This window comes from Zobellia uliginosa (genome assembly GCF_018860745.1).
Classification (GTDB): Bacteria; Bacteroidota; Bacteroidia; order Flavobacteriales; family Flavobacteriaceae; genus Zobellia; species Zobellia uliginosa_B.
Genome location: NZ_JAHKPY010000014.1, coordinates 937,899 through 1,053,241, shown reverse-complemented (window position 1 = coordinate 1,053,241; position 115,343 = coordinate 937,899). Strand labels below are relative to the sequence as shown.

The following is a 115,343-nucleotide window of genomic DNA, read 5'->3' as shown; positions in this document are numbered from 1 at the left end:
TATCATCCGCATCTATTACTATAATATCACTAACAGGGTTTGGATAAAAACCGTTCTCAATTTTTTCAAAATTAAAATCATCATCAACTTGTCCGAAGGAGTTTAAATTCACTTTTAATGAACTACTTCCTAAACAAAAATCTTCGGTTATTGAAGTAGAAAACTCACCTCCCGATTCCAGTACAGCTCCCGTAACACTATTGGTAAGGGTATATGACCCATTACCATAACTACAGCACATACCATCACCATAACTATCATTAAAGGTTAAAGAATAACAACCATTTTCCAATTCTAAAGGCACATTTAAAGTGGCACCCTCGGCTTGGCCGTCATAACTTCCCCCAGAAGAAACCAGGGTATTACTACTGTTTCGTATTTCCCAACTTGTTTCTGCAGGGTAGTTATCAAAAGTTATACTAAGATTTACGTTAGAAGAACTAGACCCACCACCACTACTATTAGAAGAGGTTAACCGTATGTTGTCTATTGCTATGTCCCCCTGCCATGTTGTGCCGGTTAAACCATTAAATCTAAGTTGCACCTTTTGTTCTAAATAATCTGCTAGACTTACGGTTGCGGTTTGCCATGTGCTACCCTGATTGCCTACTTTGCTCCAAATTGTTGTCCAGTTTGTACCATTGGTACTTGCTTCTAAAGTAAGGCTACCCATAGTACTAGAACCAAACATAGTATAGGCAAAGGAAAATAATGCCTGATTTGAAGAAATAGTAAAACAAGGACTGTTTATAATGGCTCTTTTATTGGAATAATTAGGACTTGAACTTTCCATAAATAGATAATAGGAACCCAGATCTGCAGCTGAAGGTCCTGTATTACTAGAAGGTGTGCTTCCGGAATTCAACGTCCAATTAAAATCATCGTTAGTACCCTGGCTCCAATCACCCAAAGAATTTTCAAAGCTTTGATTATAAGGAAAACTCGAAACTGTTGAGTTGCATACAAGACCTGTATTACCGCCGCCAGTATCGCCAAACCGATCTTCCGCTTGAGGGCCTCCCCATATAGCCGTAGCAAAAGCGGGGTTATCTATGAAAGGGTTTCTATTTCCTTGAATATTTTCCAAAATTGGGTTTCGTTGTACTTCCAATGTAGAAACGGGATCTTCAGCATTCCAATCCAAAAATAATTGTATCATATTGGAATCACCTGAAACAGCCGTTCCTATACCTACATTATTCGGCAAACATCTATCTCCGTAACGGATGTACATATACATAATCATACGTGCTACATCACCTTTAAATTCATCACCAGGATACCAATGCCCTTGGGCCGTTGTTCCGGAATTGCCTGATCCATCGGCAAATTTCCTATTGGATCTACTTGAGTTTCTAGACACATCGGAAGGTCGCAAATGATGGGCATCTGCTCCAGGACCGGAAGTACCTAAATTTGGAGTTCCTAATGATTTAGGGTAAACATGTTCCCTATTCCAATCACTAGCACCTCCTCCGTTATCATTTACCCCTCTTGTGCGATCGGTATTGGAAGTATTGTCATTATCATTGAACCCATAGACCAAAATTACGTTTGAACTATTCGCCGGGTCAATATCCGCTTGTTTTAACGCCTCCCACACGCCCGGAGTATAAGATAAATATGTAGTATGTGTTTCCGTAACCTTATCACCAAGTTCATTCAATAAATTTTGGCCTGAAAGCTCAAGGTTTACATCATTGTAATATGATGGAATTTGGCTAAACGACAGTATAGAAAATAGAAAGAATATTAGAAGGGGAACTTTCTTCATCATGGTCAAATTATTGGTTGATTAATATTTCCTAAAGATAATTTTATAATAATTCAACTTGGCAACAGTAGGATTATTAAATTATTAAATAAAGATTTTATAGATAGTAAATCGGCCTTTTACTCTATTTATTTACACCAACTTTAAATTTAAAATATGCAATGACCTAGTTTTTATACTATTTACCCACCAGTAACTACCACTGCTTATTCAACCACGTTTTTTAATTCCTTATCATTTTCAAAAGACTTTATATTTTCAAGTGTTATTATGGTAATTTGATCCATTGCTTCTTTGGTAAAATATGCTTGATGCGAAGTTATCAGAACATTTGGAAAACTTAATAACCTTAAAATCATATCATCTTGAATAATATGTTCAGAAAGATCTTCAAAAAAAAGATTTTCTTCCTGCTCGTAAACATCTATTCCTAAATATCCGATTTTTCTATTCTTCAGTCCCTCAATTGCTTCCGCTGTATTTATTAATGCTCCGCGACTGGTATTGATAATCATTACACCATCTTTCATTGATGCTATGGAGTTTTCATTAACAATATGTTTGGTATGTTTATTTAAGGGGCAATGCAACGATATGATATCCGCTTGTTTTAAAACTTCTTCTAAAGGCAAAAACTCTACGCCAAGTTCAATTAATTCATCGTTCTTAGAAATATCAAACGCCAGAATTTTACATCCAAAACCTTTTAGTATTTTACAAAAAGTTGCTCCAATTTTACCTGTTCCAATAACCCCAATAACTTTATTATTCAGATTAAAACCTATGAGGTTCTTCAATGAAAAATTACCCTCTCTAACTCTATTATATGCCTTATGGGTTTTTCTATTTAATGTTAAAATTAAGGCTAAAGCATGTTCCGCTACCGCTTCCGGTGAGTATGCAGGCACCCTAACCACTTTAATATCGGCTTTTTCAGCAGCTTCTAAATCCACATTATTATATCCCGCACATCGCAATGCAATTAATTTGATACCATTTGAAGCAAGAATTTGAATGGTGTCTTTATTAACCACATCATTTACAAAAACGCAGACTACATCACAATCGGCAGATAATCTGGCCGTATCCGCGTTTAGTGCAGTTTCATAAAACGAAAAAATGTACCCATATTTTTCATTGTACTTTTCAAAATATTCTTGATCGTAAGATTTTGTACTAAATACCGCTATTTTCATACTATTTTTTTTAAGAATAGATTATAATTTGAAGATAAGTATATCCAATAGATTATTATAGGTACAAACTGTTCAAATTAAATTTATAAATAGCGTAAGATAAAATCATAATCTGCCTTGAACAACATTCATCTAAATGGCTGCAAGAGGTGCCTTAACACAAAAGGTATGACCATATTCATAAAAATGAACGAACATCCTGTACCTATTATTCAATCCCATTAAAACATTAAGCATATAGGTTAACGGTTTGGGACCGGTCTAAGTAATTTTATCAAAAAACTATAGCTAACTACTGTAGAATTTTCAGATCATGACAGTTACCGAGACCGACAAAAAATTCAAGCTAAAACATCTACCCAAACTAATTGTTGACACCTATAAAGCTTGGGATGCAGATGACCCTTTTAGACTTAGTGCTATTGTAGCGTACTACGCGGTACTCTCATTACCCGGTCTTTTGGTCATCATCATAAATTTAGTAGGTTCGGTCTGGGGAACAGAAATCGTTCAAGGAGAATTGACCCAAGAAATATCCAGCGCTTTGGGCCGTGATGCCGCAGAAGCTATACAATCCATGATGATTGAAACTCAAAATGAAGACCGGAGCGCTGTTGCCAGTATTTTGGGTATTGGAACCCTGATTTTTGGTGCGACCGGAGTTTTCTATCATTTACAACTTTCCCTAAATCAAATATGGAAAGTAAAGCCGAATCCCGATTCTACATTTATAAAAATGTTAATTGACAGAGCTAGAAGCTTTGCGTTTATAGTAGCTATCGGTTTTTTATTGTTAGTCAGTTTTTTGGTTACTGCTGCTATTTCTGCACTAAACGCATATATCAAAAGCATGCTTCCAGAGGTTATTATCTATATAGCTTATCTTTTAGATTTTATTGTTTCCGTGGGTATTATTACAGTTCTATTCGCCTTAATATTCCGTTATCTTCCAGACACCAAAATACGATGGAAAACTGTTTGGATTGGTGCCCTCATAACCGCAGTGCTATTTGTTCTAGGTAAATCGCTTTTAGGATATTATTTCGGTGAAGCAGACCCCGGCTCTACTTATGGGGCAGCGGGTACCATTGTTTTAATTCTGCTGTGGGTTTCCTATTCCTGTTTGATTCTATTTTTTGGAGCAGAATTTACATGGGTCTATGCTCAACGTTATGGAAATGGTGTAGCATTAGAATCTTCCGAAGACATTGTTAAATAAACCTATAAGCACGTTACTCTTCTTTTATCGTCCATTTCTACGATTATAGTCAATATTTTTCTTGATGTGATTAAGGTCTTATCAGGTTTATAGAAACCTTTGTACCACTATTAATAATTTACATAAAACAGATAAAATGGATATTCAAGATAAAGTAGTGATAATTACAGGAGCATCTAGTGGAATAGGCGAAGCAACAGCTTTAAAACTGTCCAATAAAGGAGCGAAAGTTGTTCTAACTGCCAGAAGGGAAGAAAAATTAGAAGAACTTAAAAATAAGATAGAAAGCAACGGAGGAACTGCTTTAATCGTTACTAGTGATGTTACGAAAAAGGAAGATTACGATAATTTAGTTGAAAAGACATTGGATAAGTTCAATACGATTGATGCCTTGATAAATAATGCTGGTTTAATGCCACTTTCCTACGTGGAGAAATTTAAAACCGACGAATGGGAAAAGATGGTAGACGTAAATATTAAAGGTGTTTTAAACGGCGTTGCCGCAGTACTGCCAACTATGATCAAAAACAAAGGCGGAAACATCATCAACATATCTTCAAGTGCAGCACACAAATACTTCCCAGGAGGTGCAGTTTATTGCGCAACAAAATCTGCAGTAAAAATGTTCTCTGAAGGTCTGCGACAAGAACTTGCACCCAAATATGGAATTAACGTCACTTCCATTGAGCCAGGAGCAGTATCCACAGAACTTACGAATACCATAACCGATGAAGATATTAAAGAGATGTTCAAGGATATGCAAAAAATGACTTTTCTTGAAGCGGAGGATATTGCCGAAGCTATTTACTACACACTGGTACAACCAGCAAGGGCTAATATTAATGACGTTTTTATTATGCCTACACAACAGCAACAATAAGTTAAAAATATAAATAAACAACAATGGATATTCCTAGCATTAAGAACGAAGACCAATATGAGGCGCTACGTGAAAAAGGATATAGTAAGGAGAAATCTGCCCGCATAGCTAATTCGCCTAACAGTGGCAAAAAGGGCGGCAAGGCACAACCTTATGAAGAACGGACGAAAGAAGAACTCTATGACCAAGCCAAAAATGTAGGCATAGAGGGTCGTTCTAAAATGGATAAAGCAGAACTTATACATGCTTTGAGAAACAATTAGACTTACCCTAATAATCGCACATAGATTAAGCCCATGAAAACCATAGACCCTAAAGTTATACGCCAGCTTTTTGTACTATTATTGATAGTACTGATAGGCGGACTCATTTTTAGAGAAATGGCACCTTATTTTTCAGGTGTTTTGGGATCGATTACGTTATACGTTTTATTAAAAAAACCAATGGCCAAATTATTCAAAGGAGGATGGAAGCCAGACCTTGCAGCGGGTCTATTAATGTTGGGGTCCGTGGTTGTCATATTAATTCCCGTTTCAGGTGCGGTGTTAATGCTGGGAAATAAAGTTAGTCAGGCGGTAAATAATTCGGAAAAAGTTACAGCGGCTATAAAATCACAATTACAAAGTGTGGAAAGCTATGTTGGCTATGACCTTTCTTCCTCTATTGACGTGTCCGAAGTATCCGGATGGTTTTCGAAAAACCTTCAGGGGTTTGCCGGAAGTACTTTCACTTCCGTTATTGCTATAGGTATCATGTATTTCTTTCTTTATTTTATGTTGACGAACCGTAAGGAAATGCGCGAATCACTTTTTGAGTATATCCCCATTAGCACGGAAAATCTTAAAACTATAGGTAGTAAAATTAGGCGTATGGTACGCGCCAACGCGCTGGGAATACCATTAGTAGCCTTTGCTCAAGGAATTGTAGCCCTAATTGGTTTTCTCATTTTTGGTATTGAAGACCCTTTCTTTTGGGCCGTTATAGTGGCCATTGGCTCTATGATTCCTTTTGTTGGCAATATGTTGGGAACACTACCTGTATTTGTCCTTACACTATCTGCAGGGGATACTTTTCAAGCTTGGGGAATCTTAATATATGGAATTGTAGTGGTAGGTTCTACAGATAATCTTATAAGACTTTATGTATTGAAAAAATTGGATGACGTACATCCGCTGATCACCATGATCGGTGTACTTATCGGCATACCTCTTTTTGGCTTTATAGGTTTAATTTTCGGTCCCTTGTTCGTGAGCTTATTCTTGATTATCGTTCAAATCTATAAAGATGAATACGGCAAAGAAAGTAGCCAGTCCATGTAATGACCTGCTTATTTTTTTGATGATTTTGCTTCTTCTTCCATCAAAAGTAACGCTATCCCAAATTCCCATGCCCTTATTGCTTTAGCACTAATAATAGCCGCTTTTGGGATAAGCAACTTCTTGTCTTATGTTTAATATAGCAATAAAAATTGCTAGATCATGAATGACAAGGAACAAATGAGATTAGAAAATATAGCAGAAACCTCATATGAGATTTTTGCTCTCTTAAAGCAGAGGTATAGTCCAAGAATCTTTAAGGAAAACTTGCTTAACCCTACTCACATAAATCAACTTTTTGAGGCTGTACGTTGGGCACCGAGCTCCAACAACTTACAGCCATGGCGCTTTATTTATGGTGAGAAAGGTTCTAATGCTTATCAAAGCATTTATGATTGCCTAAGTGACTTTAACCAAAGTTGGGCTGGCAATGCTCCTTTATTGATTTTGGCCATCTATAAAACCAATTTGGAGAATGGGGATGAGAATTTTCATGCACCCTATGACCTTGGCCTTAGTTTAGGAAATATGGCAGTGCAGTCTCAATATTTAGGTATAGGATTACATCACATGGCCGGCTTGGATTGGAAAAAAGCTGAGAAAGAATTTAATATTCCTACAGGATATCATATAGCTTCAGCCCTTGCTGCTGGTTATTATGGCGGTGATACTGATCAGCTGCCTGAAGATTTAAAAGACCAAGAGACGTCCGAAAGAAAACGGATGCCTTTATCAGAGTTCGCATTTAAAAATGAATGGAGTTCTTAGGATGGAATTATAAATTAATTTTCCGCAATAGCGGTTCACATATAAAATTACAATTATGAAAATAGGAATTATAGGAAGTGGAAACATTGGAGGAAGTTTAGGAACACACTGGGCAAAAGCCGGACATGAAGTCTTGTTTAGCTCAAGACATCCAGAAGAATTACAAAGCTTGGCAAATGCTGCTGGAAACAATGCACAAGCAATGGGAATTAAAGAAGCTTTTGAAGCCAACGCAGATGTATATTTACTGGCGATGCCATTTAAGGCAATAGATGATCTGGCCAAGACTTATTCAGCTCAATATGCCAATAAGCTTATCATAGATGCTACCAACCCCTATCCTGAACGCGATGGAGAAATAGCCCAAACGGTGAGAGATGCCAACTACACGGCATCTGAATACACGGCTATGAAATTCAGCAGCGCAAAAACCGCAAAAGCATTTAATTCCATTAAGGCCGAGCATTTAAGGGACCGTGCCTTTAGAACTTCCAACAAGTTGACCATTCCTTATGCTGCCCAAGATCTTGAGAGCAGATATGTTACGAAACAACTTATTGAAGATATGGGGTTTGAAACCCTTTTCTTGGGCAACCTAACCGACACGCAGATTATGGACCCCGAACAAGCCATTTATGGAAAATCCCTTCCTCATGATGAATTAAAAGAAATGGTAGACTCAGTTAGAATGTATTAACAAACTTTTTAAATCCGGGCCTGAAGCCAGATTTAAATCTAAAAAAATTTTCAATTTAAAATAGAAAGACATGCAAATTATATATGAATATCACGATGTATCCGCTAGCGAACGTTTGGAAGGAATGGTCAAAGAAAAACTTGAGAAATTAGAAGCTAAATATGATTTTGTTCATCGCGCAGACGTATTTTTTAAAAAAGAAAATAGAAGTGATGACCAAGAAATGTTTTGTGACGTTCGCTTGAGCATGCCAGGACCACGGATTTTTGCTTCATCTAATGCCGATTCTTTTGAATCTGCCATAAGCGAGACCATTCGTGATTTACAGGACCAACTCAGAAAAGTAAAAGATAAGATGTCGGCTCACTAGCCGTCATCTTATCCAATTATAAACTTAAAAAACTAGAAATGAAACCCACATCACTCATCGGTGTTGCTTCGGCATTAGCCAACAATAGAAAATTAAAACTTGCCTTAGTAGGTATGCAATTCGCATATTTAGGGTACAAGCTCTTACAGAACAATGGTACTGCCAAAGGGAAGAAGAAAAGAAAGAAACTAAAGCGATAATTATTAAGACACTGTATGAAACCATGTAGTGCCACAAAAGTGAAATGACCTGGGAAATAACGTTAATGTTCTGTGTACTACTGGTAACGGTAGTCCTTTTTGTGTTCGAAGTTTTCCCGGTAGATAAAATTGCGTTTTTCATTATTGTATCGCTAACCCTAATGGGTTTGGTAAAACCAGAAGAAGCCATTAGCGGTTTTTCCAATAGCGCTACGATTGCTGTACTTGCCCTAATGATTTTGGCAATTGCCTTAGAGGAGAATGGGGTAATTGGTTGGTTGGCATCTGGTATGGGTCGGATAAAGGGCTTGCCTTTATACGTAATGGCTCCCGTTTTTATGTTCGTTACAGCAGGTATTTCGGCATTTATAAGCACCACTGCCGTTGTGATTGTTTTTATAAAAATCGTCAATCAGCTTTCGGAGAAGTACAATGTTTCACAGAGCAAACTATTATTGCCCATTTCATTTGCCGGTATTTTGGGCGGTTCCTGTACACTTATGGGAACCTCAACCAATTTGATAGTAAATTCCGTGGCTACGGATTTAGGTGCGGAAAAGCTAGGTTTCTTTGAGTTTTCTCTTTTAGGGATGATTTTCCTAGGAATTTCCATCGTCTACCTCACATTTACCTTACGGTGGCTACCCTGGGGAAAAGGCAAAAATTTGGATGAAGATTACCATCTGAATAATTATGTAACTCATGTTCACATTAATGCAGACTCCCAGCTGGTAGGCAAAACTATTGCAGAGAGTTTCCTTTATGAGAATCCAGAAGTTTCACTTTTGAAGTTAACGCGAAATAACAAAGTTCATAACGCTCCCGGAAAATACATCACTTTTAAGGCTAATGACGAACTCCTTCTAATGTGCGACCTAGAGAATTTGGCACGCATAAACAAATCGGAAAACCTTAGCCTAAACGAAAAAAAGTATATTACGCCTTTACAACCAAAGGAAATAACCAAAGAAGAATTAGAAGAAAAGGAAACCGAATTAGACACAAGAGTTTTCGTAGAATTACTAATGCTTCCCGGGGCACAATTTCTAGGGAAGACATTGGGTGGACTAAGAAGTTTAATGATGCAGGACATTGTTCCTTTAGCCATAAAAAAAAGAAAAACGCTGACCAATTTAAAGGAAAGATTGGTGCGTAGTAGCATGAACAAACTGGTATTAAAAGTGGGTGATCGCTTGCTTTTGGAAACTTCTACGGAAAAATTGGAAACACTTAGTACTATGGAGAATGTGATACTTCTTCAAGAGTTTGACAATATTAGTTCCAATTCCAAATACAAACGTTATTTCTCTCTGGCAGTGCTTTTGCTCGTGATTGGTCTGGCAGCTTCGGGACTTTTATCCATCATGGTTAGTGCCCTAACTGGTGTGTGTATTCTATTACTCACCAAAAATCTTGACCTAAACACAGTCTACAAGAAAGTAAATTGGCAAATTTTCTTTTTGTTGGCCGGTATGATTCCTCTTGGGATTGCTATGCATAATACCGGTGCGGACGCTTACATTTCGGAAAAACTGCTGACTTTTCTTTTTGACCAACCTGGTTATATAGTCATAGGAACCCTGTTTTTTTCTACAATGATTTTAAGTGCCGTAATAAGCAATAACGCTACGGCGATTATCATGACGCCCATAGCTATGGCGGTAGCTCAAGGAATGCAATTAGATTTCAAACCTTTTATACTTGCGGTAATGTTTGCTGCAAATTTCAGCTTTTTTACACCTGTAGGATACCAGACCAACACACTCATTTACAGTATGGGCAATTACAGATTTAGTCACTTTTTTGGAATAGGGGGAGTTTTAAGTCTCATTCTGGCACTCGTGGCTACTTTTTTATTAACCAATATGTTATAAAATTCAAAATATGGAAAGTAAATTTTCAATAGAAGATTCAATAAGTAAATTATGGGATAAGTTAGATGGATGGTTAGATGCCATTGTTTTAAAACTTCCAAATATTGTAATGGCCATTTTTGTTATGGTCCTTTTCTACTTCTTGGCACGTGGAGTTCGTAAACTTCTACGCAAATTTCTACTCAAAAGAATTCACCAACAATCCATTCAGGATATCATTGCCAGATTTGTTTTTTTAGGTGTTATCCTAATTGGATTTTTCGTAGCCTTAGGGGTATTGGAACTAGATAAAGTTCTTACTAGTATTTTAGCTGGTGCGGGAGTTGTTGGTTTGGCTATTGGCTTAGCGTTACAGGGCACTTTGAGCAACACTTTTGGTGGACTTATTCTTTCTTTTATGCCAAAAATAAATATTGATGATTTTATAGAAAGTGATGGGATTAAAGGATTTGTCTCTGAAATTAGCTTGCGAAACATTATCGTGCGTCAACCGGACAATAATTACGTGGTCATTCCAAACTCTAAATTCATAGATGGGTCTTTTAAAAACTATTCCTTGAGTGAACGAAGCAGGATAGTTGTGAGCTGTGGTGTGGGTTACGAAAGTGATTTACAAGCAGTGGAAGATTTAGTGGTAAAGATCATTGGTGAAAAATTTCCTCAGAACAAAGATGAAAAGGTTGAGTTCTTCTTTACGGAATTTGGTGACAGTTCAATAAACTTCATGGTCCGTTTTTGGATTGATATGAAGGGTGCAGTACAAGAGCATGCTGCCAGACACAGCGCCGTAAAATTAATTAAATCGAATTTTGATACTCAGGATATTAATATACCGTTCCCTATCCGTACGCTAGACTTTGGAAAGAACACATTGAATATGACCTCTAAAACCATAAAAGGACAATCTTAGAAAAATTCATGAGCGAAACATAAGTTTTTCATGTTTTAGACCTGCTCTTATTTAAGTATATTCAATATACAAAAATCACCACATGAAATCTACCGAAATAGCCAATGGGATTTTGAAGGCAATTGCTGTAATAACCGGATTTGTTCTTCTTCTATTCCTCATTTACGAACTTCAGTCAATAGTAGCGTACCTAGTAATTTCTGGAGTTGTGGCTTTAATAGGAAGGCCTATAGTCATGCGCCTTAAAAAACATTTTAGGATACCGAATGTAGCAGCCGTCATACTTACTATGCTCATCTTAACAGCCCTATTTGGTGGCATTATCATGCTTCTCGTGCCCCTCCTGACGGAGCAGGGTAAAAATCTGTATCTTTTTGATTTTGGCATAATTCAAAAAGAGTTTGACAAGCTTTATATCATGGTCTCAGAGTACTTTGGCACTACCAAAAAAGTAGTGGAAGATTTAGTGGAAGATGCTACCCTGGATAAAGACGGAGTGAAAACCTTGGGCAAAGACTTGGTCCCGTCCGTGTTTAAATCTATTCTACAGGTGTTGGATAATATTGGAATAGGTCTGTTCTCAGTCCTGTTTATTTCATTCTTCTTTTTAAAGGATAGCAATATAATTCAACGGTCTATTTTAACCTCAGTACCGGACAATCATAGAATAAAAACCATGAGATCCATTGCCAAGATCAAAAACTTGTTATCCCGATACTTTGTTGGGCTATTGTTCCAACTGTTCATCTTGTTCTCATTATATGCCATAACCCTTATTTTAGTTGGCTTAGAAAATGCTGTGCTTATTGCATTTATGTGTGCCCTTTTTAATATCATTCCTTATTTAGGTCCAATGATCGGAGCAATAATTATGGTCATGTTCACTATTACCAGTAACCCTGGAGTAGATTTTAGCACCATAATTCTACCTAAGGTGGGTTATGTCCTCCTTGGTGTAACGATTGGACAGCTAATAGATAATTTTTTCTCACAACCCATTATATTCAGTAACAGCGTAAAATCACACCCGCTAGAAATTTTCCTGGTCATTTTAGGAGCTGGACTGCTATTTGGTATTGTGGGAATGATGCTGGCCGTACCCGGATATACCGTAATCAAAGTTATTTTACACCAATTTGTATCTAAAAATAAAATAGTTACAGCCCTGACAAGAGGGCTGTAACTATTTTATTGTTCGTTTCAAGAACGGGTAAAATTATAAACGAAAAAAGTGTTTTAAAATGCCACACCAGATGTTACTAGTGCAATCGTCAAAATTACCAAAGCTGCTATAATAATTAAGAAGCCCTTTTTAGTAATCCCATTTTTTTGAAAAATATACTCTTGCTTCGGATTATGTGGTTCCTTTGCAAATTCTGTTTTTTCATTTTCTACTTTTTCGTCTGTCATTGTATTTTCCATAGTTTATATTGTTTATTTCTTAATTTGTAAATTCTTTAAAACAACTCCTTTTTGACCAAAAAAGTCATTTTTTAATTGATTTTACTCTAATATACGCCCATTTTTGAGCAAATCAAGCTATTTTCACAAAGCGGTCAATCTAAAAATGGATTGAGCTCAAACCTCATCCTATTTATAAGATATCTTTATCATAAACCGTATATTAAACCATTAATCACCCTATATAAATGACCAAAGAGAGCTTATTACGTCAGCTATTGAAAACTCCTGAATTGGCGATTGAAAATCTAAATTTGGTATATATTGATAATGGTAAAATGCCTATTTCACGTCTTCGGAAAGGAAAAAGTTTTGTTTATACATATAAAAAGAAACCTGTTACCGATCCAAAGGAATTAGAGCGGATAACCAGCTTAGTTCTGCCTCCTGCATGGGAAGATGTAAAAATCACTGATTTATCGAACGGTCATCTACAAGCCGTTGGAAAAGACTTGAAAAATAGAAAACAGTACCGCTACCATCCTACTTGGATAAAAATCAGAAAACAGACCAAATTTTACAAAATGGCGCTGTTCGGCAAAAAATTACCGCATATTAGAGCTCAGGTAGAGAAGGACCTTTCGTTAAAAAAATGGTCAAAAGCCAAAGTCGTAGCCTTAATTGTAAAACTTATGGATGAGACCCATATACGCATTGGCAACGAACAGTATGCAAAACGCAATAAATCTTACGGGCTTTCTACCATGCGCAAAAGGCATGTTGAAGTATTTAAAAACAATATAAAATTTGAGTTCGTTGGAAAAAAAGGTAAAAAGCACTCCGTTACCGTACGCAACAAAAAGCTAATGCGCCTTATTAGCCGTTGCGAGGATATTCCCGGTTGGGAGCTATTTCAATACTATGATGAAGATGGCGATAAACAATCCGTAGACAGTTCTATGGTAAACGAATATTTACATGGTATAAGTGGCGAATTCTTTACCGCAAAGGATTTTAGAACTTGGGCCGCTTCAGTAGTGTTTTTTGATACGCTTTTGGATGTAGGAATAGCTGAAACCCAAAAAGCAACTAAATCTAATTTACTCATAGGTTTTGATGCAGCGGCTGCGGCATTGGGGAATACTAGAAATGTGTGCCGTAAATATTATGTGCACCCCGTTTTGGTTACATCCTATGAGGACGGGTCGTTAGAGAAATGGTTTGACAAAGCAGATAAAAGCGACTCTAAATCAGAACATTTCTCAACTTCCGAAATGGTTATTCTGGAGCTCTTTGAACAATACACCCCTCAATTGTAACTCAATTTTATAGTTTTTCAACCTTGATTTACAATTAGATACTTCAAAATCCCATGGTTTACGGATTGCATCAATAATTCATTTTTTCGGATAAAGGACTAGTCGGACATCGCCTTAATTTTACTATCAGTAAGAAAGATGTTATGCGGCATGCATCGCCCCTAAACAAAATGCCGTTCATTTAAATTTGAAATAAGATGAGTACATATACTGAAGAAGTACAGACAAAGTTGAACAACATCCTAGAGAAAACCTATGACGCCGAAAAGGGTTTTAAAAAAGCAGCAGAGCACGCTAAAAGCACTGACCTAAAAACGTTTTTTACCCGCAAAGCAGATGAGCGCTATACATTTGGACACGACCTTAAATCAGAAATCATCCGTTACGGACAGGATTTTGAAAAAGGCGGTAGTACCACCGGAGCAATGCACCGCGGTTGGATGGATGTTAAAGCATGGTTTAGCGCAGACAATGACGAGGCTATGTTAGAAGAAGCCATTACTGGAGAAAAAGCAGCTGTAGATGAATATAAAGAAGTTTTGGAAGAGGTTTCATTACCCTCTACGACTACTACATTATTAACTAAGCAAATGAATAAAATAAGCACTGATCTTAATGGCATCAAAAAATTAGAAGACGTATTGTAATAGAAGTCGAGAAAATTAAAAGGGATGCAATTGCATCCCTTTTTTACATTTTAATAATAAAATAAAGATATCAATGTTCAATAAATTATCCATTAGGGCAGATAGACAGCAGATTGAAGAGACATATGAAGCCCTTTTTCAATTTCCCGATATCTATAAACCTAAAGAAATTATAAACGGACTTGAAGAAAGTACCGTTCCAATCATAACATCAAAACAGCAAGATACCATTGCCACATCTATTTGGGGAATTCTGCCTAAGAAGTTTCAAGGAGATTGGTCCGTTTTTCAAAAACATGTTAATACGCTAACCATACCCTTTGCTTCTTTACAGACCAAACCATGGTATGCACATACGGATGATACAGATAGATGTTTACTTATCGTTACCGGATTTTTCACCACATTTATCTCAGATGGAGAACTACTGTTTTTTCATATCACCCAAGAATCCGGCGAACCGTTTAGTCTTGCAGGTATCAGCAACGAGTTGGAAGATGGTTTTAAAACCAGTGCTATTATAACGGATAATGCTAACAGTACATTTGCGGAAGTACATAATATTGGAGACCAAATGCCTATTATAGTACCAAATTACCAACAAAAGGCATGGTTAGACCATAAAATAACCATTCGTGAAATAGATACGGATGCGGCTACGTATATTTTGAAAGCTGAGCCAGTATCAGAAGATTTTTTTGATACTATGGAATCTACTTCTTATGAAAATTTATCTGTTTCGGACCGAGAAGATTTTCTTCCAACTACCTTACACGATCTTCTTTTTAGCAACAGTATCAACCTAAGCAATTAAAATTGATCTCATATCGGTAGTGCATGAGATTAGCTGCCGTCCTTATTGTTTAAAGGTAAAATCTAAATTTTTAGCGCTAAGTCAACCTATCAATATAGTGCATCTTTGTAGTATAGAAGTCGGATAAAAACGACATTAAAATTACTAATCTAAAAACTACATACTATGTTACGTTGGACAGTCACTTTTGTTATATTGGCAATTATAGCCGCAATATTTGGATTTGGTGGAATAGCAGCTGGAGCTGCAAGTATCGCCCAAGTATTATTCTTTATTTTTCTTATCCTATTCGTGATTTCATTATTCACAGGAAAGAAAACCGTATAAAATTTAATAATCTATAAAACCAGAACACATGAAACGTATATTATATATAATGTCTATTTTTCTTATGACCGCATCTCTATCTACACTTACAAGCTGCAGAGAAGAAAACAAAGATGTCGGTGACAAAATTGAAGATGCTATTGATGACACTGGAGATGCCATTGAAGAAGGCGCCGAAGATGTTGAAGATGGTATTGAAGATGCGGTAGACGATAATTAAAATTTTATTTTGGTTAATTGCTAAAGTGGGCGGTTCTTTAAGGAACCGCCCACTTTTTTGTTTATGTAGGTAAAATCTAGTTTTCTTATATCCTATTTCTTCAAAAAAGAGCCCGCAACCACTACTTCCGTTTCTGTTCAACTACAAAAAATGATTATGAAACAGAAGAAAAGACCAAATTTGTACGTTTTAGCACGCAACTAGTTACAAAGCCTCAGTTTTTAAAAATAAAAACATATCTTTCGTATAGCGTAGAATAGCGCATAAAACTGTATTTTATTATATGACTTTTTTCGTAAAGTATGATTTTGATTTGGCATGTAAAACCTTATTAAAAGAACATTTAGATGCTTATGACATTACATATTCCTTAGGAAGCCTAGGAGAGGTAAACATAAAAGGAAAGCTTTCTGATGAGGACAGAATTGCGCTTGCCAATTCTTTAAGAAGATATGGTATAGAAATACTTGACGGTCAAAAGATTACATTAGTAGAGCGTATTAAAAATGCTATTGATGAACTGTTGAAGAACAAAGACTTAAAATCTGTTAAGGTATCTAGTTATCTGTCAGATACGCTTCATTATTCCTATGCCCATTTATCCTCTGTTTTTTCGGAGAGCACCTATACATCAATAGAGAACTATATAATTTTACGTAAGGTAGACTTGGCAAAAGAGCTGATTTGCAATACGGATCTTACCCTTACGGAAATTGCATTTCAACTGAATTACAGTAGCGTTGCCCATTTATCAGGGCAATTCAAAAAAACTACCGGTCTTACGCCCAGCAGTTTTCAGCGTATTATGAAAAAGAAAATTAACTACACCGTTAACCCCAAAACTGACCCGTCCTGAAATATGTATACAAAACACTTCAAGTATATGTATAAAAATGATGGATATGTAAAACGCTATAGTGAGAGCTTCAAGCTCAAAGTCTTGGCAGAACTTACCAAAGGAAACCATTCAAAAAGACAAATTGCATTAACTTACGGTATACAATCCAGTACTATAAACGTATGGATCAAGAAGTATGACCGTAAAGATTTAATGAACACCCGTGTAACCGTGCAAACAGACGACGAACTTTCCCGTATCAAAGCCCTTCAAAAAGAGCTGAAACAACTTAAGGACCTTCTTATTAAAAAGGACCTGGACAAACTGGTGACCGATAGCTATCTCGAGGTAGCTGCCGAGAACCTGGGCTATAGAGATGTTGAAGAATTAAAAAAAAACTTAAACATAAAGCCTTGATGAAAGTAGCACCGATAAACCGTAATGAAAGGCTGTATTCAATTGGTACTATCTGTAATGCCTTTGATCTGAAAAGAGATGCCTATTACAAATACCAAAAACGTTTTGTTATCAAAAAACAGATAGAACGGGATATAATCGAACTTGTTCGGAAAAGCAGAAGAACACTACCTAGAGAAGGTACCAGGAAACTCATGAGATCATTAAAAGATGAGTTTCATAAGTACGACTTAAAAGTAGGCAGAGACCAGATGTTCCGTATCCTAAGAGAAAATCGATTGCTCATTAGAAGAAAGAAATACTCCTCTAGAACCACCAATTCATATCACCGCTTTTACAAGTATGGCAATATCATAAAAGACTTGAAAATCAATAGGCCCAATCAAGTCTGGGCTTCCGACATAACCTATATCAGAACCATTAAAGGATTCTGTTACCTAGCATTGATAACGGACATGTACTCACGTAAAATCGTTGGATATGACCTAAGTGATAGCCTAGAACTAAAAGGTTGTGTCAGAGCTTTAAATAAGGCTATTTACAATGCCAAGAACATTGACCGACTTATTCATCACTCGGACAGAGGTATTCAATATTGCAGTAATGTCTATACCCAAATACTAAAAAGAAAGAAAATCAAGATCAGTATGACCGAAGAAAACCATTGCTACGAAAACGCCCTGGCCGAAAGGGTAAACGGTATTCTAAAAGATGAATTTTTTCTTGACCAGACATTTACCAGTGTGGTTCATGCTAAAAAAGCAGCCAAAAATGCAATCAAACTATACAACTCTAAAAGATTGCATTTATCTTTAGATTATAAAACACCTAATTACGTGCATCAATATGCCGCTTAAAACTAATATTAATCTGTAGCCGTATTTTAGGACGTGACAAACGTAACCCGTACTTATGGATAATAAACTGTTGAACATTGTACTTGCAGATGATGACGAAGATGACAGAATGCTTTTCAGTGAGGCTATTGATGAAATTGGTATTAGAACCAAACTATCCCTTTTTAAACACGGTCAGGAATTAATGGATTACCTAACCTTGCCAAATATTGTTTTACCCAATCTTATTTTTCTGGATTTGAACATGCCCATAAAAAACGGGATGCAATGTTTAAAAGAAATACGGGAGAACCCGGATTTAAAGGACCTATGTATTGCCATCTATTCTACTTCCTCCTCAGAAAAAGATATAGAGGAAACTTTCCTTAATGGAGCAAACATTTATCTAAATAAGCCCAATAACTTTGTTAAATTGCAAAGCTCGGTAGAGAAAATATTGCAGCTAAATTGGCAATACCACACCTCCAACCTTAATAAAGACACCTTTCTTTTCCGCATCTAGAGCTTATGGATTTTAAACGAATATATTCTTCTTCAAAAACCTATATCGTATTACTTTTTATTGCTTTCGTAATCATCCTTTTTACGGCCAGCATGGCGTATTATCAAATTATGCGCATGCAGGATCTAGCGGAAAAGGTGGCCCATACCTTACAAGTAAACAATGCTATTAGCGAGCTATCCGCACATTCCACCCAGGCGGAATCCGAAGAATTCAGAAAACAACTTCAAAACTCAAAAGGAAACTCTACAGTATTTGATGATTATGTTGAAGAAGGCGAAACCATACTTAAAACCTTAGACCAGTTAACAGAGGGAAACGCTTCTCAACAAACGCGTTTGGCTCCCATGAGGACGCTACTAGATTCTTTACATCAGGAGCTAAAAGTGTTAGGAGATCATCCTAATGCACCCGTTAATAGCGTAAGTGAGTCTGAAAGAACAAAGAAAAGCGATATTAACTTTACCCTCTACCGCATAAGGAACATCAGAAATCAGATGTTGGCAGAGGAACGTTTATCTATCAAGAAAACTAGAGAAGAGTATAATTCCAACAAATATCTAGCGCCTCTTACGTCTTTATTACTGGCCTTCTTTTCCTTGTTGGTATTTGTATTGGCATTTTTAAAAATTTATAGAAACAAGGTTAGGATACGCCGTTCAGAAAGTTTCTTAAGAAGTGTGCTGGCTACCACGGACAATATTGTAAACTACTATGAACCTATTTATGATGATCAAAAAAACATTAAGGATTTTAAGATAGTATTTGCCAATGAATGTAACCGTGACTATTTAGGACTAGCTCCAGAGTATATAACAGGAAAACCTATATCCGAAGTTTTTCCCTTTTTAATGTTAAATGGTGAATTTGAAAAATTGATAAGCTGTTTTCAGAATAAAGAAAAAATTAATCTAGACAGACAAATCCTCATAAATGGCGAAACCTTATGGTTCCAATCGCTCATTACCCCATTGGCCGAAGGTATTATGGTAACCGCCCGGAACTCTACCGCAGAGGAAAATGCCAAAGAAGAACAGTTGTCACTTAACCAAAGGTTGGAAAATCAAAACCTTACTTTATTGGACAATCGCGCTTTTCTTAATAATATATTTAAGAGTATTTCCCACGTTGTCATGAATTTTGAAAGTATACGGGATGAGAACAATAATATTAAAGATTTTAAAATCCTGTTTATAAATGATAAGATCACGCCTATTACTGGAGATATACCGGAAGAGATTATCAATAAATGTATATCTGAAGTTTTCCCGACTATTTATGACACTGAGATATTTGGGTATTTAAAAGATGTGGTCCAAACAGGAGAACCAACCTCTTATGAAGTGCCTTATGAAGTAGACGGCCAAATGTTGTGGTTCAGTGCAAGGGCTATAAAACTTGGTGATGGCATTACTTTGACCACTAGGGAAATTACGGAAGAAAAAGAAAAGACCAATCAGCTTTTACAACTTAACACGCAGCTAGAAACTCAAAATTCAATTTTTGTTGATGCTGAAAATGTAGCTAATATTGGAAGTTACATTTGGTACCTAGATAACGGAGAGGCCAGTATATCGGATAATTTCTATAGGATTCTAGGCTACGAGCCTAACTCGTTTGTAGTTACCTACCATAGTTATCGTGAATTTGTTCATCCGGATGACAGAGAGATTTATGACCGTTTGGGTGAAGAAACTGTTGAACATGGTACCTCTAAGGTAAATGCCTACCGCATTATAACCAAGCAAGGAGAAACTAAGCATATAGAACTTAACGGTCGCGCACTTATCAGACACGGCAGAAAAGCATCTGTGGGCGTCGTTGTAGATGTTACGGAAGAAAAACAAAACCAAGACCGCGTAATAGCACTCAACCAAGAACTCTCTATTCAGAATTCCATTCTTACGGATGCAGAGCGTATTGCAAAAATAGGAAGCTTTATATGGTTTGTGGGTACGGAAGAAATTGAGATTTCAGATAATTTTTATCGCATGCTGGGCTATGAGCCTAAAGGATTTAAGGCATCACTTGAACGATTTAGTGAATTTGTACATCCAGAAGATTTAAAAGCCTACCTGAATAGCATTGAAAAATCCGCAAATGAACTTACGGTTACGGAACATCGCTACCGCGTCATAACCAAAGATGGGGAAATTAAACACCTAAAAGTAAACGGGCAGTTCATTCATAAAGACAACAAGCAAATCATGTCCGGTGTGGCACAGGATATCTCTTTAAGTATCGCTGCCGAAGAAAAATTACGCGCTAGCAACAGAGAATTACAGCACAGTAACGCAGAACTAGAATCTTTTAACCGGGTGGCCAGCCATGATTTGCAGGAACCGTTGCGAAAGACCCAGATGTTCATCTCCCGTTTGGAAAGTACGGAAACCGATAATTTAAGCGATAAAGGACGGGTATATTTTAAAAAGGTTGCAAATGCAGCATCACGCATGCAAGCATTGGTTCTAAATCTATTGACTTACTCTAGAATAGATTCCAAACATGAGGATTTTGAATTTATAGATTTAAACGAAGTTTTAGAGAAAGTCAAGGAAGACCTATCTTCTACTATAGAAAATACAGGAGCTGTTATTAAGAGTGAGGACCTACCTTCCTTAGGAGGCGTATCATATCAACTGGAACAACTTTTTAATAATTTGATATCCAATGCTCTTAAATATAAGGTAGCGGATGTAAAGCCTTCTATTTCAATTTTAGCAGAAAAAGTACATTCCAAACAAATCCCAGAGGACTTTTTTAAATCTGCAAACTACTATCACAAAATAGCTATAATAGATAATGGTATAGGTTTCTCTACCGAACATGCCGATAAGATATTTGAAGTATTCCAACGTCTGCACCAAAAGTCCGAATATTCAGGTACGGGAATAGGCCTTGCTATTTGTAAAAAAATAGTAGAAAACCACCATGGTTTTATATATGCAACCAGTGAACTAGGTAAAGGATCTGCATTTATATTTTATCTACCAGCATAACCATTCATTTCTAAATTATATTACACAATTACCTCCGCTACCTTATATAGAGGTAAGCGGGATGTCTCCTCATTTCTTCAAAACACCTGGTTTTTAGTACTTTTTAACGCCTTTTATTGCCAAAACCAACAATTCTATAACACAAAGCGAAAATTGTGTAAGAGAAAAGGTTGACTACCCCACGATCTTTGTACCAGTACAAACAATTAACCTGGTAACAATGAAAAATTTAATACATACAATTTCAGATCAGCTGGCAAGAGTGGGCCGCGTAAGGTCTGTACAGGAGTTTTCTTCTGATATAACAATGCCAGAGAATTTTATTATGGGAATGACCAATTCGGATCATCAAAATATAAAAGGATAATCAACTTACTACTTATACAATTAACAACCTTAAAAAACACACTATGAATACAATCACTTTATCATCTGCAGCAATAAAAAATATGTTTCAACAACTACACCAAAACTTTGGTGGTTCGTTAACGGTAAATTCTAAAGAGCATATCTTAACCTTGGACAATGATTTGGGACAAGGACATATTAGAGGAATCTCTTTTAAAGGGGGTATTTCTTATTTAGAATTTGATATGGAATTTTCGGAAGACTTTACATTAATAACGGGTTCTGAAGAAAATGCTCCAATTTGTTTCGCTTATTGCTCTGCAGGAAGAATTGCGCACAGTTTTGGCAATGATACAAAAAAGAATGTTTTAGAAAACTTTCAAACTGGTATCTTAACCAATGCCAGCCACTCGGATAATGTACTTTACTTTCAGAAAGAAGTGCGCGTAAAGACTTCATTAATTGTGGTTAGAACGGTTGCTCAAGGTGATACTTCTAAGAAAAACGGTTTAAACTTTAGACTTCAAGAGTTAATGTTGAAAGGAAAGCCAGCAGAAAATACAATCTATATTGGGTCTTACAACTTAAAAATCGCAGATCAAATATCTCAGCTTAAAGCAATTAAACAACAAGGTATTGTAAGAAGCTTATTAATTGAAGGTCTGGTACACATGATTTTGGCCCTAGAGGTACAACAACATACAGATGACCTTAAAAACCAAGAAAATCAAACAGGAAGTTTGAACACAAGAGAAATGGAATCCGTAAGAGAGATTTCAGATTTCGTGAACAATTATCCAGAGAGACAATTATCTATATCAGAGCTTTGTCGCAAATCCGGATTATCTCCTTGTAAATTACAAGAAGGCTTTAAATTAATGCATGGTACCACGGTAACGGATTACATTAGAGAGGTACGTATTCTTAAAGCTGAAGAACTTATTAAAAATACAGATTTAAATATTTCCGAAGTTGTATACAGTATAGGGTTTACTAGCCGTAGCTACTTCTCAAAAATATTCAGAAACAAATATAACTGCAGCCCTAAGCAGTATAAAGATAAGCAGAACATGATGGCAGCTTCTGCATAAGATTTTTGGTTAGAATGGTTTGGTTGTTAATGGAAACCGGCACGGTAAGTGTCGGTTTTTTTTGTGTATTGTTATCAGAACTTGATAAAATCTCCTTTTGTAGCGAATAAGAACCAAGAGTGCGTACCAATATCTTAAATATGATATAGGTTCAGATACCAGAAGGAACATAAAGCTCCAGCTAATATATCGTATATTAGTGAATAGCCAGTTTCCGTTTTGATGTAGCTAGTTTCTCGGCTAAAATAGGGTCGTCTTTCATGTAGGTTTCCATTTCCTTAAATACATATTCCTTAAGGGTATGTTCAGGTATCAATTCAAAATACACACAACCTCCTTTTCGGGAAGTATACTTATTGAAATTAGGAATCGTTCTCCTTAGAATAAACAGTTGTATTAAATAATCTACAGCAATCAAAGAAGTTCCTGGGTCATTTATTGCAGGCGAGCTTCCTTTAATGGCTACTTCAACTAAATGCTTAAAACCAATTTCAACAACATTCATAGGTTCTGAGCGATCTACACTGATACATCTTTTTACTTCGTCCCGTAATTTCTTATCCATAGGTTTTGATGCGGAGAGGACTACCTCATCAATAAGGACAAAAGCACCCATTTGCTTTTCTAATTTAAACTGTACTTTATGTTTTTCTGAGATAGAAAGTAATTTCTGTAATCTTATATAATTAAGATATCCACAAGAATCAAAAGTAACGGTATCCTCCCAATCACCCTCAATTTCCTTTGAGAATGATAAGTCCGCCTTCATATCCAGAATATTTTGGATACTTTTTTTTGTATTTAAATAAGAACGGTGTACTACATAATTTACATGAATACTTTGTGATACGCTATGTATAAAGTATATGAATAGAAATACGCATATCGCTACCATTACAATAGCCAAAGGAGCTGCCAAAGAAGATAATTCATCCACATTTACACTAGAAATCTGGACTGCCATTATCAAACTATAAATTATTGTACCACTGGTAGCACCAAGAATAATTTGATGATGTCTTTCATGAAGAATTAAAGGAATAAGTCTAGGCGAATAATTACTGATACTCCGGTTAAGAACATTCATTACCATGGTATAACTAAAGACAGTTAATGTAAATATGCCGCCAATTGTAAACGAGAGAATGAATTTAATGCTTTCTATATCGGTAATGGCCACACTGGGAAAATTATCCAATATATCTGTTGGAAAAATAACCAAAAGAAAGGCAATCATACCATATCCCAATGCAATTAGAACAGTTACAAATGAAATACTATTATAGATACGTTTTACCAATGCCAGCATAATTTCTATTTTTTCAGTTCATAAAAAAACTCCCAAGCAGATAGTCCGCTGTAGCGAGCTACTAAATGCTTCGGAGTTTCCTAAAATAGGTATTCTAAACCTTAGGAATTTCCTCCTATTACTTTTTTATTTAATCTGTTTTCAGCTAATTTTTCCAGCGTATTATCCGCATCATACTCCTCATTAAGTGTTTCTTGCAATGTTTTTGCAATATGTCTATACCCCAACTCTTTTGCAAATCTTACCGCAGTACCATATCCTGAAATTTCATAATGCTGTACACGCTGCACCTCTGCAATAAGACCTACGTCCATAAGCTCCTCATCTTCAGCCACCTCTATAAAATTTTTAGCTTCTTTTAAAAGCCCCTGCATAGCTTGGCAAGTTTCAATTCGCGGTGTTATACCCAACTCCTTTAATACATTTTCTATTCTATCCTTCTGTGCTTTAGTTTCTTTTAAATGCTCTTCAAAAGCCTGCTTTAATTCTTTATTATTGGCGTTTTCTACAATTTCCGGCAGAACCTCCAACAACTGAATTTCAGCACTGTACAAATCTTTAAGTTGATGCTCGAATAAGTCGTTCAACGTCTTCATATCTCTTTTCCTTACTTATTGGTTTCTCTTCATTTTAACCTTAAAAATAAAAAGGACTACTCTATTTCTTTAACTTAAAAGCATAAATAAATAATGTAATTGCATTGAAATAGATTGGTTCTCAAGTCGGTTTTTTTTGGAGCAAATTATAAACTTTTCCAGTCAACCCAGGAATCTGTTTAGCCTTAATTTGCATAAGAATTCAGAAAAAACCTAAAAATATATAAATTATGGAAGTAAAGGAAGCACAGAAGGCTGAGATAGGAATTAAAAAATCGAACCGTGAAGCAGTAGTAAAGATGTTACGTCAATTATTGGCGGATGAATTTTTACTGTACACCAAAACGCGAAACGCACATTGGAATGTAGAGGGAATTGATTTTCATACCAAGCATGTATTTTTTGAAGAAGAATACGGAAAATTGGAGAATTTTATCGATGAAGTAGCAGAACGTATCCGTATGTTAGGATTCTACTCACCGGGAACATTAAAAGAATTTTTAGAATTATCCCATTTGGAAGAGAACAATCCGGACCAAACAGACAGTGCTAGCTTCATGACCGTCTTACTAAAAGACCATGACAAGGTAATTAAGTTCATTAGAAAAAGTATAGGAGACAACGCAGAAGCTCACAATGATGAGGGTACCGCAGATTTCATTACCGGCATACTACAAGCTCATGAGCAAATGGCTTGGATGTTGAGAGCATCTTTAAAGCAGTTTGATTAAAATATAGTTAATTAAATAAAAAAAGGACGATGTACATCGTCCTTTTTTTGTGCTTTAAATTATCCATTAAGCATTTGGTGGATCGGTAATTAACAGTTTCATCCGTTTCCAGAAAAGGATAGCAGTCTGATTTGAATGTGACGTTAAATCCGCCAGCAACAAAAGGTTTCTTTTAAACTGCTCGTATTCATTCTTATTAAGATCATTTTCATCTATAGGATAATAGACCATGCCCCAACTTTGAAAATTACGTTGATCTGTTGGACCTTCTGATAAAAGATAGACTTTCTTATGTCGCTTATCTTTTTTAACTTTTTCAAAAAGTGTACGAACCTCTTCTTTATCGCCTTCTAAAATTTGAATAAATCTTCTTTTATAAAAAATAAGACACCCTGTAATGTTATTTTGACCGTTAAAAATCTTTGCCGTTTCAAGGATAGTTTCTACATCTGCATTGGTCAATTCTTTTATTGCAGTGGACTCGTATGTTAAAGTGTGTATCAAAATTACAAGAAAGTTTTACCGTTAGCGTATTTTGCAGAATAGCATGAAGCTATCATTAAAACTATTTTGCCTTTATCATTTTATATCACTGAGGTAACCAGCATGAACAAAGACTATAATAAGGTAACAAAAGTAAAATTTATTTACCAGTTTTTATAAATTCATAACAAAAAACACTGCATTTTAGGCAGGCTACAGGCCGTATTTCTTATTTAGAAAGGATAACCAATAGCAAAATTAAATACAAGGTTTCCACTCCCACCCTCAAAAAACGGCGTTCTTAAACGCTCTCCTTCTGCATAATAAGGCACTTGTAATGGTGAAGCAAAATCAAAACGAATAACAAAACTCTGTATATCTACGCGAAGCCCAAAACCAACGCCAACACCTAATTCTTTCATCCAGTCAGAAGTAAATTCACCTTCGGCCATCAATTGTTCACTCAGGGCTATACTTTCTGCATCGTCATCCTCATCTATTTCCACTTCACTAGTGAGCCATATATTTCCCGCATCAAGAAACAATGCTCCTTTTAGGTACGACCAAATTGGAAAACGATATTCTAGATTTGCCTCCAATCGTAAGTTTCCAGATTGATCATAGAAAGAACTGGTGCTATCTTCCTCACTTATAAAAGTACCGGGACCCAAAGACCTGATTTCAAATGCACGAACACTGTATGGACCACCGGAATAAAACTGTTTTACAAACGGCAAGGTAGTTGAATTGCCATAGGGAATACCCCAACCGGCATAAAGTCTACCAACCAATGCACTCTCCTTTCCCCATTTTAAATAATATCTAAAGTCCATTTCCGCCTTTACATATTGTGCATACTCAAGACCAAAAGCCGTGGTTTTACCACCACTTATGAGACTAAGGGTATTGCCCGCCACATCCAAGCCGGTAGAAAAATAAATAGGCGTCTTCTTATCCTTGCTTACTAATTCATTATAAGTAAAAGTATAATTGAGACCTGCTATAAATTGCTGTTCAAAACTGCTGCTCAAGTATGAATTATTAGCTAGAATCTCTTCAAACTCCTCTGTAGTATTGGCTAGATTTACATAAGTTATACTAATGGGGTTTAGCTCATGATAGACATATTTATTAGCATTCCACGTATAACCAAACGACCCATTAAAAGAAGTTAGTGTATACAACTGACTCCTCTGTAATATATCGCCTCCCAAACTTATTTTAGTCTTTGGAACCGAATAATTAAATCTGCTAGGCGAAAAAGGAACCAGTCTAGGCAATAGCAAATTAGCTGACAACCCTCCTGCAATACTGCTTAACCCTGCATTATTACCTCCTGACAATTGCGTTTCATAAGAAAAATCTCCTGTAAGGCTGAATGTTTCCCCTCCGTTAAAGATATTACGGTTGTTGTAGGTTACCGCTATTCCCGGACCTGCAAAACCGTTAGATTTGGTTACAGCCTGTAACTCTGTACGAATAGACCTTTTAGTTAAGGGTGACAAGAAAATATCTGCATTTAAGAAACGTTTACTCGTCACGTTAGCGGTATCTGCTTCATTGAAACGGATATTTACGAACTTATAACTGCCCAAATCCCCTAACCTGTTGCTGGTTAACCGTGCGGTTTCAGAATTGTAAACCTCCCCTTTCTTAAAAAGAATATAGGGTTCCAAACGCTTAGGTTTAAAGAATTCCTCGTCTTGAATAAAGTATATTCCGTTTTCTTCGCTAATTGCCGAGGGTTGTGGTAGACTGTCATTTTCTATGGAGTAGTTGGGAAATACAGCCACAGAATCAATTGTATAGGGTATAATGGATTTCTTTGGTGTTCCTTTTTTCAACCTTAAAAACAAGTCAAATTTTCTGTTGTCATAGCGGTTCGTATCCGCTTCAAAAATGAGAAAGTCCGAATTAAAATTATAGTACCCACGCTTTTTAAGGTGAGAATCTATGCGCTCTCTTTCATACTTTAACAATTCCAAATCAAAACGCTCACCGGCTTTTAATTTGGTATCTGTCATTGCTATTTCAATTTCATTATAAATGGGCAAACTGTCCTTATCTATCTGCCATTCCTGTAACGTATAGGGTCTTGGCAGATTGGCCGTATACTTTACGGCTGCATATTTTTTTGCACTATCTATTTCCGTGGAAACCTTACTGTAAAAGAACCCGCGATTATCAAGTCTGTTGAGCATTAACTCCTCCATTCGTTCTGTATTCACATCACTTAAATACACTGGTTCCTCGCCAAACTTTTTATCTAACCATTTATAAAGAAATCCCGGTTTCTTCTTTTGCGCCTTATAGTGGTAGTAAAGTCCTAAACGTAAACCCAAAACATCTGAATTGGCAGTGGGCGACAATACTGTTCCCAATTCCTGCTCTACTGGTTTTAATGCCCGCTTCTCTTCCTCGGAATTTACTTTGATCTCTGCTCCCGTAAATAGAACTTCGTTCTCAGGTATGTACTTACCAACGCTACATGCATACTGCACCGCCAAACAAAGCAGTACTAATAGACGCAAAATAGGGGTTGCTCTCAACTTCATATTACTGCTTCTGATTCGATTTTTCTTCCTCTTTATTATCCTTTGATTTTTTAGCCTCCCTATCCACATTCTTTTTTATAGGATTGAACAACTGGCTAAATTTATTGAATTCCCTATTAAAGATCACAGCCATTCCTGTCACGATCAACTGGCCATCAATAATATTTTCATATTCACTTTTACGAAATCCGCGCAAGCGATACCTACCGTCTTTGGTAAGCAGGTACTCTAAACTTACGTTGCCTATTATAGGAGTTTCCGTTTCACTAGATTGCGCACTGCCCTCTACGTCTACAGCACTTCCGGCAGTTACTACCAAACGGTCGTCAAACAACTTTTTCTTGGCATTTATATTTAGCTGTGTACGGTCTTGTGGAGTATCGCCCTGATAATCCGTAAAGCTATCCAAATCAAAATCTACCTCTACCCCCGTATTACCAAAAACCTTATCAGAGAAGGTATTAAGTTCTCCGGATAGTACTTTATTAACGTTATCCCTGGCGATTGCCGCCGTACCTCCAGAGCTACCATCACTTCCTGAATCCGGGTAAAACCGGTTTAAGGCCAATAATGAGAATACTTGTTTATTCAATTCCGCTTCCTGACCGTTCAATTGCTGTACGCGACCGTAAACGGCTCCGCTTAAAGCCCCCTGTTCATCTTCTGGCATATCCAGCCCAAAGGACAGCTCCGGCTCCATAAGCTCACCATCTACATTTAGGTAGACCATAAAAGGCAACACCTCGCTATATTTGGAACTAACACTAACGTCCTCACTAGAAATTACGGAAGACATTAAAGGTTCTGCCGATGTTTCTATGTTATAGACGGCCGTTACATCTAACTTGGCATCCGTTGGATCTCCTTGCCAAGTAATGGTACTCCCCGGATTAATCTCAAACCTACGATTCACCAAATTATAAAGGTTGGTTTCATAATGACCCGATTTAAGTTCATACCTTCCAGACAGGCTTATTCTTCCACTAGGTTCTATATTCAGATTGAGTGCTGCATCACCGGAAATCTCAAGGTTATCTCCCGTACGCTCATCAATAATAACATGAAAATCTGCATCTTCTGCAATTTCCAAAACCGCACTAACGTCCATCCCCTTAAAAATAGATGGTGTTTCTTCTTGGTCGTTTCTTGTTAAAATTGCGTTAGGATTGTCACGATTTACAAAAAGCACAACACCGTCGCGTTCCTCAACATCTAATTGTGATTCCGGAACTACATACGTAACATCTGTAATCTTACGTACTCTTAGTTTACCACTTATTTGTGGCAATTGCACATCACCCGCAACCTTTAGGTCTGCATCTAAACTGGCTACGCCATAATACAGCTCATTGTTCTCTTTAGTGGAGTTCAACACCCTAAAATTCTCTGCGTTCAACTTCAAGTCAAAAAAAGGGTTAAGAAGATTTTCCGTAAGCACCGCTCCTTGTACCGCAAACTCGCTACCGTCCGCGTCTGCAATTTTAAAACTATCAAAATATACGCCTTTGGTGTTCAGTCTCAATTGTTCATCCTTTATCTTAAATACCGTATTTACCGCAGCAACATTAAAGTCTATATCTTTAAAATTAATAATACCATCATACACGGGCGCAGCGGTAGTTCCGGATACATTTATTTTCCCGGATAACGCACCGTGGGAATTCTTGATGCTCCCTTCCGCGAAATTTTCAAGCATTTTGAGCTCTATACGGTTCAAATCTAGATCAAAGTTAAGTTTGGCCCCGGTTTCAGCAGCTGCATAATCGCCTTTTAAATCAAGGTCTGCGCCACCATCTTTAAGAGCTAGATTAAAATCATATGACGCATTACCCGCAGAATTTGCTTTAAGCGACAAATTCCCCAGAGGATTTTGTAAAGCTTCCAACGAACTGATCTTAAAATCAGCTACCAAACCGGTTGCCCCAAAGGGATTTTCTATTATTAAATTTCCTTTTACCAGACCAGAAGCCAAGGTTTCATCGGGATTCAAAAAGCTCAAAAACGTTTGTAACTCAAAATTATCGAATACAACGCCTAGGTGTTCCCTCTCCTGATTTGGCAACTGATCACTGATTGTCAAAGACTGTTCATTTCTGGTGAAAGTCATGTTTTTTAGTTGTAATGATTTATCTGCAAGAGCTATTTGATTATCATTGGGAACGGACCACTCCTTTCTATTTAAAATCAAATTTTCAGAATCAATATGAATGAGGGTGGTATCTTTTGAAAGTGTAAGTTGTGAGGATATTTTAGCAATGGCCACACTATCATCCTTAGCTATAAAATCCAGAAACAATTTCTTATTTTTTAAGTCACCTTTTATATATGTTTGTTTAATATCAATAGGGTTCGCGACTAGCCCTTCGAAACCTGCATTGAAATTTAGACTGGTAGCATTTCCGGTAACCTTCGCGTTCAAACTATCTATGGAACTCCCTTGGTATGAAATGGCCGGCACGTGCATATTGGCATTCAGCTTTTTGGTACGTGCATCAAAATCTGCATCTATGACAACCGAATCCAACCGTTCTACATCCCTCAAAAACACCTTGGTGAGAAACGGGGTTGGCGAAAGTTTCAGATTCATTTTTAATTGAACGGAATCTGTGGCCGCTTCCAAAATACTATCTTTAAAGTAATTTTCATATTGATGGGTCAACGCATCATTTAGCCCTTTTGGCGAGGCATTGGATTTTAAACTTCCCATTAAAAAATCACTGTTCACAGTAACCTCCGTATTTGTATCTGTAATATTGGACTTAAAATTTACAGGTCCCATCTGGTATTGTTCATTTTCATAGACCGCTATCCCGTTTTCGATCTGGGCGTCTACATAATAAGCGTTGGCATTACCCTTGAAATTTGCATGAAGCTGAAGCCCCGCTTTAATTTTCTCTTGGGTTAGCCCTAGGGCAAATAGATCGGCACCTATTACATTCAAATCCAAATCTATTTTTGAATTCAGTGAGTCTAATGCAACATTGGTCTTCGCCAGAAAGTTGAGATTATCATCCTTAAACGAAATATCAATTACTCCTGCTCCATTCTTGATATCTCCTTCTAACTGTAATGCCGAAAAATTATAATCACTTAATACTAATTGTGTGAAATCCGTTCTTAAATTTACATCCAAGTTGTTAACATCGCCACCTCCAGAAACATCCATAAGAAAGGAAACATTGCCCAATGCTCGATTATTCAACAGCTTATTTAATTCAAGACTATCTACTTTTATGTTTCCGTTATACCGCATATCTACACCATCTTGATATCTTCCGTCTGCGGCAATGGTGCCTTCGGGTATTCTCAATGTTGCTTTTGCGATGACATCGTTTGTTTTGCCACTTGCCACGGCATTCAAAGCAATGGTTTCAGGAAGAGAAATACCCAATTCTTCCTCGGAAACAAATTGTGCAACATCTTCTTTAATCGTATTAAAATCTATTGTTTTGAAGTTGAAATAAAGTGAATCCGGTTCTGTTATGTTCTCCAAATCTCCTTGAGCAACCAATTGGGTGGTTTCACCCCAATTTAACTGTAGCCGGTTCATGTTTATTTTCTGTAAAGTACCACTTGCGTTAATGCTACCCTGCACCGGGTGCTGCGCTGCGGATTTAAAATAGGTATTCGCCACAAGTTCTGGTTGAAGGGTAAAAGCATCTTTTAGATCAAAGTATACCTCTTGTAATACCATCTCTATTTTAGTCTGCTCCGGAGCATCCATCAATTTTTCAACAGATGGATACTTTAATGTCATTTTACCGGCCAATGAACTCTCATTCACACCTATGCTTAAGTCGTTTAATGAAGCGGAATTATCACTAAGCTTCGTGTTGAATGTCAAATCCCGCAGTACCAGACCACTTTGTTCCAAAAATGAAAAAGCAGTAAGATTCATTTGCACCTTTTTAGGCTGATAACCAATGTCTTTTGCTTGCAATTTAAATTCTGAAAGGGTTATCGCATTGGGATTGAACTTTCCTTTTTGAGGTTCGGCCGTTCCCATAGCATAGGCAATAGCATTATCTTGGAAATCTATTTCATCTACACGAACTAAAAACTTGGGCCATTCAAAAGCTGGATTGGCAGCCTTCGTTACAGTTGAATCTACGGTTTCAACTACCGTTGGAAGTCGCAACGCAATAGAAGAACCTTTTAAAGCCAAATAATCTACTTGGATATCACTCGTTGCCAAATCCGCTTTTGGTAATTGCAGCTCAAAATCTTTCAGGTCTAAATTGGCACTAATCTCATCGGGAATGGATTCATAATCTGCCTGTACATTTCGAAACTGTAAAGAACTAACAGTAAAATAAGGCATAGTAGCCATAGTAGTATCCGTGGAAACAAAAGGCTTGGTCTGCCTATAGCTAATATTTGTATTAGAGAGGATCAGTTCATCTAGCTCAAACCTTAATTTTTCCAAATCGGTTTCATCTGCATCCAGTTCCAATTGCCCCAATTGAATCTGACTATCTATTCCTAGAAACCGGTCATTGTATTCGACTCTAAAATCTTTGAAATCAAGTTCGCCAATACTTATTTGCATTGGCTCCGAACCTGTAGTGGTCTTAGTAGTATCTGCAGAAACAAAAGCATCTACTAAAAAGGTAAAATTAAAATCCTCTGAAGTTTCTGTTCGTTTAATATGTGCACGAAGACCTTCCCAGGTGGCCGACCTTAGACTAAGTTCATTACTAAAAACTAAAGGTGTTAAAGGTAAGTTGACCTCCAAATTCTTAGAATAGACCAAGGTATCGCCTTGTATATCTTCCAAATATAAACCCTCTAAAAATACATTTCCTGAAAAAGTTAGGAAAAGGCTTTCTATCTCAACTTTGGTATTGGTCTTTTGAGAAACGTAATCGGTTAATTTACTTACTATAATATCCTGGCCCCATTGACTCCGAATAAAAAGTACCAAAACAAAAAATACAAGTAAGACCGCTAAGAACACCCGTCCTAAGCGCCGCAACCACCTATTTTTTTTCTTTTCCTTTTGCATAAAGGGCAAAGGTCTATAATAAGCATATGATTTTTACGCTTTTAACATTCATATATTAACTTATTTGCTTTTGATGTGAATGCTATTCGCCATATACCAGTTTAAGCCCTACAATATGGGCTTATTTTAAAAAGAGCGGAATTATACGCTTCTCTTTTATTTGTTAAGTTTTTTGATGATTCTAGCCAATTTTCGAGAAATTTCCATGGGAATTAGATGTCCTACCCTACTTAAAGCAACCGTAGAAGGACTACTAAGATGCGGTAGCACTTCATTGTAAATAGCGTCTGTAGAAATTACGGGGTCGTCGTTAGAAAAGATAACATCCGTTGGTATCTCCAGCCCTATAATGCGTTCGGCAATATTGTTTTTCATACCAATGTTCAACCACCATTTCCATGTGGTTTCTTCAATTCGCAATTGAGAATTTACAGCGTAAAGCATTCTTTTTTTACCCATCTTCTTTTTTGCGGCTCCCTGCACGGTGTTCACTGCCTCTTTCCTATCCGGATGATTTAACATACGCTTTCGTTCTTCGTCGGGCATATTTTCTACTGTTGGCGGCGAAGGCGCGATTAGCATAAGTTTACTAGGTAGGTTTCCGTTATTAATTTGTGCGGCATAAAGGACCAATTTTGCCCCCATAGAATGACCACAGAGTATAAAATCTTTCAACTTCAACTCATCAATACAGTCATTAATGGATTGCGCCATGCCATAAATAGAAGGCTCAGCAAGCGGTTTAGTACCTCCAAAACCTGGTAAGTTCAACAAGATACAGGTGTACTTTTTTCGTAATCTATTGGCTAACCATTTCCAACTTCCAGCATCTCCGCCAAAATAATGTACAAAGACTATCGTTTTCTTTCCATTACCAATTCTTTCGTATCGTAGTCCTGTATATTCATTCATTTATAATTCGTTTAGCACATCTTTAGTGGTGTGCAATTTTTTAAGTCTTTCCCTATGATGTTCAAAAATCTCCTTTAAGGTGGCGGGCAAATGTGGGTCTTTTATAAAATAACTTATCTCTTGTAATGCCCTATTGTCCTCTACGGTTAGCAGTTCATTAAAAGAACTCAGATTTCTACAAGAAAATAGCTCATCTTTTCCATACCAGGTGGTCAACGCCATACATCTAGAAGCAGGAACATACGGTAACTTCATATTTGGATGTATAAAAAAGTTTACCAGCTCCGCTTGGACCAAACGCATTTCCTGTAGCCTTGCGTTTACTAATGAAGCTCCAAAATCCAATGAGGACCTTTCCTTTAACCGCTCCAAATTTGGCAATGCACCACCAACCTTGTTGAAATAGATTTTTACTTTCCGATAAATTTTGTAATTCAGTTCCATAGGCTCGTTATTTTAGTGCATGTTTTCTTGAAAATGGCAAGCGTAGTGTATCTCTCACTTAAAGTTACAAAATACTTTTAAAGTATTGACATACACTGCACAAATAGACTCACCTACTATACTTTGGTGTAGTTTACTCCACAAAACCTGACACTTGTCACCTTTTTAAAAACCTATTCACCGCCTCTGGCCGGATAATCGTTCTTTTCTATATAATCTATGGCATTCAAAATATCTTTCCAATTAGGTCTTGCAAACGGCATGGTCTGCACTGCACTCGCATATAACGTGTTATCCGGTCTTACCAGAAAAACCCCCGGTTCCGAAAACATATCCGGCTCCGAATCTTTGATTCCTTTAGAGACAAAAAGACCCCAATTCCTAGCTTCTTCAATAGACAATCCATAAGCAATTGGCAACTCGGGAACGTCCCATTCTTTACCCGCCTTTTTAGCACGTTCCTCACTATCACTACTAATGGCCACTACATGGGCTCCCCTATCTGAAAAATCAGTTAATTTTTTGGCCAGTTCTTCCAAGTAATTCTTGCATACCGGACAATGTAATCCTCTATAAAAAACAAGAACCGTAAAGGATTTGCTTTTCTGGGCAGACAGACTCCACCTTGTATCGTTAATTAACGGCAACTCTATTTCGGGTACTTCTGTTTTAGGTTTTATCATCATGTTCAATTTAATTTCTTACTTCAATAAAAGCAAAGGCTTTTCCTAATGCTTGTTGCACAAATAAACGGCTGTTAGCCACACCCGACAGACGGAATAAAAAAAATTTATGCCTTAAAAAATAAAACTGAAGTTCTTGGTTCTAATCACTTTAAACTCAAAATGCATTGAGCTATCAATTTTATGTATTGGACTATCCCGTTGCAACGGTCCCCTGTAATTTTACCATCTAATTACACCAGATATGCAAAAACCTAATAAAAGACTCGAAAACCAAACTTGTATCGTTACAGGTTCCAGTAATGGCATAGGTGCTGCCGTTGCGAAGGCTTTGGGAACAGAAGGCGCCAATATTGTAGTGAACTATAGAAGCTCAAAAGAAGAAGCCGAAGAAGTGGCGAATGAAATAAATAAGAACGCACTTTGTGGAGATGCCATTGTTATTCAATGCGATGTGAGCAAAGAAGAAGACGTTAAAGCTTTATTCAAAAAAACCATAGATCATTTTGGAACAGTAGATGTATGCGTAGCCAATGCCGGCTTACAAATAGACCATCCTTTACATGAAATGCCCTTAAAGGATTGGAAAAAAGTGATAGACGTAAACCTCACCGGACAATTCTTATGTGCCAAAGAGGCCATTAATGAATTTTTACGTCGTGGTATGCGCAAAGATGTTTCCCGTTCTCTGGGAAAGATTATTCACATGAGCTCTGTTCATGAAGCCATACCTTGGGCCGGGCACGCCAATTACGCAGCTTCAAAAGGTGGGTTACTTATGCTAATGGAAAGTATTTGCCAAGCTTATGCACATGAGAAAATACGATGCAACAGTATTGCTCCCGGGGCTATCAAAACAGATATTAACGAGGATGTTTGGAGTACCGAAGAAGGAAAGAAAAACATGCTGAAACTCATTCCCTATAAACGCATTGGTGTGCCGGAGGATATAGGCAGCGTAGCCAGCTGGTTAGCATCGGATGAATCTGAATATATAAACGGGACGACCATTTTTGTAGATGGTGGCATGACCTGCTATCCCGGTTTTACCGCGAATGGATAATATAAAAAGAATTAAATAAGTACAATTAAAAACCAATTACAATGGATTTAAATATAAAAGGAAAAACAGCCCTAATTACAGGAGGGGATTCAGGATTAGGAATAGAAACCGCTAAATTTCTTGCTAGGGAAGGTGTAAATATCATCTTGTCCGACAGAGAAAATGGCAAAGACCTAAAAGATGCCGTAAAACAAGTGGAGAAAGATGCTAGAGATGGTGCAAAAGTTATGGGTATTGCTGCCGACATTTCTAAAAACCAAGAAGTGTTGGACTTGGCCGAAAAAGTTGAAACCGAATTTGGTGGCGCTCATATTGTTTTTCATTCGGCGGGAGCCAGAGGTGCTGCCGGAGATTTCCTCTCCCTTACCGATGAAGACTGGATGAACACCATTCAGGTAGATTTAATGGGTGCGGTTCGTGTTGCGCGTGCATTTGTACCGCAAATGCAAAAACTAAAATGGGGCCGTATGGTTATGGTTGCCAGTGAAAATGCTTTTCAGCCTTATGTAGATGAAAGTCCGTATAATGCCTGTAAGGCCGCTATTATCAATTTATCCAAATGCCTGTCGCGCGCGTATTCTAAAGAAGAAATATTATTCAATTGTGTTTCGCCCGCGTATATTGAAACGCCAATGACAGATGCCATGATGGAAGATTTGGCAAAAGAAAAAGATATCTCGGTAAAAGAAGCGGTAGAATGGTTCGTAAAAAACAAAAGGCCACACATTGCAATGGAGCGCAGAGGAAAACCGGAAGAAGTTGCAGCCGTGGTTGCCTTTTTATGCTCGGAACACGCCAGTTATATTAACGGAACCAATGTTCGTATTGATGGCGGAGCAGTTGAATCTGCTTTCGGGTGATTTCATGAAAACCAAAACTGAATTAGAAATCTAAAAACTACACTATGAAAAATATCCTTAAAGCAATTTTGGCCGGTTGGGGCGCCAAGAAAATAGGAGGCGGAAAATGCGGTTGCATCGGCGGAATCTTTGTATTCATTATCCTATATTGGTTATTGGGTTATGTCATTAACTAAAGATTCTAATTGAGTCAATTTTGATTCCTTTAGAATCAAAATGAATTGTAAGAATTTTGGATATTTGTAACTCATAAGTAGGTTGAATAACTACTTCAAAATTAGAAGTAGGTATTATATAACTCGGAAAGGGAGCGTTGGGGAACGCTCCCTTTCATTTTTGAGCGCTTTTTTCCAAAAAAAACAATTTAAGTTCATCTATGCTACTCATTGTCATAAGTTTATTTTACCTTCCTTTTTACAATTGTTTTATCAAATTTTTGTTCGCTAAACCCAAATATTTGCAATAATGTTTCTCAGAATTGCGTACTTACTGTTTTAGGGTCTTAAACCCAAAATTTATTCTCCGTATAATCAGGCAGATAGATGTAATTTTATTTTCAGCGTAACACACAGAACCTACTTTTCTTGTAAGTACCACCTACACGGACTTCACCAAAGATTACCAAAGTAAAAACATATGTAAGGTATATTTTGTTATGGTTAAATAACTGCATTTTATTTGGCTGTACTACTCGAAGTCATATATTTGCGAGCGAAATTAAAAAACTCCCCCTAAAGCTCAATTATATCTTAATATAATTAGATATAAAGAATTAATAAACTTGTATAAAATTATTGTTACCCATATGTTAACACTAAGTAAATTCTTACATGAGCTATATTTCACAAATACAAGGTTTAAACCGCAAATTTCAGCTGTGAATTTTTTCTTGTATTTAATTTAAATGTGATATTAGAAATAGGGAAATGAAAAGTTTTAAAAATTCTGACTGGGTCATTCCAATATCGATAGCGGTACACTTAAGTATCATTAACGGTTTTCTCTATTTTCTTACTCCGCAAACCTATACTAACGGTTACTACATTCTACATTACAATATCTCTTGGCTTCTTATAACGTACGGCCTAAGTTATTATACCCGAAAACGTAAAGAGCGCTTTTTTACCAACATTCAAAAGGTCGTTCAGCTGTACTTGATTTATGGCTTGGCTTATTTTGCCCTGTTCGGAATAACAGGAAGAATCTACAAATCTCTGGAGCACCAGTTATTCGTTTACTTCTTAATCTGTACAGCACTTACCGCGTACCGCGTATTTTTCTTTTGGCTGCGTAAAAAATACCGTTTATGGGGTGGTAACTCGGTAAAGGTAGTGGTCCTGGGCCGTGACAAAAATTTAAAGAAAATTAGAAAGGTATTTGATGATTCTGAACTGGGTTACCGATACATGGGTTACTTTGACGATAAAAAATCTAAAAGTCCTACCTTTCTTGGGCCAGTTATGGACTGCTTTCTCTATATATTAGAAAATGATATAGATGAGATTTACTGTGTAGCCTCTAAATTCAATAGCAAGGAACTACGTAACCTTATAGATTTTGCTGACAACAACCTTATTCGTGTAAAAATCATACCGGATAACAAAGAAATCTATTCCAGGGGCATGTTCATAGAACTCTATGAAACCGTTCCTGTTCTTAACCTTAGAAGAGTGCCGTTGGACACGTTATTTGCACGTGTTGTTAAACGTACTTTTGACATTTTCTTCTCGTCTTTGGTTATAATCACAATTCTCTCTTGGCTAACGCCTTTAATGTATATTCTCATTAAATCGGAATCTCCCGGTAACCTCTATTTTAAGCAGAAAAGACACGGTTTAAAACGTAAAACTTTTTGGTGTTATAAATTCCGATCTATGGCCCCTTCTGACGATGCTGATTCCAAAATGGCAACTAAGGGAGATATGCGTGTAACGCGAGTAGGCAGGATTATTCGCAAAACCAGTATAGATGAACTGCCTCAGTTTATAAATGTGTTTTTAGGCGAAATGAGTGTGGTAGGTCCCAGACCACATATGGAATCTCACACCCATGATTATGAAGTATCCGTAGATAAATATTTAGTACGCCATTTTGTGAAACCCGGCATAACAGGTCTTGCTCAAATTAGAGGGTATCGCGGTGAAATTACTGAGAAGAAAGATATTTTAAACCGTACCAAGCTAGATATTTTTTATGTGGAGAAATGGACGTTAAAATTAGATATAAAGATTATAGTACAAACGGTTATTAATGCAGTGCGCGGTGAAGAAAACGCTTATTGATTAAACAAAGAATATGTATTTAATCATCACAAATGTTAAATTACATATTCTTAAAATAAGTGGTTTAAAATATATTTTCAGAATTTTAAATATGGTACAATTTACATTAATTCAATAGGTTACGCAAGAAATGAGCAGATTAGGAATTGATTGCGCAACCGTTAATTTTAAAAGGCTTGTAAAAGTTTTGGGTGTATAAAAAATCCCTTTTCTTTGACCGATTGAAGTTATATTACTTTGATATAGGCTGCCAAAATTAATAATATTTAGTAGTTATAATAAAATAGGTATAGAGGGCAAAATCATCAAATATGGCCCTTCATATTCAAACAACTTAAAAGTTTTACACTAAACGGATTTCATTTTATGGAACAGACGAATATTACCAAACTAATCTCAAAATATTTAAAAAAATGGCCTCTTTTTGCCATAGGTTTAATCACCTGCTTGGCTGCAGTTTTTCTTTATCTGAGATATAAGGCCGAGACTCAATATGAAATAACCAGTACCCTTCTTGTAAAAAACCAAGATGCTGGGCAAGGCTCAGTGAAATCACAAAACATAAAAGATTTAGGTCTTATTAAGAGTAACACTAATGTTGAAGATGAAATAGGTATTTTAAGATCTACTGGTTTAATGGAAAAGGTGATTACTGATCGCTCTCTAAATATCAACTATTACATTGAAGGTAAAGTTCGCGATGTTGAGATTTATGGAAAAGACGTACCTATAGAGATTTTGGTAGATGAAACAGCTACGAATTTAATTTATGATCTCCCTATCTACATAACTTTCATAAACGACACCGAGTATGAATTGGAAACTACTGTAAAGAACGAGAGCTACAAAACGCAACATACCTATGGCGACCTTGTAACCGCACCGTTTGGAACATTTACCATTAACGCAAAAGAAGCATCTGAATATGAAGACAATGGAAAACCATTTTACTTTACCATTCTTGATACTGATCGAGTAATAAGTGACTTCTTAGAGAAACTAAGTATAGACCTTATAAATCTTGATGGAAATTTATTAGGCATCCGCTTCTTAAGTATCAATAAGAAAAAAGGCGAAGATGTAGTTGCTGGTCTTATCGAATCTTACGTAGAGGAGATGATTAAATATGAAAATGAACTCGCCGAGAATACGATCAAAATGATTGATAATCGTTTGAAATTACTATCTGGGGAGATTGAAGGAGTAGAAAAAACAGTTGAAAATTTTAAGACAAGAAATGACCCTACAAATGTTACCGACAATGCAGGTCTTTATATCGCTCAGGCTAATGATTACAAAAAGTTAATTTCGGATTACCAGACTGAAATTAATGTAATTAATTCTATTGAAATGTACCTACAGCAAGGAAACCCCGATACTCCTATACCACCTTCCCTAGGTGCTAACGACCCTTCTTTAATAGGTATAATTGAACAGTATAATGAAACTTTACTGCAAAAAGGGCAAATGTCCCAATCAGCTTCTAGTGCCAACCCTATTATCGTCAATTTAGATCGAACATTAAATGATCTTAGCAAGGCTATTGTTGAAAATGTCCGGAGCGCTAAAAACAGATTACTGATCGCCCAACGCAATCAACAGTCTAATGCGAATAAATATCAAGCGCAGATTGCTAAAGTACCTTCAATGGAAAGGCAATTGGTAGATATTAGTCGTGATAAAAGCACCAAAGAGGGGCTATATTTGTACCTGCTTCAAAAACGTGAAGAAGAAGTACTATCATTGGCGGCACCTGTCTCCTCCACGAGAATAGTAAGTCTGCCCAAAGCGGGAACTTTTCCTGTAAGCCCTAATAAAACAGCAATGTATTTAGGCGGAATAATTTTGGGGTTTTTCTTACCATTTTCTTTCATCTATACTAAAGAGTTACTTAATAATAAGATTTCTTCAATAGAGGATTTGTCCAATTTGACTTCTGCACCTATTTTAGGAGAAATAGCTAAAAGTAAAGATGGAGATTTGATAACCACAAAGGGGTACAGTAGAACGCCATCGGCAGAATTGTTTCGTTTACTCTGCTTTAATTTAGAGTATCTTAAAAAAAACAACAAGAATCAGACCTTATTAGTTACATCTACAGTTCAAGGAGAAGGAAAAACCTTTATTGCCTCCAATCTTGCTATTACATTAGCCTCTAATGGGGAGCGCGTTATAGTTTTGTCCTTCGATTTAAGAATGCCACAACTAATGAAAACTTTTGATTTACCGGACACGCCTGGGCTCACGGATTTTATAGTTCAGAAAAATTTAGTGATATCGGACATCATTCAAAAACACCCTTCCATAGACAACCTTTCACTTATAGGTGCTGGAACAGAGGTCAATCAAGTAGGTCGCTTAATGTTAAATGAAAGAATAGAACTACTTGTCGACCAACTAAAAAAAGATTATGACCGCATAATTATTGATACGCCTCCTATTGGAGTCATATCTGATGCTTTTGCATTAAACGCATATATAGATGGCACCATATACGTTGTACGAAAAAATGTAACAAAAAGTGAATATGCTAAAACTATTGAATCCATTCACAAAAATGGAAAACTAAGAAACACAATGGTTTTATTAAACGATACGGAAGCTGCACAAGCCTATGGTTACGGACCTAAAATCAATGATTGATAATTTCTAATACATGTCTCTAAAAAAAAGGGTATTAAGCAATGGACTGGCTTCTGTTTTCCAAAAAGGGATTCGGGTACTTGAACAATTATTTTTGGTACCGTTTTTTATATCGGCCTGGGGTGCGGCCTATTATGGAGAATGGCTGACTCTTACTATTATACCTAGCGTAATAGCATTTTCTAACTTGGGTTTTGGCTCAGCTGCCGCCAATAGTTTTGTTTTAAGTTATGCTGCTGGCCGTAGACAAGAGGCTGCTAATATTAGTAAAACAGGTGTTTACATCATCTCTGTTATGGTTCTAGTTGCCATGCTGATTAGTATCATTGCTGTTTTGACCTTAGATTACTTTCATGTTTTCGATAAATCATTAATAGATAGCCAAGAAGCAATCTTAGCTGTTTCCATTCTTATTTTTTCTCAATTATTGACATTTTATCTTCAACTGATTGAAGCGTATTACCGTGCAGCTGAAAAAGCTGCTCTGAGCATCAACCTGATTACATCTAAAGCTGCTGGGAACTTACTTGCAGGCTTATTGGTTTTACTACTAGGTTATGGCATTGTAGAATTCGCCATTTCCCAACTTCTGGTCATGTTGGTTTTTATGATTATTTACTGGTTTAAAGGTCGCCAGGTTATTGGATTATTTAAAATACACAGCGGTAAAAAGGATAATACTATCTTAAAAGGTATTACTACAAAAGGATTGAGCTATTTGATGTTACCACTTTGGCAAATCATCTATTTTCAAGGTACTACGTTCGTTGTGCGGATTGTTTTAGGACCTGAAGCCGTAGCTATTTTCAATACTGTTAGAACTTTAAGTCGTTCCTTTAACCAATTACTATATATGGTTGAACCCACTGTTTTCCCTGAACTTATCAATCAAATTGGAAAAGGAGACTGGAAGACCGCTAAAAAGATTTTCAGGCTATCTATACTTGGTGTGTTTGCACTATCTGTCGTAGGTTTTGTTTTCTTGGCTTTATTTGGCTTATGGTTTTATCGTATTTGGACGAACAATGAACTGGAAGTACCTGAGGCCATGTGGTACCTCTTCATATCCGGCATGTTACTTAACGCCTTATGGTACACAACAGAAATGGTATTTCGAGCCGTAAATGAGCCTAAAAAAATGGGTTTTTACGGAGTAATAGCAGCTGTTATTTCGGTTTTTCTGACCTATTTACTATCAAAACAAATTGGACTTATTGGCGCTGCATTGGGAGCTGTTTCTCTTGATTTAATATTGGTTTTTCTAGTAATGCCAGAAGGCTGTAAGATTATGCGTATGTCTTTTAAGGAATTAATTATAGATGGATTTACCGACCTAAAGGTGTTTATCACCAATTGGCAAGACAAGCGCCGAGGAATAAAAAAAGAAGGGTAAAATATTTTATAAAAATGAGTAAAAACAACGAGCAGAAATGATGACTGGTAAATATTAACCATCACAATAAATTAGCAATATCCTAGTATGTTATTAATTAAATATCTATCACTTATTTTACTTGTACCAGCATTTTTTGTTGGTCGCAAATTGATTAGGAAAGAAGATCTTAACTTTTTTGATTTGATCATAATTTTTAATACACTATATTTTGCTGTCATTCCTCTTAAATCTAGTGAAGCTGTATTTAAAGCTCTTGGGAAAATAACAACGCATACTACCATTTTTGTATTTTTCTATATTCTATTCTTTTTTATTGGTTGTCTCATTGCTAGTAATTTAATTGACAAGAATGAAAATTCACCAATTAACATAACATTTTATCTAAAAAAATTCCCCAAGCTTAAAGCTAGTTTAACCTTAAAGGTTATACTGGTGATACTTCCAATATTTTCTATAACGTATTACATACCTCACATGTCCCTTATTGCAGCCTTTGAAGGAATTCAAGAAGCGAATAGGAATATAAGCTACGAACAATCTTCTATGATTCAGTTTTTTGGCACGATATTCAGGCTTGGTTTGGTGATATCAACCGTGCTTTTTGTTCAAAATATTGACGAAAAAAAATATGATTTGTTGACCATATCATCAATGATATTGTTTCTAATTAATTTTCTTATGCTGTCTCGCCGGGAACTACTAGAAACACTATTATTCGTGGGAATAATTATATATAGTTTCAACAGAGCATTAATCAATAAAAAGCTTATATCATATGCCATAGTACTTGGCGCATTTTTATACTTCGTATACTTTCCTTTTTATAATATAATTCGCCAAACCCCTGTTGAGTTTAAGATTCAACAACCTATAGTCTCGATTCAAAAGATATACGATTATGGAATAGATAATTTTGGCAAGTCCAGTGATAGCGCTTCAGAATTAACTGATAGCAGAGCAATCTATCTGTATAGAGCCATATACTGGCTCGCCATAAATGATAGTGAGCGAGATATTACATGGGGCGGAATTACATTACTAGCTGTCGATCATGCCATACCTAAAGCAATAAATCCTAACAAAGGTTTGGGTTCAGAAAAAGTCTTAGAAAAAAGACAGCATACAAATAAAGATTCTGCCGATTCCATTTTACTAATAGCATTAGCTGATTTTTCTATGCTTGGTTCTGTAATAGCAGTTCTTATTTACTTTTTAATTTATAAACTGTGGCTTTTTATATCCAAAAGTTCAGAGTTTTTTTTCGGCAAAACGATGGTATCGCTCTATGTGGTCTATTTTCTATTTAATCTAGCATTTGGCACAGAAAAAAGATTAGACGCTATTTTAGCAGATACTGTAGCCTATTGCTTAGCGATTGCCATAATAATATTAGTTCATAAAATGAATTTTCTGAAGATATTAAACGGTCAGAAAAGCACAAAATACATACAGTAATGGGAGAAATAAAAAGAAGAGAATTCGGGCGGCTAAAGATTTTAGATAGCATTAGAGGAATAGCTGCTTTAATTGTTCTGTACCACCATATATTCAAGTTAAACAAAGCAGTTTTTAAAAGTTATTTCAGTGATATCTCTTTTGCGATTTTTGATTTTATATCTGAACTTAATGATGAAGCGGTATTACTGTTTTTTATCATCTCCGGGTTTTCAATAGGCCTAAGCACACTAAAACGCCCACTTAATGACAAGAGTAGTGTAAATGGCTATTTATACAGAAGATTTAAACGCATTTTACCCATCTATTGGATTGCAATACTTCTATCTTTGATTATAGGTATTAGTCTAAACATTCTATACATGAGTGACTTTAGTCTTCGGAACTTATTCGGTAATCTATTATTTCTGCAAACAACCAATGCAATACCTCAATCTTGGGTGGTACCATACGGACTGAATGGACCTCTATGGTCCTTGTCTTACGAAATGTTTTTCTATCTTATATTTCCATTAGTATACTTTATCAATAAAAAGTTTTTAAAAAAACTAAACCTATATAAAAAATACACTATCCTAATAATGGTGGTTTTACTCGGCATTGTTATAAATAAAGTAGTCATATTCGTGCCCTATTTTCTATTTTTAGTCGGTTTTGTTACATGGATCTTAGGTTACATTTGTTCGTACTGCTTCGTCATGCTGAAGAAAAAGAACCTATTCTTTTCTCTAAACCTATTGGTTGGCCTTATTTTAACTATTTCAAGTGTAAAAATTCCATCAGATAGTATCAACCTTATCGGAAAAGGAATGCTTTTAAATGGTCTTTTTTACTTTACCATGATTCTTACCGATGGTCTAAACACACAAAAAATTCAAAAAGTTATCAATGGATTTTTTTACAAGCTAGGAGAAGGTAGCTATGCCATTTATGCATTGCACTACCCTTTTCTAATTTATTTTCAAAAAAATGGAGTTAGTCTAATTTATCAATTAATGTTTTTGCCTGTCTTTATCGTTTGCTGTTACTATTTAGAAAAGCAATCAACACAATGGAAATTGAAGTTTTTAGAAAGAAAATATTTTAGACTTAAAAAAGTTTTTTAAAATTAAAACCATCTTATCTTAAAGAAACTGTAGAATTATAAAAAATGGCACCATGTAATACACAATATTAGTCAATTACAAATCTCACATTAATCTGTGAACAAAATTAAAAGCCAAGGATGTTTAATGATTCCAAAGGATACTTAACATAAAAATATTTTGAATAATGAAAATTGTACTTATAGGAAACTATAAACTGGATGGCCAAGAAAGCATGGACAGGTTTCTAAACATGCTTTTAAATGGCTTTCAGAACCGTGATATAGAAGTTGAGGTTTTGAAACCTACCGTTCTATTTGGCTTATTTTTTAGTTCTACAAAACAAGGGTTAGCTAAATGGTTTGGATATATGGACAAATACATCGTTTTCCCATGCCACCTTTTAATACATCGTTTAAAAAGTAACAAAAATATAGTTTATCATATTACCGACCATTCTAATGCAATATACCTTCCGTATTTACCTAAAAATACCTCTTCGATTACTTGTCATGATGTTCTAGCTATTAGAGGTGGTCTAGGATATGCTGATGCATATTGTCCGGCAACACCTTTCGGAAAAATTCTTCAAAAATGGATACTTAAAAACCTATCCAATGCCAATAATTTAGCAGCTGTATCAAACTTCACAATGAATCAATTAATTGAACTTAGTGATGAAGAAGTTATTGATCTTAAAAACTGGCAAGTAATTTATAATGGCTTCAATGCTCCATTCAAACCAATGAATCGAGAAAGGGCAGCTTCTTTAATCTCCACTACTAGTTTAAATCCCGATAATGAGTTTATTTTTCATATTGGTTCTAATCTAGAAAGAAAAAATAGAAAGCTTTTAATAGATCTAATTGTAGAGTTAAAAGAAAAATGGAAAGGAAATATTTGCTTTGCAGGAAAGCCCGCAACTAATGAAATAATGGAATATGCTAAAACTTTAGGTGTGGAAAATCGTGTAATATCCATATCAAAACCTAATCATGATGTGTTAGTCGCATTATATTCGAATTGTACAGCATTTATCTTCCCATCTTTTTCCGAAGGTTTTGGTTGGCCTTTGATAGAAGCGCAAGCCTGTGGGTCTCCATCGATAGCAAGTAACTTGAACCCTATGCCAGAGGTTGGAGAGCAGGGAGCCTTATATGCGAATCCCAATAGTGCTGTAGATTTCGCAAATGCTTTTTTAAAATTACAAGACGCGGAATTAAAAAATCAATTAATAAAAAGAGGTTTCGAAAACATTAAAAGATTTGATTCCTCCATTATGATTGATAAATATTTAGATTTTTTCAAAGATAACCTCCAACTATGATTTTAAAGACTTTGATTTGTATTTTGCCATGGCAAATAAAGAGATTTATCCTCCAAAAAGTTTATGGTTACGAATTACATCCCTCATGTAGGATAGGCTACTCGTTTGTTTACCCTAAGAAACTTATTATGGGGCCTGGCTCACAAATTGGCCATTTAAATGTTATAATCAATTTAGACATGGTAAATATGTCAGATCATTCTAAAATTGGCAGAAGCAATTGGATTACCGGATTTAGCACAGAATCTAATTCTAAGCATTTTGCCCATCAATTAGATAGAAGACCAGAGCTGCATATAGGGCATTCTTCAGCAATCACTAAAAATCATCACTTAGATTGTACGAATACAATAACTATTGGAAAATTCTCAACAATCGCCGGATATAAGTCTCAATTCTTAACACATTCGATTAATGTAATTAAAAACATTCAAGATAGCCTTCCTATTTCCATAGGTGATTACACTTTTATAAGTACCAATGTTGTCATATTAGGTGGAGCTAAACTACCAGACCGCTCAATATTAGGTGCTAAATCATTACTTAATAAAGAGTTTATCGTGACAGATACTTTATATGGAGGAGTTCCAGCTAAGGCTATTAAAGAGATTAGTAAGGATGCAAAGTATTTTAAAAGAGAAACCGGGTTTGTCATTTAATTTAAAACATGGGCAGCATGAAAATTCTTAGAATTATAGAGAGTATGGATCCTTCTTATGGTGGGCCTTGTCAAGGTATTCGTAATTCAATTCCAGAAATGCAGACTTTAGAAACAGATAATTCTGTTGTTTCTATTGACGGTGAAGCTACGAAATGGGAGCATCAAGATGATTTTAAGATTTTTAAACTAGGTCCAGGAAAAGGACCATGGGGTTATGCCCCCAAATTAATTACATGGCTTAAAGCAAATTTATCATCTTACGATGTGGTCATTGTACATGGTCTGTGGCAATATTATGGCTATGCCGTTAGAAAGGCTATAAATTGGCTCAGAAAAGAAAATAAGAAAACTCCTAAGTTTTTCGTAATGCCTCACGGCATGCTGGATCCCTATTTCCAAAAAGCTCCAGACCGCAAAATAAAAGCCCTTAGAAATCAACTTTTTTGGAATCTAGTTGAAAAAAATACTCTTAATGAGGCAGACGGTATTTTATTTACTTGCCAAGAAGAATTGGTGTTGGCCCGTGAAACTTTTACCGGCTACCGTCCAAAAAAAGAAATTAATGTAGGTTACGGCATTCTACCTCCTACACCAATAGAAGTAACGGACATTACGGCATTCAAAAAAAAATGTGGTCTATTACCAAATGAAGAGTATCTATTATTTCTAAGTAGGATACACCCAAAGAAAGGTCTTCTTAATCTAATAAAGGCATACGCTACATTTGAAACAACAAAAGATAAATTACCAAAACTGGTTATCGCAGGACCAGGAATGGACTCAGAATTTGGAAAAAGCTTAGATCAAATTGTTCAGAGTAATAATTTCTTAAAGAGCAACATCATATATGCGGGAATGGTTACCGGCAATGCAAAATGGGCGGCTTTTACTGGTGCAAAAGCATTTGTACTACCAAGCCATCAAGAAAATTTTGGAATAGCCGTTGTAGAGGCATTAGCCTGTAATTGCCCTGTTCTTATTTCAAACAAAGTTAATATTTGGAGAGAAATTGCTGAAGGTGATGGGGGTCTAGTAACGGAAGACACCTACGAAGGTACATGCCAGTTACTTGAACAGGCTTCAAAGCTTACGAACGATGAGTTTACCCAAATGCGTAAAAATGCCTACGCAGTTTACCAAAAACATTTCACGGTGGCACAAGCGGCCAGAAGTTTGACCAACAACCTTAAAGCACAGGTCATATGATAGAAGCAACTTCCAAAGTATCCTTAAAAGATTTTGACGCTTCGGTTGGGTTAGATCGCGGTGCTAGCAGGCTTAAAGAACTATGTTGGTATTTAATTAAGGTGATTTTCTTCCTTAGTGCTCTACCCTATCCAAGCAGTCTAAAAACAACGCTACTAAGATTATTTGGCGCTAAAATTGGGCAAGGTTTAGTCATAAAGCCAAGGGTAAATATTCATTTTCCTTGGAAACTTGAAATCGGTAATCATGTATGGATTGGTGAAGAAGCTTTTTTATTGAATTTTGAAAAATTTACCATTGGAAATAATGTGTGTATCTCCCAACGTAGTTTTTTATGTGGTGGAAATCATGATTATAGAAACCCTGCTATGCCTTACCGTAATGGACCTATAACATTAAAAGATGGGGCATGGGTAGGAGCATGTTGTTTTATAGGTCCTAATGTTACCATAGGTACGGATACTGTAATTACTGTGGGTTCGGTTATCGTTTCAAATCAAGAAGGAAACAACGTAATTACTAAACCCATAGCAACTCAAACTAAGGTTAGGTGGAAATAAAAGCAAAGTGAGTATTAAACGATGTTTTTGTAAAATTTAATTGGATAGGTTAAGGTTCATTACAATTTTAACCATTTTAAAAAATAATGACCTATTAGACTTTTTTCTAATACATCATATAAGAATCTATGAAAAAACGAATACTATACATAGGATATAACTTCTCGCCAGAACTGACCGGTATAGGTAAGTACAGTGGCGAAATGATGGAATGGCTTGCGCAATCTGGCCACGATTGCTCCGTCATAACAAGTTACCCCTATTATCCGCAGTGGGAGGTTCAAGAACCTTATGTAAAACATAAATACTGGTTCCTAAAAGAGACCACCAATTACCCCAGCGGCGGCCGGCTTACCGTATATCGGTGCCCTATGTATGTGCCTAAAAAACCTAGTGGGCTCACGCGTATCCTTTCAGATTTTTCGTTCTTCGCTTCCGCCCTACTACAAATTATGACATTCTGTTGCAAGAAGAAATATACGTACGTAATTAGCGTTGCACCAACATTTTTAGCAGGTGTTTTAGGTGCATTTTACAAAAAAATTAAAAAAGCGAAACATCTGCATCACATACAAGATTTACAAATTGAAGCCGCTGCAGAATTGGGTATGATCAAATCTGCAACTTTAGTTAAGCTTTTATTTAGGGTTGAAAATTTTGTATTTAAAAACTCCCAGAATATTAGTAGTATCTCAGATGCTATGATAAAACGAATCAGTAAAAAAACAAAACGAGAAGTTGCATTTTTACCGAATTGGGCAGATACCGATTTTTTCTACCCGATTCCCAATAACGCTAACTTAAAAGTGAAATTTGGTTTTGAGGCAGATGATACCACAGTTCTATATTCTGGTGGAATTGGCGAAAAACAAGGCTTAGAAAACATATTGTATGCAGCCCAAGCTCTACTGGGGCAACCTAAGGTAAAACTTATTATTTGTGGTTCAGGCCCCTATAAAGAGGTTCTTAAGAAAAAGGCTCAAGAAATGCAGCTCCAAAATGTTCATTTTATGCCATTACAGCCCAAAGAAGCTTTTAATGAATTCTTAAACATGGCAGATATTCATTTGGTAATTCAAAAAAAGAACGCAAGTGATTTAGTTATGCCTTCTAAACTCACGACCATTTTAGCTGTTGGAGGTGCTGCATTAGTTACAGCAAATGAAAGAACCGACCTCTATTCTATTGTATCCAAATACGATATGGGTTATTTGATTGAGGCAGAAAATAGAGATGCACTTACTGCAGGAATTATTGACCTAACCCAAAACAAAAATTTATGTTGTATAAAAAGTAACGCTCATAATTATGCCAAAAAATATTTAGATATTAACACCATTATGACGTCTCTAGATAAAAATTTACTATAGTTACTAATTGCACATGTCGTTTACCTTAAATTAACGAATCTGGTCGAGATGTGATTGCAAAAAAAAGAAATATACTATACATTTAACTGACCTTAAGGCTCTTCCCCCTCTTGAGTTACCAGTTACCAGTTACCAGTTACCAGTTACCAAAAAAACCATAGCTTGAAAAAAAACAAAATAAACTTGAAAAAGTTTTTGTTCGATTTAAAAACAAAAACTTTAAAGCCTAAAATTCATAGGTCACATTTAAGGGCGGAAAACGAATTGAAATCTGGTCAAATTCAGATACTTAATTTCGAAAAAAGGAAACGTATAATAAATTATGCTATTAAGAATACGGCATTTTATAAAACTAAGTACGAAGGTTTCGAAAACCAACTCCACATGACCAATGAGGAGGATTTTCAAAACCTACCTCCAGTTACACGAGATGACTTAGCCCAAAATTTCGAAAAATTTATTGCAGGAAATCCATCTAAAAATACATATAGAAAAGTATCTTCATCTGGCAGTACCGGAAGGCCTATTTCTGTCTTACATGACACCCGCTTTCCCTACACCGTACTCCAATGGCGCATACTAGGTTGGTGGAACATAAAACCCTACGAAAACCAAGCCTTTATCTATCGTTACAAAAGGCCTTTCATAAAAAGATTGGGCAATACTATTTTGTGGTGGCCCACCCGACGTATATTTTTAACAGGATCAGAAATGAATCTGCGTAATGTAAAACGTTTTGTAAATCAATTCAATTCATTAAAACCTACTCTTTTACAAGGTTATGTAGATGTTGTTTATGAATTCGCCCTCTTTTTATTAGATAACAACTTAAAAATACACCCACCAAAAATGGTCTGGGTAACTTCTGCCCCTCTTTTTGAAAACCAAAGAAAGACTATGGAAACCGCATTTGGTGCCCCGGTCTGCGATCAATATGGCAATACTGAAGTTTTTACCATAGCAGCAGAATGTCCACAACAGCAGGGCCTCCATATCATGCATGATGCCGTACACGTTGAAATTGTTGATGAAAACAACAACCCAGTTCCCGTGGGCACAACAGGTAAAATCCTAATTACAGATTTACATAATGAGATATTTCCGCTCATCAGATATGAAATTGGAGATAGAGGCAAGTTATTGGATACCGTTTGCTCTTGTAGCATCCCACTACCCTTAATGGATAATGTAAGAGGTAGACAATCTGTAGTATTAAAAACTCCATCGGGCCTGACCGTACGCAGTGAACATTTAACTATTCTATTTGAAAAATTACTACATACGATTAGAGAGGTACAACTGATTCAAAACAAAGATTATTCGGTAAAGCTGCGCTATGTTTTTAATTCAATAGAAAATGTGGAAAACGAAGTTGAAACGATATTGAAGGAACTTAGGACTAAAACAAGGAACGAGATAGACATTACACCTGTTAGAGTAGATGAACTACAAACAAAAAGCAATAAAAAACCTTTGATAATTAGCGAATTGCCTTAAATTAGGATACCATTTATTTTTTTACTAAAGACAAAATATAACTTTCAACGCTTTTTGTTTCTTCCTTTGAAAGTTTATCTTTCCATGCAGGCATTCTATTATTATCTGATCCGTTTTGAATTACTGAAAACATTGCATCTATTCCATTTATCCATTCATTATCAACCAAACTTGGAGCCATTGCCCCTATTCCTTTAATACCGTGACACATTTGGCAATTTTGCTGATATATTATTTTTCCTTCTTCTAAAGGATTTTTTATTTTATTGGACGTATTTTCATCATAAACAAGCACAGCCTTGCGCCCCCCCTTTTCAATAGGATGAAATAAGGTAATAGTGCGCTTACCAAATTCCGATACATAAATATTTCCTGTATTTTTATCTTCTACCAAATCTAAAGGACTAGTATCCAACTTTAGACCCATTCTTGTGCCATCGTAATCTTGAACAATGTCTTTTTTTTCACCCCCTGGTCTTAATACAACCAAATCTTTATGACCCATTAGGGCTACAATCAGGCATCCCTTTAGCCTTCCCTCGAAGGTTTCACTAGTATACTCAACAATACCAGTAGGAGCCATATGGGGTCCAAAATCATAGGTAAATCCTCTAAAATTAGCATCAGGCTTAACACCGTTGTATTCAGAATTATCCAAATCTTCGTCCCCATTATTTAAGACATATTCAGCCCTTAGTGGATTAGGATGGCCATAATACCCCCCTTTTTCTACTCGCACCATGAAATCATCTTGATCGGGTTGAGCGCCAAATACTGCCGGAATATTATTGGGCCCGGTATATTTTATTTTTGAATAAGGTTTAATATAGTAAGGCGATTGTTGGTCTGAGGTAGGGGTATTTTCATTACCTCCAGAGCTATTTACAGTTGCATAGAGTTGTCCGTTGCTGTGCCAAACTATATCATACGCATTTCTAATACCCGTTGCGTATATACTTAAGGGCTTATCCTTGTCATAAGGGTCATAACTACCACCTCCGTCATACGTTTTTACATCAATGGGTAAAATAGAGGGTAATTTGCTAGGGTCAAGACATAAAAGCGCTCCGGAAAGTAAAGCTTCTCGGGAAGGTTCTTGATTTTCTTCACAATCACACCATCCCATACCCGTGTTAGCTCCTTGCGCAAAATAAAGCATTCCGTCTGTACCAAAAACAATAGAATTTGGGAAGTTCTCATGATTTGGGCCAAAACAAGGTAGGCTTTTTAGTATATGCTCATTCTCTAAAATCCGGTCAGTTTTCGCATCTAACTGCAAGCGATTCATACTACCGGCCCATTTTGACTTATCAATCTCCTGTTCAGCGTCATGAAAACTTGCCCAACTACTGTTAGTTTCAGAGTATGTAGTCCAAACGATAAGACTATCCGCAGTTGACGCTGGGTCAAAAGCTAATCCTATGGTAAGTTTTGATTCCTCTCCAAATGGTTTAAAAATATGTTCTAGCGACAAATCACCATTTGGACGTATCACAAACCGCTTTATTTTACCATCTATACAACCTGCATACAATTTGTTATCTGGGCCTATTACTAAACTGGTATATTGGCCCTGAACTATATTACCCAGTGCTGTTTTTTGGAACTTAACGCCCTCTAGCAAACCGCTAGGAGCTGTTGTATATGACCGCATTTGCCTTTTTAGGTATCTTTGCACTCTACTTGGATAAAAACAGGTAAAGAATACAGTTATGACGGCCAAGAATATAAATAAAACCTTATTTAACCTACCATTCACTTTTATTATTTGCTTTAATTCCACCCTTGTAAATAATAACTTTATGAAACGGTTTTTAAATCAAAAAAACATTTATAGTTTTTATGTATAGAATTAAAAACTTTGCCAGTCCTATAAATAATATATCAATTTTCGCACAAAGAAAATTAATGTAATTCTAATTGACTTTCAATAAAAGCAACTTAAAACTATTAGTGTTTAAAATTAAATCAAAAGAATACTAGAATAATAAAATTCACATCACACCCTTTCCTTTTTATATGGAAAGTAACCAAAAACAATAAAAATAGACTTGCGTTAATCATTCATATACCTGCTATTTTGAATGAAAATTTATTTTCTTTTGATAACCTCACTTGTAACACTTAGAAAGGCTCGATTTTGTAGTTCCAGTCTAACAGGTGTTCATAGGGTTTTGAAAAATAATTTAAATGACTACATTCTAATTTATTTGATTCAAGTCAATAAAAAAACATTTCATTTCTCAATTTCAAAAGTTAGTTTTAGTAGTTAATTATTGAAATGAACATTACCTAATCACGTTTCCAAATATGCTAAGACTGCCTCATAAATTCAATCGTTATCTCAATTTTTCCTTTACTTTTCATATCCTTATCAGCAAAAAAATAGAGTGGTCTCACAAACGTCTCGGCTTTTAAGTTAATACCCTTAGATACAGACTCGTTTATAGATGAATTCAAATTGACAAATACTTCAGATTGTTTGGTGCCGATTGACACGCTAACTCCAGTTTCCAATGTATCAACCACTTTTAAAGATATACTATTTACCGCAAATTGATACGGAATTATCATATTTAGAAGCTGACTTGTACCAGATTCTAATTTTACAACCTCAGTATATTTCCATATATCTTTTTTTACATTGTTAACTTTTTCAGTAATAAAATCATTACTTACATCAATTACTCTCGCATAGTTAGGATTGTGATTTGAAGAATCTTGAAATATTAATTTCATAGATTTTCCTAAGGTTTTTGTGTTAATTTTCCGCCAGCCAGTTACTTCTACATCGTAATGATTATTGCTACCATTCATTCTGGTATCCGTATCAACCCCTAATATTCCCATATAATTTTTGGGCGCGGTATGATTTTCAATATAAAAACTGGAATTTAAAATGGTATTATTCGACCCAAAAAGAGCAAATGGCCCATCTTCTATAATAGGTAATTCATTAACATAAATGTGTAGGCCATCCATGGTAACATGGTTCCCAATAGCAGAATCCCATGGATATATTTCTGAAATACTTGCCATATCCTTAATTATTACATTTTTAAATTCACACCTATTCAACTTCCCTAAAAATCTAGCAGCTTGGAATTTTAAGTTTGGATCAAAAATATCCGAAAAGCTTTCTGAATATATGCCTTCAAATATTCCATCAGTTATATTTTCCAAGTCCCACAACCCATCTCTACGATAATTCTTATAATTGATTACCCTTACATCATTGATATTTCCAACCAGTTTTAAGGAATGACAATAACCAAAAGATCCTCGTACCTTCTTAGTCCCAACATAAACCCCATAATCAGTGGTATTATATATATTTATATTTTGAGAGTGATAAACACCGGAATCATCGCTATTTAAATAAATCAAATGGGGGGGATGCATCCAGTTTTTTCCACCTACACCGTCTCCTCCTATACTATTACCATTTATATCTTGAACATCTGAATACCTCTGAGAAACCAATCCATCTGAACTGAAACCATCAACGATTCCTTGTATACCCATTATTACACCATCTATCGTTACATTTTTCAATAATATATTATTGGGTATCCTTGTTGCTCCAGAATTGTTTGATATTATTTGATTTGGTTTATACTGCTCCTTTAACTTTATTACCCATTGAATAAAAGAGTCAGCTGTCTTGCCCTTTGCTTTAAATGTTACGTTTTCTAATTTCACATTCTCAGGCGCATCCATATAAATTATGGATCTCCAAGCAATAGGTGATTTTGTTATTGCAATACTTGATTTAAATTCCAAACCATGCTTCGCCTCTAAATACTCTGTTAATACAACTGTATTTTGACGATGTATTTTGTCATCCCAGCCATAGTTTGCATCATACTTCTGATCATACAAAAAGGTAACATTCGTGATAGTAATGTTTTTGGTCAAAGCCATATAAAATGCCGGAGACAGCAAATTATTAATTCTAATATGAGCTTCGTTAGCTCCTTCTAACCAAGTGTTATCTGCCAGAAAAATAGACTTCTTACCGGTTTCCTCAAGATCAAGAAACATATTTGTATCCACCAAAACCTTAGCTCCAATGTTTTCAGCTTGATCCAAGGTTTCAACAAAGTCTTCACGATCATCTGTTGCATCATCCATTGCTGCGCCAAACCATTGCGGTTTTAAATATTCGCTCTTAAAAGATCCTTCTAAGGTTAACTCTTCAAAAAGTTGACTTTCCGTATTAGTTTCTATAATGCTCTCATCACCACGCACGGTTCCATTTTCTAAAACACCTCCATTAAAACGCATGGTAACATTTTCTGGTAAAATAATTGTTTGACCTGCAAGATCAAAGTCAAAGCGTATCTCCCAAACAGAATCACTATAGTCCGTTGGTATATTTTGCCAATCAAAATCTTGTGGTATAATACGCACCAAACTACTTTCTTCCTCTATCTGTTGAGGCTCTAATGCTTTTGGAGTGTCTAAACTATATTGATAATTCTGAGCGCTTACAGAAGACACCAATAATAATAAAAGAAATTTTAAATACCTCATTGACCTGAAATTATATAGGCGTTAGTTCCTGATTTCCGCAACAGTCCAAAGCGTACATTACCGCTTGCGCTTTCAAAATTGGCAGTACCACCATCAGTATAATTCAAAGATACACCACTAGCTGCTTTTACAGTAAGGGAAGCGCCATTATGAGCCTCTAAATTAACAGTCTCGCCAACTTTCATATTAGAGAAACCAGAAGTTAGTGTGACGGTAGCGGTTTTAGTACATTCTAATGTATTACCAACATCACTAGTGGCAATATTACGTGTAGACTCAAACGAAATTATAGTAGCATCCTTCTCCACCGGTGCACTTGCCGTAGCTCCTGTAATATTTTCTGCATATTTAGCATAGAGCGCATAAGGCACACTTAATAGCTGACTAACGCCTATGATAGAATAGTTACTACCACCATTAGGGTCTACTTGTGTTTCTATAAAGAAAGGACCATTACTCCATGGTATGTCTTTAAAAGCACCCGAAATACGGTTACCAGCGCCAATCTCTAAACTTACCAGACCGTTGGCATTAGTAGTAGCCGAATGCGATTCTTCATACGCACTGGTACCATTTACACTGCCTTGGCGGACAATAATTTTTAAATTTACCGGTGCATCTAACACCAGACTGTTATCACTAGACCGAATGATGGCCTGATAGCTCATTTTTTCTGGAGCCTGCGCCGATATTTCCAATACGGCGAGTAGCATAAAAGCAAATAGTACTTTTAATTTCATAGCGTTACTTTTTTAAAATTTTAATTGTTTTGGATATTTGGTTTGTCACGAATACTTTGAGCAAATACGTTGCTGGCTTCAATTGAGAAATCATAACTTTAGTATTTCCACTTGTAATTTGGCCATCTGTAATGAACTTACCCTGATAATCAAAAAGCTGATACCAAGCACGCTCGCTTTCATAATTTTTAATACCGATTGAGAATCCTTCTACCACTGGATTGGGGTAAGTTACAATTTCAACTTCATCCGCTTCCTGAAGCGAATGATTTATAATATCTCGGGCTACAATAGGCTGGGTTTGATTATTAATTGTTGTGTTTTCACTACTATTTTGAGTTTCTTCCTCTACTATAGGTTCTGGAGTATTAGAGGTCTCCTCTGGAACAGATTCTCCCTCTTCTTCAACGCTAACTTCTTCTGGTGGTTCGGGAGTTGGTTCTAGCTCAGAAACTGGAGTTTCTTCCTCTATAATCGGACTTGGAGTATTAACGGTTTCCACTGGAATAGCTTCTTCCTCTTCGTCAACGATAACTTCTTCTTCAGGTACCTTAGGAGTTGGTTCTGGTTCGGAAACTGGAATTTCTTCCTCTACAATCGGTTCTGAAGTATCAACCGTTTCCTCTGGAATAGCCTCTTCCTCTTCTTCAACGATAACTTCTTCTTCAGGTGCCTCATGAGTTGGTTCTGGTTCATAAACCGGAGTTTCTTCTTCTACAAGCAGTTCTGGAGTATCAGGGGTTTCCTCTGGAATAGCTTCTTCCTCTTCTTCAACGACACCCTCTTCTTCAGGTACCTCAGGAGTTGGTTCTGGTTCGGAAACTGGAGTTTCTTCCTCTCTAATCGGACTTGTAGTATCAGGTGTTTCCTCTGGAACAGCTTCCTCCTCTTCTTCAACGCTAATTTCTTCTTCTGGTGTTTCGGGAATTGGTTCTGGCTCGGAAACTGGAGTTTCTTCCTCTGCTATCGGTTCTGAAATATCAGGTGTTTCCTCCGGAGCGACTTCTTCTTCCTCTTCAACGCTTATTTCTTCTTCCGGTGCTTCAGGAGTTGGTTCTGGTTCAGAAACTGGAGTTTCTTCTTCTACAATCGGCTCAGAAATATTAGGTATTTCCTCTGAAATAACTTCTTCCTCTTCTTCAACGATAACTTCTTCTTCAGGTGCTTCAGGAGTTGGTTCTGGTTCGGAAACTGGAATTTCTTCCTCTACAATCGGTTCTGGAGTATCAGGGGTTTCCTCTGGAACAGCTTCCTCCTCTTCTTCAACGATAACTTCTTCTTCAGGTACCTCAGGAGTTGGCTCAGGTTCGGAAACTGGAGTTTCTTCCTCTACTATCGGTTCTGGAACATCAGGTCTTTCCTCTGGTATTACTTCTTCTTCCTCTTCTACGCTAACTTCTTCAGGTGTTTCCGGAGTTGATTCTGGTTCGGAAACCGGAGTTTCTTCCTCTACAAGCAGTTCTGGAGTTTCAGGGGTTTCCTCTGGAATAGCTTCTTCCTCTTCTTCAACGACACCCTCTTCTTCAGGTACCTCAGGAGTTGGTTCTGGTTCGGAAACCGGAGTTTCTTCTTCTACTATCGGTTCTGGAGTATCAGGGGTTTCCTCAGGAACGACTTCTTCTTCCTCTTCAACGCTAATTTCTTCTTCCGGTGTTTCGGGAATTGGTTCTGGCTCGGAAACTGGAGTTTCTTCCTCTGCTATCGGTTCTGAAATATCAGGTGTTTCCTCCGGAGCGACTTCTTCTTCCTCTTCAACGCTTATTTCTTCTTCCGGTGCTTCAGGAGTTGGTTCTGGTTCGGAAACTGGAGTTTCTTCCTCTCTAATCGGACTTGTAGTATCAGGTGTTTCCTCTGGAACAGCTTCTTCCTCTTCTTCAACGACACCCTCTTCTTCAGGTGCCTCAGGAATTGGTTCTGGCTCGGAAACTGGAGTTTCTTCCTCTACTATCGGTTCTGAAACATCAGATATTTTTTCTGGTATTACTTCATCTTCCTCTTCTACGCTAACTTCTTCTTCCGGTACTTCAGGAGTTGGCTCAGGTTCGGAAACTGGAGTTTCTTCCTCTACTATCGGTTCTGGAACATCAGGTATTTCCTCCGGAGCGACTTCTTCTTCCTCTTCAACGCTTATTTCTTCTCCCGGTGCCTCAGGAATTGGTTCTGGTTCGGAAACTGGAATTTCTTCCTCTATAATCGGTTCTGTAGTATCAGGTATTTCCTCTGGTATTACTTCTTCTTCCTCTTCTACGCTAATTTCTTCTTCCGGTACTTCAGGAGTTGGCTCAGGTTCGGAAACTGGAGTTTCTTCCTCTACTATCGGTTCTGAAACATCAGGTCTTTCCTCTGGTATTACTTCTTCTTCCTCTTCTACGCTAACTTCTTCAGGTGTTTCGGGAGTTGATTCTGGTTCGGGATCGGAGGTTTCGACTACAACAGGATCTACCTTATCAACGGGCTCTTCCTCTATGACTTCCTCTTCCACAACCTCATCTTCCTCTATAACTTCTTCTTCAGTTTCAGCAAATTCGGCTTGCTGAACACCTTCGCAAACTAAAGTATGGCGAGACTCAATTACACTGTAAAAAATTCCCCCTAGGGAATAGGCTACAGAACCTCGGTTGGAAAGAGCATCGCCTCCGGATGCATTATAGGCCACCATATTAGTGGACGTGAACTCTTTATTTTGTTGACCTTGCACACAGGCAAAACCGCAAATAAATGCTAGTAAAACGATTGTTTTTTTCATAAGTAGCGCCATATTTGGGGAAAAACAGCTACTTGTATACGTGCGCTTTTATGATTTGGATCAGTCATTTATTCGAAAAAACCAAATTTTATTGAATAACGAATAATCGACGTAATATATTATAACATCGACAAAATACTTATATCTCTATAATTTAACGATTTATTGTAGGAAAAAAGTCACTAATTCAATTATTGTATTGTCATTGCTTTAGTAGCGTCAAAGTTTCTTCAAATTTATTCATTACACTTACTTTCAAAAAATAGGTGGAAGACTCTAAATCATCCATTGGAACTTTCGTTGTTGAGCTGGTAATTCGTTCATTCTTTATAAGGCTCCCTTTAAAATCAAACAACTGATATTGGACATTTTCTTTTCTGAAATCAACAATATCAATCAAAATATAATCCGTAGTTGGATTTGGATAGACAAGCACATTTACCAATTGAACCTTATCCAATAAGTCTATTTTTGACTCTTTAGCCTGTTGTATGCTTTGAGAAACGGTAGTATGCTGCGCTACGATACTCGTGTAAAAGACAGTTCCAACAGAATACACAACAGAACCTGCACTACTCCTTGCCTCACCTCCTGAAACATTTATGGATGCCATGGATGCATTTGAATTTTCAGATTTACTTTCATTTTGTGCCTGAGTTACCACGCAAAAGGCAAGTAAGATAAGAGAGGTAAGCATTTGTTTCATTATTTTGAAACGACAAGCAGTACCCTGTATTATAAGTCGCACAAGGATTAATAAAAGTTTTCGATTAACTACACAATCAAAAACCTTTTATCGGTTTTTTAGGAGTATTCTTTATTTTGCTTAGCGATAAGCTATTCTCGTTTATTTACCCCATCTAAAGGAAGAATACTTATAAAAACACAAGCGCAGAGGAATTTAATAACTACGAAAAAAGTCCAAGAGAATTAGATTTAACGTAAATGTAAAACAGGCATAACATACACCTATGTCTTGTTAACATTTTACATTAATCGATTTAAATTGTATCTGACCGAGAAGCCCCAATTTGACCACTAAAAAAAATAAAAATAAATTGACCTTTCGCAAGCATAATAAAAAACAGGAGCACACGATAAAATGCAAATTACAAATATGGCTAGACCCTTATTTTTACTGGCTTAATCATGGCATTAATTTTGCACATACCCAGTTATGCGATACCTTTGAATTCAAAAATTAAAGCTTCCCCCAAAGCTTACAACCATCCTACTAAAGTCTATGTAACTATAGATTATAACCTAAAAGAACAGTGTTAAAGACACTACCAAAAAGTAGCCTATAAAACCATAACAATTGTGCTACACTCTTTTTTCAAGGAAAAACTCTTTGGATGTAAGAAATAGTTAGGTTACTAGAATTACTTGATTTAGGAAATGAGAGGTTTAAAAAATTCAGATTTAATTTTGCCGATTACGTTAACAATGCACTTGTGCATTATTAACGGCCTATTACTTTTCCTTACCCCGGAAACGTACTCCAATGTTTACCACATCTTACATTATAATATTTCTTGGATACTTATTACGTACGGACTTAGATACTATAAAAGGTCCCGAAAGGAAAGGTTCCTGACCAATATCAACAAAGTTCTTCAGCTTTATCTTATTTACGGCCTTGCCTATTTTTCCCTATTTGGCATAACAGGTAGAATATACGAGTCTCTTGAATACCAGCTTGTAGTGTATGGTGTAATCTGCTTGAGCCTAACTTGGTTCAGGGTCCTATTCTTTTGGTTTAGAAGAAAATATCGTTTATGGGGCGGTAATTCTGTAAATGTTGTAGTTATTGGGCGTGACAAGAACCTAAAGAAAATAAGAGCCATTTTTGACGAACCCGAGTTAGGATACAGGTACTTGGGTTATTTTGATGACCGTGAATCTAAAAGCAAAACTTATTTAGGCCCCATCGTTGATTGCTTTCTCTACATATTAGAGAATAGTATTGATGAAATTTACTGCGCTGCATCGGAATTCAACAATAAAGAACTTCGCAACCTTATAGATTTTGCGGACAACAACCTTATTAAGATAAAAATTATTCCAGATAACAAGGAAATTTACACCAAAGGAATGTCAATTCAACTGTATGGTACCATTCCTGTTTTAAACCTTAGAAAGGTACCTTTAGATACCGAATTTGCTCGTATTGCCAAACGAACTTTTGATATTTTATTCTCTTCATTTGTAATTATTACCGTGCTTTCATGGTTGGTTCCTCTAATGTACATTTTAATAAAACTAGAATCTCCCGGAGACCTCTACTTTAAACAGAAGAGGCATGGTTTAAAACGAAAAGCGTTCTGGTGCTATAAATTTAGGTCCATGCGCCCATCTGAAGATGCAAACACAAAAATGGCCTCCAAAGGTGATATGCGTATAACCAAAGTGGGTAAATTCATTAGAAAGACCAGTATTGACGAACTACCGCAGTTTTTTAATGTATTTATGGGCAACATGAGCGTGGTAGGCCCTAGACCGCATATGGAACTTCATACCATGGATTATGAATTGTCTGTAGATAAATATTTGGTTCGTCATTTTGTAAAACCGGGAATTACAGGTTTGGCCCAAGTAAGTGGCTATAGAGGGGAAATAGAAGAGAAAGCAGATATTTTAAATAGAACCCGTTTAGATATATTTTATGTTGAAAAATGGTCTATGAGCCTAGACATAAAAATAGTATTACAAACGATAATAAATGCAGTAAGAGGAGAGCGTAAAGCCTATTAAGGTATGCCTAAATTCTATTCTTTCTTTCTACAGTAGTAAATCCTATCGGACAATAAATCCTCATCATCTTACTTCAAAACATCGTCGGACAGCAAATACTTTTCAATCCCCCTTTAAAATCGTACTTTTCATGAACATTAGGATTATTCCATTGGCATGAAACAAAAACTGTTTGACGATTTTAAAGAGGTTTCCGCAAAAGAGTGGAAACAAAACATTCAATACGAACTTAAAGGTGCGGATTACAATCAAAAATTGGTTTGGGAATCACCAGAAGGCATCAAGGTAAAACCCTTTTATCATGCAGATGATATTCAAACAAATACCACTCCCCATAAAGAAGCTTTAGCACTTTGGAAAATAACGCAGCACATTCTAGTTAAAGATATTTCTCTGGCCAACAAAAGTGCTCTGAACGCCATTAAGGGAGGCGCGGAAAGTATTCTTTTTACATTGCCTTCTATAAATGTTGATTTTAAGTCGCTTTTAGCAAATATTGATTATACTTCTATTTCTATCCAGTGTCAGTTTCAAAGTATTTTGACTGGTGACGTTGAGAGATTTGCGAACTCCACTCAAATTGAAAAAGAATATATTTCCTTTCACATAGATCCTATTGGCCAGCTGGCATCCAAAGGAAATTGGTTTATAGACATGGGGCAGGATCTTCAAAATCTATATTCGCTTTTACAAATACCTGCTACACATAGACCAAAGAACATCATTAGCATAAATGTTGGACTTTATCAGAATGCCGGTGGCACTATGGTTCAGCAATTGGCCTATGCCCTAGCCCACGCCAATGAATATCTAAATCACTTTGGTTCTAATATCGGCTCCATTACTTTTAAAGTTGCTGTAGGTAGTAATTATTTCTTTGAAATCGCAAAAATCAGGGCACTGCGTAGACTTTGGAAACTATTGGCTGCTGAATACGGAATTGTTTCGGATTGTCATATAGAGGCAACACCTTCCAAACGAAACAAAACGCTTTATGATTACAACATGAACATGATCCGTACTACTACGGAATGTATGGCGGCCATATTGGGCGGAGCGAATAGCGTTTGTAATCTTAACTATGATTTTATCTATCATAAAAATAACGAGTTTGCGGAACGTATTGCCAGAAATCAACTAGTGCTTCTTAAAGAAGAGAGTTATTTTGATGAACTACAAAACCCTGCAGAAGGTGCGTATTATATTGAAAACCTCACGGACCAACTTGCAGAAAAAGGGTTGCTCCTGTTTAAGGATATTGAAGCCAATGGCGGTTTTTTAAAGCAACTAAAATACCATACCGTTCATAAAAAACTAAAGGAGAGTGCCGAAAAAGAACAGGAGAAATTTAACTCTTCTCAAGAAATCCTTGTAGGCTCCAATGCCTATGCTAGCGAGATGGATATTATGAAAGAACAGCTTGATGTGTATCCTTTTCTAAAAAACCGAAAAGAGAAAACATTGATTGAGCCCATCCTAGAAAGACGACTAACAGAGACGTTGGAAAAAGAACGATTGAAAACCGAAGGTTGGCAAGGGAAATAAACCTTTGAAGTTGCAAGAACGAGATTTACATGAGAAAAGACATTCAACATATTTCCTTTAAGAAAACGGCGGATAAGTCAACCGAAGAAGAAAGCAAAACGGCTTTTGAACATCTGAACTTTGCTGCAGGAATACCTCCATTTTTAAGAGGACCTTATAGTACTATGTATGTGCAGCGCCCATGGACCATACGCCAATATGCGGGGTTTTCTACTGCAGAAGAAAGTAATGCCTTTTACCGAAGAAACTTAAAAGGCGGCCAAAAAGGCCTCTCCATTGCTTTTGACCTGGCAACCCACCGAGGGTATGATAGTGACCACGAACGCGTAGTTGGCGATGTGGGCAAGGCCGGCGTTGCTATTGATACGGTGGAGGATATGAAAATTCTTTTTGATGGTATCCCGTTGGATAAAATGTCCGTTTCTATGACCATGAACGGAGCGGTACTGCCTATTATGGCGTTTTATATTGTTGCTGCAGAAGAACAGGGCGTATCTCTTGAAGAATTGACTGGAACCATTCAGAATGATATCCTGAAAGAGTTTATGGTTCGGAATACCTACATCTACCCTCCTGCGCCCTCTATGGATATTATTTCCGATATTTTTAGATATACCAGTGAACATATGCCAAAATTTAATAGTATTAGCATATCCGGTTATCACATGCACGAAGCGGGTGCTTCGGCAGAACTGGAACTGGCATATACCTTGGCAGACGGACTTGAATACATTAGAACGGGTTTAAAAGCCGGACTTGATATTGATAGCTTTGCGCCACGTCTTTCGTTCTTTTGGGGTATTGGCATGAATCACTTTACGGAAATTGCCAAATTACGTGCCGGTCGTCTTTTATGGGCCAAGTTGGTCAAGCAATTTAATCCAAAGAATAAGAAATCAATGTCGCTCCGTACGCATTGCCAGACTAGTGGCTGGAGTCTTACCGCTCAGGATCCGTTCAATAATGTGGCGCGTACAACCATAGAAGCACTTTCTGCCGTACTGGGTGGAACTCAAAGTTTACACACCAATGCCCTGGACGAAGCTATTGCTTTGCCTACGGATTTTTCAGCGCGAATAGCTCGTAATACACAGTTATTTTTGAAAGAGGAAACGAAAATTACCAAAACGGTAGATCCATGGGCCGGAAGTTTTTATGTTGAAAAACTAACGGAAGACCTTGCTCATAAAGCGTGGGGACTTATTGAAGAAGTTGAAGAAATGGGTGGTATGACCAAAGCTATTGAAGCCGGCATACCCAAAATGCGTATTGAAGAAACAGCAGCAAAAAAACAAGCACGTATAGATAGTGGTAAAGATACTATTGTTGGGGTTAACAAATATCAGACAGAAGATGAGGATGGACTTCAAATTTTAGAGGTCGATAATAATGCGGTCCGAAAAAAACAGTTGGAAAGGCTGAATACTATCAAAGGCAATCGTGATGCTCAAAAGGTTGAGGAGGCGCTTCGCAAATTGACGGATGCAGCCCATCAAAAAATGATTACATCCAAAGAAGACGATAACCAAAAAACTGATATAAATGAAAATTTATTAGCTTTAGCTGTAGATGCCGCAAGGCAGCGAGCTACCTTAGGTGAAATCAGTAGTGCTCTGGAAACCGTTTTTGGACGTTATAAAGCAAATATTCAATCTATTTCAGGAGTGTATTCAAAAGAAATAAAAGAAGACGAGAGTTTTAAAAAAGCTAGTAAGCTTTCAGACCAATTTGCAGATTTAGAAGGCAGAAGACCCCGTATCCTGATTGCTAAAATGGGACAAGACGGACATGACCGTGGCGCTAAGGTAATTGCTACAGGTTATGCCGATCTAGGTTTTGATGTGGATATAGGGCCACTTTTCCAAACTCCCGCAGAAGTAGCTAAACAAGCTGTAGAAAACGATGTGCACGTTCTTGGAGTTTCCTCTTTGGCAGGAGGGCATAAAACGCTAGTGCCCGAAGTTATTTCAGAATTAAAAAAATATGGCCGTGATGATATTATGGTCGTGGTAGGTGGTGTTATCCCAAAACAAGATTATCCTTTTCTGTTTAAAAGTGGCGCAATTGCCGTTTTCGGTCCAGGAACTAAAATTACCGAAGCTGCCATTCTTGTTCTAGAAATCTTGATTAATGATGAACAAGCTTAATATTAAAAAACTCGTGTTCTCTTACCTACTAGCTTAGATGCCTTCTCAATACATTTTTGCACAATAAACCTACATATTTATCATATTTTGTAATATTAATACTACAATTTTAACATATTTTAACTTACTTTATCTTAAATTTTAGATTAAATTTAAAATTACTATTCCACTTAAGTGAGGAATTAGACCTAACTAAACACTCAAAATAAGATATTATTTAGACAATTTGAACAGCATACCTAATGGGGAAAAAATTAATAATCACGTCCAGTATACTTTTCCTGATTACGTGCGTTATCATCTGGAATCTCTCTGTTCAAAGAATAAAGCTATACCACCAAAATATTACGTTAGTAGAAGAGATTACGGAGAAAAACAAGCTAAAAGATGCTGAAACGCGTTTACTAGAACTGTATACCATAAGTAAGAAAAATGTAATTTTTCTAAGAGACTTAGTTGAATTGGATTTAAAAACCAAAATCCCCAAAGAGCTTACCCAACAAAAACTAAAGTCTTTTCTTAAAATAGACCCAAATTATTTTCAGGCTAGATTTATAGACCTAACAGGCATGGAGGTTATCCGCATAGAAAACAAAGATAGTGTGGCTACCAGAACTCCCCAATATAAGGGCAATAGAGGCTATTTTAAAACAACTCTAAATTTAGCAAAAGGTGATGTTTACGTTTCTAATTTAGACCTTAATGTTGAAAATGGCGCAATCGAGGTTCCATACAGACCAACCATACGTTTTTTTACTCCCGTATATATTGATAACGTCTTACAGGGCATTGTTGGACTGAACCTAAATGCCCAACATTGGCTTACTAGTTTTAAAGGTGAAAATATTACGCTTCTAAATTCCAAAAACGAGGTTTTTTATGGTCAAACGGGTGAAGAACTGTATACCGCATCTAAAATAGATTTATCAAAAAAAGACCGTTATGGTAATGCTTTTCATTATCAAAGAGCAATTAGCCTTGAAGGCAATCAACAATGGACTATCTATACCGAACCTGATATTCTTTTAATTCAGAAACAATTATCAGACTACAAAAAATCCATTTACTCTACCGCAGCTGTTTTAACTGTGGGCGTTATCCTATTCTTAAGCATCATTTATTCGCTCTACAAAAAAAATAAGTACATAGCTTCCTTAAACAAAACCATAAAGCATAGACTTGATGAAAGGGATACACTTTTAAAAGAAATTCATCATAGAGTTAAAAACAACTTACAAGTTATCACCAGTCTTCTAAGTTTACAATCCAGTTTTATCAAAGACGATAAAATAAAAGGTCTCTTTAGGTATAGTCAATACCGCATCAACTCTATGGCAATCATTCATGAGATGCTATATAAATCCAAAGACCTGAGTAAGATAAACTATGGTGATTATGCACACCAGTTGGCCTCTACACTCATATCTTCTATGAAAGGAGCCAACAAAAAAATTGATTTAAAAGTAGAGACAGACGAGCTTCATTTAAATCTAGACACCTCTGTACCTCTCGGTCTTATGGTAAATGAAATAATTACAAATGCTTTAAAATATGGATTTAAGAATCTAGATGAAGGACTAATATCAATCAAATTCGAAAAACTTAAATACCCCAATTTCCTTATGCGTATAGGAGATAATGGAAACGGCTTCTCTAACGATATTGATTTTAGAAACACCAAATCTCTTGGCTTAAAGCTAATTCATATGCTAACCTTGCAACTCAAAGGAAATATAGAAAAAGATAATACCATAAGCGGTACACACTATATAATAACGTTTCAAGAAATTGAACAAATATCCTAACGCTATGAAACTAAAAGTACTGATAGTAGAAGACAACTTGATTATTCAAATGTTCTTAGAGCATATCATTATCAATGTAGGAAGTACACATGTTAAAACTGCAGATAGTGGTGAAGATGCCTTAAAGATGGTTAAGAAATATGTACCGGATGTAGTGTTATTGGACATTGGTCTTTCGGGAGAAATCAACGGTATTGAAACGGCTGCCATTCTTAATGACAAATACAACATTCCATTTGTTTACATTACCGGAAACTCCGATTACACCACTTTAGAAAATGCAAAAAAGACAAAACCGCTACATATTCTCAGAAAACCAATTGATGAGTATGAGTTGAACAGAGAGTTTGAAATCATTAGAGAAAAATTATTCAAGGCAAAATTGGAGAACTCTAAATAACAGCGTTTATACGAAAGAATTACTACTTTTCTCTACTACTCAATGCTTTTAAAACAAGCCTTCTAGGTCGACTAGATCATTTTTTTTAGATTGAAAGCTTATTTTTTGAACTTTTATGGCTTATTTTTCTTAGAAAATAAACTATCTTTGCACCGCTTTAAAAATGGTGGCATAGCTCAGCTGGATAGAGCACCTGCCTTCTAAGCAGGCGGTCCTAGGTTCGAATCCTAGTGCCATCACTTTAAATGAGAAACCACGCCCATTTCGGCGTGGTTCTTTGTTTTATGGAAAGATGCAAGACCAATAGTCTTGTAATCTTGGAATAAGACAGGGAATTAGAGCGACAACTCCTGGTTTACCTTTACCATTTGCAATATCGAGCCACCTAGGAACACCGTAAGGTAATCCTAGTGCCATCACTCTTAGCCTAAAGGCTTCCGAAATTCGGAAGCCCTTTTTTGTGCTGATTACCTAAGTTAACTTTAATGGCATAGATTGCAGCCGTTTACCAGTCAATCTTTTTACAGCATTGGCAATTGCTGCACCAATGGGTCCCAATGGAGGTTCGCCTACCGGTCCTGGCTTGTCTTTGCCTTGAAGCAGTATTACGTCTATTTCTTTTGGTGCGTGTTTCATTAATGCCATTTCATAGGGCCCGTAAATAGTAGGGGTCAAAGAGCCGTCCACAACTTTCATTTGTTCGAATAGCACGGCACTCATACCCATAATAACACAGCCTTCGCATTGCGCTCGTACCTGATCGGGATTTACAGCAAGGCCAGGGTCTAAAACTACCGTAACTTTATGGACTTTTATCTCGTTATCCTCTACGGAAACCTCAACCACATGCGCACAAGGTGTGCCCGCATCTACCGAGGCTGCAAATCCCATAGCCTTTCCATCTTTGACATCTTCTGAATACCCTGATTTTTCACCTGCCGTTCGAATTACTTCTTTTAGTCGTTTACCAGCCTCATCATCACCTATATGTGCCAATCGGAATTCAATAGGATTCTTGTCCGCTTTCAGTGCCATCTCATCTATAAAACTTTCAATGGCAAAGGTATTAGCCAACAAGCCTAAACTACGCCACCAACTGGTAGCAAAAGGTAAATCTACATGCCAATACACAGACCTATGGTTGGGTACTGCCGTATACTGAATAAACGCTCCTCTGATGGCACCCACATCCGCACCTAAAATAGTAGGAAGCACATTTGGTATCAAAGCCGAGTTATTACCTACATCTCCACTTACAAAGTGATGTTCAAGACCGCTTAATAGTCCTTGCTCATTTAAACTTCCTTTAAGAATATGATGGGTTGGCGGGCGAAACATATCATGCTGAAACTCTTCTTCCCGACTAAAAATATACTTTACCGGTTTACCCACAGCTTTGGACATCACCGCTGCCTGTACCGCATGGGGCGTATGCAGTCGTCTTCCAAAACCACCTCCCAAATAGGTTGGAACGACATTCACTTGTTCTTCATCCCATCCCAAACGGGACGCCACTTCTTTACGCGTAATACCAATGACCCGCGTAGAAATCATAATCGTAGCCTTATCATCAACCACGGAAGCGACTACTCCATTGGGTTCTATCTGAGCATGCGCACCAATGGGACTACGAAACTCCATCTGCACAACGGCATCTCCTTCTAGAGCATCACCCTGTTTTTGAATGATGCTAGATGTACCGTTCCCCACCGTCATCATAGCAACAATTTCTTCTTGCTGTAAATTATCCGGGGTTTCCCAGACCACCTCAATGGCTTGTTTGGCATTTTCGGCTTCGATGTACGATTCCGCAACTACGGCAACAAAATCATCTTCCTTGACAATTTTTAGGACACCGGGCATTTTCTCGGCCTTATCCGTGGTGGCGCTTATATATTTTGCTCCTATTTTTGAAGGTCTTACAACGGCCCCAAATACCATATCGGGCATTTCGGCATCCAAACCGAACATGGGCGTACCATAAACCTTATCCTCTAAATCTACTCTTGGTAAAGGTTTACCAACATAGCGATAGGTATTAATATCTTTTAAAACTGGCGCATCTGGAATGGTCCAACTCGTAACGCCTTCCGCAATTTCCGAATAAAAAAGGCTTTTTCCATTTGCCGAAACCCTACCGTCCGCTACGGTTACATCGGACACGGAAACCCCCAGTTTTTCAGCTCCTTTAAGTTTCATCATTTCCCTAAATGTGGCCGCTAATTCCCGTAACGGTTGCCAAAGTCCAGATATAGAAGTGCTCCCACCCGTACTGAATTGGTCAATATTACCGGTATCCGTTGTTGCATGTACAACTTTGATATTCTGAAAAGGAACATCCAGTTCATCTGCCGCCATTTGCGCTAAACCTGTGAAAGTACCCTGCCCCATTTCTATTTTTGGTGAATGTAAAATGATTTCATTGGCCGGGCCCAACTCAAACCATAGCATGGGATTGTCCGTACTGCCTAAATACTCAATATCCATTGAATTTACCTTCTCCAAAATAGCCCTTCTGATCGGGTTTCTGAACAAATAGGTTCCTATGGCCAATACGCCCACCGTACCTAAACCGCCACGTACTAAAAACTTTCGCCTTGATACTTTCTTGTTTCCTGAGGATTCTTTATCTGCCATCTTCTAAGAATTTGTGGGTTCGTTGGTTGTTTTTAAAGCACTTTGCTTTTCGGCAGCAAGGTGAATGGCTTTTCGCATTCTATAATACGTTCCACATCTGCAAACATTTATAATATTATCGTCGATTTCTTCATCCGTAGGATTTGGAATTTTATCCAATAATGCGGCCGTAGCCATCATAAAACCCGGCTGGCAATAGCCACATTGCGGTACTATCTCCTCTATCCAAGCCTGTTGTACCGGATGCGGATTTGTGGCATCTCCCAATCCTTCAATAGTCGTGATTTCTTTTCCATCGGCAAATTTTACGGGATAGGAACAGGATCGTACTGCCTCCCCATCTACATGGAGTGTACATGCGCCGCAAGCTGCTTTTCCACAGCCAAACTTGGTACCTTTTAGCCCCAGCATATCTCGGATAACCCACAGCAAAGGGGTATACTCATCGGTAAGTTCAACAACATGCGACTGCCCATTGATCTGCATTGAAATTTTCATAGTCGATTTTTTTCTGTTAGTTGGATGGAATGACATGTCCGTTTTCGAACCATGCTTCCACGGCTTTTATATAGTCTTCTTTAGATACCGGAGGCACTTCACGGGGTTCCCCTTTGGCATCAACTCCTGGATGGAAAGCCCATAACACCAATTTGTCTTCGGTTAAATGATGTAGAATATCCTCAGGTGTACGGCCGCCATTACGTTCCGTATCCATCATGGAAGCTGCAATTTCAAATCTATCCAGCCCCTGCCATTGCATGGAATGCGGAGCCAATGACCAATGTGGCGCTCCGGGTACGCCGGAATATGGATTGTTTTCCGTCTGATGGCAAGTGGTACATTTTGTGGCTTCAAAGCCGAGATTGTTTTCTCCCCTACTCATCCCAAAGTCATGAGGGTCGCCTTCAATCCCCTGTTTGGGCACATGATCGTTCGGGTGGCAGTTAACGCAACGTGGGTGCGTAAGCACATCCATCATTTTATGAAAAGCTACATCAGAAGGAGTTTCGCTATTTTTTTTTGAAGGAGGAACAGAAACATAATCACTTTCCGAAGGGGTATACATAGATGCGAGAACGAAGCCCGCCATTAACAGAAAGAGTATGAGAATATAGGATTTTGTTTTCATAGCTAAAGGTATTTCAAGTTTACCTATAGCTCTAAAGTTACTTAATAATTAAAGAATACGATGCTATTTCCGTGATAACGCCCCTATATCGTTGGATACAGGAAGTAATTACCTCAAAACCTATTTGGCGACCGCAACAGAATCACGAGCCACAAAGAAAGTTTCAATCTCAGGGTCGATCCCCAAATTGATAACCAAACCTGAATTTTCATTTTTTAAGTTTTCAAGGGCTTCATTGGAGAGTTTGGTATTCCAAACATACAGACTTTTTAAACTTCCCAATTGCTTAAAAACAGATATGCTTTTATCCGTAACCGGGGTTTCATAAATTTTTAAAAGTCGAAGGTTTTTAAGGTTTTCCAGTTTTTCCACCTCTGCATCGGTAACAGGCGTTTTATCCACTTCCAGCCATTCCAGATTTTGACATTTGGCTACGAAATCCATTTCCGCTGTACCAATGGGCAACCCACTTAAATCGAGTTCCACAATGTTAGCCGCAATACGATTCATGGCAATAATAGGTGCCGCAATATATTCGGGCGGCGAAAACACATCAATACTTAAAGCGTTGGAATTCGCTGCCATTCGTTCTATGGTGAGGTAATCGTTCGATAAATTCTTTATGGTACTATCCGCCACCACGGGAAGACTGGCCCATTTTGATTCGGCATCCGGTTCTTTCAAACCTTTTATGAGCGCTACCAAAGGTTCACTTTCCGGTAATTGGCTAAAACGAAGGGTATCCGAAGCTCCCAGTGCCACCCATCTTTCCAAAATCTCTATTTCATTTTGGGTCAACGGTGCTTTGCCCTCCGGTGGCATATGTTCTTCGTCTTCCGTGGGAAGGTGCAATCTACTGATCAGCTGACTTTTTATGGGGTCCCCAGGAATAAGCGTTTGACCGCTCTCCCCTCCTTTTAGCAACTCTTCTAAATTGGTCATGAGCAGTTCGCCCTTCTTTTTATTGGGATTGTGGCATGACACACATTTATCGTCTAAAATCGTGGTTACTACATCCGCATAAATCACAGGGTTTTCTGGAATCTCTTTTTCTTTTTTGTTTGTGGGAAGTGCTAAAAATTCCTCCCCATGGGTGACCATTCCGCCATAGTGCCCTGTAACCACTACCAAACCGACCATGACAACTTGAAGCATCTTTGTATACATCGTACCGCTCAATCCTCTATTCGCCAGAACATACCAAAGTGAGGCTACCAAGGCCACACCTCCACCCAGCCATTGGTGCCAATAGAGCAAATCTCCTTTTACCGGGGTTTCCTTTCCTAGGAAAAACCCGGAAATAGCAGTCACTAAAGCCGAGAGCACCGCAACTACGAGTAATTCGTCCGGAACTTTTTTTCCTGTTAGCCCTAAAAAAACAGCGATCAACAGCAGTACAATCGGGAAATGGAGAATCAACGGATGCCAACGTCCTAACCACGCCACAAGATTAGGCAGCTGGATATATGCATCAAAAATCAAACAAAAAATAAGAAATACGGATAGACCCAAAATGGCATAGTCTACCCAACGGTTTTTCAGAATACGGGTCATTGGTTATGCTAATAGGTCTTTGATTACATTCCCGGCAACATCGGTCAGTCGGAAACGTCTTCCTTGATATTTATAGGTCATTTGCTCATGGTCCAATCCCATGGCATGCATTATAGTGGCATGAAAATCATGCACGTGCACCGGATTTTCAACAATATTATAACCAAATTCATCGGTCTTACCATAATTGAGACCTGGTTTAATGCCTCCACCGGCCATCCATATACTGAACGCGCGTGGATGGTGATCACGACCAAAATCTTTTGGGTCAAACTTACCTTGGCAGAAGTTCGTCCTTCCGAATTCACCGCCCCAAACTACCAACGTATCCTCTAACATACCCCGTTGCTTTAAATCCATCACTAACGCTGCGGAAGCTTGATCTACATCTTTTGCCTGCCCCGCCATGGCAGTTGGCAATTTCGCATGTTGATCCCATCCTTGGTGATACAATTGAATAAAGCGTACTCCGTTTTCCGCCAATCTACGGGCTTGCAACGCATTTGCTGCAAACGTACCCGGCACCTGACAATCTTCGCCATACAGTTTTACAATGGATTCCGGTTCTTTTGAAATATCCATTACATCGGGTACGGACATCTGCATGCGGTATGCCATTTCATATTGCGCAATACGCGATTCTATTTCGTCATCACCTGTTTCCACATGATGCATTTTGTTCAATTGGGAGACTTCGTTCAGCAAATGACGCTTGTCCGACCTTGAGATTCCATCCGGGTCATTCAGATATAAAACCGGATTCTTTCCTGAACGCAGCATAACACCTTGATGTTTGGAATCTAAAAATCCACTAGACCATAACTTAGAATACAAACCTTGACTGTTGCCCTTTCCCCTAGAGGTCAAAACCACAAAAGAGGGCAAGTTTTTATTTTCACTACCAAGGCCGTAACTCATCCACGAGCCCATACTGGGGCGCCCGGAAATCTGACTTCCCGTTTGAAAGAAGGTAATTGCGGGATCATGGTTAATAGCATCCGTATGCATACTTTTTACTACCGTAATCTCATCCGCGATTTTTGCGATATGAGGAAAATAGTCACTGACCCAAGCACCACTCTGTCCATATTGCTTGAAGTTTGTGGCCGATGGCATCAACGGAAACTTATCTTGCCCGGATGTCATACCCGTTAACCGCTGTCCGTTTCTTATGGATTCGGGCAAATCTTCACCCATGCGTTTCTTCAATGTAGGCTTGTAATCAAAACTCTCAAATTGTGAGGGACCACCCGCTTGAAAAAGATAGATAACACGTTTTGCCTTGGGAGCAAAATGAGGAATACCCAGCGGTTGTTGTGCCAAAGGTTGTTCTCCGCTTCCTTTGAACAGATCAGGAATCAGCAATGACCCCAACGCCAATGAACCGATACCCACACTTAATTGTGAAAAGAAATGACGCCTGTTTACCTTTAACGGATTTTCGTTGTTTTTTTCCTCCTCTTTCATAGCCTTATTCTTTTGTAATGGTTTCGTCTAAATTGTAAATAACTTGAGCGGTCAACATCAATGCCGCTGCTTTTGCAGGGTCTACTTCTATCTGTTCGTAATCGCCTGCGGCCAACAATTTCTCAGCACTCTCTAAATCGTTTGTATACTGATCAAATGCACTGTGGTAATAGGTATTCAACGTCAATAGTTCTTCTTTACGCGGACTACGGACCAAAATGCGCTTAAATATATCTTCCACGAACTTAGGATTATCCGGTTGTGCTTTTATATTTCGCTGCGCCAAAACTCTTGCCGCTTCCAATATCTGTACATCATTCTGCAGTACCAATGCCTGTAAGGGCGTATTGGTTTTTTGCCTTTTAACTTCCGAAAAGTCGCGGGTGGGCGCATCAAAAATGGTCATATTGGGCGGTGGTAATGTGCGCTTCCAAAATGTATACAGAGAACGACGGTATAAATCTTCGCCTTGATCGGGAATGTATTTCGTTAATATTCCCCGGTTACCACCGGCATTCGTTTCTTCCCACAGACCCGCAGGTTGGTAAGGTTTTACACTGGGGCCACCCAACTCCGGGTTAAGCAATCCGCTGGTGGTCAAAATATAATCTCTAATCATTTCGCCACTCATTCTAAAACGAGGTGCACGTGCCAACAATTTATTTTCAGGGTCCGCTTTTTTGATTTCCGGTCGTAATTCCGATTTCTGTTGGTAGGTAGCCGATTGCATGATTTTTTTCAGCAAGTACTTAGTATCCCATTGGTGCTCCATAAAATCTACCGCCAACCAATCTAACAACCCGGGATGTGTAGGGAGGCTTCCCTGAACACCGAAATCCCCAGCGGTTTCCACTAAACCTTTACCAAATATCATCGCCCAAATACGGTTGACGTACACACGCGCCGTAAGCGGGTTTTTAGTATCTGTAAGCCACTGGGCCAAACCTAATCGGTTTTTTGGCAAGTCATCGGAGAAAGCAAAAATAGCCTCCGGTGTTTTCGGACTCACAGAATCCGCTGGCTGATCATACTGCCCACGGTTTAAGATATAAGTCGTCTTCGGTGCCGAATCGTTCATCACCATCACATTGATTTTAGGAAGACTATCCATATTGATAAACGAAAGCATATTTTCCGTTTCCTCTTTCGAAATTTTGATATAAGGCGGATCCGCAAAATATCTTTTTTTTGCCGCAGGAGGAGCGGTCATTTGCAGTCCCTTTTCATCCACTTGATTAAAAAAAGCGAACATCTCAAAATAATTGGCCTGGGAAATGGCATCATATTTATGGTCATGGCACTGCGCACATTCCAAAGTAATACCCAAAATTCCCTTCCCGAGCGTATTGGTACGGTCTAAAACATAATTCACCCGGTATTCTTCTTGAACAATACCGCCTTCTTGAGTTATAGGATGATTACGATTGAAACCCGTAGCCAAAATCTGTTCTTTGGTAGCATTGGGCAAAAGGTCTCCCGCCAATTGCCAAGTCAGAAACTCATCATAAGGTAAATTTTCGTTGAAGGCATGTATCACCCAGTCACGCCACGGCCACATAGTCCGGTAACTATCATCTTGATATCCGTGGGAATCCGCATAACGCGCTACATCCAACCAAGATTGCGTCATCCGCTCACCATAGGCGGGCAGCGCTAAAAAGGTGTCTATAATTTCATCTATATCGCCTTTAACAATTAACTTATCTATCTGTTCGGGAAGCGGAGGCAAGCCTGTTAAATCCAGACTTATTCTGCGCATGAGCGTTTCTATAGGGGCTTTCTCAGATGGCGCAAGTCCTTTATCTTCTAACTTACTCAGAATAAAACCATCAATTTCATTCTGTGCCCATTCTGTATTTTCGGTTGTTGGAAGTTTATCTTTTTCCGGGGAAATATACGCCCAGTGTTTTTCAAATTTAGCACCCTGTTCTATCCATTTTTTTATGAGTTTCTTCTCATAGGAATTCAATGCCAGTTGAGAATCCGCAGGTGGCATGACAATATCATCATCATCGGATACAATAACTTTATATACCTCACTCTTCTTTACATTTTTGGAAACAATGGGAAAGTGCCCCGGGTTTTCTTTCAGTTCAGAAAAGGCGGCTTCCTCCATATCCAAACGTAAACCGGCCTTTCTTTTGTTGGCATCCGGACCATGACAAGTATAGCAATTATCGGAAAGGATGGGTTTGATATGAAAATTATAATCTACCGTCTCTGGAAGTTTCATATCTGCATACGCATTCGTCTCCGTTTGGAATACTCCTTTCTTGTACATCAAAAGGAATCCGATCAGACCTGCCAAAACTGCTATAATAACTACCTTATATTTCATTTTTAAGAATCGTACATTTTACACTTCATGTGATTCCTTAAAAGTAGTAGATTGCTGTTGTGTGCACAACTGAAAGAGTTGCACTTTTTAGTTATTCTTTATCATTTTTTGAATACAACCACCTGTTTTATGCGAGTTCGACACTTTTCAGCTTCCAATTGCAGTAATACCGTAGAAAAAATTAATCTAAAAATAAATTATAGGGAAAGTGTTTTGATGGCTAGCCAAGCCATGAGTCCGCCGCCAATTTCCAAGGCAGATTCATCAATATTAAAAGTTGGCGTATGTAGCCCCGATTGAATATTGTTTTCAACATTGCCCACACCCAACATATAGAAACAAGCCGGATGCTGCTGACTGTAGTACGCGAAATCTTCCGCTGCCATCCATTGGTCTAGTTCTTCTACGTTTTCTTCTCCTAAATACGCTTGTGCATGGCTACGTAAATCCTCCGTTAACAGCGCCTCATTTTTTAAATGTGGATATCCATGGTTGATTTTAAGCTCACAGCTTCCACCCATGGCCTCTGCCATAGTGGCAACCAATTTGGTCAGTTTTTCCAATGCCGATTTTCGCCAGGTTTCATCAAAAGTCCTGAACGTACCTTCTATATTTACCTCATCTGGAATTACATTTATAGCTCCGTTTGCAATCACCTTACCAAAAGAAAGTACGGAAGGTACCTTTGGATCGGCCATACGGCTAACGAGTTGTTGTGCGGCAACAATAATATGTGAAGATATCAACACCGGGTCAATCAATTTTTCGGGCATGGCCGCATGACCGCCTTTTCCTTTAACGGTCAAAAAAAGTTCGTCCATACTGGCCATAAATTTCCCAGAGCGAAAACCTACTTTTCCGACTGGCATATCTGGCCGTACGTGTTGCCCAATGTGGGGAATGCGCCCCAAGTCTGTATACGCTTTCTCCTCCATTACTTTAATTGCCCCACCCGGACTCAATTCTTCCGCAGGTTGAAACAATAGTTTTACAGTTCCCGAGAAATCACCTTTTAACTCCATTAAGATTTTGGCGCAAAGTAAAAGGGAAGCACTATGCGCATCATGACCACAAGCATGCATGACTCCATTATTTTTAGAGGCATAGTCAATCTTATTTTCTTCCTGTATGGGTAACGCATCAATATCCGAACGCAGCAATACCGTTTTGCCGGGTTTATGGCCTTTAATAGTAGCCAGAAGCCCTGTAGTTGCCACTGCTTCTATATCCGTCACTCCCAGCTCTAAAAGCTGTTTTTTTAGATACGCGCAAGTGTTATACTCTTGAAAAGATAATTCTGGATTTTGGTGCAGATATCTACGTACTGCTACAAAATCCGGAGCATACTTGGTGGCAAGACTTTTAATTTTTAGGGTAGTATCCATTTGAAAAAGGTATTGAAGTCAATTGCCTGCCAGTGTTCTAAATCTTAAAACCGATATTCTATTGCTTTGAGAATATCAAATCGAAAATAACGGTAACCTCATCTCCCACTATAATCTGACCGAACATGGCAGTAGGCGGCTCCATCCCATAGTCCTGTAATATCAACTTTTTTTCACCCGAAATTTTCAGACCTTCGGAAACGGTATTCATAGATACCGGAATTTCTACCGTTTTTTCCACTCCCGCAATATTTAACATACCCAATAAGGTAGACTTATCCTTTACTTCAGTAAGTTTAAAAGTAACCTTAGGATGTTCCTCTTTCTTAAGAGCATCATGCATTTTCTTATCCATCGTAGCACCCCGTTCACTAATAATATCAGCGACAGCAACCTCTAAATCTATTTGCTTTGGTGCTGTTCCATCATATGTAAGGGTTGCAGAAACAGTGTTGGCGGCCACTACCCAATCATGAACGGTAGAAGAACCGCTTATAGTCATTTTACTAGCATCGGCAAGAGCGTATTCTCCTTGCGCCTGCCCCACACAAGCAAAAGCTCCTAAAAATAGTAATAGAAATATATTTTTCATTGTATCTAAGTTGACCAACCCTAAGCGTTGGTATTATTAATTTAACCTAAAATTTTCATTTTCAGTGCTCTATTCATCTAAAACGGTCTGCCAGAACTTTTTCTGATCTTCTGCACTGGGTTGGACTTTAGGGCTCACCAACCTAAAACCAACATAATTGGAATCTGTAAACCACCAAAAACTTTTAGGGATTTGTGGATCCCGCTTCTGCTGCTTAACACTTGATCCACTTCTAGCGGATGAACGTAATTTATCCGCATCATCATCCCATGAACCACCTCTGTAGGACCTAGGGTGAATTACAGCTGGTGTTACCCACGGGTTTTTGTTCTCCATAGTTGCATAAGCATCCTCTTTGTATTCATCCAACGTCCACTCAGCGGCATTACCATGCATATCATACAACCCTAAAGGGTTTGGTTTTTTAGAACCCACTTTAGCATATTTATTTTCTGAATTTTTATAATACACCCCATACTCATCTATGTTGGCCAAATCATCACCAAAACTATAAGCACTATCCGTACCAGCCTTTGCCGCGTACTCCCACTCCGCTTCCGTTGGTAGTCTATAAAATTTTCCGGTTACCGTACTTAACCATTTACAATAGACCAAAGCGGAATATGCAGACATACTTACCGCAGGATAACCATCTTTACCCATTCCGTACGAAGGGTCTTCATATGGTGGGCTTGGCCGTGAAATGGCATCTATTTTTATTACTCGGTCATTATCCAATTTTACAAAAAGCTCTTTGTTCTGTTTGAAGAAAAGCTCAAACAAATCCCACGTCAACTCATGTTTCGCCATATAAAAAGCATCCAATTCTACATCCTTCTGCGGACCTTCATCAGCTTTTCTATTCGCTTCCGTTTCAGGGCTCCCCATTTTAAAGGTTCCTCCAGGTACTAAAATCATATCAAAACTTTTATCGGTTTCCGGAACAGTCTCCGTATATCCGTTAGAAACTTCAGTAGATGCCACCACCGGTGTATTCTCTACTACTTTGTCCTCCGTAGTTTTAACAACGGTTTCTTGAACGGTCGAAACCGTTTTAGTTGATTTACAGGATTGGAATGCCACTGCGGTAAGACAGGCTAATATGGCAACTTTGATTAACTGGGTTTTCATTTACAGAATGCTTTTGTTAAAAATAGTTTTTTTTATCCAGAATGGGCAAACCTCAAGACTTTAAAAATACAAATTTAAAGCCCCACAATTAGCCTTACATCTTTTGTTTAAAAAGACCACAAACGTAACACCAGCATTGCGTTACAGCCACGAGTGCTCTAGGGAAATCATCCAAAATAGCCTATATTTGATTGGACACTACAAATATTGAAACATGAAAAAATTAGGATTTTTGGCCCTTGCCCTATTTATTTCGGCAGGAGTTCTGGCACAAAAGGAAAACACAAAGGATTTAGATAAATTTACAGAGCTTAAAGTTTATGATCGTATTGTTGTTAGCCTTGTAAAAAGCAACGAGAACAAAATTGTTATTACCGGCGATGATAAGGATGAAGTTAATATATCCAACAAAAATGGTCTCCTAAAGATAAAAATGGAGTTCGATAATTTTTTAGATGGAAATGAAGCCAAAGCCACTTTATACTATACTGAAGAACTTGCTCTTATTGATGCCAATGAAAACGCGAAAATAAGATCCGATGAAACCGTTAAGGGTAAGCGTGTGGAGATCAAAACTCAAGAAGGTGGAAAAATAGACTTGAAAATCAATATCGATGATCTGTATACAAAATCTATTTCCGGGGGGGAAGTAACCCTTACCGGCGCTGCTGCAAAGCAGGAAGTAATGGTAAATACAGGCGGAAAAACGTATAACAAACAATTGGACACGAAAGAAACTACGGTAGTGGTCAATGCTGGAGGGCGAGCGGATGTGAACGCTTCGGAGAAGGTAGCGGCCAAAGTACGTGCTGGTGGATCTATTTATATCTACGGAAATCCAAGAAGTGTTGAAAAGGACAAAGTATTTGGTGGAAAAATCAAAGAAATGGACTAACTACTGCTCAATATCCCGAGCTTCAAAAGAAATTAGTTCGTTATTTTGAAATTGCGGGGTTACCTCAATAGGATTACAACACACCTCGCAATCTTCAACATAGGTTTGGCTTGAGATGGAAGGATCCATTAACATGGATATCTCCTCCCAACAATATGGACATTGAAAAAAGTGTTCGTACATAGTTACATCTTAAAGCTGAACTTGTTTTTTAATTCTAGAGGATTTATAAATAGCGTTTATTAGCGCAACCGACTTTCTTGCTTCTACCCCATCTACCATAGGTTTTTTATTGCGCTTAATGGCTCCAATCATATCTTGTAGTACTGTTTTATGGTTTTGATATCCAATAGCTTTGGGGTCAGCGGCTCCACTTTCCATTCTATCAATATCTATTTTCACATGCTCTTCCCCTTTTATATTCCAGTCGATTATCTTTCCGCCTTCCATGATAACACTTCCTTTCTCCCCATATACTTCAATGCGTTCCGGATAGCCGGGAAATAATGCCGTGCCAGCTGTAATCGTACCCATTGCGCCATTAGCATAATTAACCAACGCCACCCCAACATCCTCTCCTTCAATTTTATGAACCCTGGTTTGTACATTCGCAAACACCGAATCTACAGAACCCATAAGATTAATCAGCAAATCAATGGTATGAATACCCTGATTGATGAAAGCTGCTCCCCCATCTAGTTCTATAGTTCCGCGCCATTCACTTTTTGAATAATACGCTTCTGACCTATACCAATTAATACTTGCATTGCCCATTAACAACTTACCAAGTACGCCCGATTTTACCGCTTGCTCAACCTTTTTATAATCTGAGCTACATCTATTTTGAAGTACACAGCCCAATATTACCTTTTGTTGCTCACAGAAGGATATGAGGTTATCAATTTTTTCTGTGGTAACTTCTAGGGGTTTTTCGCTAAGAATGTGCTTGCCTTCCTTGGCTGCAGCTTGTATTGCCTCACTATGCATTCCGCTTTCATTACAAACACAAACCAAATCCATTTCAGGTAGCGCTAAAAAAGAGGCATAGTCACTGAACACGGGCAAACCAAACTCGCTTTTAACCTTTGCTACCCTATCCGCAGATTTTGTACAAAGACCAATAACCTCTACATCATCCATTTCAGAAAGACATTTTAGATAGATATTGACGATTGAACCTGTTCCTATAATTCCAACTCCAATTTTAGCCATGATAGAGTACGATTTTTCAGAAACTATACTACAAAGAAATTATAGCAATGGCAAAGAATTCTTGATAGGCAAGGCCTTTTTAATTAGAGTATTGAAGAATGTTCTTTAGAACTCCACATTAAGAAGTTGCCCTGTAAGTTGCAACAGTTGAAGTTCGGCAAGTTTGGCATCATACTTTGCCAGGTTCTTATTGGTTTGGGCATTCAAAAGGTTTATTTGTGCCTGACGGAATTCAATTGATGTTATTCTACCCAGTTGAAACTGTTCTTTAGACCTTTCAAAATTATTCTCGTTCGTAATTACATTTTGTTCTTGAATCTGATAGATGGTCAAGAGGTTTTCATAACTCGCTAGCGCATTTAGGATATCTCTGTCTACTTCAATTTCTACCTGTTCTTGCTGTAGTTCCTGATTTTCATAAGCAATTTTGGAATTCTTCACTAAAGTAGTGGTCCTTCCTCCGTCAAAAAGGTTCCAAGTAAGACTGGCACCCAAACCAAGGGTTAGGCTAGTTCTGTTGCTGCCCGGAATAATCTGTCCCGGCAAAAATGAATTAGGCGCACTCTGGTTTAAATTCCATCCATAAGAACCTGTAAGGCCAATTGTTGGTAGATAACCAGAACGGTTCACTTTTATGTCATACTCGTTTATGGCCAAGTTCCTTTCGGTCTGAAGTATGGTAACATTATTTTCTTTAGCCTGCCCTATAAGTTCATCTAGCTGTAATCTTGGAACAAATCTAACTATAGTGTCCACCTGAAAATTTGCATCGAGGTTTTGATTTACCACCACGTTCAAATCACGTTTGGTATTGGACAACATTTGTTTAGTATTTAATAAGTTAATGCTATCATTGGTGACGTCTACCTGGGCATTTAGAATATCCAATTTTGTATTCTGACCGTATTCAAAAGCATACTCAGCCCTAGTAATTCTGTCCATAGAAATTTCTAGTGCTTGTTTAAAGACATTTTCATTTTCGGTAAGCCTTGCTACTTCAAAATAAATACTAAATAGCTGCAACAACGTATTTTCTATAGTCTCCCTTGCTTGAAGTTCGGTAAGTTGATACTGTTCTTTTAACCTCTTGTAATTATATAATCTACCTAAACCATCAAATAGAGTATAGTTAAGATTCAGGCCTCCATTGAAAGATTGTGATTCTGCATGATCAATTTCCAAATCTGCCCTAGGAGACCCATCTGTATTGAACTGATCAGGATATGCAGTTGTACTATTCAAATCATTATAGTTGGCACCAGCAGTACCTGTTAGAGTTGGCAGATATCCTGAATTTAGCAACCCTTGATTGTTATCGGCTATTTTAACTTGATTACCGGCTACCTTAATTCCAAAGTTGTTCTCCAAAGCCATACGAACCGCTTCTTCTTTTGACAAACGTTTCTCTTGGGCCGTTGAACCTACGGCTAGAAAAAGAAAAATAAGAGCGGCTATAGATTGTTTGATCATTCCTGTTCTGGTTTCTTAAGATTGATGTTGGATGAGGTGGATGTACTATCATCTATTTCTGAACCCTTTACCGCATCATTGGTGACGCCGTTTAATCTCTGTACGGGCTTTTCAGAATTGTGAGCCTCTTCCTTTTGCTCCTTAATGGCGCGCTCCACTTCTTCCTTTGTGATATCATCACCGGTCTTCAACCATTTGGTCGTAACTTTTATTCTATTGCTAAATGCCAGGAACAAGGGAAGTAGCAGTAATGTTAAAACCGTTGCAAAAGCAATACCATAGGCAATGGATATGGCCATAGGTTTGAGAAACTGTGCCTGTCTACTTCTTTCCAATAATAGTGGAGCCAAACCTGCTATTGTAGTTATAGATGTTAGAAATATGGCTCTAAAACGAGAACGACCTGCCTCAAAAATAGCATCGTCAAATTTCATTCCGTCACGTAGGTTTCCATTAAACTTACTAATGAGGACCAGGCCATCATTAACCATAATACCTATTAACGCTATGATACCTAACAAGGATAGGATATTTACCGGAAAACCGTGAATCCAGTGTCCCCATGCAACTGCTGTTAAACTAAAGGGCACCAATAAAATTAGCAGTAATGGCTGACTAAAGCTTCGGAACGTAAATGCAATTGTAATATAAATCAATAATAAAACGGATAACCCAACCACTTTTATTGAACTTGTCATTTTATTGGCCTCCCTATTTTGACCTTCATAAGAAGCTGAAACCGTTGGATATTTTGATTGAATTTCCGGCATTACTACGGTGCGAATCTCATTCATGATATCCGTACCACTCGTAGTTTTCTCATTCTTGATATCCGCAGAAACCTGAATCTCTCTTTGTCCCTCTAGGTGGTTTATGGCAACATCTCCCCTTTCGATGATATAAGTGGCGATTTCCTTAAAAGGTACTTTATTACCGTCTGGAGTTGAAATACGCATCTCATCCAAATCGGTTATGGAAGAACGGTTTTCTCTATCGTACCTAACCCAAACCTTAATTTCATCTTGCCCTCTTTGAAAACGCTGCGCCTGCGTACCAAAAAATCCTGCTCGTACCTGATTCATAACCGTACGAAGGTCTAACCCCAGCAAATAGGCATTTTCTTTTAGTTCTAGCCTAATTTCCTTGATACCGGCAGGGTCGTTATCCGCTACATCTTTCAACAATGCATTATTTTCTAAAACCGCTTTTAGCTCCTTTTTGGCTGCCTTTAATTCGGTTATATTATTTCCTAAAAGAGAAACAGACACCGGACTACCACCAAAATTACCACCAGAACCATAAATAAGACTTTCTACACCAATGACCGGGCCCATTAACTCCTGAAGTCTATTGGTAACCATATCCGAACTAATAACATCCGGTCTTTCTTCGCCTGGCAACAAATTAATATCCAATGATGCAGCGGAAGTTCCTGGACCAATTTTTTTGATTGTATTTTCAAAAAGTACTTTTCCCGTACCCTTTAGGTACTTGTCCGTAAGTTCTTGATTTACGATTATGGATTTCTCTTCAATTAAGGAAATAATAGAATCGGTTACTTTTTCATTTGTTCCATTAGGCATTAACAGCTCTACAGAAACTTTATCACTAGCTACTCGTGGAAAGAACGCCGTTCTAATTATACCACCACCTACAGAACCAAGAGTCAGCATTAAAGCAACCACAAAAAACGCAAACATGAGCACTTTGTACCGGAGTCCAAAACGCAATACAGGACTATATAATCTATCTCGCATCCAGACCATGAAACGGTCCCCCATTTCATTTACGACCCTTAATTTGGCAAAAGCTTTACCAATAGCCGTTTTAGGTTCTTTGTCTATGGTTTTCAACGCTTTTGAATGCGCCAAATGCGCAGGTAAAATGATCAACGCTTCAACCAACGAGACTACTAATGTGAGGATTACGATTACCGATACTTCGCTAAAGAACTCACCTATTCTACCATCTAAGAAAAGAAATATAGAAAATGCCAGTAAAGTGGTTATTATTGCGGAAACGATAGGCGGAATTACTTCCATAGTACCATCTATAGCAGCCTGTATGGGAGATTTCCCTTTTTCGTAATGCTGATAAATATTTTCGGCAATAACTATTCCATCATCCACCAGAATACCTATTACGATAATCATACCGAAAAGTGATAGCACATTTATAGTTACATCAAAATATCCCGCAAAAACGAACATGCCCAAAAAGGAAATTGGAAGACCGAATGCCACCCAAAATGCCAAACGTGTATTTAAGAACAATGACAAAAATATGAGTACCAGGATCATACCTACAATGGCATTTTCAGTAAGCAACTGAGTACGTTGGTTTAAAGTAATACTACGATCACTTACCACACTCAATTTTATGTTATTGTGCTTATGATTGAAATCCTCAATATATTCCTTCACCTTTTCGGCGGAACCCAAAAGATCTTCCGTATTTGTACTAGTGATAGAAGCACTTACGGAGAGGTTACCATCAAAATAAGAGGCGTTTGGTGATTCTTCAAAACGATCACGAATAATAGCTACATCCTTTAAACGTATTGCACTACCCGATGCATCCGCACGAATGATCATATTAGAGAGCTCATCGCCGTAATAAGACCTGTTGTTAGCCCGTATCAAATACTCTTCTGCATCTGTCTTTATATTACCCCCGGTAACCAATATATTGGCATTGGCCACTGCCTGAGAGACCTCCGCAAACGATATATTATATGCCAATAAGCTATTTTCATTTACTGCTATCTCTATTTCTTCTAGAGGATAACCGCTCATGTCTATCTGAGAAATACCATCTATGGTACGTAACTCATTCTCTACCTGCCTGCCTATTTCTTTTAAGGTTGCTAATGGAATATGGTCACCACTTATTGCAAATGTTATGGTTTCCCTAACCGCTTCTAATTTAGAAACAATCAAGGGTTCCATACCTGTTGGGAAAGATGGCACTCTATCTACGGCATTCTTTACCTCCAAGAGCATAAAATCAATATCCCTTCCTTTCTCAATTTCTACATTGATAACACCACTGTTCTCGCGGGCTGTTGATGTCACACGGTCTACGCCTTCAAGACCTTTTAAGTTATCTTCAATCTTAAGCACAATACCTTCTTCCACTTCTTGTGGCGATGCTCCGGGATAGGTTATACTTATAGTTATGTTTTTAGAATCCGAAAGTGGAAAATAGCTGGACTTTAATGATAAAGCTCCAAATATACCAAAGACCATAAAGGCCAGAATAAAGACATCTACGGCTACGTGATACTTTATAAAATAAGAGATTACGTTTCTCATTATTCCTTGGTTTTTATATTGCTCTCATCAAAAACCTTGACCAACATACCGGCATAAGCGCCAACTACGGGTTTTGAAACAATGGTTAGACCGTCGGGTACATCTTTTAGCACCACCGTTCTATCAGAAAAATACACTGGTTTTACATCTATGATATCCAAAATGGTATCTCTTACCACAAAGATTTTATTGTCTTCCAATAAAAGACCTCGATCTATCTCAATAGCGTCTTCTTCTTGTCTTGCGTCTAGATTGGCCTCTAGATACATTCCTTCCCTTAAGTTCTCGTCCGTTACATCTATGTACGCCCTAATGGTCTGGGTAGCCAAATCAACACTACCATTAATACGAGCTACTTTTCCGGTATATGTTTTGGTTCCGTTTAGATTCACCAATTCTACTTTCTCTCCTACTTTTAAAAGATCACTGTAGGCTTTACCGATTGCAACTTCCATTTCGTAAACATCCGTATTGATAAATTCACCCAATTTTTGACCTGACCTTACTAAGGTACCCTCAGTAACAAGGGCCTCTGTTAGTATACCGCTAAAAGGAGCTGAAATTCTATATTTAGATAACCGTTGTTCTAAATTCTTTACATCGTAATAATTACTTAAAATACCGCGACCGGAGATAAAGTACTTTTCTTTTTCATTGGTCATCTTTGGCAATGCAGGTGTACTTCCCTCAATATCAAACTCACTAAGATACTTTTGCCACTTTGGAAATATCTCAGGATAATCCAGCCTTAAATCCGGCATTATCGAGGTAATTAAATTGTAGAGATTACTTTTTGCCGATTGTACACTTGCTGCATATTCAGAAGCATCTATACGGATAATGGTTTCACCCGCCCTATATGCCTGTCCTGCTTTAAAAAGTTTGTTTCCTTTCTTAAAAACACCTTGTACTTCTGAGTATAATTCTACTCTTTGCTTTGCATTTAAATTACCATTTGCCGGTATAACAATAGGAACATTTCCATTTTTAACAGTATCTACAAAAACCGTTTTAATAACTTTTTCAGGTTTTGGTCGAGGTGTTTTCTTGCTGTTTATAATTGACATTGCGGCAAACCCGGCGGCAATAATCAACAAAATACCAAGAACGGATAGGAGGATCTTACGTGTATTCATAAGCGAGAAGGGCGTTTTGGCCAGTTGGTTGGATTGCAAATCTATTTAATAGTTTAAGCTGCTTTAGTTAAATGTATCTTAAAACTACTTTTTTTGAAATTCTCATAAAAAAAGGGATGCATTACTGCATCCCTTTAACCAAACTAACTGATAAATTATGGAAATCTATTTTATTCCTCTTCTTCTTTATTCTTCGTCCTCAAACTTTGTATCGGCCATTCTAGTTCTGCCATATTCAACATTTTTGAAATCTATTTTATCTTCTTCCTTATCATAATCAAAAACAAGGAATTGTTTTTCATCCATTGTCTGAAGATTTTTAAACGAATCAAATTTATTATTCTGTATCTGTAAAACTTCTAAGCTAGCTAACTGACCAAACTCTTCTGGAACCGCGCCACCCAATTGATTATTGGCGAGCACGAGTTCTTTTAGTTTTGTAAGCCCACCTATTTCAGACGGAATACTACCTTCCAAGGTATTTTCAAAGAGACCCAAACTTTCCAATTGTGCCAAACCACCAACCGATTTTGGAATATTACCTTTTAAACTGTTACTGGATAGGTTTAAAATTTTTAAACTTTTGATTTCTCCTATACTTTCAGGAATACTTCCTGTAATAAAATTGTTAAAAGCGGTAAGTTCCATTAAGCTGCGCATTTTACCCAACTCTTCTGGAAGCTCTCCTTTAATACGGTTCATCTCAATTTTTAAAACACGTAATTTAGAAAGTTGTGCTATTTCTTTTGGCAACTCTCCTGTTATACCATTGAAAGCCAAATTCAAGGTCTCTAATTTTTCTAGATCTCCTATACTGTTTGGAATAACACCTTGGAGGTTGTTGTTGAAAAGATTAATTTCTACAACACGATTATTTCTAATCTTAACACCTTTCCAAGTACTAATATCCGCAGATATATCCCATGGTCTTTCCCAGGAATCTCCATTTGTTGAATTGTAAAGGGCTATAAGCGACTCTACCTCTTTGTTCGGAACTTCGGCCAAGACCGTATGAACGGTGATGCACAAAAGCACTAGATAGCTAAATAGAATTTTCATACAATAGTTTTTTTTGGTTGTAAGTTGGATTTGGTACAATTCATTGGGAATTGTCCTACAAAAATAAACCATAATCCGGATGAAAAACAAAAAATATCGACGAACCGTTCTATAATGTTGTGAAAAGCCAATAATCTGTTGTGAGCCTGATTAATGCGCTGCAGTTTGCCGAATACTTCTAGTAATTTTCTAACTCTAGCGTAATATCCTCCCACTTGGCCATCATCTTTTCTAACTGTTTTTTCTTTTTTTCGTATCCATCAAAGAAGTTGGGCTCAGCTATAGTTTTATCATAGTCCATTAATAATTTATGGTCTATATCCGCTATATCCTTTTCCAATTTAGCAATATCGGCTTCTACAGAACTAAGTCGATTTTTAAGGGATTTTAGCTTCTTTTGGTCTTTAAAATCGTTTGCCTTGGTTTTTGGAGCGGCACTTTTCTTTTGCTCTCCCTGTTTTTTTTCAATTGCCCTAAAGTCTTCAACCTTACGTTGATCCAAATAATAATCTATATCTCCCAAATACTCCTTTATGACCTTATCCTTAAACTCATACACCTTATTGGTCAAACCTTGAAGAAAATCCCTATCGTGTGACACCAGAACAAGCGTACCGTCAAAATTCTGTAATGCTTGCTTTAGCACATTTTTAGATTGAATATCCAAGTGGTTGGTAGGCTCATCCATTACCAAAACATTAAATGGCTGTAAAAGCATTTTTGCCAAAGCCAAACGGTTCCTTTCGCCACCGGAAAGAACCTTAACATATTTCTCCACCTCGTCTCCCTTAAACAAAAACGAACCCAGAATATCCCTAACCTTGCTACGGTTCTTCTCGTTTGCAGCATCGATCATGGTATCTAAGATTGTTTTGCTACCATCAAGATACTCTGCCTGGTTTTGAGCAAAATACCCGATTTGTACATTATGGCCCAATTTTAATTTTCCCTCATAGTCCAAATCGCCCACCATGATTTTTGCCAATGTAGATTTTCCTTGACCGTTCTGGCCTACAAAAGCTGTTTTACTGTCTCGTTCCAAAAGAAGATTTATACCTTTTAGAACATCTTTTTCGCCATAACTTTTAGAAAGTTCATCTATTTCCGCTACAACCTTACCAGGAGTGATAGAAACGGGAAAACGCAAGTTCATTACAGCATTATCATCCTGATCAACTTCAATACGATCCATCTTATCCAATTTCTTGATAAGGGATTGAGCCATTGAAGCCTTTGAGCTCTTAGCTCTAAACTTTTCAATTAAACGTTCTGCTTGCTGAATTTCTTTTTCCTGATTCTTAAGAGCATTCATTTGTTGCTCCTTTATCTCTCCCCTTAGCAGTAAAAATTCTGAATAGGGTTTGCCATAGTCATAAATACGGCCCAAAGAAATCTCAATAGTACGGTTTGTAACGTTATCCAAGAACATTTTGTCGTGAGAAACAATTACGACCGCTCCTGCATATCCTCTTAAAAATTGTTCCAACCAAATAATAGATTCAATATCCAAGTGGTTGGTAGGCTCATCTAACAGTAGCACATCATTACTCTGTAGCAAAAGCTTAGCCAATTCTATTCTCATTCTCCAACCGCCGGAGAAGGTATCTGTTTTCTTATCAAAATCTTCTCGTTTGAAACCAAGACCTAATAATATTTTTTCTGTCTCTCCTTGATAATTGTATCCGCCAAGTATTTCGTACCGATGTGTAATATCACTTAAGTCTACCATAAGCTGATGATAGATTTCACTTTCATAATCGGTACGCTCAGCCAATTGATGATTAATTTCATCTAACTTAAGCTCTAATGCCTTTATCTCTTCAAAAGCTTGGTAAGACTCTTCTAAAACGGTGCGTCCTACAACAAAATCTATATCTTGACGAAGAAAACCTATTCTAATATTCTTCTCCATTGCGATAGTACCTGAGTCAATAGGCATATCTTTGGATAGCATTTTTAAAAGTGTTGATTTACCAGCTCCATTTTTGCCAATTAGACCTACTCGATCACCACCATTCAAACGAAAGGAAATTTCCTCAAAAAGATATTCTCCGCCAAAAGAAACGGAAAGATTATGAATGTTCAACATGCTTAAAAAATTCTAGATTCAAATAGGCATTAGGCCTAAAAGGTGGTTTACTTATTATTAAAAAATAACGATTTTTTGTAATGATCGTTACGTTCAAAGAAAAGTCAAAATCGTACTTTTGTCTAAAGTTTTGCAAATGTTAAAAAAAGGAAACAAACTATACAGCATTTTAACAGGAAGTTGTCCCAAATGCCATGAAGAGAGCATGTATGAGGATAAAAACCCGTATCATTTGGGTAAAATATTTAATATGCACGAGCGCTGCTCTTCTTGTGGCACCAAGTATAAAATAGAACCTTCGTTTTTTTATGGCGCTATGTATGTTAGTTATGGCGTGGGAATTGCTTTTGCTGTTGCAGCCTTTGTTATTAGCTTTCTATTTATTGGAGCTACTTTGACTACTTCATTTATTGCGATTGTTGCAACCATGATAGTTTTTATGCCTTTGATCATTCGCCTTTCAAGAAACATCTGGATTAATTTCTTTATTCATTACGACCCTAAAGCAACAGACAAGTATAAGAAAAAACTTAGCGAAAAAATTTCTGCGTAAACCTTGCTGAATCTATATCTGAATCCAGTGGTTCATCATTTTCTATATATGTATATAGCTGCCAGGATACAGACGGTCCTACAAGTACACCTCTAGACCCGAAACCATTAAGAACATACATCTGCTGGTATTTAGGATGTCTGCCTACCATGGGCTTTCTATCAATCACTGTAGGTCTTACTCCCGCTACTTGTCCTACAACTTTAAAATCACACTTAACCACGGCTTTCAATTTGTTCAAAAGACCTTCTCTAACACTTTCCGTAGGCTCATTAGACTTGTCATGCCGTTCATAATTGGCACCTACCCGATAAACATCATCACCTTCAGGGATTATGAACACTGAAGATTTTATCGCTCTCTCTTCTTTTAACTTCGGAGCCTTAATGAATATGTACTCTCCTTTTGAACCTTGTAGAGGTAAATAATTAAAATATGGATTGTTCTTTAGACCGAAACCTTCTGCAAAAATAATTCGCTGGGCAAAAATAGAACCATAATCAACGCCATTGTCCCCAAGTTGTAAATCACTGAATTTAAAACTTTCATTTAATAATAAACCTTTTTCTTGAAGGTGTTTTTCATAAGACGATACTAATTTTTTCGTGTCAATCCTTCCTGTATGCATAACTTCCCCATAACCGAACGGAGCATCTATACTCTCATTTGTATTGGGCTGAATTTTAGTATTCAAGAAGACATCCAATCCTTTTTTATCAGAAGCAACAAACCATTGATTCTGTTCTTCTACAGAATGAAAGCGACGATATACAGGCAACGTGTAATCTAACTTTATACCTAACTTTTGCTCTAAATCCGTATAGAAGGTTTTGGCAATCTTTAGCTGTTTTTCCGCCTGCCATGCTAACGTAAAGCGTTTAAGAATAACAGGATTGTACAAACCACCTGCTACTAATGAAGAAGTTTGAGAATCATCTGTAACAACCCTAAAAGTTTTTCCATTCTTTTCTAATTGTTCACAAAATGAAATACCTGCAAGGCCAAGACCTACCACTATATAATCTACCATGACTACAAAGGTAGAAAATTGGAAATCAAAAAAGCGCCCTGACAAAAATTGTCAGGGCGCCAAATACTATTTGAATTGGAATATTCTTAGGACTAGTAAGCCCACATATCTTGTTCACGGTCTCTTATGACCTCTTGAATTCTACCGGCTTCCAACAATTGGAACAAAGCGTTATCGGTAACATAATCATTTACCTTACGATCGCCATGAACATTGTCTTCTCTATAGATTACACCGTTAAATCTTCTTGCATTCAACAACATATCAAAAGAGATAGGCTGTGCAGAGTTTCTCTGGTTAAAGACTTTGGCCTCATGTAATATTTGTCTTGCATCTGGATACCATACCCAGAAAAGCTCAACTTTTGCATCACCGGGATCCATAGAGTCATCATCTATAAAGTTAACGTCTGGTGCAACAGGTGCTACACCTAACAACCGATACTTTAATTCACCTTGACGTTTATCAAAATACCACATACCTTTTATGCGATACTCTTCAATATCCGCTGCAGTTAGGTTTCTTTTCATCACATACTCAGGAGAAAGTGCTTCACCTGCGTTGATCTGTTCGTAACCGTAATCTGTAGTATCTACTTTTTGCAAAGTACTTTGAAGGTCGCTAAACTTACGCTTATCCGTAAAATAAGAATCTGCGTAAACATCCTTTAGCTTACCATTTTTAATGTTCTTAATAAGAACATCGTATAATGATCTTCTGTCGTTACCTATATCAATGGTATCCGTAGGATAGTACAAGGGAAAGTTAACCCTTTCATCAAGATCAATAACTTCCCAAACGGTCTTAGACCAAAGAATATCACGATCATCTACATAACCATACTCAAGGGGAGCATCATTGTCCAAAGCTTTTTGAGCTTCTGTCTTAATGCCTATTTCCTCTGGCTTTTTGGCGTTCAATATGTTCGCCTGGGCCATCATGGAAACTGGCAACAATGTTACTGCACCAATTACTAAAGCATTTTTCCAATTCATGTTTGTAAAATTTTAAATTACCGAGCGATCAAAAGACCGCCCGGTTTTACTAGTTGTTATTAGTTTGTAATCTCCACTACAACCGGAGATACTTTCTTCAATTTATAACTCTTGTTGTTTGTAATGTAAGCTTGGATATCAAATATCTGAACGGCATCACCTCTTTTAGCTCTTTTAAGGGCAGATTTGGCGTTAGCATTCAATCTACTTCCGTTAACACTTACTGTAGGCTGACCAGGAACTTTAAATTTGAAACCACTAACTTTCAGGTTCAAATCAAAATCAAAGTCTTCTAACATTGCGCCAATAGTAGCAATTTCCATGTTAGACCTTGGCATTTTAGCATTACCGGTTTGCTTACTTACAGAACCTGCTGGTCTTGGAATATCCTTAATTCTAAACTCAGCAGGAGTAGAAATACGCTGACCGTCAGGCAAAGTACCGGAGGCAACTATTTTTACCGTTCTACCCTTACCTGGGTTCATTACGTATTTGCTAGAACTTACTTTCTTAAGTCCTGGTGCAGATGCACTAACTTTGTTGTCCGGAATACCTGGTATAGATATAGACATTGGGTTAGCTACACCACGATAAACAACGTTCATCTTATCTGCAGCAATTAAGGCAGAGTTAGGCTTGCTAATAGTAGCAAAGCTATTTTTAACAGGTACTGGAATCTCCTCACCATCTTGCTTAAAGTACAATGTACCTTCTACAGTATGATCTCCGGCAGAACCAGCTCCGATTAACATTTTAACACCACCAGCTTCTAACTTATAGTCAGAACCTTCAGAAAGTTTTCTTCCGTCTAACGTTAATTCAGCTTTTACAGGAGTTGAAGAGTTATCGGTTTTACTAATGATAATCTTACCATCGTACTTCTCACCAGAGTAAAAAGCAGATTTGCTAGCCTGCAATGATGTTGCAAAATTCTTAAGCGATACTTGGCTCGTTAACTCACCTTCCAACATTCTTTTAAGAGCGTCTTCTTCCGTAGCCTTTACGTCTGCTTGAAGCGCCGTAAGTTTAGCTAACGAAGCTATTAAAGGGTAACCTTCATAGTGGTAATTGATCCAATCTTGCTTGCTACCATCTCTTTTTGTTTCCTTACCGTTTTCATCACCGGTTGCGAAACGAGAGTTTACAGATTCTTTCAAATCTTTTGGTACAATAGCCGACACTTGTGTGCGGTAGTCGTTAATTCTGCTCATGAATTCCTTTCCACCTTCAGATAGATTGTCTCCTTGAAAGAATTGTTGATCTAAGAAGTCAGAATTATCCATTTTTGCATAGTCCTTTGCATCTTCTAGACCTTCTGTCATGCCTTTTTTAAGGCCTTCTAGATAGTCATAATACTCTTGTGACATCTGCTTGATTTTCTGCGCATCTTTATAAAGCTTTCCGTATTTCTCGGAATCTTCTCCAGCTTTAGTTTCTAGACCACTCAAGAAAGCTAGGTTACTTTCTGTAGTCGATACGTTTGAAGTCTCCATCTTTTCGTTCATTATCCCGAAAGCTGCAAGTACTTCTTTGCTCATGTTTAACGCCAGCATAGCGATGAAGATCAAATACATTAGATTGACCATCTTCTGACGTGGTGTTGCTTTTCCTCCTGCCATGTTTTTTTAATTAGATTTGATTAATTATTTGATTTGGGGTTAACTAATCTCTAATTAGTTTCTTGTCATTGCAGTTAACATACCACCGTAAACTCCGTTCAAGGAAGAAAGGTTAGTAGATAAAGATGCCATTTGATCTTTAAGGGCAGATGCATTTTGTACAACTTCTTCGTTTACAGAAGCTTGTTTGCTAGCGCTTTCCAACTGTACTTTATACAAGCTGTTCAAAGACTCCATCTGAGCTGCAGCCTGAACCATTTCGTCAGAATACTTTCTTGTAGACTCCATAGCGTCAACTGTTGGGGCAATACCCTTAGCAGCACCTTCGAAATTACGGATGCTAGAACCAAGACTTTCCATTAAGCTAGCGTCAACACCGGCTTCTTTCAATAAATCGTCTAATTTACCAGACAATGAAGCTTCTGCTTCTTTAATCTCTTGAGCTTCGTTGCTTTTTGCAACTCCCAAAGAAGCACCACCGGCTAATTCTGGATATACCAAAGACCAATCGTACTCGTCGTCTACTGGTTCGAATGCACTAATTGCAAAAATAAGTGCTTCTGTAATAAGACCTATTGCGAGAAGAATACCACCATTTAGCGGTCCTAATTCCCAGTGAAGGATCTTAAACAACGCACCAAGGATTACTACTGATGCACCAAGGCCGTAGGCCATGTTGAATAATTTTTTTGTTGATTTTGACTGTGCCATAATTTAAAGTTTAATTTGAAAATTAATGTTAATAATAAAGATTTGGTTTACTGTTTGATTTGTTTATCCTCATCTTCTATGGCTAGAAGAATCAGATGGTGTATTTGTATTTGTGTATTTAAAACTTTTACTAAAGTAGTATTACATTGCCTTTTTTGAAATACTACTAATAATGTATTTTTATCTACTGGTTTTCAAGTACTGTAGGCAATACCCTAGTCCAGTGTTGTTTCCTTTAATAGGATTAATTTTATTGTGTTGAATCCTCTTCGCCCATATAATCTTGCACTGTTCTAAAGCCAATGTAGCTACGAGCAGAATCTGCGTATTCGTAATCTCTTGTACTTACTTGCAAAAAGTAAGCCACATCTTTCCAAGAACCGCCTCGTATAACTTTTCTAGCATTAGCCCCATCGCCACCGTTAGGGTTCATTGTAGAAACGAATTCGTAAGATGATGGATCAAAGCTTGAGTTGGTCCATTCAGACACGTTACCCGCCATGTTATACAAATTAAAATCGTTAGGCTCGTATGATTTTGCTTCTACAGTGTATAAAGCTGCATCTGCTGCATAATCACCTCTTTGCGGTTTAAAGTTTGCCATAAAACAACCTGTGTCGCTTATTACATAAGGACCACCCCATGGATAGGTTCCTCCTTCAATACCACCTCTGGCAGCATATTCCCATTCAGCCTCAGTAGGCAATCTGAATTGGTTTACAAATTGCTTGCCTTTACTTTTTTGATCATCGTTCTTGAACTTAGTTCTCCAGTTACAGAATGCTCTTGCTTGTGCCCAAGAAACACCTACTACAGGATATTCACTATACGCATCATGCCAGAAATAATCATTGTGCATTGGCTCATTGTACGAATATTCGAAATCACGAATCCAAACCGTAGTATCAGGATATATTTCAAGTTCTTCTTGACGGATAAAATCCTTTCTGCTTCCCGTTCTAGAACGAGCGGCAGCTTCAATATCCATCCAGCTGTATTTGTACTTTAATTTAGTAACATCTACTGTACGCTGACCATTGTAAGACTCCTCTTCTGGAATATACAAGGAATCCATTACCTCTGTATAATACTCATCTGGGTAATCTGATATATCCCAAACAAGATCTTGGTCTTTATTTAACGCACGGCCTTCAAAACCAGTCTCGCCCATGCCGGCATAATTGTCCAACATGTATTTGTCATAAGCCGAAAGTTTAGTTGTATCCGCATCTTTAAATGCGTATTCACCAATACCTTCGTCTTCTGGCCCTAGACCTAATTCGTCCGCCAATATGGCCAATTTTGTCCTTGTAATGGAGTCTTGAACCCATTCTACGAACTGGCGATACTCGCTATTCGTAATCTCGGTGTCATCCATATAGAACGATCTGACCGTTACGGTCTTTGTTGGTGCGTTCAGAGTTTTTGCTTGGTCCTCTTCAGATTTTCCCATGATAAAGGAACCTCTTGGAATGAGCTCCATCCCGTGAGGTTTCTCAGGATACCACTTCTTTCCTTGGACCCCAACTAGCTCTCCTTTTGTCTTTGATCCGCAACTGCTGAGCAAAAAAACAAACGCTATAGATGATAACAATAGCTTTTTCATACTTTAGGTTAAATTTCGATTCTGGTTATAAACTGCAAATACTATGATTTAATTCTACACTCTAAAACTGTGATTTAATCAAATTATTGTATCGATAGCAATTATACTATATATTTTTTTTACTCAATTAAAACCTTTTTTATAGGCCTTGAACCACCGTTCAGGAATGTTTTGGTCGCACGCTTCCAAATAGTCCTTTTTAGTGCATGGTAATAACGCCGATGAATTTGATTTAGTATGCGGCGTTAGTATAGAAGGAACCTCTACCCACCATCTATTTGTTAGGTGACTCTTGTGAAAGGTAAGCTCTTCGGTATCTGTGGGAACAATATACTTGGTAAAGTTTTCACTACTCTCAAAAGGTGATTCGTTTCTTCTAAAATTATATCCTTCGATGAAATACCAAATTATCTGTCCAATTAACTGGCTAGATTGATTGGTGTTCTCCATTTCATAGACACCAAAAATACATACTTTGTCACTTATTCCTGCATATCTTGCAATGGAACATATTTCTCTTCCTGTAAATCCGTTGGGCGAAAAATTATTCGAAAAACCAACTTCACTTGCCCTTACAGCTCTCATATCCATGCTAATCATATGCGCATTACGCAGTACAGGCTCCGCTAAAGAAATATCCGACCCAAGCTCACCTAGGCGGTAAGCATCAAAAAACAGACGCTCCATTAGGTCTATTTCTTCTTGGGCATTAAAATAACTTTGATATCCTATATTAGAAAAATTGAAAAGATTATTAGGCTTATCTGTAATTATCTTGCTCATGTATGAATGTGATGAAATAAGCTCATCATCCATACCAAAATCAAATCTACTGTCTACCGCAACTAAATTCACCAAGTCTACAATACCATCAAAAGAGCGATAGGCCGGATAGGTTATATCTTGAGTGGCCCCAATAATAATAGGAATAATTTTTTTTTCTAAAAGTTCGGAAAGGGTGTTCTTTACCACAAAATAAGTGTCCTCTACCGTGGCCCCTTCTTCAATATCACCCATATCGGCCAATGTAGAATTCCAGTTTCCCAATAATAACTTGTAAAGTTGAATCCTAATTGCGGATACATCTAGCTTCTCCGTTTTCTTTTCGAAAGCGTTTCTAGACTCTCTTACTCCTAACAGGGCAATTGAAACATTTTCAAGATCGGGAAGACCGTCTCTTTTACTATGTATTCTTGTATGCTTGCCCAGAGACTGGGCGGCAAATAGTTCGCAGTGGGCCATTACCTTATCTTCTACTGGAACTAAAAAATCAAATGCCATTTACTTTTAAAGATTATTTGTGTTTAAATCATAGAGACGCATTACATGCGCCTCCGTACTCTATCCTTTCATACAATTGGCCACGACCAATACCGATATTACAACTCGGTTATTTTTTAGCTTTCGGCTTTGCCTTTGCTTTAGGTTTTGCCTTTGCTTTCGCTTTTTTCTTTGGCGTTTTCTGCTCTATAAGCTTTTTAGCTTCATCCAAAGAAATTTTTGTTGCATCAACAGATTTGGCAATCTCTACCTTGATTTTTCCTTTTAAGATATTATGCCTCCCCCATCTAGCTTTTTCAATTCTTATTCCCTCGTCCGGCCAGTTCTGAACAACCTTATCTATCTCCTTCTGCTTCTTAGCTTCAATTAACTCAATCAGGTCTGCATCGGTAAGGTTATCAAAATCATACTTCTTATTGACGTTGATAAACATTCCGTCCCACTTAATGAACGGTCCAAATCTACCTGTACCTTTGGTTACCTCTTTATCTTCATACGTATAAATAGGTGCATCGGCCTTTTGTTTTTCTTTTATTAACTCAACTGCCCGGTCAAAATCTACTTCAAAAGCACTTTCTCCCTTTTCCAAGGAAACAAATTTCTTTCCAAAACGAACATAAGGACCAAAACGCCCAACATTAGCTTCTACCTCTTCTCCTTCGTAAACACCTAATTTTCTCGGAAGCTTAAAAAGTTCCATCGCTTCTTCATAGGTAATGGTGTTTAAAGACTGCTCTGGTAAAAGACTTGCAAATTTTGGTTTTTCTTCGTCATCTACCGTACCCATTTGAACCATAGGTCCAAAACGACCTAAACGAACAGATACTTGACGACCTGATTTTGGATCTTCCCCCAAAATACGTTCCCCACTAGCACGATCGGCATTTTCCTGAACATCCAGAACATTAGGATGAAAGTCTTTATAGAAATCTTTCATTACTTTTTGCCAATCCTCTTCACCTTCGGCAATTTCATCAAAGTCTTCTTCAACTTTAGCCGTAAAGTTATAATCAAGAATAGTAGCAAAGTGACTTACCAAAAAGTCATTTACTATCATACCTATATCAGTAGGCACTAGCTTACCTTTATCAGAACCCACCATTTCAGAGAGTTTCTTCTCTTCCACGGCCCCTTCCTCCAAAAGCAATTGCACATAATTCCGTTCCGTGCCTTCTATGGTACCTTTCTCAACATAGCCTCTATTCTGAATAGTTGAAATGGTTGGAGCATATGTAGACGGTCTTCCTATACCTAATTCCTCAAGCTTTTTAACCAATGACGCTTCTGTAAAGCGGTAAGGTGGTCTTGAGAAACGTTCCGTAGCTGTAATATATTTATTTTGTAACGCCTCCCCTACTTTCATAGCCGGAAGCATACCTTCTTGCTCTTCAGCGGTATCTTCTTCATCAAGCCCTTCCATATAAACCTTTAGGAAACCATCAAATTTAATGACCTCTCCATTAGCCGTAAATTGTTCTGAATGGGTACTTGCCTTTATTTTTAAATTGGTACGCTCCAATTGGGCATCACTCATTTGAGATGCTATGGTACGTTTCCAAATCAATTCATATAATTTAGATTGATCACGCTCTAGAGACGGAGACTGGTTGGTAATATCCGTAGGCCTTATTGCTTCGTGAGCTTCTTGAGCTCCTTTGGACTTTCCTTTAAAATTTCTAACCGTACTATACTTTTCACCGTAGCTATCAACAATAGCATCTTTAGCTGCTGCAATTGCCTCTCCAGAAAGATTTACACTATCAGTTCTCATATAGGTTATAAGACCTGCCTCATATAAGCGTTGTGCCACTTGCATGGTTCTGCCTACAGAAAAATAAAGCTTTCTTGATGCTTCCTGCTGTAAGGTTGAAGTTGTAAATGGTGCCGAAGGAGATTTTTTCGCCGGTTTCTTATCAAGGTTCCCAACAGAAAAATCTGCGCCTATATTTTCATTTAAAAATGCTTGTGCCTTTTCTTTTGAAGGGAATGTCTTATTTAGCTTTGCAGTAAACACACTGCCCTCAAGCGTTTTGAACTCTGCCGATATTCTAAAAGAAGCCTCTGCCTTAAATGCTTCAATATCTCTTTCCCGTTCAACAATAAGCCTAACGGCAACAGATTGAACCCTACCTGCTGAAAGACCTGGTTTAATTTTTTTCCATAATACTGGAGAAAGCTCGTACCCCACCAAACGGTCTAAGACCCTTCTTGCTTGCTGTGCATTTACCAGATTATAGTTTATTTCACGCGGGTTTTCAATTGCTTTCTGTATTGCCGATTTGGTTATGGAGTTAAAAACAATACGTCTAGTCTTGTTTTTATCCAATCCTAAAGTCTCGGCCAAATGCCAAGAAATAGCCTCTCCCTCTCGGTCCTCATCACTCGCCAGCCATATAGTTTCCGCTTTTTTTGCAAGGTCTCCTAGTTTTTTAACCAGTGCCTTCTTATCTGTATCGACAATATACTTGGGCTCAAAATCATTCTCTACATCTACTCCCAACTCTTTCGAAGGCAAATCTGCGATATGTCCAAAACTTGACTCTACCTTAAAGTCTTTTCCTAAAAACTTCTCTATTGTTTTTGCCTTTGCGGGGGACTCTACTATTACTAAATTCTTAGCCATTCATGGTTTGTTTGATAGGACAAAAGTAATTGATTTTTTTAATTTGCTGCCATACCTTATATATTAGGTATAAAAAAACGCCCCGATAAATAAGGGCGTTTTAAATTCGTTTTGTAGTAATTCACTTTAAACTAAAGGTGCTTAACAACCTTAAATCATTATCTAAATACAAATATTGATAAAGAACTTTATCCCCTATCATCAGCAATGAATTTTTAAGCGGAATTACATCGTACGTAATAATATCCTTAAAATGATTTACCAGCTGCAAATCATTAACATTAGTTTTGTCGTACACCTTTAAACCAGCATCTCCATCGCAAACAAAGAGATTGTCTCCTTTAAAACCTATACCGTACGGACCCTCTAACGGATAAAACTTCTCTAGTTCAGGATTAGTTAAATTAGAAACATTTACTATGTAGAGTCCGCTTTCGGTATTTCCACATGAATTTTCACCTCTTAAGGTCACAAAAGCATAATCTCCATCTACCACTACTGGGTCACAAGCTGTACCGTGAACAAATTCCGAAACAAATTCTGGTTTATCAGGTGATGATATATCATAAATATACATACCCTGGGTTCCACCTACGAACAACACATCTCCTTGATTGTATATGGTCTCTATGGTTCCATTAGCATATACATCTTCCAAAACCTTGGGGTTATCCAAGTCTGTTATATCAAAAATACTTATGCTAGACCATTCTACAGCATATAAATAATCTGCCACAATTTTGAACCGTGCCAAAGAACCTCCCTGCCCGGTATCTCCACTGGTAGGCGAAGTTGACTCTGCACCACTGTTACTTAAGGCTATATCAATATTTGTGTCTCCTACTCCAAATTTGGTCTTCAGCTCTTCTTCTGACAGAAGTTGTTCTTTTACTTCCCATCCTACAATGGCCTCTTGGCTAGCATCAAAATCTTCATAATCATAAAAATCAGCTTGCGGCCAATCTACATCAAAACCGACCGTACACCAAAATTGTTGATAGATAGCTCCTTCTATTCGTTTCACCATCTGAATCTTATTGATATCCGAAATATCCATAATTACCAAATCACCATAACTATCCGCATACAAACGGTCTTGTTTAATAGAGATATCATAATTACCCTCAAGTTTGATAAACGAAATAGCCTCTGGGTTTACAGGATTACTATTATCGATTACGTGAAAGCCTCTATTCACATCATTAACGAACACATAATCTTGATACGCATAAATTTTACCGGACTCACTAATCGGAACAGGTTCAGTTACCGCAACCGCTTCCTCCTTAAACTCCTGAAGATTTGCGGTTATTGGAGTTGCCACAAGATATTCTTTACCCTGAACATCATCTTTATCATCACTACAAGAAACAAGAGACACAAAAGCAATTAACAATCCTAAATAAAGGTTCTTTTTCATAGTTTGGAATTTCTATTTATCAAAACAATATATCCGGCAATTTTATCGAATAACCTATCAATCAGATGCTAAAAGTTACATAACGTTGCGTTTACAGTTAAAAAAATCTAGAGCTCACCAAGTTCCCCCAGAGATACTATTGCATCTTTAATAAGCAAAACAAGAAAGAAACCTAGTGAACCTTGCAGGCAATAGTCCTCATGTACAGCGGAGCATAAGACCTAGTACTGCCATTATCCCAGCAACAAACAACCAAAAACGATTAGCCCGTTTTTTTTCCAAGCCTACAATCAAACTTTTTTCCATCCCCCATTTTTCAGATAAAAAAGGAACCGTCAATATTAGAACTATCCGTATCTTCTATATTAAAAATTCTTAAAAAAGTTGCAATAAGCTTAACGGATACCGTAATTATTGATATAGGTGCCATAAAACATAATAATCCCCATTGATGAGAACATCTCATCATGTTTAAACATTTCCAAACTATTAATGATTACAATAAGTAAAAGCGGGAAAAAACTACATATAGCAGAATTGTTATTACGAAGGTTAATATAAGAGTCACAAAAAACTAAAACCATATTTTATTAAAAAAGCTATATTGAGTTACTACATAAAGCTTCTAAATCTTATACATTTTAGAAATTATTTTTCCATAAGCTAGTTTAAGTTCAACGTAAAAACTTTATCTAAGAATTAAAGAAGCATGAAAGGGTTCATATCTAAAAAAATATTAAAATTCCCTGTCAATTTGTCACAAACTTGTTTTATACCCTATATTTGCTGCCCATTAAATAAGAAAGGCAACGAACGATAGGTATGGAGAAAATTATAGACGAATCGCTTCAGGGTTCTGCCCTGACACTTAGAAAGAAGAATTCTAACGGCAAAAAGCTTTACATAGAAAGCTATGGCTGTCAGATGAATTTTTCTGATAGTGAAATCGTTGCATCTATTCTAGCCAATGAGGGCTTTGATACTACGCAAAACCTTATTGAGGCAGATTTGGTATTGGTAAACACTTGTTCCATTAGAGAAAAAGCAGAACTAACCGTTCGTAAACGCCTAGAGAAGTTTAACGCCATCAAAAGAGACCGTCCACATATGAAGGTTGGGGTTTTAGGTTGCATGGCCGAACGTCTAAAACACCAATTTTTAGAAGAAGAGAAAATTGTGGATATGGTAGTTGGACCAGATGCCTACAAAGATTTACCGAATCTAATTCAAGAAATAGATGAAGGTCGTAATGCCGTAAATGTTATTCTATCTAAAGATGAAACTTACGGAGATGTTTCTCCAGTAAGACTGCACTCCAACGGAGTAACCGCATTTGTTTCCATCACCAGAGGATGTGATAATATGTGTACATTCTGTGTTGTACCTTTTACTAGAGGTAGGGAACGTAGCCGTGACCCTCAGTCTATTATTGATGAAGTAAATGATTTAGCGCGCAGAGGTTTTAAAGAAATTACGCTATTAGGCCAAAATGTAGATAGCTACCTATGGTATGGTGGAGGATTAAAAAAAGATTTTAACAAGGCTACAGATATGCAAAAAGCCACTGCAGTAAATTTTTCTCAGCTTTTAGAGAGAACCGCTTTGGCCCAACCTAAAATGCGAATTCGCTTTTCGACATCCAATCCGCAGGATATGACTTTGGACGTTATTCATACAATGGCCAAACACAAGAATATTTGTAACGCCATTCATCTTCCGGTACAAAGTGGAAGCAACCGTATTTTAAAAGAAATGAATCGTCTTCACACGCGGGAGGAATATTTTGAGTTGATTGACAATGCACGTAAAATACTTCCTGACTGTTCCATTTCACAAGATATGATTATCGGTTTCCCAACGGAAACGGAAGATGACCATAAAGATACCATGTCTCTAATGGAATATGTAAAATATGACTTTGGTTATATGTTTACGTATTCCGAACGACCGGGAACAATGGCAGAACGCAAAATGGAAGATGATGTTCCTGAAGAAGTAAAAAAAAGACGACTATCTGAAGTCATTGCACTTCAAAGAGAACATTGTCAAGAACGTACGCAAAGACACCTAGGCAAGGTTCAAGAGATCTTAATTGAGAGTACCTCAAAAAAATCCGACGAACACTTTATGGGTCGCAATTCACAGAATACAGTCGCTGTTTTTCCAAGAGAAAATTACAAGATCGGTGATTTTGTTATGGTTAGAATGGATGAGTGTACTTCAGCAACCTTAATTGGTGAAGCTGTAGGGTATTCAGAAAACAATTAAATTCCAACACCCCGAAGCTAAGAGAACAATGGAAAATATACAGGCCATAAAACAACGATTTGAGATTATCGGCAATGACCCGAAACTTAATCGCGCCATAGAAAAAGCCATTCAAGTTGCTCCAACAGATATTTCTGTTCTTGTTACAGGAGAAAGTGGAGTTGGTAAAGAGGCTATTCCCAAAATTATTCACTCGCTGTCCCATAGAAAGCATGCAAAATATATTGCCGTTAACTGTGGTGCTATTCCAGAAGGCACTATTGACAGTGAACTTTTTGGTCACGAAAAAGGCGCTTTTACAGGAGCAACACAAACCAGAAGTGGTTATTTTGAAGTAGCGGACGGTGGAACCATTTTTTTAGATGAAGTTGGAGAATTGCCGCTCACCACTCAAGTCAGATTATTGAGAGTTCTTGAAAATGGTGAATTTTTGAAAGTAGGTTCCTCACAAGTGCAAAAAACCAATGTGCGTATTGTTGCGGCAACGAACGTAAATATGTTCGATGCCATTAAAAAAGAAAAATTTAGGGAAGACCTATATTATAGATTAAGTACTGTTGAGATAAATATTCCGCCATTGCGAGAAAGACAGGGAGATATTCATTTGCTTTTCAGAAAATTTGCTTCGGATTTTGGTCAGAAGTATAAAATGCCTACCATTCGCTTAGATGATGACGCCGTAGACCTTTTACAAAAATATAGATGGCCGGGAAACATACGACAATTAAGGAATATCGCAGAACAAGTATCGGTTTTAGAGGAAAGTAGAAGCGTATCTTGGTCTACCCTGAACGGATATCTTCCCAATTCAAACAACTCCAACTTACCAGCGGTAATAGGACAAAAGAAAGCTGAAAGCGATTTTAGCAACGAACGGGAAATTCTTTATAAGGTACTTTTTGATATGAAAAGTGACTTAAACGACCTAAAGAAACTTACTTTGGAGTTGATGAAAAATAATGATGGTGAAAAAGTCCAAGAGGAGAATGAAGGCCTTATCAGAAAGATTTATGGTGATAACGGAGAGGAATTAGAGGAAGAGAAACGCTCATCTATGGAAGTTTTACAATTACCAGAACCACGAGCGGAAAAACCCATTATTAAACCTTCTGTTGAGGACAAGTATCATTTTGCCGAAGAAATCCAAGAAGAAGAAACCTTATCTTTACAAGAAAAGGAAGTAGAACTTATAAAGAAATCATTGGAACGCAACCGCGGAAAACGAAAAGCTGCTGCTGCAGAACTCGGTATTTCTGAACGTACCTTATACCGTAAAATAAAACAATACGATTTATAGCAGGCCATTGCCCACCACTAACAAAATAGAACTTTGAAAAAGAACGTATATTTAACTTTTAGTTTAATTCTAATCCTAACTCTTAATGGTTGTGGTGTTTATAATTTTACGGGTGGCAATGTAGGTACTGCAACCACCTTTACCATACCTACTTTTCAAAATTACGCAACACAAAATCCAGGTTCTACTTTTGAACCAGGCTTAGAAAGAGATTTTACATTGGCACTGCAAGACCGTATCTTAAACCAGACCAGTCTTGATTTGACCTCTTCCAACGGAGATTTATTATATGAAGGTGAAATTGTAGAATTTCGTATATCTCCTATGAGTGCAACGGCCCAACAAACTGCTGCACAAAACCGCTTATCAATGGCAGTAAAAGTGCGTTTTTTTAACAAAACCAAAGAAGATGCGGATTTTGAACAACGTTTCTCATTTTTTTATGATTATCCGGCAAATTCCCAATTATCTTCTGTAAAGACTGAAGCTCTAGAAACCATTTTTGAGCGGATAACACAAGACATTTTCAACGCATCTTTGGCAGATTGGTAAGACACCCTCTAACTTATAATAAACCAATATAACCATATACCTTTTAGTAACATTAGAGAATGAACGTACAAGATTTTACATACCTTTTACAACATCCGGACAAAGTGGTCTCCCCACTTCAAACCAAGCAATTGGAAGATGTACTTAAAGAGTATCCGTACTTTCAAGCGGCTCACGCACTTCACCTAAAAGGTTTGAAAAATCTAAATAGCTTCAAATATAATAATGCGCTTAAAGTAACGGCCGCTTACACTACCGATCGGGACGTTCTTTTTGACTTCATTACTTCTAAAGAGTTTTTACAGAATACCATTGCAGATAAAATATCAGGCAAGGCGGTTCCTTTGGTTGATACTGAAATTAATATTGAAGAAGTTGCCGTTCCAGACAAAGGTGATAGCACTACGGTTGCTCCAATTCCATTATCACCTGCAGATGCAGACAAACTGCTAGACCCACAACTTTTTAGGTCAAAAGATCCAAAAATTGACGAAGAAATAGCAGAAGCTAAAAGAAAAGCTTCTGAAAACTTAGAATTGGGAGAACCCCTACCTTTTACTAAAAGAGAAAAATATTCTTTTGCAGAATGGCTACAACTCACAACAGTTAAATCCGTTAAGAGAGATAACGAAGAAACTCCTGTAAAAAAAGCTATTGAATTAGAGCCAGAGCCTATTGAATTTCCGCTAGAAGAAGAAATTCTAAAAAGAAAAAAGTTTGACCTGATTGACAAGTTCATTGAAAAAAATCCAAAAATCAATCCTAATAAAGAAGTCAAGAAAGTAGCGATTGAAAATTCTGTTACCCTGGATAAGAAAGAACTGATGACAGAAACTTTAGCCAAGGTGTATCTGGAACAGAAGAAGTATAAAAAAGCCATTCAATCTTATAAAATTTTAAGTTTGAAATATCCGGAAAAAAGTGGTTTCTTTGCAGACCGAATTAAAGCGGTAGAAAAATTACAACAAGAAAATAAGTAAGGCATTATGAGTACGTTTACAATTTTTTTAATCCTTATTATTATAGTTTGCTTTTTACTAATATTAGTAATTATGGTGCAAAACCCTAAAGGAGGCGGATTGTCATCCTCTTTTGGCGGCGGTGGTAGCCAAGTTGTTGGTGGTGTTAAAAAGACGGGAGATTTCTTAGACAAAAGTACATGGACCCTGTCTATTTTACTTGTTGTTCTAATCTTAGCTTCTAACGTTGCGCTTAAAGGAAACTTTACTGACACGGACTCTAAACTTTTAAATGGAGATGGTATTGAAACCGTAGTTCCTGAAACTGTACCGGAAGCACTGCCAGAACAGACACCTGCACCGGCCAGTACGCCTGCAGATAGTTTATAAAACTACAATTAACATATACAAAATGCCAGCTTAGTGACAAGCTGGCATTTTTGGTTTAACAATGTGTCAGTTTTCATGTAATGGCATAATTTCTGCCCACTAGCATTCGAGAATATAATTTTTCAATCTAAAAACTAAAAATATGGCAAAAGTGAACATTAAACCATTGGCGGATAGGGTCCTTATTGAACCTATGGCTGCCGAGACCAAAACAGCATCAGGTATCTACATTCCAGATACTGCCAAAGAAAAACCTCAACAAGGTAAAATCGTTGCCGTTGGACCTGGAACCAAAGACGAGCAAGTGACAGTAAAAGTTGGTGATACTGTTCTATATGGGAAATACGCGGGCACTGAGCTTAAGCTTGAAGGCGTTGATTACCTTATGATGCGCGAGAGTGACGTTTTAGCTATTATATAATTTCCTTTCTGTTCCTGTTAAAAGGAACGACATCAAGGAAAGCATAAGATTAATTTAAATACGCCCACTCCGGTGGGAAACAAATACTAATATTTATTATGGCAAAAGATATAAAATTTGATATCGATGCACGCGACGGCCTGAAAAGAGGAGTTGATGCATTGGCAAATGCAGTAAAAGTAACATTAGGACCAAAAGGTAGAAATGTAATCATAAGTAAATCTTTTGGCGCCCCACAAGTAACCAAAGATGGTGTTACGGTAGCAAAAGAAATTGAATTAGAGAACCCATTAGAGAATATGGGCGCTCAAATGGTAAAAGAAGTTGCTTCTAAAACCAATGACCTTGCCGGAGATGGTACAACTACTGCTACCGTTTTAGCACAGGCTATCGTAAAAGAAGGTCTTAAGAATGTTGCTGCCGGCGCAAACCCAATGGATTTGAAAAGAGGTATTGACAAAGCGGTTGAAGCTATTGTTGAAAATCTAGTCAAACAATCTAAAAAAGTTGGTGATTCTTCTGAAAAGATCAAGCAAGTTGCTTCTATTTCAGCCAACAATGACGAAACAATTGGTGACTTGATCGCACAAGCATTCGGCAAAGTTGGTAAAGAAGGTGTAATTACCGTAGAAGAAGCTAAAGGTACGGATACTTATGTTGATGTTGTTGAAGGTATGCAGTTTGACAGAGGTTACCTATCTCCATATTTCGTTACTGATTCAGAAAAAATGGTAGCGGATTTAGAAAGTCCTTATATTTTATTGTTCGATAAGAAAATTTCTTCAATGAAAGACTTACTTCCAGTATTAGAGCCAGTTGCTCAATCTGGAAAGCCACTTTTAATTATTGCGGAGGATGTTGATGGTGAAGCATTAGCTACTTTGGTGGTAAACAAATTAAGAGGTTCTTTAAAAATTGCCGCTGTTAAGGCTCCAGGATTTGGTGATCGCAGAAAAGCAATGTTAGAAGATATAGCAATCTTAACTGGCGGTACGGTTATTTCTGAAGAAAGAGGTTTCTCTTTAGACAATACAACTATTGATATGTTGGGTACTTGTGAAAAAGTGCAGATAGACAAAGACAATACTACTATTGTAAACGGTGGTGGCGTTGCTAAAGACATCAAAACTCGCGTGAATCAGATTAAATCTCAAATTGAGACTACTACTTCTGATTACGATAAAGAAAAACTTCAAGAGCGTTTGGCCAAATTGGCCGGTGGTGTTGCGGTACTTTATGTAGGTGCAGCTTCTGAAGTTGAAATGAAAGAGAAAAAAGACCGTGTTGACGATGCTTTGCACGCTACAAGAGCTGCTGTTGAAGAAGGTATTGTTGCTGGTGGTGGTGTTGCTTTAGTACGAGCTAAATCTGTTCTTGCTAAAGTTGCGACTGAAAATGAAGATGAAGCAACTGGCCTACAAATCGTTGCCCGTGCTATTGAAGCTCCGTTACGAACAATCGTTTCTAACGCAGGTGGTGAAGGTTCTGTAGTAATCGCTAAAATTCTTGAAGGTAAAGGAGATTACGGTTATGATGCAAAATCAGAGAAATATGTTGAAATGACCAAAGCTGGTATTATCGATCCTAAGAAAGTAACTCGTGTTGCTTTGGAAAATGCAGCTTCTGTTGCCGGTATGATCTTGACTACGGAATGTGCTTTGACAGACATTAAAGAAGATGCTCCGGCAATGCCTCCTATGGGTGGTGGTGGTGGAATGCCAGGCATGATGTAGTGCCCTGGCGCCACAGCCAATTTAAATAATTGGTACTGTCGTTATTATTATACTAAACCGCTCTTGAAAATTCAAGAGCGGTTTTTTTGTTCTTATACCAACCAAAAAAACCACCTTCTTTATGTACAGAAGGTGGTTTTCATGTCCAATGTTAAAACCCTACCGGCCTTATCAACTACTTCTTTCTAGGAGCAGCTTTCGGAGCAGCCTTTTTACCAGCTTTCGCTGCTAACGGCTTTACAGATGATTTACCTGCATTTTTTGCTTGTGCCATAATTTGGAGTATTGAATAAAACTAATCTAAGGTAGATTAGTTTCTGATTCGTGATATTTCCTTTGGGAAATAATTAACTAAAATATTTCAGCCATTTCCCAAAAGGGAACAAACCACCTTCATACCCTAATTTTAAGGTATTTAAATCTAATGGTTGGCGCCATCATCCGTATTGTCTTCCCTATATCTACAACAAGGATGAACACTATTATACGCCTCCTCCGTTGCTTTTAACTCTTTGGTATCATGACCCACAGCAACAATCGCCGTTTTAATTTTCATAGGGTCAGTTTTACGCTCATCCATTATTATGGATAATTGATGCGTAGGTATATCCCAAGAAGCATATTTCACACCCTTTACATTAAGCGCGGCCTCCTCTATTCTTTCCTTACACATGGCACATTTACCATTAACATCAAAAGTCATCTTTTTATTCTTCTCTTGAGCAAACGTTACAAGCGTAAAGAAGGTCATTGCAATTGATAAAATTGAAGTTTTCATATATATATTATTATTAGTTGTTGTAATTATATTTTTATTCTAAATCCGCCATAAAACATTCTGCCCATTATTGGTGCATATATGATTGTGGTATCAAAATTAGGGCCAAAAGGATTATTCGCTCCTAACACAGGATTGTCTTGTTTAACATTAGATAAATTCTCACCTCCTACATAGACCTCAAACGTATTCGATAACACTTTTGTTATTTGTGCATTCATATGATTATAAGGAGATGAATATTCTGCCAGCTGATACGCTACCGGATTACTACTTGTATTGGGCAACCTTTTTTTACCTAAAGTATGCAAGGTATAATCAAATTTCCACTGTGCCCCATTATCTTTTGCTTTGGTATTATAACCTAAGTTCGCAAAAAACAAATTCTGTGCTTGCAGTGGTTTTTGCTGGCTACCATTTTTATAATCCGTAGATACATCGTAATATTTATATGCCGTTCGTATATCAAGACCTGGCAAAAGTTCATAATCAACCTCAACCTGAAAGCTATTAGCCTTACTATCTCCATCTAAGTTATAAAATGACACTTCTTGGGGGTTTTCCCAATCTACGACCACTTGGTTCTTAAAATCAGTAATATAGTAATCCATAGTAATACTCCCTTTCCGGTCTAAAAAATTAAATCCTTGGAGAAAACTTACACCATAGTTCCATGCATCCTCGGGCTCCAGCCCATACACATCTCCTCCTGTATTTAAAATTTTTATTTCTCTGGAAGATGCGAACAACTGTTGATTCTCTGCAAAAATATTAGCCGCTCGCTTTCCACGACCAAAAGAACCTCGTAAGCTTCCCATTGCCCAGGGTGTATATCGTATATGGAAACGCGGAGTTACAAACATACCCAGCCTATTATGATTGTCCACCCGAAGACCGGCCGTTAAACTTACTTTCTCTAGATTCTCATAACTATATTCCATAAACGCCCCTACAGACTTATCTTCCCTAGAATAATCCATTGTATTCACCAATTCATCATATCCATCATATGCAAATGTAAATCCAGTCTTAAACTTGTTACGGGTATCGCCAATAATGGAATTAAAAAGCAGGTTAGTATAGATACTTTCGTGATTAATATCATACGTTTTTATACCAAAATAGGAATCTTGCTTATGCATACTATAGGAAGTTTGAAAACCAAAACTCTGAAAAGGCAACTCGGGAAACACATAGCCCAATTTTATAGATGTATCAAAACGCCGGGTGTTAATTTCACTACCCCACACTTCGGCTTCGCTCAGGGTTGGGGTACCGGCTTCGCCTACAGAAAGCACTTCGGCTTGACTAAATATTCTCCTATTATTATCTACCCTATCGGTATCCGGATTGAAATCTACCTGCCCCACTTGTTTCTCATCATTCAAAAACCTGATATTTAAAAAACTAACCCATCCTTTTTCTGGGTCCTGATACTGCCACCGGTTCATAACATTTATCTGATCTGCTAATGGAGCATCTAAGAAACCATCTCCATTGTCATCTTCTTTTTGAGTCCTTTTATTTCCGTGTATGTAAAGTCCCGTACTCCACTTTTCAGATAGCTTTTTGTTGAAATGAGTATTTAGCTCATACCTACCATTTTCATTCCCATATCCATTTATAAAAACTCTATTATCCGTAAGCGGCTTTACCAATTCCGTATTTATCTGACCTGAGATACTTTCATAACCATTCACGACACTGCCCGCTCCTTTTGTAATCTGAATACTTTCTATCCACGTACCAGGTGTAAATGTGAGCCCGTATGCCTGCGAAGCACCACGAACCATAGGAATATTCTCTTGGGTAATCATCAAATATGGACTGGTAAGCCCCAACATTTGAATTTGTTTCGTACCCGTTAATCCATCTGAAAGATTTACATCTATCGCAGGGTTTGTCTCAAAACTCTCTGC

Annotated in this window: 94 protein-coding genes and 1 tRNA gene (2 of these 95 cut by a window edge); 53 read left to right on the top strand and 42 right to left on the bottom strand. The window is 37.4% G+C overall.

Annotated elements, in window-relative coordinates; translation table 11 throughout:
• Together KO521_RS19305 and KO521_RS19300 are read right to left on the bottom strand one after the other, a co-directional pair.
• Positions 1 to 1,777, bottom strand: the 5' portion of a protein-coding gene (locus tag KO521_RS19305; protein ID WP_215941530.1) for an endonuclease. 155 nt of this gene lie to the left of the window's left edge; the window shows 1,777 of its 1,932 coding nt (coding positions 1–1,777); the start codon lies at positions 1,775 to 1,777; its stop codon lies off the left edge, out of view.
• Positions 1,778 to 1,980: 203 nt separating this feature from the next.
• Positions 1,981 to 2,970 (bottom strand): 2-hydroxyacid dehydrogenase, encoded by a 990-nt coding sequence (locus tag KO521_RS19300; protein WP_215941529.1) that lies wholly within the window; start codon positions 2,968 to 2,970, stop codon positions 1,981 to 1,983.
• Positions 2,971 to 3,283: 313 nt separating this feature from the next.
• Here KO521_RS19300 and KO521_RS19295 point away from each other — a divergent pair, with 313 nt between their 5' ends.
• The 11 genes from KO521_RS19295 (at position 3,284) to KO521_RS19245 (ending at position 12,387) form a co-directional block, all read left to right on the top strand.
• Positions 3,284 to 4,189 carry a YihY/virulence factor BrkB family protein gene (locus KO521_RS19295; RefSeq protein ID WP_215941528.1) on the top strand — a complete coding sequence of 302 codons (906 nt, stop codon included), beginning with the start codon at positions 3,284 to 3,286 and terminating at the stop codon, positions 4,187 to 4,189.
• 136 nt (positions 4,190 to 4,325) lie between these two features.
• Entirely contained in the window at positions 4,326 to 5,069 is a 744-nt protein-coding gene (locus tag KO521_RS19290) for an SDR family oxidoreductase (protein ID WP_215941527.1), read from the top strand.
• A 23-nt stretch (positions 5,070 to 5,092) separates the two neighbouring features.
• Entirely contained in the window at positions 5,093 to 5,332 is a 240-nt protein-coding gene (locus KO521_RS19285; protein WP_215941526.1) for a DUF7218 family protein, read from the top strand.
• A gap of 33 nt (positions 5,333 to 5,365) precedes the next feature.
• Entirely contained in the window at positions 5,366 to 6,388 is a 1,023-nt protein-coding gene (locus KO521_RS19280) for an AI-2E family transporter (protein WP_215941525.1), read from the top strand.
• A gap of 159 nt (positions 6,389 to 6,547) precedes the next feature.
• Positions 6,548 to 7,153 (top strand): nitroreductase family protein, encoded by a 606-nt coding sequence (locus KO521_RS19275; protein WP_215941524.1) that lies wholly within the window; start codon positions 6,548 to 6,550, stop codon positions 7,151 to 7,153.
• Positions 7,154 to 7,208: 55 nt separating this feature from the next.
• The gene (locus KO521_RS19270) at positions 7,209 to 7,850 is read left to right on the top strand and encodes an NADPH-dependent F420 reductase (protein WP_215941523.1); all 642 of its coding nucleotides are present in this window, start codon (positions 7,209 to 7,211) and stop codon (positions 7,848 to 7,850) included.
• Positions 7,851 to 7,920: 70 nt separating this feature from the next.
• Entirely contained in the window at positions 7,921 to 8,220 is a 300-nt protein-coding gene (hpf, locus tag KO521_RS19265; protein WP_215941522.1) for a ribosome hibernation-promoting factor, HPF/YfiA family, read from the top strand.
• Positions 8,221 to 8,258: 38 nt separating this feature from the next.
• Positions 8,259 to 8,420: a hypothetical protein gene (locus tag KO521_RS19260; protein ID WP_215941521.1), complete on the top strand. Its 162-nt coding sequence runs from the start codon at positions 8,259 to 8,261 to the stop codon at positions 8,418 to 8,420.
• A 44-nt stretch (positions 8,421 to 8,464) separates the two neighbouring features.
• Positions 8,465 to 10,294 carry an SLC13 family permease gene (locus KO521_RS19255; protein ID WP_215941520.1) on the top strand — a complete coding sequence of 610 codons (1,830 nt, stop codon included), beginning with the start codon at positions 8,465 to 8,467 and terminating at the stop codon, positions 10,292 to 10,294.
• Positions 10,295 to 10,304: 10 nt separating this feature from the next.
• Positions 10,305 to 11,204: a mechanosensitive ion channel family protein gene (locus KO521_RS19250; RefSeq protein WP_215941519.1), complete on the top strand. Its 900-nt coding sequence runs from the start codon at positions 10,305 to 10,307 to the stop codon at positions 11,202 to 11,204.
• Between the two features lie 82 nt (positions 11,205 to 11,286).
• Complete coding sequence (locus KO521_RS19245) at positions 11,287 to 12,387, top strand: AI-2E family transporter (protein ID WP_215941518.1); 1,101 nt, start codon at positions 11,287 to 11,289, stop codon at positions 12,385 to 12,387.
• A gap of 53 nt (positions 12,388 to 12,440) precedes the next feature.
• Here the strand turns inward: KO521_RS19245 and KO521_RS19240 are convergent, their stop codons facing one another.
• Complete coding sequence (locus KO521_RS19240) at positions 12,441 to 12,626, bottom strand: hypothetical protein (RefSeq protein ID WP_215941517.1); 186 nt, start codon at positions 12,624 to 12,626, stop codon at positions 12,441 to 12,443.
• Positions 12,627 to 12,853: 227 nt separating this feature from the next.
• Between KO521_RS19240 and KO521_RS19235 the strand changes: the two genes are divergently transcribed.
• The 12 genes from KO521_RS19235 to KO521_RS19180 all read left to right on the top strand — a co-directional run bounded on the left by KO521_RS19235 (position 12,854) and on the right by KO521_RS19180 (position 22,984).
• Complete coding sequence (locus tag KO521_RS19235; RefSeq protein ID WP_215941516.1) at positions 12,854 to 13,924, top strand: DNA topoisomerase IB; 1,071 nt, start codon at positions 12,854 to 12,856, stop codon at positions 13,922 to 13,924.
• Between the two features lie 197 nt (positions 13,925 to 14,121).
• Positions 14,122 to 14,571: a ferritin-like domain-containing protein gene (locus KO521_RS19230; protein WP_215941515.1), complete on the top strand. Its 450-nt coding sequence runs from the start codon at positions 14,122 to 14,124 to the stop codon at positions 14,569 to 14,571.
• A 73-nt stretch (positions 14,572 to 14,644) separates the two neighbouring features.
• Positions 14,645 to 15,385: an SOS response-associated peptidase family protein gene (locus KO521_RS19225; RefSeq protein ID WP_215941514.1), complete on the top strand. Its 741-nt coding sequence runs from the start codon at positions 14,645 to 14,647 to the stop codon at positions 15,383 to 15,385.
• Between the two features lie 165 nt (positions 15,386 to 15,550).
• Positions 15,551 to 15,712, top strand: coding sequence for a DUF1328 family protein (locus KO521_RS19220; RefSeq protein WP_214610017.1), 162 nt, complete (start codon positions 15,551 to 15,553; stop codon positions 15,710 to 15,712).
• Between the two features lie 28 nt (positions 15,713 to 15,740).
• Positions 15,741 to 15,932 carry a hypothetical protein gene (locus KO521_RS19215; RefSeq protein ID WP_215941513.1) on the top strand — a complete coding sequence of 64 codons (192 nt, stop codon included), beginning with the start codon at positions 15,741 to 15,743 and terminating at the stop codon, positions 15,930 to 15,932.
• Positions 15,933 to 16,215: 283 nt separating this feature from the next.
• Positions 16,216 to 16,788 carry a helix-turn-helix domain-containing protein gene (locus KO521_RS19210; RefSeq protein WP_215941512.1) on the top strand — a complete coding sequence of 191 codons (573 nt, stop codon included), beginning with the start codon at positions 16,216 to 16,218 and terminating at the stop codon, positions 16,786 to 16,788.
• Between the two features lie 27 nt (positions 16,789 to 16,815).
• Entirely contained in the window at positions 16,816 to 17,187 is a 372-nt protein-coding gene (locus KO521_RS19205; RefSeq protein ID WP_024479941.1) for a transposase, read from the top strand.
• Positions 17,187 to 18,044, top strand: coding sequence for an IS3 family transposase (locus KO521_RS19200; protein WP_252730128.1), 858 nt, complete (start codon positions 17,187 to 17,189; stop codon positions 18,042 to 18,044). Before KO521_RS19205 ends, KO521_RS19200 begins: the two co-directional genes overlap by 1 nt.
• A 55-nt stretch (positions 18,045 to 18,099) precedes the next feature.
• A complete protein-coding gene (locus tag KO521_RS19195) occupies positions 18,100 to 18,546 on the top strand; it encodes a response regulator (RefSeq protein ID WP_215941510.1) in 447 nt (148 codons plus the stop codon).
• A 5-nt stretch (positions 18,547 to 18,551) separates the two neighbouring features.
• Entirely contained in the window at positions 18,552 to 21,545 is a 2,994-nt protein-coding gene (locus tag KO521_RS19190) for a PAS domain-containing protein (protein ID WP_215941509.1), read from the top strand.
• 220 nt (positions 21,546 to 21,765) lie between these two features.
• Positions 21,766 to 21,912, top strand: a complete 147-nt coding sequence (locus KO521_RS19185; RefSeq protein ID WP_215941508.1) for a hypothetical protein — start codon at positions 21,766 to 21,768, stop codon at positions 21,910 to 21,912.
• Between the two features lie 43 nt (positions 21,913 to 21,955).
• Positions 21,956 to 22,984 carry a helix-turn-helix domain-containing protein gene (locus KO521_RS19180; protein WP_215941507.1) on the top strand — a complete coding sequence of 343 codons (1,029 nt, stop codon included), beginning with the start codon at positions 21,956 to 21,958 and terminating at the stop codon, positions 22,982 to 22,984.
• Positions 22,985 to 23,180: 196 nt separating this feature from the next.
• Here the strand turns inward: KO521_RS19180 and KO521_RS19175 are convergent, their stop codons facing one another.
• The gene (locus tag KO521_RS19175; RefSeq protein WP_215941506.1) at positions 23,181 to 24,293 is read right to left on the bottom strand and encodes a DUF2254 domain-containing protein; all 1,113 of its coding nucleotides are present in this window, start codon (positions 24,291 to 24,293) and stop codon (positions 23,181 to 23,183) included.
• 101 nt (positions 24,294 to 24,394) lie between these two features.
• Complete coding sequence (locus tag KO521_RS19170; RefSeq protein ID WP_215941505.1) at positions 24,395 to 24,889, bottom strand: ferritin-like domain-containing protein; 495 nt, start codon at positions 24,887 to 24,889, stop codon at positions 24,395 to 24,397.
• A gap of 230 nt (positions 24,890 to 25,119) precedes the next feature.
• Between KO521_RS19170 and KO521_RS19165 the strand changes: the two genes are divergently transcribed.
• On the top strand, positions 25,120 to 25,620 hold the full coding sequence (locus KO521_RS19165) for a Dps family protein (protein ID WP_215941504.1): 501 nt from the start codon (positions 25,120 to 25,122) through the stop codon (positions 25,618 to 25,620).
• Between the two features lie 66 nt (positions 25,621 to 25,686).
• Here the strand turns inward: KO521_RS19165 and KO521_RS19160 are convergent, their stop codons facing one another.
• From KO521_RS19160 to KO521_RS19135, 6 genes are all read right to left on the bottom strand, one after another.
• Positions 25,687 to 26,124, bottom strand: a complete 438-nt coding sequence (locus KO521_RS19160) for a BLUF domain-containing protein (protein ID WP_215941503.1) — start codon at positions 26,122 to 26,124, stop codon at positions 25,687 to 25,689.
• Between the two features lie 212 nt (positions 26,125 to 26,336).
• The gene (locus KO521_RS19155; protein WP_215941502.1) at positions 26,337 to 28,658 is read right to left on the bottom strand and encodes a BamA/TamA family outer membrane protein; all 2,322 of its coding nucleotides are present in this window, start codon (positions 28,656 to 28,658) and stop codon (positions 26,337 to 26,339) included.
• A 1-nt stretch (position 28,659) separates the two neighbouring features.
• Complete coding sequence (locus KO521_RS19150; RefSeq protein WP_215941501.1) at positions 28,660 to 33,663, bottom strand: translocation/assembly module TamB domain-containing protein; 5,004 nt, start codon at positions 33,661 to 33,663, stop codon at positions 28,660 to 28,662.
• Between the two features lie 156 nt (positions 33,664 to 33,819).
• Complete coding sequence (locus tag KO521_RS19145) at positions 33,820 to 34,575, bottom strand: alpha/beta fold hydrolase (RefSeq protein WP_215941500.1); 756 nt, start codon at positions 34,573 to 34,575, stop codon at positions 33,820 to 33,822.
• Positions 34,576 to 35,019 carry a hypothetical protein gene (locus KO521_RS19140; RefSeq protein WP_215941499.1) on the bottom strand — a complete coding sequence of 148 codons (444 nt, stop codon included), beginning with the start codon at positions 35,017 to 35,019 and terminating at the stop codon, positions 34,576 to 34,578.
• Positions 35,020 to 35,192: 173 nt separating this feature from the next.
• Complete coding sequence (locus tag KO521_RS19135) at positions 35,193 to 35,705, bottom strand: peroxiredoxin-like family protein (protein WP_354668228.1); 513 nt, start codon at positions 35,703 to 35,705, stop codon at positions 35,193 to 35,195.
• 241 nt (positions 35,706 to 35,946) lie between these two features.
• On the opposite strand from KO521_RS19135, the gene KO521_RS19130 reads away from it, so the two are divergent.
• The 14 genes from KO521_RS19130 to KO521_RS19070 all read left to right on the top strand — a co-directional run bounded on the left by KO521_RS19130 (position 35,947) and on the right by KO521_RS19070 (position 53,107).
• Positions 35,947 to 36,765: an SDR family oxidoreductase gene (locus tag KO521_RS19130; RefSeq protein WP_215941498.1), complete on the top strand. Its 819-nt coding sequence runs from the start codon at positions 35,947 to 35,949 to the stop codon at positions 36,763 to 36,765.
• Between the two features lie 41 nt (positions 36,766 to 36,806).
• The gene (locus tag KO521_RS19125) at positions 36,807 to 37,625 is read left to right on the top strand and encodes an SDR family NAD(P)-dependent oxidoreductase (RefSeq protein WP_215941497.1); all 819 of its coding nucleotides are present in this window, start codon (positions 36,807 to 36,809) and stop codon (positions 37,623 to 37,625) included.
• Between the two features lie 44 nt (positions 37,626 to 37,669).
• Positions 37,670 to 37,801 (top strand): hypothetical protein, encoded by a 132-nt coding sequence (locus KO521_RS20575; protein WP_262886101.1) that lies wholly within the window; start codon positions 37,670 to 37,672, stop codon positions 37,799 to 37,801.
• Positions 37,802 to 38,551: 750 nt separating this feature from the next.
• Entirely contained in the window at positions 38,552 to 39,907 is a 1,356-nt protein-coding gene (locus KO521_RS19120; protein ID WP_215941496.1) for an exopolysaccharide biosynthesis polyprenyl glycosylphosphotransferase, read from the top strand.
• Between the two features lie 366 nt (positions 39,908 to 40,273).
• Complete coding sequence (locus tag KO521_RS19115; RefSeq protein WP_215941495.1) at positions 40,274 to 42,550, top strand: GumC family protein; 2,277 nt, start codon at positions 40,274 to 40,276, stop codon at positions 42,548 to 42,550.
• A 13-nt stretch (positions 42,551 to 42,563) separates the two neighbouring features.
• Positions 42,564 to 43,943 (top strand): lipopolysaccharide biosynthesis protein, encoded by a 1,380-nt coding sequence (locus KO521_RS19110; RefSeq protein WP_215941494.1) that lies wholly within the window; start codon positions 42,564 to 42,566, stop codon positions 43,941 to 43,943.
• A gap of 87 nt (positions 43,944 to 44,030) precedes the next feature.
• Positions 44,031 to 45,401, top strand: coding sequence for a hypothetical protein (locus KO521_RS19105; RefSeq protein WP_215941493.1), 1,371 nt, complete (start codon positions 44,031 to 44,033; stop codon positions 45,399 to 45,401).
• Positions 45,401 to 46,507: an acyltransferase family protein gene (locus tag KO521_RS19100; protein WP_215941492.1), complete on the top strand. Its 1,107-nt coding sequence runs from the start codon at positions 45,401 to 45,403 to the stop codon at positions 46,505 to 46,507. The genes KO521_RS19105 and KO521_RS19100 overlap by 1 nt, the downstream gene beginning before the upstream one ends.
• A 166-nt stretch (positions 46,508 to 46,673) precedes the next feature.
• Positions 46,674 to 47,813, top strand: a complete 1,140-nt coding sequence (locus tag KO521_RS19095) for a glycosyltransferase family 4 protein (protein WP_215941491.1) — start codon at positions 46,674 to 46,676, stop codon at positions 47,811 to 47,813.
• The gene (locus KO521_RS19090) at positions 47,810 to 48,472 is read left to right on the top strand and encodes an acyltransferase (protein ID WP_215941490.1); all 663 of its coding nucleotides are present in this window, start codon (positions 47,810 to 47,812) and stop codon (positions 48,470 to 48,472) included. The genes KO521_RS19095 and KO521_RS19090 overlap by 4 nt, the downstream gene beginning before the upstream one ends.
• Positions 48,473 to 48,489: 17 nt before the next feature.
• Positions 48,490 to 49,680: a glycosyltransferase gene (locus KO521_RS19085; protein ID WP_252730111.1), complete on the top strand. Its 1,191-nt coding sequence runs from the start codon at positions 48,490 to 48,492 to the stop codon at positions 49,678 to 49,680.
• The gene (locus KO521_RS19080) at positions 49,677 to 50,240 is read left to right on the top strand and encodes a WcaF family extracellular polysaccharide biosynthesis acetyltransferase (protein WP_215941489.1); all 564 of its coding nucleotides are present in this window, start codon (positions 49,677 to 49,679) and stop codon (positions 50,238 to 50,240) included. Before KO521_RS19085 ends, KO521_RS19080 begins: the two co-directional genes overlap by 4 nt.
• Positions 50,241 to 50,368: 128 nt before the next feature.
• Positions 50,369 to 51,610 (top strand): WcaI family glycosyltransferase, encoded by a 1,242-nt coding sequence (locus KO521_RS19075; protein WP_215941488.1) that lies wholly within the window; start codon positions 50,369 to 50,371, stop codon positions 51,608 to 51,610.
• Positions 51,611 to 51,772: 162 nt separating this feature from the next.
• The gene (locus KO521_RS19070) at positions 51,773 to 53,107 is read left to right on the top strand and encodes a phenylacetate--CoA ligase family protein (protein WP_215941487.1); all 1,335 of its coding nucleotides are present in this window, start codon (positions 51,773 to 51,775) and stop codon (positions 53,105 to 53,107) included.
• 13 nt (positions 53,108 to 53,120) lie between these two features.
• Here the strand turns inward: KO521_RS19070 and KO521_RS19065 are convergent, their stop codons facing one another.
• The 5 genes from KO521_RS19065 to KO521_RS19045 form a co-directional block, all read right to left on the bottom strand.
• Positions 53,121 to 54,761: a c-type cytochrome gene (locus KO521_RS19065; RefSeq protein WP_215941486.1), complete on the bottom strand. Its 1,641-nt coding sequence runs from the start codon at positions 54,759 to 54,761 to the stop codon at positions 53,121 to 53,123.
• 659 nt (positions 54,762 to 55,420) lie between these two features.
• Positions 55,421 to 57,643 (bottom strand): hypothetical protein, encoded by a 2,223-nt coding sequence (locus KO521_RS19060; protein WP_215941485.1) that lies wholly within the window; start codon positions 57,641 to 57,643, stop codon positions 55,421 to 55,423.
• Positions 57,640 to 58,383 (bottom strand): hypothetical protein, encoded by a 744-nt coding sequence (locus KO521_RS19055; protein WP_215941484.1) that lies wholly within the window; start codon positions 58,381 to 58,383, stop codon positions 57,640 to 57,642. The genes KO521_RS19060 and KO521_RS19055 overlap by 4 nt, the downstream gene beginning before the upstream one ends.
• Before the next feature lie 4 nt (positions 58,384 to 58,387).
• Positions 58,388 to 61,129, bottom strand: a complete 2,742-nt coding sequence (locus KO521_RS19050; protein ID WP_215941483.1) for a T9SS type A sorting domain-containing protein — start codon at positions 61,127 to 61,129, stop codon at positions 58,388 to 58,390.
• 202 nt (positions 61,130 to 61,331) lie between these two features.
• Complete coding sequence (locus KO521_RS19045; protein ID WP_215941482.1) at positions 61,332 to 61,835, bottom strand: T9SS type A sorting domain-containing protein; 504 nt, start codon at positions 61,833 to 61,835, stop codon at positions 61,332 to 61,334.
• A 740-nt stretch (positions 61,836 to 62,575) separates the two neighbouring features.
• Here KO521_RS19045 and KO521_RS19040 point away from each other — a divergent pair.
• From KO521_RS19040 to KO521_RS19015, 6 genes are all read left to right on the top strand, one after another.
• Complete coding sequence (locus KO521_RS19040) at positions 62,576 to 63,883, top strand: exopolysaccharide biosynthesis polyprenyl glycosylphosphotransferase (RefSeq protein WP_252730110.1); 1,308 nt, start codon at positions 62,576 to 62,578, stop codon at positions 63,881 to 63,883.
• 156 nt (positions 63,884 to 64,039) lie between these two features.
• Complete coding sequence (locus KO521_RS19035; RefSeq protein WP_215941480.1) at positions 64,040 to 65,428, top strand: methylmalonyl-CoA mutase subunit beta; 1,389 nt, start codon at positions 64,040 to 64,042, stop codon at positions 65,426 to 65,428.
• A 29-nt stretch (positions 65,429 to 65,457) separates the two neighbouring features.
• Positions 65,458 to 67,575: a methylmalonyl-CoA mutase gene (scpA, locus tag KO521_RS19030; RefSeq protein ID WP_215941479.1), complete on the top strand. Its 2,118-nt coding sequence runs from the start codon at positions 65,458 to 65,460 to the stop codon at positions 67,573 to 67,575.
• Positions 67,576 to 67,817: 242 nt separating this feature from the next.
• Positions 67,818 to 69,380 (top strand): sensor histidine kinase, encoded by a 1,563-nt coding sequence (locus tag KO521_RS19025; protein WP_215941478.1) that lies wholly within the window; start codon positions 67,818 to 67,820, stop codon positions 69,378 to 69,380.
• A gap of 4 nt (positions 69,381 to 69,384) precedes the next feature.
• Positions 69,385 to 69,780, top strand: a complete 396-nt coding sequence (locus tag KO521_RS19020) for a response regulator (protein ID WP_215941477.1) — start codon at positions 69,385 to 69,387, stop codon at positions 69,778 to 69,780.
• Between the two features lie 165 nt (positions 69,781 to 69,945).
• Positions 69,946 to 70,019 (top strand) — tRNA-Arg (locus KO521_RS19015).
• A 232-nt stretch (positions 70,020 to 70,251) separates the two neighbouring features.
• Here KO521_RS19015 and KO521_RS19010 read toward each other — a convergent pair.
• The 9 genes from KO521_RS19010 to KO521_RS18970 form a co-directional block, all read right to left on the bottom strand.
• Complete coding sequence (locus tag KO521_RS19010) at positions 70,252 to 72,417, bottom strand: xanthine dehydrogenase family protein molybdopterin-binding subunit (RefSeq protein ID WP_215941476.1); 2,166 nt, start codon at positions 72,415 to 72,417, stop codon at positions 70,252 to 70,254.
• Between the two features lie 3 nt (positions 72,418 to 72,420).
• Positions 72,421 to 72,915, bottom strand: a complete 495-nt coding sequence (locus KO521_RS19005) for a (2Fe-2S)-binding protein (RefSeq protein WP_215941475.1) — start codon at positions 72,913 to 72,915, stop codon at positions 72,421 to 72,423.
• A gap of 16 nt (positions 72,916 to 72,931) precedes the next feature.
• A complete protein-coding gene (locus KO521_RS19000; RefSeq protein ID WP_215941474.1) occupies positions 72,932 to 73,546 on the bottom strand; it encodes a hypothetical protein in 615 nt (204 codons plus the stop codon).
• Between the two features lie 120 nt (positions 73,547 to 73,666).
• On the bottom strand, positions 73,667 to 75,100 hold the full coding sequence (locus KO521_RS18995) for a c-type cytochrome domain-containing protein (RefSeq protein WP_215941473.1): 1,434 nt from the start codon (positions 75,098 to 75,100) through the stop codon (positions 73,667 to 73,669).
• Between the two features lie 3 nt (positions 75,101 to 75,103).
• Positions 75,104 to 76,567 carry a DUF1501 domain-containing protein gene (locus KO521_RS18990; protein WP_215941472.1) on the bottom strand — a complete coding sequence of 488 codons (1,464 nt, stop codon included), beginning with the start codon at positions 76,565 to 76,567 and terminating at the stop codon, positions 75,104 to 75,106.
• A 4-nt stretch (positions 76,568 to 76,571) separates the two neighbouring features.
• On the bottom strand, positions 76,572 to 78,905 hold the full coding sequence (locus tag KO521_RS18985; protein ID WP_215941471.1) for a PSD1 and planctomycete cytochrome C domain-containing protein: 2,334 nt from the start codon (positions 78,903 to 78,905) through the stop codon (positions 76,572 to 76,574).
• Positions 78,906 to 79,102: 197 nt separating this feature from the next.
• Positions 79,103 to 80,290: a M20 metallopeptidase family protein gene (locus tag KO521_RS18980; protein WP_215941470.1), complete on the bottom strand. Its 1,188-nt coding sequence runs from the start codon at positions 80,288 to 80,290 to the stop codon at positions 79,103 to 79,105.
• A 58-nt stretch (positions 80,291 to 80,348) separates the two neighbouring features.
• Complete coding sequence (locus KO521_RS18975; protein ID WP_215941469.1) at positions 80,349 to 80,882, bottom strand: YceI family protein; 534 nt, start codon at positions 80,880 to 80,882, stop codon at positions 80,349 to 80,351.
• A 69-nt stretch (positions 80,883 to 80,951) separates the two neighbouring features.
• Entirely contained in the window at positions 80,952 to 82,013 is a 1,062-nt protein-coding gene (locus tag KO521_RS18970; protein ID WP_215941468.1) for a formylglycine-generating enzyme family protein, read from the bottom strand.
• A 214-nt stretch (positions 82,014 to 82,227) separates the two neighbouring features.
• Between KO521_RS18970 and KO521_RS18965 the strand changes: the two genes are divergently transcribed.
• Positions 82,228 to 82,908 carry a head GIN domain-containing protein gene (locus KO521_RS18965; protein ID WP_215941467.1) on the top strand — a complete coding sequence of 227 codons (681 nt, stop codon included), beginning with the start codon at positions 82,228 to 82,230 and terminating at the stop codon, positions 82,906 to 82,908.
• On the opposite strand, the gene KO521_RS18960 is transcribed toward KO521_RS18965, so the two are convergent.
• The 7 genes from KO521_RS18960 to KO521_RS18930 all read right to left on the bottom strand — a co-directional run bounded on the left by KO521_RS18960 (position 82,909) and on the right by KO521_RS18930 (position 93,188).
• Positions 82,909 to 83,091 carry a CPXCG motif-containing cysteine-rich protein gene (locus KO521_RS18960; RefSeq protein ID WP_215941466.1) on the bottom strand — a complete coding sequence of 61 codons (183 nt, stop codon included), beginning with the start codon at positions 83,089 to 83,091 and terminating at the stop codon, positions 82,909 to 82,911.
• Positions 83,092 to 83,100: 9 nt separating this feature from the next.
• Positions 83,101 to 84,120: a Gfo/Idh/MocA family protein gene (locus KO521_RS18955; protein ID WP_215941465.1), complete on the bottom strand. Its 1,020-nt coding sequence runs from the start codon at positions 84,118 to 84,120 to the stop codon at positions 83,101 to 83,103.
• A 105-nt stretch (positions 84,121 to 84,225) separates the two neighbouring features.
• Positions 84,226 to 85,590 (bottom strand): TolC family protein, encoded by a 1,365-nt coding sequence (locus KO521_RS18950; RefSeq protein ID WP_215941464.1) that lies wholly within the window; start codon positions 85,588 to 85,590, stop codon positions 84,226 to 84,228.
• A complete protein-coding gene (locus KO521_RS18945; protein ID WP_215941463.1) occupies positions 85,587 to 88,904 on the bottom strand; it encodes an efflux RND transporter permease subunit in 3,318 nt (1,105 codons plus the stop codon). Before KO521_RS18945 ends, KO521_RS18950 begins: the two co-directional genes overlap by 4 nt.
• Positions 88,904 to 90,040, bottom strand: coding sequence for an efflux RND transporter periplasmic adaptor subunit (locus tag KO521_RS18940; RefSeq protein ID WP_215941462.1), 1,137 nt, complete (start codon positions 90,038 to 90,040; stop codon positions 88,904 to 88,906). Before KO521_RS18940 ends, KO521_RS18945 begins: the two co-directional genes overlap by 1 nt.
• Before the next feature lie 186 nt (positions 90,041 to 90,226).
• Positions 90,227 to 91,099: a leucine-rich repeat domain-containing protein gene (locus KO521_RS18935; RefSeq protein WP_215941461.1), complete on the bottom strand. Its 873-nt coding sequence runs from the start codon at positions 91,097 to 91,099 to the stop codon at positions 90,227 to 90,229.
• Positions 91,100 to 91,277: 178 nt separating this feature from the next.
• Complete coding sequence (locus KO521_RS18930) at positions 91,278 to 93,188, bottom strand: ABC-F family ATP-binding cassette domain-containing protein (RefSeq protein WP_215941460.1); 1,911 nt, start codon at positions 93,186 to 93,188, stop codon at positions 91,278 to 91,280.
• 136 nt (positions 93,189 to 93,324) lie between these two features.
• Between KO521_RS18930 and KO521_RS18925 the strand changes: the two genes are divergently transcribed.
• Positions 93,325 to 93,741 carry a DUF983 domain-containing protein gene (locus KO521_RS18925; RefSeq protein ID WP_215941459.1) on the top strand — a complete coding sequence of 139 codons (417 nt, stop codon included), beginning with the start codon at positions 93,325 to 93,327 and terminating at the stop codon, positions 93,739 to 93,741.
• Here the strand turns inward: KO521_RS18925 and KO521_RS18920 are convergent.
• From KO521_RS18920 to KO521_RS18885, 8 genes are all read right to left on the bottom strand, one after another.
• Positions 93,719 to 94,771: an NAD(P)/FAD-dependent oxidoreductase gene (locus tag KO521_RS18920; protein WP_215941458.1), complete on the bottom strand. Its 1,053-nt coding sequence runs from the start codon at positions 94,769 to 94,771 to the stop codon at positions 93,719 to 93,721. The two genes, KO521_RS18925 and KO521_RS18920, sit on opposite strands and share 23 nt — an antisense overlap.
• Before the next feature lie 92 nt (positions 94,772 to 94,863).
• Positions 94,864 to 95,766, bottom strand: coding sequence for a gliding motility protein GldN (gldN, locus tag KO521_RS18915; RefSeq protein WP_215941457.1), 903 nt, complete (start codon positions 95,764 to 95,766; stop codon positions 94,864 to 94,866).
• 59 nt (positions 95,767 to 95,825) lie between these two features.
• A complete protein-coding gene (gldM, locus tag KO521_RS18910; protein WP_215941456.1) occupies positions 95,826 to 97,385 on the bottom strand; it encodes a gliding motility protein GldM in 1,560 nt (519 codons plus the stop codon).
• Positions 97,386 to 97,439: 54 nt separating this feature from the next.
• Positions 97,440 to 98,096: a gliding motility protein GldL gene (gene gldL, locus KO521_RS18905; RefSeq protein ID WP_215941455.1), complete on the bottom strand. Its 657-nt coding sequence runs from the start codon at positions 98,094 to 98,096 to the stop codon at positions 97,440 to 97,442.
• A 250-nt stretch (positions 98,097 to 98,346) separates the two neighbouring features.
• On the bottom strand, positions 98,347 to 99,702 hold the full coding sequence (gene gldK / locus KO521_RS18900) for a gliding motility lipoprotein GldK (protein ID WP_215941454.1): 1,356 nt from the start codon (positions 99,700 to 99,702) through the stop codon (positions 98,347 to 98,349).
• 123 nt (positions 99,703 to 99,825) lie between these two features.
• Positions 99,826 to 100,983, bottom strand: coding sequence for a formimidoylglutamase (locus KO521_RS18895; RefSeq protein ID WP_215941453.1), 1,158 nt, complete (start codon positions 100,981 to 100,983; stop codon positions 99,826 to 99,828).
• A 109-nt stretch (positions 100,984 to 101,092) separates the two neighbouring features.
• Complete coding sequence (gene topA, locus KO521_RS18890) at positions 101,093 to 103,606, bottom strand: type I DNA topoisomerase (RefSeq protein ID WP_215941452.1); 2,514 nt, start codon at positions 103,604 to 103,606, stop codon at positions 101,093 to 101,095.
• A gap of 121 nt (positions 103,607 to 103,727) precedes the next feature.
• Complete coding sequence (locus KO521_RS18885) at positions 103,728 to 105,026, bottom strand: LVIVD repeat-containing protein (RefSeq protein WP_215941451.1); 1,299 nt, start codon at positions 105,024 to 105,026, stop codon at positions 103,728 to 103,730.
• Positions 105,027 to 105,848: 822 nt separating this feature from the next.
• On the opposite strand from KO521_RS18885, the gene miaB reads away from it, so the two are divergent.
• From miaB to groL, 7 genes are all read left to right on the top strand, one after another.
• A complete protein-coding gene (gene miaB, locus KO521_RS18880; RefSeq protein ID WP_215941450.1) occupies positions 105,849 to 107,294 on the top strand; it encodes a tRNA (N6-isopentenyl adenosine(37)-C2)-methylthiotransferase MiaB in 1,446 nt (481 codons plus the stop codon).
• A 28-nt stretch (positions 107,295 to 107,322) separates the two neighbouring features.
• Positions 107,323 to 108,591 carry a sigma-54 interaction domain-containing protein gene (locus KO521_RS18875; RefSeq protein ID WP_215941449.1) on the top strand — a complete coding sequence of 423 codons (1,269 nt, stop codon included), beginning with the start codon at positions 107,323 to 107,325 and terminating at the stop codon, positions 108,589 to 108,591.
• 33 nt (positions 108,592 to 108,624) lie between these two features.
• Positions 108,625 to 109,143, top strand: coding sequence for an LPS assembly lipoprotein LptE (gene lptE / locus KO521_RS18870; RefSeq protein ID WP_215941448.1), 519 nt, complete (start codon positions 108,625 to 108,627; stop codon positions 109,141 to 109,143).
• 59 nt (positions 109,144 to 109,202) lie between these two features.
• Positions 109,203 to 110,123 (top strand): hypothetical protein, encoded by a 921-nt coding sequence (locus tag KO521_RS18865; RefSeq protein ID WP_215941447.1) that lies wholly within the window; start codon positions 109,203 to 109,205, stop codon positions 110,121 to 110,123.
• A 6-nt stretch (positions 110,124 to 110,129) separates the two neighbouring features.
• Positions 110,130 to 110,492: a preprotein translocase subunit SecG gene (gene secG / locus KO521_RS18860; RefSeq protein WP_215941446.1), complete on the top strand. Its 363-nt coding sequence runs from the start codon at positions 110,130 to 110,132 to the stop codon at positions 110,490 to 110,492.
• 142 nt (positions 110,493 to 110,634) lie between these two features.
• Positions 110,635 to 110,913, top strand: a complete 279-nt coding sequence (locus tag KO521_RS18855) for a co-chaperone GroES (protein ID WP_194525858.1) — start codon at positions 110,635 to 110,637, stop codon at positions 110,911 to 110,913.
• Positions 110,914 to 111,011: 98 nt separating this feature from the next.
• A complete protein-coding gene (gene groL / locus KO521_RS18850) occupies positions 111,012 to 112,646 on the top strand; it encodes a chaperonin GroEL (RefSeq protein ID WP_215941445.1) in 1,635 nt (544 codons plus the stop codon).
• Positions 112,647 to 113,067: 421 nt separating this feature from the next.
• Here groL and KO521_RS18845 read toward each other — a convergent pair whose 3' ends face one another.
• Positions 113,068 to 113,424, bottom strand: coding sequence for a heavy-metal-associated domain-containing protein (locus tag KO521_RS18845; RefSeq protein WP_215941444.1), 357 nt, complete (start codon positions 113,422 to 113,424; stop codon positions 113,068 to 113,070).
• A gap of 26 nt (positions 113,425 to 113,450) precedes the next feature.
• A protein-coding gene (locus KO521_RS18840; protein WP_215941443.1) for a TonB-dependent receptor crosses the window boundary here: on the bottom strand, positions 113,451 to 115,343 show its 3' portion. Its footprint extends 417 nt past the window's final position; only the last 1,893 of its 2,310 coding nucleotides appear in the window; the start codon falls outside the window, past its right edge; its stop codon occupies positions 113,451 to 113,453.

Coding starts and splice junctions, on each gene's coding strand:
- KO521_RS19300 (WP_215941529.1), bottom strand. CDS start 2,970: ATGAAAATAGCGGTATTTAGTACAAAATCTTACGATCAAGAATATTTT.
- KO521_RS19295 (WP_215941528.1), top strand. CDS start 3,284: ATGACAGTTACCGAGACCGACAAAAAATTCAAGCTAAAACATCTACCC.
- KO521_RS19290 (WP_215941527.1), top strand. CDS start 4,326: ATGGATATTCAAGATAAAGTAGTGATAATTACAGGAGCATCTAGTGGA.
- KO521_RS19285 (WP_215941526.1), top strand. CDS start 5,093: ATGGATATTCCTAGCATTAAGAACGAAGACCAATATGAGGCGCTACGT.
- KO521_RS19280 (WP_215941525.1), top strand. CDS start 5,366: ATGAAAACCATAGACCCTAAAGTTATACGCCAGCTTTTTGTACTATTA.
- KO521_RS19275 (WP_215941524.1), top strand. CDS start 6,548: ATGAATGACAAGGAACAAATGAGATTAGAAAATATAGCAGAAACCTCA.
- KO521_RS19270 (WP_215941523.1), top strand. CDS start 7,209: ATGAAAATAGGAATTATAGGAAGTGGAAACATTGGAGGAAGTTTAGGA.
- hpf (WP_215941522.1), top strand. CDS start 7,921: ATGCAAATTATATATGAATATCACGATGTATCCGCTAGCGAACGTTTG.
- KO521_RS19260 (WP_215941521.1), top strand. CDS start 8,259: ATGAAACCCACATCACTCATCGGTGTTGCTTCGGCATTAGCCAACAAT.
- KO521_RS19255 (WP_215941520.1), top strand. CDS start 8,465: ATGACCTGGGAAATAACGTTAATGTTCTGTGTACTACTGGTAACGGTA.
- KO521_RS19250 (WP_215941519.1), top strand. CDS start 10,305: ATGGAAAGTAAATTTTCAATAGAAGATTCAATAAGTAAATTATGGGAT.
- KO521_RS19245 (WP_215941518.1), top strand. CDS start 11,287: ATGAAATCTACCGAAATAGCCAATGGGATTTTGAAGGCAATTGCTGTA.
- KO521_RS19240 (WP_215941517.1), bottom strand. CDS start 12,626: ATGGAAAATACAATGACAGACGAAAAAGTAGAAAATGAAAAAACAGAA.
- KO521_RS19235 (WP_215941516.1), top strand. CDS start 12,854: ATGACCAAAGAGAGCTTATTACGTCAGCTATTGAAAACTCCTGAATTG.
- KO521_RS19230 (WP_215941515.1), top strand. CDS start 14,122: ATGAGTACATATACTGAAGAAGTACAGACAAAGTTGAACAACATCCTA.
- KO521_RS19225 (WP_215941514.1), top strand. CDS start 14,645: ATGTTCAATAAATTATCCATTAGGGCAGATAGACAGCAGATTGAAGAG.
- KO521_RS19220 (WP_214610017.1), top strand. CDS start 15,551: ATGTTACGTTGGACAGTCACTTTTGTTATATTGGCAATTATAGCCGCA.
- KO521_RS19215 (WP_215941513.1), top strand. CDS start 15,741: ATGAAACGTATATTATATATAATGTCTATTTTTCTTATGACCGCATCT.
- KO521_RS19210 (WP_215941512.1), top strand. CDS start 16,216: ATGACTTTTTTCGTAAAGTATGATTTTGATTTGGCATGTAAAACCTTA.
- KO521_RS19205 (WP_024479941.1), top strand. CDS start 16,816: ATGTATAAAAATGATGGATATGTAAAACGCTATAGTGAGAGCTTCAAG.
- KO521_RS19200 (WP_252730128.1), top strand. CDS start 17,187: ATGAAAGTAGCACCGATAAACCGTAATGAAAGGCTGTATTCAATTGGT.
- KO521_RS19195 (WP_215941510.1), top strand. CDS start 18,100: ATGGATAATAAACTGTTGAACATTGTACTTGCAGATGATGACGAAGAT.
- KO521_RS19190 (WP_215941509.1), top strand. CDS start 18,552: ATGGATTTTAAACGAATATATTCTTCTTCAAAAACCTATATCGTATTA.
- KO521_RS19185 (WP_215941508.1), top strand. CDS start 21,766: ATGAAAAATTTAATACATACAATTTCAGATCAGCTGGCAAGAGTGGGC.
- KO521_RS19180 (WP_215941507.1), top strand. CDS start 21,956: ATGAATACAATCACTTTATCATCTGCAGCAATAAAAAATATGTTTCAA.
- KO521_RS19175 (WP_215941506.1), bottom strand. CDS start 24,293: ATGCTGGCATTGGTAAAACGTATCTATAATAGTATTTCATTTGTAACT.
- KO521_RS19170 (WP_215941505.1), bottom strand. CDS start 24,889: ATGAAGACGTTGAACGACTTATTCGAGCATCAACTTAAAGATTTGTAC.
- KO521_RS19165 (WP_215941504.1), top strand. CDS start 25,120: ATGGAAGTAAAGGAAGCACAGAAGGCTGAGATAGGAATTAAAAAATCG.
- KO521_RS19155 (WP_215941502.1), bottom strand. CDS start 28,658: ATGAAGTTGAGAGCAACCCCTATTTTGCGTCTATTAGTACTGCTTTGT.
- KO521_RS19150 (WP_215941501.1), bottom strand. CDS start 33,663: ATGCAAAAGGAAAAGAAAAAAAATAGGTGGTTGCGGCGCTTAGGACGG.
- KO521_RS19145 (WP_215941500.1), bottom strand. CDS start 34,575: ATGAATGAATATACAGGACTACGATACGAAAGAATTGGTAATGGAAAG.
- KO521_RS19140 (WP_215941499.1), bottom strand. CDS start 35,019: ATGGAACTGAATTACAAAATTTATCGGAAAGTAAAAATCTATTTCAAC.
- KO521_RS19135 (WP_354668228.1), bottom strand. CDS start 35,705: ATGATGATAAAACCTAAAACAGAAGTACCCGAAATAGAGTTGCCGTTA.
- KO521_RS19130 (WP_215941498.1), top strand. CDS start 35,947: ATGCAAAAACCTAATAAAAGACTCGAAAACCAAACTTGTATCGTTACA.
- KO521_RS19125 (WP_215941497.1), top strand. CDS start 36,807: ATGGATTTAAATATAAAAGGAAAAACAGCCCTAATTACAGGAGGGGAT.
- KO521_RS20575 (WP_262886101.1), top strand. CDS start 37,670: ATGAAAAATATCCTTAAAGCAATTTTGGCCGGTTGGGGCGCCAAGAAA.
- KO521_RS19120 (WP_215941496.1), top strand. CDS start 38,552: ATGAAAAGTTTTAAAAATTCTGACTGGGTCATTCCAATATCGATAGCG.
- KO521_RS19115 (WP_215941495.1), top strand. CDS start 40,274: ATGGAACAGACGAATATTACCAAACTAATCTCAAAATATTTAAAAAAA.
- KO521_RS19110 (WP_215941494.1), top strand. CDS start 42,564: ATGTCTCTAAAAAAAAGGGTATTAAGCAATGGACTGGCTTCTGTTTTC.
- KO521_RS19105 (WP_215941493.1), top strand. CDS start 44,031: ATGTTATTAATTAAATATCTATCACTTATTTTACTTGTACCAGCATTT.
- KO521_RS19100 (WP_215941492.1), top strand. CDS start 45,401: ATGGGAGAAATAAAAAGAAGAGAATTCGGGCGGCTAAAGATTTTAGAT.
- KO521_RS19095 (WP_215941491.1), top strand. CDS start 46,674: ATGAAAATTGTACTTATAGGAAACTATAAACTGGATGGCCAAGAAAGC.
- KO521_RS19090 (WP_215941490.1), top strand. CDS start 47,810: ATGATTTTAAAGACTTTGATTTGTATTTTGCCATGGCAAATAAAGAGA.
- KO521_RS19085 (WP_252730111.1), top strand. CDS start 48,490: ATGAAAATTCTTAGAATTATAGAGAGTATGGATCCTTCTTATGGTGGG.
- KO521_RS19080 (WP_215941489.1), top strand. CDS start 49,677: ATGATAGAAGCAACTTCCAAAGTATCCTTAAAAGATTTTGACGCTTCG.
- KO521_RS19075 (WP_215941488.1), top strand. CDS start 50,369: ATGAAAAAACGAATACTATACATAGGATATAACTTCTCGCCAGAACTG.
- KO521_RS19065 (WP_215941486.1), bottom strand. CDS start 54,761: ATGCGGTCATATACAACAGCTCCTAGCGGTTTGCTAGAGGGCGTTAAG.
- KO521_RS19060 (WP_215941485.1), bottom strand. CDS start 57,643: ATGAGGTATTTAAAATTTCTTTTATTATTATTGGTGTCTTCTGTAAGC.
- KO521_RS19055 (WP_215941484.1), bottom strand. CDS start 58,383: ATGAAATTAAAAGTACTATTTGCTTTTATGCTACTCGCCGTATTGGAA.
- KO521_RS19050 (WP_215941483.1), bottom strand. CDS start 61,129: ATGAAAAAAACAATCGTTTTACTAGCATTTATTTGCGGTTTTGCCTGT.
- KO521_RS19045 (WP_215941482.1), bottom strand. CDS start 61,835: ATGAAACAAATGCTTACCTCTCTTATCTTACTTGCCTTTTGCGTGGTA.
- KO521_RS19040 (WP_252730110.1), top strand. CDS start 62,576: ATGCACTTGTGCATTATTAACGGCCTATTACTTTTCCTTACCCCGGAA.
- KO521_RS19035 (WP_215941480.1), top strand. CDS start 64,040: ATGAAACAAAAACTGTTTGACGATTTTAAAGAGGTTTCCGCAAAAGAG.
- scpA (WP_215941479.1), top strand. CDS start 65,458: ATGAGAAAAGACATTCAACATATTTCCTTTAAGAAAACGGCGGATAAG.
- KO521_RS19025 (WP_215941478.1), top strand. CDS start 67,818: ATGGGGAAAAAATTAATAATCACGTCCAGTATACTTTTCCTGATTACG.
- KO521_RS19020 (WP_215941477.1), top strand. CDS start 69,385: ATGAAACTAAAAGTACTGATAGTAGAAGACAACTTGATTATTCAAATG.
- KO521_RS19010 (WP_215941476.1), bottom strand. CDS start 72,417: ATGGCAGATAAAGAATCCTCAGGAAACAAGAAAGTATCAAGGCGAAAG.
- KO521_RS19005 (WP_215941475.1), bottom strand. CDS start 72,915: ATGAAAATTTCAATGCAGATCAATGGGCAGTCGCATGTTGTTGAACTT.
- KO521_RS19000 (WP_215941474.1), bottom strand. CDS start 73,546: ATGAAAACAAAATCCTATATTCTCATACTCTTTCTGTTAATGGCGGGC.
- KO521_RS18995 (WP_215941473.1), bottom strand. CDS start 75,100: ATGACCCGTATTCTGAAAAACCGTTGGGTAGACTATGCCATTTTGGGT.
- KO521_RS18990 (WP_215941472.1), bottom strand. CDS start 76,567: ATGAAAGAGGAGGAAAAAAACAACGAAAATCCGTTAAAGGTAAACAGG.
- KO521_RS18985 (WP_215941471.1), bottom strand. CDS start 78,905: ATGAAATATAAGGTAGTTATTATAGCAGTTTTGGCAGGTCTGATCGGA.
- KO521_RS18980 (WP_215941470.1), bottom strand. CDS start 80,290: ATGGATACTACCCTAAAAATTAAAAGTCTTGCCACCAAGTATGCTCCG.
- KO521_RS18975 (WP_215941469.1), bottom strand. CDS start 80,882: ATGAAAAATATATTTCTATTACTATTTTTAGGAGCTTTTGCTTGTGTG.
- KO521_RS18970 (WP_215941468.1), bottom strand. CDS start 82,013: ATGAAAACCCAGTTAATCAAAGTTGCCATATTAGCCTGTCTTACCGCA.
- KO521_RS18965 (WP_215941467.1), top strand. CDS start 82,228: ATGAAAAAATTAGGATTTTTGGCCCTTGCCCTATTTATTTCGGCAGGA.
- KO521_RS18960 (WP_215941466.1), bottom strand. CDS start 83,091: ATGTACGAACACTTTTTTCAATGTCCATATTGTTGGGAGGAGATATCC.
- KO521_RS18955 (WP_215941465.1), bottom strand. CDS start 84,120: ATGGCTAAAATTGGAGTTGGAATTATAGGAACAGGTTCAATCGTCAAT.
- KO521_RS18950 (WP_215941464.1), bottom strand. CDS start 85,590: ATGATCAAACAATCTATAGCCGCTCTTATTTTTCTTTTTCTAGCCGTA.
- KO521_RS18945 (WP_215941463.1), bottom strand. CDS start 88,904: ATGAGAAACGTAATCTCTTATTTTATAAAGTATCACGTAGCCGTAGAT.
- KO521_RS18940 (WP_215941462.1), bottom strand. CDS start 90,040: ATGAATACACGTAAGATCCTCCTATCCGTTCTTGGTATTTTGTTGATT.
- KO521_RS18935 (WP_215941461.1), bottom strand. CDS start 91,099: ATGAAAATTCTATTTAGCTATCTAGTGCTTTTGTGCATCACCGTTCAT.
- KO521_RS18930 (WP_215941460.1), bottom strand. CDS start 93,188: ATGTTGAACATTCATAATCTTTCCGTTTCTTTTGGCGGAGAATATCTT.
- KO521_RS18925 (WP_215941459.1), top strand. CDS start 93,325: ATGTTAAAAAAAGGAAACAAACTATACAGCATTTTAACAGGAAGTTGT.
- KO521_RS18920 (WP_215941458.1), bottom strand. CDS start 94,771: ATGGTAGATTATATAGTGGTAGGTCTTGGCCTTGCAGGTATTTCATTT.
- gldN (WP_215941457.1), bottom strand. CDS start 95,766: ATGAATTGGAAAAATGCTTTAGTAATTGGTGCAGTAACATTGTTGCCA.
- gldM (WP_215941456.1), bottom strand. CDS start 97,385: ATGGCAGGAGGAAAAGCAACACCACGTCAGAAGATGGTCAATCTAATG.
- gldL (WP_215941455.1), bottom strand. CDS start 98,096: ATGGCACAGTCAAAATCAACAAAAAAATTATTCAACATGGCCTACGGC.
- gldK (WP_215941454.1), bottom strand. CDS start 99,702: ATGAAAAAGCTATTGTTATCATCTATAGCGTTTGTTTTTTTGCTCAGC.
- KO521_RS18895 (WP_215941453.1), bottom strand. CDS start 100,983: ATGGCATTTGATTTTTTAGTTCCAGTAGAAGATAAGGTAATGGCCCAC.
- topA (WP_215941452.1), bottom strand. CDS start 103,606: ATGGCTAAGAATTTAGTAATAGTAGAGTCCCCCGCAAAGGCAAAAACA.
- KO521_RS18885 (WP_215941451.1), bottom strand. CDS start 105,026: ATGAAAAAGAACCTTTATTTAGGATTGTTAATTGCTTTTGTGTCTCTT.
- miaB (WP_215941450.1), top strand. CDS start 105,849: ATGGAGAAAATTATAGACGAATCGCTTCAGGGTTCTGCCCTGACACTT.
- KO521_RS18875 (WP_215941449.1), top strand. CDS start 107,323: ATGGAAAATATACAGGCCATAAAACAACGATTTGAGATTATCGGCAAT.
- KO521_RS18865 (WP_215941447.1), top strand. CDS start 109,203: ATGAACGTACAAGATTTTACATACCTTTTACAACATCCGGACAAAGTG.
- secG (WP_215941446.1), top strand. CDS start 110,130: ATGAGTACGTTTACAATTTTTTTAATCCTTATTATTATAGTTTGCTTT.
- KO521_RS18855 (WP_194525858.1), top strand. CDS start 110,635: ATGGCAAAAGTGAACATTAAACCATTGGCGGATAGGGTCCTTATTGAA.
- groL (WP_215941445.1), top strand. CDS start 111,012: ATGGCAAAAGATATAAAATTTGATATCGATGCACGCGACGGCCTGAAA.
- KO521_RS18845 (WP_215941444.1), bottom strand. CDS start 113,424: ATGAAAACTTCAATTTTATCAATTGCAATGACCTTCTTTACGCTTGTA.